Source organism: Rhizobium sp. LC145, assembly GCF_001005825.1.
Lineage (GTDB): Bacteria > Pseudomonadota > Alphaproteobacteria > Rhizobiales > Rhizobiaceae > Neorhizobium.
Genome location: NZ_LBHV01000002.1, coordinates 1 through 113,608, shown reverse-complemented (window position 1 = coordinate 113,608; position 113,608 = coordinate 1). Strand labels below are relative to the sequence as shown.

108 protein-coding genes, 7 pseudogenes and 1 other annotated feature (1 of these 116 cut by a window edge) are annotated in these 113,608 nt (G+C 59.3%); of the genes and pseudogenes, 53 read left to right on the top strand and 62 right to left on the bottom strand.

Features of this window, described 5'->3' with window-relative positions:
• Positions 1-250, top strand: the 3' portion of a protein-coding gene (locus YH62_RS05320; protein WP_046793154.1) for a DUF930 domain-containing protein. The gene continues 176 nt to the left of window position 1, outside the view; the window shows 250 of its 426 coding nt (coding positions 177-426); its start codon lies beyond the left edge, outside the window; the stop codon is at positions 248-250.
• A 132-nt stretch (positions 251-382) separates the two neighbouring features.
• Here YH62_RS05320 and YH62_RS05315 read toward each other — a convergent pair whose 3' ends face one another.
• The 4 genes from YH62_RS05315 to virB9 form a co-directional block, all read right to left on the bottom strand.
• Positions 383-901 (bottom strand): DUF6438 domain-containing protein, encoded by a 519-nt coding sequence (locus tag YH62_RS05315; protein WP_046793153.1) that lies wholly within the window; start codon positions 899-901, stop codon positions 383-385.
• Between the two features lie 105 nt (positions 902-1,006).
• Positions 1,007-1,996, bottom strand: a complete 990-nt coding sequence (gene virB11 / locus YH62_RS05310) for a P-type DNA transfer ATPase VirB11 (RefSeq protein ID WP_046793152.1) — start codon at positions 1,994-1,996, stop codon at positions 1,007-1,009.
• 12 nt (positions 1,997-2,008) lie between these two features.
• A complete protein-coding gene (gene virB10, locus YH62_RS05305; protein ID WP_046793151.1) occupies positions 2,009-3,181 on the bottom strand; it encodes a type IV secretion system protein VirB10 in 1,173 nt (390 codons plus the stop codon).
• A 9-nt stretch (positions 3,182-3,190) separates the two neighbouring features.
• Positions 3,191-4,045: a P-type conjugative transfer protein VirB9 gene (virB9, locus tag YH62_RS05300; protein ID WP_046793150.1), complete on the bottom strand. Its 855-nt coding sequence runs from the start codon at positions 4,043-4,045 to the stop codon at positions 3,191-3,193.
• On the opposite strand from virB9, the pseudogene YH62_RS05295 reads away from it, so the two are divergent.
• A pseudogene (locus YH62_RS05295) lies at positions 4,039-4,755 on the top strand (type IV secretory system conjugative DNA transfer family protein); the annotation flags it as partial. The gene virB9 and the pseudogene YH62_RS05295 overlap by 7 nt on opposite strands.
• A 77-nt stretch (positions 4,756-4,832) precedes the next feature.
• Here YH62_RS05295 and YH62_RS29365 read toward each other — a convergent pair.
• The 6 genes and pseudogenes from YH62_RS29365 to YH62_RS05275 all read right to left on the bottom strand — a co-directional run.
• Positions 4,833-4,952 (bottom strand): annotated as a pseudogene (locus YH62_RS29365) (type II toxin-antitoxin system prevent-host-death family antitoxin); the annotation flags it as partial.
• 355 nt (positions 4,953-5,307) lie between these two features.
• On the bottom strand, positions 5,308-5,631 hold the full coding sequence (locus tag YH62_RS05290; RefSeq protein ID WP_046793149.1) for a DUF736 family protein: 324 nt from the start codon (positions 5,629-5,631) through the stop codon (positions 5,308-5,310).
• A 596-nt stretch (positions 5,632-6,227) separates the two neighbouring features.
• Positions 6,228-6,347, bottom strand: a pseudogene (locus YH62_RS05285) (type II toxin-antitoxin system prevent-host-death family antitoxin); the annotation flags it as partial.
• A 52-nt stretch (positions 6,348-6,399) separates the two neighbouring features.
• Positions 6,400-7,341, bottom strand: coding sequence for a DUF2493 domain-containing protein (locus tag YH62_RS05280; protein WP_046793148.1), 942 nt, complete (start codon positions 7,339-7,341; stop codon positions 6,400-6,402).
• Positions 7,342-7,755: 414 nt separating this feature from the next.
• Positions 7,756-8,202: pseudogene (locus tag YH62_RS30725) on the bottom strand (toprim domain-containing protein); the annotation flags it as partial.
• Positions 8,203-8,264: 62 nt separating this feature from the next.
• The gene (locus YH62_RS05275) at positions 8,265-9,149 is read right to left on the bottom strand and encodes a glycosyltransferase family 8 protein (protein WP_170986321.1); all 885 of its coding nucleotides are present in this window, start codon (positions 9,147-9,149) and stop codon (positions 8,265-8,267) included.
• Positions 9,150-9,536: 387 nt separating this feature from the next.
• Positions 9,537-9,587: a sequence feature (sul1 is cis-regulatory element that is thought to sense ions involved in sulfur or methionine metabolism; They are found in Alphaproteobacteria), on the bottom strand.
• A gap of 402 nt (positions 9,588-9,989) precedes the next feature.
• Here YH62_RS05275 and YH62_RS05270 point away from each other — a divergent pair.
• Positions 9,990-11,180 (top strand): DUF1173 domain-containing protein, encoded by a 1,191-nt coding sequence (locus YH62_RS05270; RefSeq protein WP_046793146.1) that lies wholly within the window; start codon positions 9,990-9,992, stop codon positions 11,178-11,180.
• Between the two features lie 197 nt (positions 11,181-11,377).
• On the opposite strand, the gene YH62_RS05265 is transcribed toward YH62_RS05270, so the two are convergent.
• On the bottom strand, positions 11,378-11,800 hold the full coding sequence (locus tag YH62_RS05265; RefSeq protein ID WP_046793145.1) for an antirestriction protein: 423 nt from the start codon (positions 11,798-11,800) through the stop codon (positions 11,378-11,380).
• A gap of 860 nt (positions 11,801-12,660) precedes the next feature.
• On the opposite strand from YH62_RS05265, the gene YH62_RS05260 reads away from it, so the two are divergent.
• From YH62_RS05260 to YH62_RS05245, 4 genes are read left to right on the top strand one after another with little or no spacing between them, the layout of a single operon-like run.
• Positions 12,661-14,259 carry a peptide ABC transporter substrate-binding protein gene (locus tag YH62_RS05260; protein ID WP_046793144.1) on the top strand — a complete coding sequence of 533 codons (1,599 nt, stop codon included), beginning with the start codon at positions 12,661-12,663 and terminating at the stop codon, positions 14,257-14,259.
• Between the two features lie 56 nt (positions 14,260-14,315).
• Positions 14,316-15,239 carry an oligopeptide ABC transporter permease OppB gene (gene oppB / locus YH62_RS05255; protein ID WP_046793143.1) on the top strand — a complete coding sequence of 308 codons (924 nt, stop codon included), beginning with the start codon at positions 14,316-14,318 and terminating at the stop codon, positions 15,237-15,239.
• Complete coding sequence (locus YH62_RS05250) at positions 15,232-16,365, top strand: ABC transporter permease subunit (RefSeq protein ID WP_046793142.1); 1,134 nt, start codon at positions 15,232-15,234, stop codon at positions 16,363-16,365. The genes oppB and YH62_RS05250 overlap by 8 nt, the downstream gene beginning before the upstream one ends.
• Position 16,366: 1 nt before the next feature.
• Positions 16,367-17,965, top strand: coding sequence for an ABC transporter ATP-binding protein (locus YH62_RS05245; protein ID WP_046793141.1), 1,599 nt, complete (start codon positions 16,367-16,369; stop codon positions 17,963-17,965).
• A 47-nt stretch (positions 17,966-18,012) separates the two neighbouring features.
• On the opposite strand, the gene YH62_RS05240 is transcribed toward YH62_RS05245, so the two are convergent.
• Positions 18,013-18,417 (bottom strand): helix-turn-helix domain-containing protein, encoded by a 405-nt coding sequence (locus tag YH62_RS05240; protein ID WP_046793140.1) that lies wholly within the window; start codon positions 18,415-18,417, stop codon positions 18,013-18,015.
• Positions 18,418-18,515: 98 nt separating this feature from the next.
• Here YH62_RS05240 and YH62_RS05235 point away from each other — a divergent pair, with 98 nt between their 5' ends.
• Complete coding sequence (locus tag YH62_RS05235; RefSeq protein ID WP_046793139.1) at positions 18,516-19,412, top strand: NmrA/HSCARG family protein; 897 nt, start codon at positions 18,516-18,518, stop codon at positions 19,410-19,412.
• A 47-nt stretch (positions 19,413-19,459) separates the two neighbouring features.
• Here the strand turns inward: YH62_RS05235 and YH62_RS05230 are convergent, their stop codons facing one another.
• The gene (locus tag YH62_RS05230; protein WP_046793138.1) at positions 19,460-20,653 is read right to left on the bottom strand and encodes an MFS transporter; all 1,194 of its coding nucleotides are present in this window, start codon (positions 20,651-20,653) and stop codon (positions 19,460-19,462) included.
• Positions 20,654-21,885: 1,232 nt separating this feature from the next.
• On the opposite strand from YH62_RS05230, the gene YH62_RS05225 reads away from it, so the two are divergent.
• Complete coding sequence (locus YH62_RS05225) at positions 21,886-22,251, top strand: hypothetical protein (protein ID WP_046793137.1); 366 nt, start codon at positions 21,886-21,888, stop codon at positions 22,249-22,251.
• 1,031 nt (positions 22,252-23,282) lie between these two features.
• On the opposite strand, the gene YH62_RS05215 is transcribed toward YH62_RS05225, so the two are convergent.
• Positions 23,283-23,708, bottom strand: a complete 426-nt coding sequence (locus tag YH62_RS05215; RefSeq protein ID WP_082118298.1) for a DUF4168 domain-containing protein — start codon at positions 23,706-23,708, stop codon at positions 23,283-23,285.
• Positions 23,709-23,976: 268 nt separating this feature from the next.
• Positions 23,977-24,258 (bottom strand): hypothetical protein, encoded by a 282-nt coding sequence (locus YH62_RS05210; protein WP_046793134.1) that lies wholly within the window; start codon positions 24,256-24,258, stop codon positions 23,977-23,979.
• A 161-nt stretch (positions 24,259-24,419) separates the two neighbouring features.
• Between YH62_RS05210 and YH62_RS05205 the strand changes: the two genes are divergently transcribed.
• Both YH62_RS05205 and YH62_RS30720 read left to right on the top strand, forming a co-directional pair.
• On the top strand, positions 24,420-24,671 hold the full coding sequence (locus tag YH62_RS05205) for a DUF982 domain-containing protein (protein WP_046793133.1): 252 nt from the start codon (positions 24,420-24,422) through the stop codon (positions 24,669-24,671).
• Between the two features lie 137 nt (positions 24,672-24,808).
• On the top strand, positions 24,809-25,024 hold the full coding sequence (locus YH62_RS30720; protein ID WP_082118242.1) for a hypothetical protein: 216 nt from the start codon (positions 24,809-24,811) through the stop codon (positions 25,022-25,024).
• A 342-nt stretch (positions 25,025-25,366) separates the two neighbouring features.
• Here YH62_RS30720 and YH62_RS05195 read toward each other — a convergent pair whose 3' ends face one another.
• Both YH62_RS05195 and YH62_RS05190 read right to left on the bottom strand, forming a co-directional pair.
• Positions 25,367-25,681: a hypothetical protein gene (locus YH62_RS05195; protein WP_137326698.1), complete on the bottom strand. Its 315-nt coding sequence runs from the start codon at positions 25,679-25,681 to the stop codon at positions 25,367-25,369.
• Between the two features lie 938 nt (positions 25,682-26,619).
• Complete coding sequence (locus tag YH62_RS05190; protein WP_046793130.1) at positions 26,620-27,966, bottom strand: ATP-binding protein; 1,347 nt, start codon at positions 27,964-27,966, stop codon at positions 26,620-26,622.
• Positions 27,967-28,243: 277 nt separating this feature from the next.
• On the opposite strand from YH62_RS05190, the gene YH62_RS05185 reads away from it, so the two are divergent.
• Positions 28,244-29,092 carry a MipA/OmpV family protein gene (locus YH62_RS05185; RefSeq protein WP_046793129.1) on the top strand — a complete coding sequence of 283 codons (849 nt, stop codon included), beginning with the start codon at positions 28,244-28,246 and terminating at the stop codon, positions 29,090-29,092.
• 258 nt (positions 29,093-29,350) lie between these two features.
• Here the strand turns inward: YH62_RS05185 and YH62_RS05180 are convergent, their stop codons facing one another.
• The 4 genes from YH62_RS05180 to YH62_RS05165 form a co-directional block, all read right to left on the bottom strand.
• Positions 29,351-30,073 carry a response regulator transcription factor gene (locus YH62_RS05180; RefSeq protein WP_046793128.1) on the bottom strand — a complete coding sequence of 241 codons (723 nt, stop codon included), beginning with the start codon at positions 30,071-30,073 and terminating at the stop codon, positions 29,351-29,353.
• A gap of 191 nt (positions 30,074-30,264) precedes the next feature.
• Positions 30,265-30,819: an isoprenylcysteine carboxylmethyltransferase family protein gene (locus YH62_RS05175; protein ID WP_046793127.1), complete on the bottom strand. Its 555-nt coding sequence runs from the start codon at positions 30,817-30,819 to the stop codon at positions 30,265-30,267.
• Positions 30,820-30,958: 139 nt separating this feature from the next.
• Positions 30,959-34,039: an efflux RND transporter permease subunit gene (locus tag YH62_RS05170; protein ID WP_046793126.1), complete on the bottom strand. Its 3,081-nt coding sequence runs from the start codon at positions 34,037-34,039 to the stop codon at positions 30,959-30,961.
• Positions 34,036-35,166, bottom strand: a complete 1,131-nt coding sequence (locus tag YH62_RS05165; protein ID WP_082118297.1) for an efflux RND transporter periplasmic adaptor subunit — start codon at positions 35,164-35,166, stop codon at positions 34,036-34,038. The genes YH62_RS05170 and YH62_RS05165 overlap by 4 nt, the downstream gene beginning before the upstream one ends.
• A 400-nt stretch (positions 35,167-35,566) precedes the next feature.
• Between YH62_RS05165 and YH62_RS05160 the strand changes: the two genes are divergently transcribed.
• The 4 genes from YH62_RS05160 to YH62_RS05145 all read left to right on the top strand — a co-directional run bounded on the left by YH62_RS05160 (position 35,567) and on the right by YH62_RS05145 (position 40,485).
• Entirely contained in the window at positions 35,567-36,451 is an 885-nt protein-coding gene (locus YH62_RS05160) for an AraC family transcriptional regulator (RefSeq protein WP_046793125.1), read from the top strand.
• Positions 36,452-36,565: 114 nt separating this feature from the next.
• Positions 36,566-37,222 carry a 2Fe-2S iron-sulfur cluster-binding protein gene (locus YH62_RS05155; RefSeq protein WP_046793124.1) on the top strand — a complete coding sequence of 219 codons (657 nt, stop codon included), beginning with the start codon at positions 36,566-36,568 and terminating at the stop codon, positions 37,220-37,222.
• A gap of 3 nt (positions 37,223-37,225) precedes the next feature.
• Positions 37,226-38,212, top strand: coding sequence for a xanthine dehydrogenase family protein subunit M (locus tag YH62_RS05150; protein ID WP_046793123.1), 987 nt, complete (start codon positions 37,226-37,228; stop codon positions 38,210-38,212).
• Between the two features lie 8 nt (positions 38,213-38,220).
• On the top strand, positions 38,221-40,485 hold the full coding sequence (locus YH62_RS05145; protein ID WP_046793122.1) for a xanthine dehydrogenase family protein molybdopterin-binding subunit: 2,265 nt from the start codon (positions 38,221-38,223) through the stop codon (positions 40,483-40,485).
• A gap of 384 nt (positions 40,486-40,869) precedes the next feature.
• Here YH62_RS05145 and YH62_RS05140 read toward each other — a convergent pair whose 3' ends face one another.
• From YH62_RS05140 to YH62_RS30995, 3 genes are all read right to left on the bottom strand, one after another.
• Positions 40,870-41,148, bottom strand: coding sequence for a helix-turn-helix transcriptional regulator (locus YH62_RS05140; protein WP_046793121.1), 279 nt, complete (start codon positions 41,146-41,148; stop codon positions 40,870-40,872).
• Between the two features lie 17 nt (positions 41,149-41,165).
• Positions 41,166-42,488, bottom strand: a complete 1,323-nt coding sequence (locus YH62_RS05135; RefSeq protein ID WP_046793120.1) for a type II toxin-antitoxin system HipA family toxin — start codon at positions 42,486-42,488, stop codon at positions 41,166-41,168.
• 500 nt (positions 42,489-42,988) lie between these two features.
• Positions 42,989-43,120, bottom strand: a complete 132-nt coding sequence (locus tag YH62_RS30995; RefSeq protein WP_280950041.1) for a hypothetical protein — start codon at positions 43,118-43,120, stop codon at positions 42,989-42,991.
• A gap of 185 nt (positions 43,121-43,305) precedes the next feature.
• Here YH62_RS30995 and YH62_RS05130 point away from each other — a divergent pair, with 185 nt between their 5' ends.
• From YH62_RS05130 to YH62_RS05100, 7 genes are all read left to right on the top strand, one after another.
• Positions 43,306-44,226 (top strand): metalloregulator ArsR/SmtB family transcription factor, encoded by a 921-nt coding sequence (locus tag YH62_RS05130; RefSeq protein ID WP_046793119.1) that lies wholly within the window; start codon positions 43,306-43,308, stop codon positions 44,224-44,226.
• A gap of 112 nt (positions 44,227-44,338) precedes the next feature.
• On the top strand, positions 44,339-45,847 hold the full coding sequence (locus YH62_RS05125; RefSeq protein ID WP_046793118.1) for an alpha-N-arabinofuranosidase: 1,509 nt from the start codon (positions 44,339-44,341) through the stop codon (positions 45,845-45,847).
• A gap of 27 nt (positions 45,848-45,874) precedes the next feature.
• Complete coding sequence (gene ugpC / locus YH62_RS05120) at positions 45,875-46,972, top strand: sn-glycerol-3-phosphate ABC transporter ATP-binding protein UgpC (RefSeq protein WP_046793117.1); 1,098 nt, start codon at positions 45,875-45,877, stop codon at positions 46,970-46,972.
• A complete protein-coding gene (locus tag YH62_RS05115; RefSeq protein WP_046793116.1) occupies positions 46,972-47,847 on the top strand; it encodes a sugar ABC transporter permease in 876 nt (291 codons plus the stop codon). Before ugpC ends, YH62_RS05115 begins: the two co-directional genes overlap by 1 nt.
• A 2-nt stretch (positions 47,848-47,849) precedes the next feature.
• Positions 47,850-48,701, top strand: coding sequence for a carbohydrate ABC transporter permease (locus tag YH62_RS05110; protein WP_046793115.1), 852 nt, complete (start codon positions 47,850-47,852; stop codon positions 48,699-48,701).
• Between the two features lie 83 nt (positions 48,702-48,784).
• Positions 48,785-50,095, top strand: a complete 1,311-nt coding sequence (locus tag YH62_RS05105; RefSeq protein WP_046793114.1) for an extracellular solute-binding protein — start codon at positions 48,785-48,787, stop codon at positions 50,093-50,095.
• A gap of 196 nt (positions 50,096-50,291) precedes the next feature.
• Complete coding sequence (locus YH62_RS05100; protein WP_046793113.1) at positions 50,292-50,492, top strand: cold-shock protein; 201 nt, start codon at positions 50,292-50,294, stop codon at positions 50,490-50,492.
• Positions 50,493-50,601: 109 nt separating this feature from the next.
• On the opposite strand, the gene YH62_RS05095 is transcribed toward YH62_RS05100, so the two are convergent.
• The 3 genes from YH62_RS05095 to YH62_RS05085 form a co-directional block, all read right to left on the bottom strand.
• Positions 50,602-50,781, bottom strand: a complete 180-nt coding sequence (locus YH62_RS05095) for a hypothetical protein (RefSeq protein ID WP_046793112.1) — start codon at positions 50,779-50,781, stop codon at positions 50,602-50,604.
• Positions 50,782-51,107: 326 nt separating this feature from the next.
• Complete coding sequence (locus YH62_RS05090; RefSeq protein ID WP_170986319.1) at positions 51,108-51,545, bottom strand: type II toxin-antitoxin system VapC family toxin; 438 nt, start codon at positions 51,543-51,545, stop codon at positions 51,108-51,110.
• Positions 51,542-51,787 carry a type II toxin-antitoxin system VapB family antitoxin gene (locus YH62_RS05085; RefSeq protein ID WP_046793110.1) on the bottom strand — a complete coding sequence of 82 codons (246 nt, stop codon included), beginning with the start codon at positions 51,785-51,787 and terminating at the stop codon, positions 51,542-51,544. The genes YH62_RS05090 and YH62_RS05085 overlap by 4 nt, the downstream gene beginning before the upstream one ends.
• 321 nt (positions 51,788-52,108) lie before the next feature.
• On the opposite strand from YH62_RS05085, the gene fdxA reads away from it, so the two are divergent.
• A complete protein-coding gene (gene fdxA / locus YH62_RS05080) occupies positions 52,109-52,453 on the top strand; it encodes a ferredoxin (RefSeq protein ID WP_046793109.1) in 345 nt (114 codons plus the stop codon).
• A 106-nt stretch (positions 52,454-52,559) separates the two neighbouring features.
• Here fdxA and YH62_RS05075 read toward each other — a convergent pair whose 3' ends face one another.
• From YH62_RS05075 to YH62_RS30440, 9 genes are all read right to left on the bottom strand, one after another.
• Complete coding sequence (locus YH62_RS05075) at positions 52,560-53,942, bottom strand: amidohydrolase family protein (protein ID WP_046793108.1); 1,383 nt, start codon at positions 53,940-53,942, stop codon at positions 52,560-52,562.
• A complete protein-coding gene (locus YH62_RS05070) occupies positions 53,939-54,862 on the bottom strand; it encodes a LysR family transcriptional regulator (RefSeq protein WP_046793107.1) in 924 nt (307 codons plus the stop codon). The genes YH62_RS05075 and YH62_RS05070 overlap by 4 nt, the downstream gene beginning before the upstream one ends.
• Positions 54,863-54,899: 37 nt before the next feature.
• Positions 54,900-55,673 (bottom strand): enoyl-CoA hydratase-related protein, encoded by a 774-nt coding sequence (locus YH62_RS05065; protein WP_046793106.1) that lies wholly within the window; start codon positions 55,671-55,673, stop codon positions 54,900-54,902.
• Positions 55,670-56,830 (bottom strand): CoA transferase, encoded by a 1,161-nt coding sequence (locus YH62_RS05060; RefSeq protein WP_046793105.1) that lies wholly within the window; start codon positions 56,828-56,830, stop codon positions 55,670-55,672. Before YH62_RS05060 ends, YH62_RS05065 begins: the two co-directional genes overlap by 4 nt.
• The gene (locus YH62_RS05055) at positions 56,827-58,185 is read right to left on the bottom strand and encodes an FAD-dependent oxidoreductase (RefSeq protein WP_046793104.1); all 1,359 of its coding nucleotides are present in this window, start codon (positions 58,183-58,185) and stop codon (positions 56,827-56,829) included. Before YH62_RS05055 ends, YH62_RS05060 begins: the two co-directional genes overlap by 4 nt.
• 90 nt (positions 58,186-58,275) lie before the next feature.
• Entirely contained in the window at positions 58,276-59,109 is an 834-nt protein-coding gene (locus YH62_RS05050) for an ABC transporter permease (protein ID WP_046793103.1), read from the bottom strand.
• The gene (locus YH62_RS05045) at positions 59,109-59,921 is read right to left on the bottom strand and encodes an ABC transporter ATP-binding protein (protein ID WP_046793669.1); all 813 of its coding nucleotides are present in this window, start codon (positions 59,919-59,921) and stop codon (positions 59,109-59,111) included. The genes YH62_RS05050 and YH62_RS05045 overlap by 1 nt, the downstream gene beginning before the upstream one ends.
• Before the next feature lie 5 nt (positions 59,922-59,926).
• Positions 59,927-60,961 carry an ABC transporter substrate-binding protein gene (locus YH62_RS05040; protein WP_046793102.1) on the bottom strand — a complete coding sequence of 345 codons (1,035 nt, stop codon included), beginning with the start codon at positions 60,959-60,961 and terminating at the stop codon, positions 59,927-59,929.
• Positions 60,925-61,260 (bottom strand): hypothetical protein, encoded by a 336-nt coding sequence (locus tag YH62_RS30440; protein ID WP_170986318.1) that lies wholly within the window; start codon positions 61,258-61,260, stop codon positions 60,925-60,927. The genes YH62_RS05040 and YH62_RS30440 overlap by 37 nt, the downstream gene beginning before the upstream one ends.
• A gap of 31 nt (positions 61,261-61,291) precedes the next feature.
• Between YH62_RS30440 and YH62_RS05035 the strand changes: the two genes are divergently transcribed.
• Complete coding sequence (locus tag YH62_RS05035; protein ID WP_046793101.1) at positions 61,292-62,023, top strand: phosphotransferase; 732 nt, start codon at positions 61,292-61,294, stop codon at positions 62,021-62,023.
• A 222-nt stretch (positions 62,024-62,245) separates the two neighbouring features.
• Here YH62_RS05035 and YH62_RS05030 read toward each other — a convergent pair whose 3' ends face one another.
• Entirely contained in the window at positions 62,246-62,431 is a 186-nt protein-coding gene (locus YH62_RS05030; RefSeq protein ID WP_046793100.1) for a Fic family protein, read from the bottom strand.
• A gap of 42 nt (positions 62,432-62,473) precedes the next feature.
• Complete coding sequence (locus YH62_RS05025; RefSeq protein WP_046793668.1) at positions 62,474-62,764, bottom strand: addiction module antidote protein; 291 nt, start codon at positions 62,762-62,764, stop codon at positions 62,474-62,476.
• A gap of 333 nt (positions 62,765-63,097) precedes the next feature.
• Here YH62_RS05025 and YH62_RS31110 point away from each other — a divergent pair.
• The 3 genes and pseudogenes from YH62_RS31110 (at position 63,098) to YH62_RS05010 (ending at position 68,011) form a co-directional block, all read left to right on the top strand.
• A pseudogene (locus tag YH62_RS31110) lies at positions 63,098-64,874 on the top strand (oleate hydratase).
• Between the two features lie 664 nt (positions 64,875-65,538).
• The gene (locus YH62_RS05015; protein WP_046793099.1) at positions 65,539-66,594 is read left to right on the top strand and encodes a polysaccharide pyruvyl transferase family protein; all 1,056 of its coding nucleotides are present in this window, start codon (positions 65,539-65,541) and stop codon (positions 66,592-66,594) included.
• A gap of 115 nt (positions 66,595-66,709) precedes the next feature.
• Positions 66,710-68,011: a Coenzyme F420 hydrogenase/dehydrogenase, beta subunit C-terminal domain gene (locus YH62_RS05010; RefSeq protein WP_046793098.1), complete on the top strand. Its 1,302-nt coding sequence runs from the start codon at positions 66,710-66,712 to the stop codon at positions 68,009-68,011.
• A gap of 281 nt (positions 68,012-68,292) precedes the next feature.
• On the opposite strand, the gene YH62_RS05005 is transcribed toward YH62_RS05010, so the two are convergent.
• A complete protein-coding gene (locus YH62_RS05005; protein ID WP_046793097.1) occupies positions 68,293-68,727 on the bottom strand; it encodes a type II toxin-antitoxin system VapC family toxin in 435 nt (144 codons plus the stop codon).
• A complete protein-coding gene (locus YH62_RS05000; protein ID WP_046793096.1) occupies positions 68,727-68,966 on the bottom strand; it encodes a type II toxin-antitoxin system VapB family antitoxin in 240 nt (79 codons plus the stop codon). The genes YH62_RS05005 and YH62_RS05000 overlap by 1 nt, the downstream gene beginning before the upstream one ends.
• Before the next feature lie 275 nt (positions 68,967-69,241).
• Here YH62_RS05000 and YH62_RS04995 point away from each other — a divergent pair, with 275 nt between their 5' ends.
• The 5 genes from YH62_RS04995 (at position 69,242) to YH62_RS04975 (ending at position 74,036) form a co-directional block, all read left to right on the top strand.
• Entirely contained in the window at positions 69,242-69,772 is a 531-nt protein-coding gene (locus YH62_RS04995) for a sigma-70 family RNA polymerase sigma factor (RefSeq protein WP_046793095.1), read from the top strand.
• The gene (locus YH62_RS04990; RefSeq protein WP_046793094.1) at positions 69,765-70,526 is read left to right on the top strand and encodes an anti-sigma factor; all 762 of its coding nucleotides are present in this window, start codon (positions 69,765-69,767) and stop codon (positions 70,524-70,526) included. The genes YH62_RS04995 and YH62_RS04990 overlap by 8 nt, the downstream gene beginning before the upstream one ends.
• Before the next feature lie 17 nt (positions 70,527-70,543).
• Complete coding sequence (locus YH62_RS04985; protein ID WP_046793093.1) at positions 70,544-71,260, top strand: Bax inhibitor-1/YccA family protein; 717 nt, start codon at positions 70,544-70,546, stop codon at positions 71,258-71,260.
• 29 nt (positions 71,261-71,289) lie between these two features.
• On the top strand, positions 71,290-71,859 hold the full coding sequence (locus tag YH62_RS04980; protein ID WP_046793092.1) for a DUF2076 domain-containing protein: 570 nt from the start codon (positions 71,290-71,292) through the stop codon (positions 71,857-71,859).
• A gap of 593 nt (positions 71,860-72,452) precedes the next feature.
• Positions 72,453-74,036 (top strand): TerC family protein, encoded by a 1,584-nt coding sequence (locus tag YH62_RS04975; RefSeq protein WP_046793091.1) that lies wholly within the window; start codon positions 72,453-72,455, stop codon positions 74,034-74,036.
• A gap of 303 nt (positions 74,037-74,339) precedes the next feature.
• Here the strand turns inward: YH62_RS04975 and YH62_RS29355 are convergent.
• Positions 74,340-74,677, bottom strand: a pseudogene (locus YH62_RS29355) (ABC transporter substrate-binding protein); the annotation flags it as partial.
• Between YH62_RS29355 and YH62_RS31105 the strand changes: the two are divergent.
• The 3 genes from YH62_RS31105 to YH62_RS04955 all read left to right on the top strand — a co-directional run bounded on the left by YH62_RS31105 (position 74,653) and on the right by YH62_RS04955 (position 77,223).
• Complete coding sequence (locus tag YH62_RS31105) at positions 74,653-74,796, top strand: GTP-binding protein (protein ID WP_137326701.1); 144 nt, start codon at positions 74,653-74,655, stop codon at positions 74,794-74,796. The pseudogene YH62_RS29355 and the gene YH62_RS31105 overlap by 25 nt on opposite strands.
• A gap of 551 nt (positions 74,797-75,347) precedes the next feature.
• On the top strand, positions 75,348-75,908 hold the full coding sequence (locus tag YH62_RS04965) for a GNAT family N-acetyltransferase (protein ID WP_046793089.1): 561 nt from the start codon (positions 75,348-75,350) through the stop codon (positions 75,906-75,908).
• A 598-nt stretch (positions 75,909-76,506) separates the two neighbouring features.
• Entirely contained in the window at positions 76,507-77,223 is a 717-nt protein-coding gene (locus tag YH62_RS04955; protein WP_046793087.1) for a Crp/Fnr family transcriptional regulator, read from the top strand.
• 194 nt (positions 77,224-77,417) lie between these two features.
• On the opposite strand, the gene YH62_RS04950 is transcribed toward YH62_RS04955, so the two are convergent.
• Complete coding sequence (locus tag YH62_RS04950; protein WP_046793086.1) at positions 77,418-78,131, bottom strand: Crp/Fnr family transcriptional regulator; 714 nt, start codon at positions 78,129-78,131, stop codon at positions 77,418-77,420.
• 188 nt (positions 78,132-78,319) lie between these two features.
• On the opposite strand from YH62_RS04950, the gene YH62_RS04945 reads away from it, so the two are divergent.
• From YH62_RS04945 to YH62_RS29350, 7 genes are all read left to right on the top strand, one after another.
• A complete protein-coding gene (locus tag YH62_RS04945; protein ID WP_046793085.1) occupies positions 78,320-78,739 on the top strand; it encodes a response regulator in 420 nt (139 codons plus the stop codon).
• A gap of 252 nt (positions 78,740-78,991) precedes the next feature.
• Positions 78,992-79,471, top strand: coding sequence for an Hsp20 family protein (locus tag YH62_RS04940; protein WP_046793084.1), 480 nt, complete (start codon positions 78,992-78,994; stop codon positions 79,469-79,471).
• Between the two features lie 91 nt (positions 79,472-79,562).
• Positions 79,563-80,072: an Hsp20/alpha crystallin family protein gene (locus YH62_RS04935; protein ID WP_046793083.1), complete on the top strand. Its 510-nt coding sequence runs from the start codon at positions 79,563-79,565 to the stop codon at positions 80,070-80,072.
• Between the two features lie 54 nt (positions 80,073-80,126).
• Complete coding sequence (locus YH62_RS04930) at positions 80,127-80,546, top strand: ABC transporter permease subunit (protein WP_052760341.1); 420 nt, start codon at positions 80,127-80,129, stop codon at positions 80,544-80,546.
• 181 nt (positions 80,547-80,727) lie between these two features.
• Positions 80,728-81,639, top strand: a complete 912-nt coding sequence (locus tag YH62_RS04925; protein ID WP_046793082.1) for a DnaJ C-terminal domain-containing protein — start codon at positions 80,728-80,730, stop codon at positions 81,637-81,639.
• A 2-nt stretch (positions 81,640-81,641) separates the two neighbouring features.
• Positions 81,642-81,965, top strand: a complete 324-nt coding sequence (locus YH62_RS04920; protein ID WP_046793081.1) for a chaperone modulator CbpM — start codon at positions 81,642-81,644, stop codon at positions 81,963-81,965.
• Positions 81,965-82,159 carry a GSU2403 family nucleotidyltransferase fold protein gene (locus YH62_RS29350; RefSeq protein WP_082118240.1) on the top strand — a complete coding sequence of 65 codons (195 nt, stop codon included), beginning with the start codon at positions 81,965-81,967 and terminating at the stop codon, positions 82,157-82,159. Before YH62_RS04920 ends, YH62_RS29350 begins: the two co-directional genes overlap by 1 nt.
• Positions 82,160-82,163: 4 nt before the next feature.
• Here YH62_RS29350 and YH62_RS04915 read toward each other — a convergent pair whose 3' ends face one another.
• The 4 genes from YH62_RS04915 to YH62_RS04900 all read right to left on the bottom strand — a co-directional run bounded on the left by YH62_RS04915 (position 82,164) and on the right by YH62_RS04900 (position 86,407).
• Positions 82,164-82,583 carry a DoxX family protein gene (locus YH62_RS04915; protein WP_137326696.1) on the bottom strand — a complete coding sequence of 140 codons (420 nt, stop codon included), beginning with the start codon at positions 82,581-82,583 and terminating at the stop codon, positions 82,164-82,166.
• 69 nt (positions 82,584-82,652) lie between these two features.
• The gene (locus YH62_RS04910; RefSeq protein ID WP_046793079.1) at positions 82,653-84,767 is read right to left on the bottom strand and encodes a xanthine dehydrogenase family protein molybdopterin-binding subunit; all 2,115 of its coding nucleotides are present in this window, start codon (positions 84,765-84,767) and stop codon (positions 82,653-82,655) included.
• A complete protein-coding gene (locus YH62_RS04905) occupies positions 84,767-85,783 on the bottom strand; it encodes a xanthine dehydrogenase family protein subunit M (protein ID WP_046793078.1) in 1,017 nt (338 codons plus the stop codon). The genes YH62_RS04910 and YH62_RS04905 overlap by 1 nt, the downstream gene beginning before the upstream one ends.
• 3 nt (positions 85,784-85,786) lie before the next feature.
• The gene (locus YH62_RS04900; protein WP_046793077.1) at positions 85,787-86,407 is read right to left on the bottom strand and encodes a (2Fe-2S)-binding protein; all 621 of its coding nucleotides are present in this window, start codon (positions 86,405-86,407) and stop codon (positions 85,787-85,789) included.
• A gap of 109 nt (positions 86,408-86,516) precedes the next feature.
• Here YH62_RS04900 and YH62_RS04895 point away from each other — a divergent pair, with 109 nt between their 5' ends.
• Positions 86,517-87,089 (top strand): TetR/AcrR family transcriptional regulator, encoded by a 573-nt coding sequence (locus tag YH62_RS04895; protein WP_046793076.1) that lies wholly within the window; start codon positions 86,517-86,519, stop codon positions 87,087-87,089.
• Positions 87,090-87,210: 121 nt separating this feature from the next.
• On the opposite strand, the gene YH62_RS04890 is transcribed toward YH62_RS04895, so the two are convergent.
• Both YH62_RS04890 and YH62_RS04885 read right to left on the bottom strand, forming a co-directional pair.
• On the bottom strand, positions 87,211-87,891 hold the full coding sequence (locus tag YH62_RS04890) for a DUF2161 domain-containing phosphodiesterase (protein ID WP_046793075.1): 681 nt from the start codon (positions 87,889-87,891) through the stop codon (positions 87,211-87,213).
• 225 nt (positions 87,892-88,116) lie between these two features.
• Complete coding sequence (locus tag YH62_RS04885; RefSeq protein ID WP_046793074.1) at positions 88,117-89,016, bottom strand: LysR family transcriptional regulator; 900 nt, start codon at positions 89,014-89,016, stop codon at positions 88,117-88,119.
• 161 nt (positions 89,017-89,177) lie between these two features.
• On the opposite strand from YH62_RS04885, the gene YH62_RS31100 reads away from it, so the two are divergent.
• From YH62_RS31100 to YH62_RS04865, 5 genes are all read left to right on the top strand, one after another.
• On the top strand, positions 89,178-89,282 hold the full coding sequence (locus tag YH62_RS31100) for an SDR family oxidoreductase (protein WP_348625752.1): 105 nt from the start codon (positions 89,178-89,180) through the stop codon (positions 89,280-89,282).
• A 195-nt stretch (positions 89,283-89,477) separates the two neighbouring features.
• Positions 89,478-90,170, top strand: a complete 693-nt coding sequence (locus YH62_RS04880; RefSeq protein WP_046793073.1) for a type 1 glutamine amidotransferase domain-containing protein — start codon at positions 89,478-89,480, stop codon at positions 90,168-90,170.
• A gap of 87 nt (positions 90,171-90,257) precedes the next feature.
• Positions 90,258-91,097, top strand: a complete 840-nt coding sequence (locus YH62_RS04875; RefSeq protein WP_046793072.1) for a type 1 glutamine amidotransferase domain-containing protein — start codon at positions 90,258-90,260, stop codon at positions 91,095-91,097.
• Between the two features lie 130 nt (positions 91,098-91,227).
• Entirely contained in the window at positions 91,228-91,515 is a 288-nt protein-coding gene (locus YH62_RS04870; RefSeq protein ID WP_137326695.1) for a putative quinol monooxygenase, read from the top strand.
• A 186-nt stretch (positions 91,516-91,701) separates the two neighbouring features.
• Positions 91,702-92,790, top strand: coding sequence for a GSU2403 family nucleotidyltransferase fold protein (locus YH62_RS04865; protein ID WP_046793071.1), 1,089 nt, complete (start codon positions 91,702-91,704; stop codon positions 92,788-92,790).
• A gap of 367 nt (positions 92,791-93,157) precedes the next feature.
• Here YH62_RS04865 and YH62_RS04860 read toward each other — a convergent pair whose 3' ends face one another.
• The 4 genes from YH62_RS04860 to YH62_RS04845 all read right to left on the bottom strand — a co-directional run bounded on the left by YH62_RS04860 (position 93,158) and on the right by YH62_RS04845 (position 96,654).
• Positions 93,158-93,421: a DUF982 domain-containing protein gene (locus tag YH62_RS04860; RefSeq protein WP_046793070.1), complete on the bottom strand. Its 264-nt coding sequence runs from the start codon at positions 93,419-93,421 to the stop codon at positions 93,158-93,160.
• A 4-nt stretch (positions 93,422-93,425) separates the two neighbouring features.
• Positions 93,426-93,698, bottom strand: a complete 273-nt coding sequence (locus YH62_RS30020; protein WP_046793069.1) for a hypothetical protein — start codon at positions 93,696-93,698, stop codon at positions 93,426-93,428.
• A gap of 410 nt (positions 93,699-94,108) precedes the next feature.
• A complete protein-coding gene (locus YH62_RS04850) occupies positions 94,109-94,471 on the bottom strand; it encodes a response regulator (protein WP_046793068.1) in 363 nt (120 codons plus the stop codon).
• Complete coding sequence (locus YH62_RS04845) at positions 94,468-96,654, bottom strand: PAS domain S-box protein (protein ID WP_046793067.1); 2,187 nt, start codon at positions 96,652-96,654, stop codon at positions 94,468-94,470. The genes YH62_RS04850 and YH62_RS04845 overlap by 4 nt, the downstream gene beginning before the upstream one ends.
• Positions 96,655-97,651: 997 nt before the next feature.
• Here YH62_RS04845 and YH62_RS04835 point away from each other — a divergent pair.
• Both YH62_RS04835 and YH62_RS04830 read left to right on the top strand, forming a co-directional pair.
• On the top strand, positions 97,652-99,505 hold the full coding sequence (locus YH62_RS04835) for an ABC transporter ATP-binding protein (protein WP_046793065.1): 1,854 nt from the start codon (positions 97,652-97,654) through the stop codon (positions 99,503-99,505).
• A 14-nt stretch (positions 99,506-99,519) separates the two neighbouring features.
• Positions 99,520-101,421, top strand: coding sequence for an ABC transporter ATP-binding protein (locus YH62_RS04830; RefSeq protein WP_046793064.1), 1,902 nt, complete (start codon positions 99,520-99,522; stop codon positions 101,419-101,421).
• A 281-nt stretch (positions 101,422-101,702) separates the two neighbouring features.
• Here the strand turns inward: YH62_RS04830 and YH62_RS04825 are convergent, their stop codons facing one another.
• From YH62_RS04825 to YH62_RS04780, 10 genes and pseudogenes are all read right to left on the bottom strand, one after another.
• Positions 101,703-101,924 (bottom strand): hypothetical protein, encoded by a 222-nt coding sequence (locus YH62_RS04825; RefSeq protein ID WP_046793063.1) that lies wholly within the window; start codon positions 101,922-101,924, stop codon positions 101,703-101,705.
• Positions 101,925-102,123: 199 nt separating this feature from the next.
• Positions 102,124-103,164, bottom strand: coding sequence for a toprim domain-containing protein (locus YH62_RS04820; protein ID WP_046793062.1), 1,041 nt, complete (start codon positions 103,162-103,164; stop codon positions 102,124-102,126).
• 22 nt (positions 103,165-103,186) lie between these two features.
• Entirely contained in the window at positions 103,187-104,134 is a 948-nt protein-coding gene (locus tag YH62_RS04815; protein WP_046793061.1) for a zincin-like metallopeptidase domain-containing protein, read from the bottom strand.
• Positions 104,135-104,302: 168 nt separating this feature from the next.
• A pseudogene (locus YH62_RS04810) lies at positions 104,303-104,794 on the bottom strand (NADP-dependent malic enzyme); the annotation flags it as partial.
• Positions 104,795-104,846: 52 nt separating this feature from the next.
• Positions 104,847-106,010, bottom strand: coding sequence for a mandelate racemase/muconate lactonizing enzyme family protein (locus YH62_RS04805; RefSeq protein WP_046793059.1), 1,164 nt, complete (start codon positions 106,008-106,010; stop codon positions 104,847-104,849).
• 34 nt (positions 106,011-106,044) lie between these two features.
• The gene (gene dctA / locus YH62_RS04800) at positions 106,045-107,352 is read right to left on the bottom strand and encodes a C4-dicarboxylate transporter DctA (RefSeq protein ID WP_046793058.1); all 1,308 of its coding nucleotides are present in this window, start codon (positions 107,350-107,352) and stop codon (positions 106,045-106,047) included.
• A 278-nt stretch (positions 107,353-107,630) separates the two neighbouring features.
• Entirely contained in the window at positions 107,631-108,716 is a 1,086-nt protein-coding gene (locus YH62_RS04795) for a tartrate dehydrogenase (RefSeq protein ID WP_137326694.1), read from the bottom strand.
• Positions 108,717-108,730: 14 nt separating this feature from the next.
• On the bottom strand, positions 108,731-110,236 hold the full coding sequence (locus tag YH62_RS04790; RefSeq protein WP_046793056.1) for a tripartite tricarboxylate transporter permease: 1,506 nt from the start codon (positions 110,234-110,236) through the stop codon (positions 108,731-108,733).
• A gap of 4 nt (positions 110,237-110,240) precedes the next feature.
• Positions 110,241-110,693: a tripartite tricarboxylate transporter TctB family protein gene (locus tag YH62_RS04785; RefSeq protein ID WP_046793055.1), complete on the bottom strand. Its 453-nt coding sequence runs from the start codon at positions 110,691-110,693 to the stop codon at positions 110,241-110,243.
• A gap of 48 nt (positions 110,694-110,741) precedes the next feature.
• On the bottom strand, positions 110,742-111,707 hold the full coding sequence (locus YH62_RS04780; protein WP_052760340.1) for a tripartite tricarboxylate transporter substrate-binding protein: 966 nt from the start codon (positions 111,705-111,707) through the stop codon (positions 110,742-110,744).
• Between the two features lie 123 nt (positions 111,708-111,830).
• Here YH62_RS04780 and YH62_RS04775 point away from each other — a divergent pair, with 123 nt between their 5' ends.
• Both YH62_RS04775 and YH62_RS04770 read left to right on the top strand, forming a co-directional pair.
• Positions 111,831-112,736, top strand: a complete 906-nt coding sequence (locus tag YH62_RS04775; protein ID WP_046793054.1) for a LysR family transcriptional regulator — start codon at positions 111,831-111,833, stop codon at positions 112,734-112,736.
• Between the two features lie 467 nt (positions 112,737-113,203).
• Positions 113,204-113,608 (top strand): alcohol dehydrogenase catalytic domain-containing protein (locus YH62_RS04770; protein WP_046793053.1); only part of this gene is annotated, 405 nt, incomplete at its 3' end.

The following is a 113,608-nucleotide window of genomic DNA, read 5'->3' as shown; positions in this document are numbered from 1 at the left end:
AAAGAAGGTGGCCGAGTTCATCTGCCGGCCCCTTGCCTTGAGCGAACTACAAAAGTGGAACAAGCAGGCGGATCGCGTATTTCTTGGCACCGATGATCCTCGCACTCTGGACCTCACTGACAATCACCTGCTCAGTGGTTCAGGCGACGTGCGGACGGGAAATGATTGGACCTCCTTCAAATTCACATGCGAACTGGACCCGCAGACGGGCAAAGCACGATCCTTCGAAAGTGATCTCTCGTCTCGATAAGGTCATCGTTCCGGTCAGGCGTTGGAGCCGGCGCTTGCGCGGCGGCGGAACTGATCGACACAACACTCAAGACAAGGCAAGAGGCGTTGCGGCTGCATAGGTATTTGGATTCATTAGATATGCAGGGCTCAGCTATTCTCGGTGATGGAGCTCCCCTTTCTCCAAGCGAACCCGCTCGATTAGATCGGCGAGGCGCGGGAGAAGATCGGGAGCGTTTGCCAACGCGTCGGCCATGGCTTCAGTTTTTTCATTGTGACAGCCAAAATTGAACCTGAGGTGATCGATGCCATCACCGTCCTCCCATGTAACGGAGACCATGGGGTGATCTGTCGCCATGCGCGCGCACAGCGGATGGCCACGCGTGATGTCTTCTGTGCCACGTGGGCGAAAAGGCCTTAGGGCGGCTTCGAAGGATGACCATTCCTCGGGCGTGATGGCAAAGCGATGCACGCCGCTCGCCGTTGTGAATTTTCGTCCGTCGAACAGGCCAACCCCGTCTGAATTCATCACGAAGCGATAAACGGGGCATGTCCCAAGGCATGGCCCGCGCTCAACAGTAATGCGTTCAAATGGCACCTCTGCCCGGACTGCCGTCGCCGCTACAAAGAACACAGCTGTGAGCTGAAGGTATGGGACTATCCTTCTCACCATTATAATGGTCTCCCAACATCCACGCCGAATTTCGTTGTGAGATAGTGCCGCCCCGGCCGCAGAAATCAGCTTTTACCGCCTCGCTGCATTGAAAGCCTAAAAATCTCAACCTGGGTAGTAGACCTCGGTTGCACGGAACCGCCCACTTATTCGCCTACATTGTACCACGACATCGATCGACATCCTCAACAACTTGTCGATGTCATCACGACCCAAATTGCGTCCACCGTCGGACTCCTTCACAAGCAACGCCAGCTGCTGGAAGGCGAGTTCTGGGGAGTCGGCGTGAACGGTGGTTATAGACCCCGGGTGACCGGAATTCACATTGCGGATATAGGAGAATGCCGTGCCGTCACGTAACTCTTGAAGCAAGATGCGGTCCGGCCGCATCCGGAGACAAGATTCCAATAGTTCTTTTGGGCCGGCAGTGGAGAGCCCCTGGGCGCCTTTCGAATAGAACAGTCGAACGTGGTTGGGTTGGAGAACAGTCAGTTCGGGTGTGTCCTCGATCGAAATGATCCGTTCATGCTGCGGAATGTGCCTGATCAGCGCTTTCGAAAGCGTTGTCTTGGCCGATCCGGTTGCGCCGGATATGATGATGTTCTTCCGCGCTATGACGGCTTCCCGCAGAAAATCCTTAAAGCAACCGGCACGGTAGAGCGCCAGCAAATCCTGGTCCGTCGTCGAACTGTCTTCATTCGTCGCCCGGGTTTCGGAGAAAAATTCGCGCTCCTCTAGGTCATCGAGCGTGAACGTGACCGAGGATGGCTTTCGGATCGTGATGCTGACCGTGTTTCTGGTGGTGGCCGGTGGAATGACGATCTGGATGCGCTCGCCGCCGGGTAGTGTTGCAGACAGGATCGGTCGCGTCTCATCGATTGATTGGTGAGAAAAACTGGCCACGGCCCGGGCAAGGCGCATCAGCTTTTCGAATGTAAGCTCCGGCAGATCATGGGTCCGCCATCCACCGGCATCTTCCGTCAGCACCTGCCCGGGCCGATTGACGATCACTTCGTAGAGCGACCTATCTCCGAGGAATCGCGCCAACGGAGAAAGTAGTTCACGAATGACTGTCGCATCAGAACCTTCGGTCATCGCTCCTGCCTCCTACTTCGTCACGAGCGTTGACTGCGGCCTGAAGTCCCCCAGCACCGTCCGGTCGAGGACTTTATTTCTCGGCTCGGTCACTCGCAATCCGTAAATCCCGGAAAAGTCGAGATCGCGCGCCACGAAGATCGATAACAGTTCACCCTGATGCTTGTTCAGCGTCGGAGGAATGTTGATCGATTGCTCGACAGCGATCGCCGCCGCCTGCTGGCCGGCACTCGTCATGTTCTCTACGTCGACGTCGCTGTCCTGCAGGCGGCTGCCGGCATAACTGGTGGCGTCGCCGACAATGGAGAGGAGAAGCGCACTTCCGAACCGCTCCCACCAATGCGTGTCGACGTAGCCGTCCACCCCGGCCCGGCCGAGCGCATCCGTCGCTGGCGAGGCCAATGTGACGATGACGCCGTTCGGGGTTTTCGCGCGGTTCCAGAGCACGAAGAGGCGCTTCTGACCTCGCTGCAAACCGCCGCGATACTCTCCAACAACCTGGGTGCCTTTCTCCATCAGCACGACGCGGCCATTGTCCGAGAGGATGTCACGGTTGATCACACAGCTCGTGAAGCCGGGCTGATCCGATGCCATGGCAGTTTCCAGGACGCAGGGTATCGAGGTCCCCATCGCGATGATGAAGTTACGATTGCCGAGCGTACCGGCCCGCGACCCCTCAAGCTTGGTCGGCCGCATCAACCCGTTGAACCGCTCTTCATCGGCGTTGGCGGTATTCTGGCCCATCGTGTTTCCATCAAGCGGCAGAAAATTGCTCTCCGCCGAAGTGACAGGATTTTCGGCTTCACGGCGCGATCTGGTGTTTCTCTGTCCGCCGCTATAGGCGATGACGGGCGCTCGGCGCGCCGCGTCGAGCAGTGGATCTTCCTCTTTCGCCTCCTCGGTCACGACAGGCATTGGCAACTTCACCTCCGGTAGCGGCTGAACCGGTTCAATGTTTTCCTTGGCTGGTTCGAAGTCTGTGGTTTGTCGGATGACCACTCGCTCCGACTGGGAATTTTCCTGCTTTTCCCTTCCCCCACTCATCGACCACAGGGCGAAGCCGACAAAGGCGACGACGGCAAGCGCAACGGCACCGCGCTTCAGGGCGGGATTGTTGTCGATCCGCCCGCCGGCGTGCGTTTCGGCCCGCTCGCCCGGTATCCGGTTTTCATCTTCATGAACCATAACAGCCTCCTACTGCGCCGTGCCGACCTCGGTCCGGACCACGCGCTCGACTGACGGTGAAGTCGTGTTGGTGGCAGGGTTGATACCGATCCGGTCATAGGCCTCATTGAAGACGCAAAGCACGTCCCCTCCCCTGCGCAGGATAAACTTGCGGCTGATCGCATGGACGAGAACCAGGTTGTCGTCGACGGATTTGGGCACCAGGCTCTCGCTGCCGTCCGAGTTCTCGATATAGATGGCCGGCATTTCCTGATTGCCGGTGAAGGCAAAGGTCGTAAGCTTCCCGTTATCGTAAACGGACTGCGGTGCTAGCGCCTGTGAACCCTGAGCCGAGTAACGCCAGTTTCGAGGGCCAAAGGCTTCATGGAGAGCCAGCACCTTGTCGGCCTCCTTCGCCTGCGTGGCAACCGCTCGCGCCGCCGCGGCCTGTCGCCGTCGTTCCGCTTCATCGGCTGGATAGCGGTACTTGACGTAAAAGTATGTGTCATTACCCACCTCCACCTTTCCATCCCGCACCGTCAATTCCATCTGGTAGCTTCGGGTCGATCCGTCGCGCTGGGTGGTTACGACAGAGATATTGGTGACCGGCTGGTTTTCCCGCGGTTTAAGAAACAGGATATTGCCGGCCGGAGCCACCTCCCAGGCGACGCTGTTGCCGAGCGCGACATGCGCGATCTCCTCGTCGGCGGCGAATTCCACCTGCACCGAAGAGCGTAGCGAGCCGATGATGCGGGTGATGTTATAGGGCTGGTAATCGACAAAACGCACGCGGCTGTCCTGCGCCCCGCCGCGCGGAATTTCGAGGGTAAGCGCCGGAAAAGTGGCGGCCATAAGAAGGAAGGTGGCGATGAAGACAGTCCGCATCAGTTAACACACAGTGGCTTTCCCTCGAGAGCTATGCCGCGCTCGTCTGTGGCAATGCCTTCAGATCGACCGACATCGTTATGGGCAAGAAGGACGTTTTCCTCAACATTCCGGCATCGATCCTGCGCTCCTATCCAGGCATCGGCCGCGTGATCATCGGCTCGCTCATCAATGCAATGGTGCAGGCCGATGGCGATTTCAGGCGCCGGGCGCTGTTCATGCTCGATGAGGTGGATCTGCTCGGTTACATGCGGGTGCTGGAGGAGGCGCGCGACCGCGGCCGCAAATATGGCGTCAGCATGATGCTGATGTACCAGTCGGTCGGGCAATTGGAGCGGCATTTCGGGAAAGATGGTGCAACGTCGTGGATCGATGGCTGCGCATTCGCAAGCTATGCCGCGATCAAGGCGCTCGACACGGCGCGCAATGTCTCGGCGCAATGCGGTGAGATGACGGTGGAGGTGAAGGCAAGTTCCCGCAATATCGGCTGGGACACGAAGAACGGCGCATCGCGCAAATCGGAGAGCGTCAATTTCCAGCGCCGGCCGCTGATCATGCCGCATGAGATCACCCAGTCGATGCGAAAGGACGAACAGATCATTGTCGTCCAGGGCCACAGCCCGATTCGCTGCGGGCGCGCGATCTACTTCCGGCGGAAGGAGATGAATGCGTCGACCAAGCCGAACCGCTTCGTCAAAATGGCGCAGTAGCGATGAGACTATCGCGAAACCCAAGCTCAGCGGAACCGGCTGATCTCGGTGGCAGACATGCGGCGACTGATAAATTCAACCAGACGGGGTTTGTTCCGCTGGGTGATGGTTACCGGATGGCGTAGGGCCTCGGCAATGATCTCGCCCGACTTCCGTGAGAGGTCGCTGGTTGAATAGGAACCGCTTGGCTTGGGCATATGGGTTTTCTCTATTGTTGCATAGGTATAATCACTATTTCCTTGGATAGTGTAAAAGATAACGCCCACGGATGTGAAATCGGGCCGGGGTCAGGATCGCGTCAGCGGCCGTCGGTGGTGCGCGGAGGAACTCATTTTTCTCCGGGCCGCTTCAGCGGTTCGGCGGAAAAATTGGTAAGCCGCCGTCTTTAAGGCGGCGCGAACCCTCATAGCAGAGCAGACCGGCTCTCGCCCCGGCACAGCAGGAGGAGCAAAAGCGGCTTGAATTCCCGCGTTTTCTCCCAATACTGCGCGCAATGATCAACCAGAATGCGGCGAAAGCGGCCCCGATTGCTCGGGGCCGCTCGCTTGCTGTTCAGTTCGGGTCGTTCCAGAGAATGACTTTCTTGCTTTCGTCTCCGCCGGGGGCTGTGGCGACGTTGCCGAAGATGACGCCGATTTCGGGGGCCTCGAGCTTCACGGAGAGGTATTCCGTGCCGCTGCGTGGCGAGATCCGGTACCAGCCCGCGCCGATTTCAAAGCCGGTGCGCTTGTTGACGATGCGGTAGTCCGGAGCGTCGTCGCGGGACTTGTTGGTGTTCGGCAGGACGGCGATCGGGGCGTTCACCCTGAGCGTTGCGAAGACGCCTTCCATCGAGCCGTCGGCCTCGGTGGTGAGGGTTGCGATTTGGGATGCCATTGTACTTCTCCTTCGGTTGTATCGGGTCCATTCCCGATGGCGGCGATGGAGAGGGCCGTCCTGCTGCGGTCAGGCCGGCACAACTTCTGGAAAATTCTTTTGCCGAAACTCGGGGACGAAAGTCCCCGCAGGCAAAGCTAAAAAAAGAATTTTCCAGAAATTTTGTCGGCTGTACCCCAAAGGGGTTGACCGCAGTAAGCAGGCGGTCCTCCACAAGTCGACATAACAAGGGAATGGACCGGATGCGACCGATGGCGACGCACATCACGCTGCTCGACGCAGCCCTTGCCGCCACATGCAGTGCTCATAGGCGCGCCATTGCGTTGCTCTGCGTCCCCGCCCAATGCCGATCTTCAGCGGCACCGGCATGCCCGACGAAGGCATCCCGCCCACCTCATTCTTCGGCAAGCGTCCCGCCGCGAAGCCTGCTGCGGCTCTTTTATGATCCGCTGCGCGGCGATCGGATACGCGCTTCCGGCTATGGCGGGTCCCGCGGGCGCATCATTTTTGGCAACGTCGTTACCGGGCGCTCGGGGGGGCTGACAACAGCTTCATCCTGCGGAGTACCCGGAATGGTGCGGGTCAAACCGGGGAGCGTAGCTCATCAGCACGAAACGGGGTTTGCGGTGCTTGGTGAGAACGATGGGTTCGCGGGCGGCGGCGTCCGTGACGTCGCCCACCTGCTTATTGAGATCGCCTGTAGTAAACTGCCGCATGTCAGACTCCTTTGTTGATTCCATCATATCCAGATTTGCAAGAAAACGGCGCTCACGCGCCGCCTTCCCTGATTTCCCAGACGTTGATGCCGAAGCGGCGGGCCTTGTCGCGCAAGTTCTCGGTAATGCCGGAACCAGGGAAGATGATGACGCCCGCCGGCATGACCGATAGCATCTCGTCGTTGCGCCAGAAGGGTGCCGCCTTGGCGTGCTTCGTCCAGTTCGGCTTGAAAGCGATCTGCGGCACCTTGCGGGCTTCGGCCCAGCAGGCAGCGATACGCTCGGCTCCCTTCGACGAGCCGCCATGCAAGAGCACCATATCGGAATACTTTGCGAGAGCCTGATCGAGTTTCGCCCAGATCCGTTCATGATCGTTGTAGTCAATGCCGCCGCCGAAGGCGATCTTGGTGCCGACCGGGATCAGCACCTCGGTCTCGGCGCGGCGGCGAGCGGAAAGAAAGTCGCGGCTGTCGATCATCGCCGCGGTCATGTTGGCGTGGTTGACCTTCGAGCCGGTCCGCGGCCGCCAAGCGGATCCGGTCTGGGCTTCGAAGAGGTCGGCGGCATGGTCGCGCATGAACTCGAAGGAATTGCGGCGCTCGAGGAGCGTGATGCCCTCGGCGATCAGGCGCTCAAGCTCGACGCTTTTCACCTCCGAGCCGTCCTGCTCGCTCTGTCCGGCGCGCTGAGCATCCTCATTGCGGTGGAGCTCGCGCTGAATGCGCTCGCCGGCGCGGTGGAAGAGATTGACCATCGACCAGAGCAGATCTTCAAGATCAGGTTCCAGCCGCGTGTCGCCGAGCATCTCGAACATGGCGTCGAAGATGACGGTCAGCGCCGACTGGACCACCGGCTCCTCGGGCAGCGGCCGCGGGTCGGGCTCGTCCTGGAGGCGGCGATGACCGTAGAGCTGCATTTCGTAGATGGAGCGGTCGGTCGGGGAAGACGCGTGGTGGGGCTCGCAAGCGTCGTCGATAGGAAGGGTCAGGTTCATGATGTTCTCCGTCGGTTTTGACCGCGCCTCTCGCGGCCTGGCGGCGATCCCTTCCATGCGGCGGGCGAGCCGGAACCGCGGCGCCTCACGCCGCGGCCCAGCGGAGCGCCGGGCGGCGGAAGAAGGGTTTCTTGGCCCGCGAGGAGCGCCGGCTTCACCATCGGCCCGAAAAGTGGGAACCGGTTTTCGGAACAGCCGATGCGTCAATGAGGTGACGGCGCGGGGAAGAAATCCGACCGACCCGCTGAAGGCTCGACAGCCGTATGGTAGGGGTCGCCACTCGACAGGCCCGCGGGCGCGCCCACCCGAACGGCACCAGGACGGACCGGCCTTCGCTGCCACGCTGCGCCCTCTCCCACCGTCCCGTCCAGCCGCATGAGGTAGCAGGAATGCCTGGGTGTCTTCCGGCGCGATTCAGGCTCTCAGATTCATAGTGAGCCGGTCGGGTCTGAGCCGGCGCAGGTCCTCGTTAAAATCGCCGAGTTCGGGGTGAGCACGAGCGGCAGAATCCCAAGCGCTTGCGCGCGGCGGCTCAATCCCTCGATGCCATGCCGCCGGTCGCATCGGCGCCGGTGTAGGGTCGCTGGCAACTATCGGACAGCCGAAAGGCAGCAACGTGACTGATCGTCAGCGCTGAGACTATCGGCATGCCGGTATCACATGCGCGAGCGACAAGATGCTTTCAGCCCTTCGCTTCCAGCCATGACCGGCACGAGGCCTTGGAGGAGAAAACAGAAGCGCGCAGCCTACCCGAGCAACCCGCCAAGCGCGCGGCGGGGATCGTTCACCTCCGCCTTTCCATCGCCCCAGATCGAGCCATATGCGATGCGCACCGGTCATCACACCGGAGGGATCGGTCACACCTCGCTGCTGGAAGTCGGGGCATCGGAGCTACCTCCCTCGGCTTGGAGGGATACCTCTCTTCAAGGCCACGTTCTGATAAATGAGCTAAGTTTTCCGACCGCCTGATCGATTGCCGCCCCCGCCTTTAACAATCTCGTCCTAATTCTACGCTCGAGCTTTCCCGGCAATCGCGCGCTGGCCCAAGGCGTTCCTGCACGATAATGATCGTAAACTTCTCGATACTCTTTCGGATACTCGCAATGGGTCGGCTTCGCCTTGCCCCAGAAGTGTTGCACCGGAAGATATGCTGCTTCTTCAACGCTCACTTTCCTGGGGTTTTGGTTCCATTTCACGTCCAGTTCGAGCCAGTTTCCCCGCAGTACATGATTAAGAACTGCTTGGTCGTGATCTTTGGCTGGGTCTTCCCAGTCAAGAGCGAAGGCCATACATTTTGACGTGAGTTCTTGGCGGCGCCACTCGCCGAGATCGATCAGCAGCACACCGGAATTGAAGTAGGGCTCATCAATTGGGTGGCCGAGCGCGGTGTTCAATTGTGCAAGTCGTTCAGGAGATGCCGCATTGCGAACAAGCGCAGCAGGACGCCCCTTTAGATCAAGAGTAAAAAGCTCATCAAGGGGAGCATTCACGACGATATCGCAATCTAGATACAACACGCGCCCCTCAATGGAGGGCAGGAGATCAGGAATCATGATCCGGGCATAGGCGCTTGCAGTCAAATGACGTGCGGTCCTCAAATCAGACAGTAGTTCTGCTTTTTCTTCATCCAGCTCCACTATACGCAGAATGCTCCGCCCGCGCTGACAAGCATGAAGCCTCCGCTTGTCGTACCCGGTTAGTCCGTTGCTGAGCACAATCATTTCTACGGGCTGACCATGTGGTTGTCTCGAAATGGACGCTATCAGAACCCCGGTCATTTCCACATAATTTCTGTCAGTCGCGGTCATGATCCTGATCACGCCATTGCTGCGAGCCTCAGAGACCGTGCGGATCCGCGATGGGGAGCATGGAAATTCCGACCTATCCATGCCTCGACCCGATGTTAGGCGCTCGATCCTTTTCGGGACCTGACTTCAGATTGATGCTGCCCAGCAGCCTACTAATCTCGATGAACCGAGAGACTGCGTCGAGCAGGACTAGTGGCGGCGGGATGCTTGCAGAAGCGGTGAGCGATTGAGGAGAACGCCGCGGAACGTCATCGACGCTCTGACCATCAATATGGCGGATCGAAAAGCGCTTGCAGTGCAAGTTCGGGATCACGCCATCACTGTCATTGGGAGGTCCAATCGGAATATTCGCTGCGGAGTATCTGTGAAGACCAGCAAGGAAGCAGCTGGTTACCGAGGGATGGCGCTCGGAGGAGCCACCCGCTGTGCGGGTCCGGTTGCGGCGGCAATATTGCCCCAAAGGCGTAGCTGAGCAAGTAAAAAATTGAAAGCTGTTGAGGGCCATCCGTCCACCCACGGAATGAAAACGGCTCGGGAGGTTGACAGATCGTCGACGAAAGCCAGCTCATTGAGCCTACCAAAATGTCGACTGCCGACTGGAGTGTTGCCTAAGTTCCCGGCGCGGGCGAGGCGCCGATTCTGATCAGCCGCGCCGAAAAGGGAACGCGGAACCGCAGCCAAGCTGCGTTCCCCGCCGCGCGCTGACGGCGGTCCCCGCGACCGGCGCGATCAGAGCCCCAAGAGTGCAAATCGCGATATTACAGTATTTTACTATCTGTTTTTTGATAGTAAAATGGGCGTTGCGCGTGTACCTTCGGCCGGGGCAAGAGGAGAGCCAAGGTGCGAAACTTCATGATCGGCGATCAGACAGTGGACGAATCCTCGCCCGAGTTTCGGCTACTGCTTCCGCACGCCTATGAGCAAAGGCTCCGCCCGATGTGCATGTGCAAGGAGCCCCCGGTTGCGATGTATATAGCGCGCCTGGAGGATCAGTATCTCATCAAGCGCATGCCACTTTCGGGGCGCGATCACGATCCTGCGTGCCTCTCCTATGAGCCTCCCTACGAGCTTTCCGGCCTCGGTCCGCTGATCGGCAATGCGATCCAGATCGATGCCAGCGGCAAGGCAGACCTGAAACTGGATTTTTCCCTGACAAAACGCGGGCCACGAACGACGCAGGACGCATCGGCTGAAAAAGAGGAGCCGGGCATCCGCGGCGAGGTCAGGAAACTGTCGCTCAGGGCGATGCTGCATTATCTCTGGGAGGCCGGCGAACTGACGGAATGGCGCTCGAGGTGGGCGGGCCGGCGCGGCTGGGGCCGGGTGCGCACGAGCCTCATCAATGCGGCCTCGCAAATGACCGCAAGGGGCGGTTCGCTGAGCGATGTGCTCTTCGTTCCCGAGGTGTTTCATCCGGACGACAAGGACGGGATTGCTGTCCGGCGTGCCACCGCGCTCAAGAGTATACAGGCGACTGGTTCGGGCCCGCGAAAACTCATGATGATCGTGGCCGAGGTGAAGGAGTTTTCCGCCGCCCGCGAGGGTCACAAGATTGTCGTACGGCACCTGCCCTTCCCGCTGATGATCGAGGATGGCGCATGGGGGCGTCTCGCAGCACGCTATGAGACCGAACTGGAACTCTGGCGCTTAAGCGAGGCGCTCCATCTGATCATCATCGCGACCTTCGGCGTCTCGACCGCCGGCATCGCGTCTGCCGAAGAGGTTGCCCTGATGGTGGTTAATGAGCATTGGCTGCCATTCGAGGACATCCACGAGCTGCGGCTGCTGGAGAAGCTCAGCCATTTCAAGCGAAAGAGCGTCAAGGGCCTGCGTTTCAACCTAGCCCGCGATGTGCCAATCGTGTCGGTGACATTGCCGGAACAGAAACCCGGCCCCGTCGCGATGTTCATCGTACCGGCAAGCGCCGGAGATGATTACGAGCAGGCGCTCACCAATATGATCGACATGAGACCGGAGATTGCGCCTTGGGTCTGGAGGGTGGCCGAGAGCGATATCCCGCCACTTCCGTGATACCGGACGAGACCGGCCGCGGGCTGGAAATCATGGTAATCATGCTGAAAGCGCCTGAAACGAAGAAGCCCGGCTGACCGCTTTCGCGACGACCGGGCTGGTGCAGTGGAGGATGACTTGCCACCGGGGCGTCTGTCCGACGTGGCAAGCAGGCGGGATGCTGAGGCGCGCCACCCGAAAGTGGCGCTTATTGGCTCTCAATCGATCGCCTGGAAGATCTCGGCAGCTTCCGGATGGTCGGCCGAATAGGCGTAGAGACGGCCGTAGCCTTCAGAGAGATGTTCGGACTGATCATGGAAGGAGAGGTGGGAGAAGGCGAACAGCGTGGCGATGATGCCTGCGGCCTCGGCGGACACCTCCCCTTGAAATCCGGTGATCCAGCCGGTGATCCGAAACCGCGATCTGGATTTCGGAGCCAGGAATAGCGGCTTGCCCTCGTGTTCGTAGAAATCCCAGAAGCCGCCGCCATAGTCGAGCGGGCTCAGCCGACCCATGAAGCTGTAGACCGCGTTTTCGGCGACGATCAGGAGCGAGCGACCGAACAAAGTGGGCAGGAATTCCTGGCGACGCCCTTGGGGGACAGTGGTGGCGCTTTGGCGCGCAATCATGAATGTCGGCATCGATTTTATCTCCGGAGAGGTGACAGGGTTCAGGCCGGACAACCCTCTCTCCATCGTCCGGCTTCACCCCCCTCCGGTCCTCTCTCCTCTCCCTGCCGACCACAGCCGTCTCTTCCCGACAAGACGTGCTTGGCTCCAACGTTCAGAAATCAGAAAGCCGACACAATGGCCGAGCCTCCGGTGGAGGCTGGTCTGAAGGGACTATTCTGCCGCTTCGAGATGCGCGCAGTCGTCCTCCGCGCGATCGATCATGCCTCTTCGGCATCCGTGCCGTCCGCCAGGAAGGCCGGCGGTTCGACGTCAGCGCACCAGCCACAGGGCTGGCCTCGGCCGCGTCTCGTCAACCGGAGCCGCAGCACCTCAGGGGGCCATCCGCTTCCTTCCAGCAGCCGGGCGGCCTCGCGCCGGGCCGTGGTTGAATGGCCCGACGGAAGGACAGATCACCATGGTCACTCCGCTATCGGAGTTTTTCCTGATCTTTGTCTGCCGAGTTATCCACAGAGCGCATTCATCTAGAGATTGAATTCTCTTGATCCGCAATTTCGTTGTGGAGGTGCGGGGAGGTACATCATTATCAGACAGTTCGAATATTTCTTTCAGTAGCGGCGATGAAAAGGTCTCTTTACAGTTGCACATATTACGTAAGGTGCCGTTTGGACGTTCGAATCTTTCGTCTCTGCCCGCGTTGGGCGGACGGCTCTTGCCGAAGCTGCTTGCAGATGAGCCACAACCATGCCGCGATATGGCAAGCCCAAGGAGAAACCCCTCAGCAAGAAGGGTGCAAACTGAGTTGCATTCGAGGCTTTTCTCACATTCACTTCACGGCTTGATGAAACACAAACTGGGAAGGAGCATAAAAAATGTCATCACGAATCTTGAACCTCCGAACGGCGGCCCTGATTGGAAGCGTGCTTCTTGGCACCACGTCAGCCTTTGCAGAGGCAGTTCTCCACCGCGGAAACGCCGGCGAACCGCAGACACTCGATCAGGCACATACGTCCATCAACATCGAAGAATTTATCCTGAAAGACCTTTACGAAGGCCTGACGATCTATGACGCAACCGGCAAGATCGTACCGGGAGCCGCTGAATCCTGGACCGTGTCTGAAGACGGGACAACCTATACCTTCAAGCTGCGGGAAAACGCGAACTGGTCGGACGGTTCACCCGTCACGGCGGAGGATTTCGTGTTCTCCTTCCAGCGAATAGAAGATCCGAAAACGGCTGCGGGTTACGCGAATATCCTCTATCCGATCAAAAACGCGGAAAAGATCAACAAGGGTGAACTCGCTACGAGCGAGCTTGGAGTGAGGGCCGTCGACGCCAAGACCCTCGAAATCACCTTGGAACGGCCGACCCCGTTCTTCCTGGAGCTCCTTGCGCATCAGACGGCCCTTCCCGTCTCCAAGGCGAGCGTCGAAAAGAATGGTGCAGACTTCGTCAAACCCGGTGTCATGGTTTCCAATGGGGCGTTCAAGCTCGTAAGTCATGTGCCGAACGACAGCTTGGTGGTTGAGAAAAACCCCAATCACTGGGACGCCGCCAACGTCAAGCTCGACAAGGTGATCTTCTACCCGATCGATGACCAAGCCGCTTCCGTGCGCCGGTTCGAGGCCAAGGAGATGGACCTGGTCTACAATTTCTCCGCCGACCAGATCGACCGTCTCCGCAGCTCTTACGGCGATCAGGTGCATATATCGCCGACCTTGGCGACATACTACTACGCCTTCGACAGCCGTCAGGAACCGTACAGCGACGTCCGCGTCCGCCGTGCCCTCTCCATGGCCGTCGACCGGGACTTCCTCGCCAAGGAGATCTATAGCGGCTCGCAGATTCCGGCCTATTCGATGGTCCCTCCTGGCATGGAGACCTATGGGGAACCGTCCAAGGCCGATTTCGCGGAAATGTCCCAGCTCGACCGTGAGGACAAGGCGATCGAGCTCATGAAAGAGGCAGGATATGGCGAAGGCGGCAAGCCGCTCAATATCGAGATCCGCTACAACACGAACCCGAACCACGAGCGCGTGGCCACCGCGGTTGCGGACATGTGGAAGAACACCTTTGGTGCCAGCGTCTCGCTGGTAAACCTCGATGTATCGTCTCACTACGCCTATCTGCAGGAAGACGGGAAGTTCAACGTCGCTCGCGCTGGCTGGGTGGCAGACTACGCCGACGCGGAAAACTTCCTCGCGCTCAGCCTCAGCACCAACGAGACGTTCAACTACGGCCAGTACAAAAATCCCGAATTCGACGACCTGATGAAAAGGTCTTACGAGGAGCGGGATCAGGCGGAGCGGTCGAAGCTTCTCCACGAGGCCGAAGCGCTCGTGATGCGCGACCAGCCGGTCGCACCGCTTCTCACGCAGGCTGATCTGTGGCTGGTTTCCGACCGGATCAAGGGCTGGCAAGACAATGCAGTAAACGAGCATCTCAGCCGCTTCCTCAGCGTTTCCGAATAATCAGACGGAGCAAATGGCGCGCCGCTCCCGGCGCGCCATTTGGCAGGAGAACCGGTATGCTGTCCTTTGTTCTGCGCCGCTTGGCGAGCGCCGTGCCGACACTGTTCATCGTCGTCACGATTTCCTTTTTTCTGATGCGTTTCGCCCCTGGCGGTCCTTTCAATCTCGAGCGTCCATTGCCTCCCGCGACGATGGAAAACCTGATGCGGACCTATCAGCTCGACCAGCCGCTCTGGCGCCAATACGTCACCTATATCTCCAATGCCGTGAAAGGCGATTTCGGCCCCAGTTACATATACAAGGACAACACCGTCGCCGAACTGATCGGCAAGGGTCTTCCCTATTCGGTCGAACTCGGCTTTTACGCGCTGCTCCTGGCACTGATCGGCGGCGTCCTGACGGGCACGGTAGCTGCCCTTCGGCAAAACAGCCTGCTTGATTTCTCCATCATGTCGCTGGCGACAGTGGGAACCACGATCCCGAACTTCGTGGTTGGCCCCGTCTTGACCCTGGTGTTCGCCATCGGGCTATCGCTTCTGCCGGCAGGCGGTTGGGGCGATGGGTCGCTCTCGTTCCTGATTCTTCCCATGATCGCGCTGGCGCTACCGCAATTGGCTGTCTTTGCACGTTTGACACGTGGCTCGATGATCGAGGCTCTTCATGGCGACCACATCCGCACGGCACGTGCCTACGGGCTACCCTCCCGGGTGGTGGTGATTACGCATGCGATGCGGGGGGCTCTTCTCCCAGTCATATCGTACCTGGCCCCTTGTGCCGCAGCGCTGATGACGGGCTCGGCGGTCGTGGAGACAATTTTCACCATTCCCGGCGTGGGGAGGTACTTCGTGCTCGGTGCGCTCAATCGGGACTATACGCTTGTGATGGGCACCGTGGTCCTCATCGCGATTTTCGTCATCGTCTTCAATCTGCTGGTCGATCTTCTCTACGGCCTTCTCGATCCGAGGGTCCGCCATGACTGAAGCCATCACGCCACTCCAATCCGAGACGTCGGGCACGCCAAGCCGCAGCCTCTTCCAGCTCGCTATGATCCGTTTTCGGCGAAACAAGGCGGCGATGGCCGGATGTTTCATGATGCTGTTTATCGCGGCATTCTCCTTCCTGGGTCCCTTGTTCGTCCCGCACAACTATGACCAGGTGTTTACGTCCTATGTAGCGGTCCCTCCGAGCCTCGAGGCGAGGCCCGACGAGGCGTCGCTTCAGAACGCAATGGAAGGCGTTGCGACCCGAGCGCGCGTGAAACTCGACAGTTTCGACGTCGAGGGACAGACGTTCACGGCGACCGTCAGCGCCGATGATCCGATCGACCCGCGAACGACCCGTTATTTCGATCGGGCGAACGAATTCCGTGACACGCAGGTGGTCAGCTCGGAAAACGACGGACGTGTTCTAAAACTCACCGGACAAGTAAACAGGGAATATTTCCTGTTTGGCACCGATCCCAATGGCCGCGACCTTGTTGCGCGGGTGATGCTGGGGGGACAGATTTCGATAGCGGTTGGCTTGCTGGCAAGTCTCGTCTCTCTCGGCATCGGAGTGATCTATGGCGCCACCTCGGGATATCTCGGCGGCCGCGTCGACAATGTCATGATGCGGCTGGTGGAGATCCTATATTCGCTCCCATTCGTATTCCTGGTCGTGGTGCTCGTCGTCTTCTTCGGCCGCAGCTTCATCCTGATCTTCCTTGTGATCGGCGCGGTCGAATGGCTCGACATGGCACGCATCGTCCGTGGCCAGACACTCGCATTAAAGCGCCGCGAGTTCGTCGGAGCCGCACAGGCGCTCGGGTTGAATGACTGGCAGATTATCCGTCGTCATATCATTCCCAACACGATCGGTCCGGTTATTGTCTTCGTGACGGTGGTGGTGCCGAAAGTCATTCTGCTTGAGAGTTTTCTGTCGTTCCTCGGCCTCGGCGTACAGGCTCCACTGACCAGTTGGGGAGCGCTTATCTCGGAAGGCGCGAATAACATCCAGTCCGCGCCTTGGCTCCTCATTTTCCCCTCAATCTTCTTCGTCGCAACGCTCTTTTCGCTGAACTTCATCGGCGACGGCCTGCGTGACGCTCTCGATCCCAAGGACCGGTAACATGGAAGATGCCAAGTCAACCATTCTTGACGTCAAGAGCTTAAAAGTGAGCTTCACGACGCCAGACGGAACCGTGAATGCCGTAAAGGGCATCGATCTTGAGGTTCGCGCCGGAGAAACGCTTGCGGTCGTTGGCGAGTCCGGGTCCGGCAAGAGCCAGACGATGATGGCCATTATGGGCCTCTTGGCAAAGAACGGGACGGTGACGGGATCGGCGAAATACCGCGGCAAGGAGCTTATCGGACTTCCGCTCAAGGAGCTGAACCAGGTCCGCGGCTCGAAGATCACGATGATCTTCCAGGAACCAATGACATCACTCGATCCGCTTTATACCATCGGACGGCAAATCGCGGAGCCGATCGTCCACCACCGCGGGGGCAGTTACAAGGAAGCCCGCAAACGAGTACTGGAACTCCTTGAACTGGTGGGAATCCCCGAGCCTGCTCGGCGGATCGACAGCTACCCGCATGAGCTTTCGGGCGGTCAGCGCCAGCGCGTCATGATCGCCATGGCGCTCGCAAACGAGCCGGACATATTGATCGCCGACGAGCCGACTACGGCACTGGATGTCACCATCCAGGCGCAGATACTTTCGCTGCTTCGCCAACTCCAGCAGCGTTTCGGCATGGCGATCGTACTGATCACTCACGATCTTGGTATTGTCAGGCACTTCGCCACGCGGGTTGCGGTCATGCGCCGAGGTGAACTGGTCGAAAAGGGACAGACTGCGGACATCTTCGAACGTCCCTCGTCGGATTATACGAAAATGTTGCTCGATGCTGAACCACATGGCCATAAACCGCCTCCTCAAGATAGCGCACCAATCATTCTCGAAGGACGCAAAGTCTGCGTCGACTTCGAGATCGGCGGCTTGTTCTCGAAAGGACGGAAGCATTTCCGCGCGGTCGACAATGTGAACGTGAGATTGCGAGAAGGTCAGACGATCGGCATTGTCGGAGAATCCGGATCGGGGAAGTCGACGCTCGGTCGCGCACTCCTGCGCTTGATCCATAGTGGCGGCCATTATCGCTTCGGCACTGTCGACATCTCACGATATGACAGAAAACAGATGCGGCCACTACGCAGGCAAATGCAGCTCGTTTTTCAGGACCCCTATGGCTCTCTGTCGCCACGTCAGACAGTCGGTGAGATCATCACCGAAGGTCTTTTGGTACACGACCCGGGTTTGACAAAGGCTGAGCGCGATCTGCGAGCAATAGCTGCCCTGGAAGAGGTCGGCCTCGATCCTCGTACGCGCAACCGCTATCCTCATGAGTTCTCGGGTGGCCAACGGCAGCGCATCGCCATCGCACGTGCGATGATCCTCAAACCACAAGTGGTCATCCTCGACGAGCCGACCTCTGCACTCGACCGTTCTGTACAAGGTCAGGTGATCGACCTTCTGCGGCAACTGCAGGAAAACCATGGGCTCTCCTACATCTTCATCAGCCATGATCTGTCAGTGGTGAAGGCTCTTTCCGACTACGTGATCGTTATGAAGAGCGGCAAGATCGTTGAAGAGGGCGCGACCGAGGCGGTATTCGAAAGTCCGGGCGCACCCTATACCAAGGCACTCATCGGAGCCGCATTCACCGTGTGATTGGCAAGTGCCAAACATCGTCCTGGAAAGAGCGGTTACAGCGCGAATTACTGCTTGGCTTCGTCGAAGATACGACGATGTTCCTCAACGGCAGGCAAGTTGTGCCGGACCCAGTAATTAAGCCCTTCGAGGGCGCGCAGCATGCCGGCTCCCATTTCTGTCAATTCATATTCAACCCGTGGGGGCACTTCGGGGAAATAATGACGTATGACCAAACCGTCGCGCTCCAGATTGCGTAGTGTCAGCGTCAGCATTCGCTGCGTAACCCCATCGATTTCCTTTTTGAGCGCCGAAAAACGGAGCCGGCGCTCATTTGCGAGGGAGAGGCGCCACACAACATGAACAGTCCATTTATCGCCTAGCCGTGTGCAAATCCCGTTTGATGGAATTGGTGTAAATTGCGGGTTATCCGCCTGTCCCTGCTGTGAGCCGACCTGGATGGAATTGTCCATGCGTATCATCCTTGTGCCTGATGCTGCAAAATGTGCCGCCTTCCGCCGACTTTCCATTGGTATATATGGTTACCCCTGGTTCAACACGAGGGTTTTCAATGTCCGATGATAAACATCCAATCCTGGTTTTCGGCGCCACCGGGCGACAGGGCGGATCGGTCGCTAAAGCCTTGCTGAAAGCACAATGGCCAGTTCGCGCATTTGTATTGGATCCCACGAAACCAGCGTCGATTGCCTTACGGCACGCAGGCGTCGAACTGGTGCGCGGATCGTTCGAGGACACCGATACGATCCGCGCAGCGATGAAAGATACTTACGGCGTTTTCAGCGTGCTGCCGGGTAATCTGACGGCAGAGGAAGAAGAACGCTATGGGACTTCGATCGCGGACCTAGCCGTCCAAAGCGGCGTCGCTCATCTCATCTATTCCTCGGGTGCCAGCGTCGGGGATGAGCTGACAGGTGTGGCGCGTTTCGACGCCAAACCTCGCATTGAGGCATACATCCGCCAATTGCCTGTCACAGCAACCATCGTCAGACCGATGATCTTCATGGAAATGCTCGTGCGACCCGGGTTCAGATTGGACGAAGGGCGGTTGTTCTCTCTTATCAGACCAGATCATTCGATCCAGCTCACTGCCGTGGAGGATATCGGGAAGTTCGTTGCGTCAATCTTCGCCGACGCGGCCCGGTTCGGCGGAGTAACTTTAAAGATCGCGAGCGACAGGGTTACGGGCCATGAACTGGGAGCCATTTTCAGCGAAGTCGCCGGCCGCCCAATCGCTTATGCCCGTTTTCCAGATGAGGTTCTCGCAGCCAATGCGGACTTGGCGCACATGGCCAAGAGCCTGGAAGATGGCCCACTGGCAGAACGTGTAGATCTGAATGCGATGCGCGAAATCAATCCAGAACTCCTCTCTTTCCACGCCTGGCTTGCGGGAACCGGACGCAAAGCACTTGACGAAGCCCTGGATATGGCCGCCCGTGGCGCCTCGTAGCTGGTCAAGGTGCGGTTCATGAACTGGTTCGAAAGCTGGGTTGCCTCTCAGGGCCCACCGTTGCTTTTCGGAATGAGCGTCAGACATATGAGCGCAAACAGCGCAGTCAGGCAGCTTGTCAAAGCGAGCGGCCACCACCCCATAACGAGGAAGGGAGCTGCGCCAGCCGTACCTGCAGCGGTGACCCCAAGGATCGCCGCCACAACCAATGCGGCACCGCGAGAATGATCGCCCTTCGAGGCAATGATCGCCTGGTGGAAACCGATCGGACCGCGGATTCCAAATGCGCCGTTCGTCACAACCCACAGGGGCACGAGTACGATGAGGCTTTCTCCGCCACTTCCAACGTAGGCAAGGATCAGCAGGAATCCCAGGAGCAGGCCGGCTGTGCCGATGACAATCATGCGCTCGATGCCGAATGTCCGGGCAAGCATGTTTGATAGGTTCGATGCCAGGATGAAATTGGCAATGCCGCAACTCTGGAGAAGAATGAAATCTCGGATACCTCCACCCAAATTCCCTGTCATCACCGCCGGTGCGCCAAAGACAAAGATAAGGATTCCCGCCAAGGAAAAGGCCTGACTTAAAGCGTGCCGAAGGAAATCAACCTTTCGCACGATCGAAAAATAGCTCTGGTGGACTTCAAGAGCGTCCTGCCGATCCGGAAGTGAATGGCCGTAGGTCTTGCTGGCAATCGCGCAGACGACCGCACAACCACCAAGGACGAGGAAAGAAGTCTCCCATCCACCCACTTGGAGTAGAAATGCCCCAGCTAAAGGGGCAAGTGCGGGTGTCAGGGACTCGATCGACCCAAGTCTTCCGAACATTCCAGCGGCTTTGTCACCAGTATAGAGGCCTTGGATGAAACCGGGCGCGAATACCGCCGGGCCAGAGCCGAATGCGCCTTGCACAAAGCGCAAAGCGACAAGCCCCTCCAGATTCGGTGCGAATGCCGACAGAATAGAAGTGATCGCGAATAGGCTTAGCGACCAGACCAGAAGCTTACGGGGAGAATACCTCGCTCCGAGTTCCCCAAAGGTCAGCAATCCCGCAAGCGTGCCTGCTGCATAAGCTGCGAGCACCATCTGGGCCAAAGCCGGCGTACCACCTAGTTCGCGCGGCATCGTCGGGACAGCAGGCAGGACCAGATCAGTTCCGGCGATACCGAGAATGGTGCCGAACGAAATCAGCAGAAACAGGAAACCGGGTGATGCGCTACGAGTCATAACCGCACATACCACCCAGGGACGCCCGCACCCATCGTGCTAGGGTTATCACGTTGAACAATTTTGTTGATGTTTTGCGACAGTCTGCAAGCCGGCGGGCGTAGAAGTCATTACGCCTCACCATCTGATAGATGCCGTAGAGGGTCAAGGCGACGCTTCCCTACGGTGATCGCAATCCGTGTCCAATCGCCGCTCGAAAGCACCTGCTGCTGCCGCTGCTCACATCGACAATCTCGGGAATGATAGGACCGATCGTTGTGCCGACGCCGAACCATCGGTCACGGGCCCGCCCCGTTGATGCGTCGTGTCATGATGTTTTTCTCCGATGTTGAAGGGAACCGTTTCAGGACGAACGGTGTTCTATGTGCCGCTGCGAACGACCATCTCCCTCGATTGCAATTCGCAGCAGAGAGGCCTGGTGGAAGAGCAGCCATCAGGCCTTTTTCATATCTAGCTAGATCAAATGTCTGGTGTGCTGGGCCGCACCACGGCCCTACTTCCTGAACGCTGTGGCCATCCCCTACGCCGCGGCGGAGAGGTCCGCCCGTTCCCACCAGCCTCGCGCGGGCCTCTCACTCCAAAATGTCATCATCCAAAGGCGGTAGGAACTCGCGGTCGCGCATTTCCGTTTGCACCCGTCGCGGCAGATAGCCCAAATACGTCCGCGATCGTAGGGCCGGCAGAAGGTTGGGAGAAGCCGGCCCTATGCTTATTGCCGAATTGCGATCTCCATATCATGCGCAACAATCCGCCGTCGCGATGCCGATCCACATCTGCGGCAGAGAGGCTCGGGTGGATTGCAGGCCGGAACGAGCCTCTCCTTTTATTCCTAACGTGCGGCGGGAACCTCATGCCAGTTTCGTCGTTTTTGTGGGCCGCGGCGTCTGTCCCCAACACCCCTCCGCGGCCATAGGGCCGGCGCGTGGCATGTCGTCGGCCCTATGCTTCCAATTGCAATCTGAATCGGCTGTGCAATATTGCTGCTGCCGCGATGCTGATCAATCGTCTGCGGCAGAGAGGCCCGGAAGGACGTCACTGCACGACTGGGCCTCTCGACGGCCCTGCCCAGCCGCCGGGAACAGAACTTGTGTCGAGACGTTCGGGCAAGTCGCGGCTGCATGCCAATCGACCTCCACCGCGACCGTAGGGCCGGCAGGGGCCCATACTTGCCGGTCCTATGCATAACCTTCCGACGATAACGACCGTCGAGACCGCTTGAAGCCGTTCCCCAGCGTGTTGATGACGATATGGCCGGTCAACAAAGAGGAGGAAACTTCAAGAGCAACACGCCCAATGCCGGCGGTAAGCGCTATGCCGTTTCCGATCCCGCTGAGGCTTCGAGACCTATGCCGCCCGCAATGTTCGGATCGGCGCTCTTATCGATCGCGACGGCGCGCGCGCCGGAAGATGTCGGCGCCTTGCCGGGTTTTGAAGAACCTCCTCAACGCAATGGCAAAGCCACGACAGGCCCAGCATGCGAAGTTGTGAACTGGTATGGCTTCGAGCCTGAAGTCATTAGCGTTGCCACGATCAAAGAGCGGATATCAAAGCTGGCGCGCCGGCGAACCCTCGGAAAGCGGCCTTCGCTAAAAAGCCAGAACAAGCGTCACTGACCGCGAACCCGCCCGTCCGCGGCCTGCGCCGGACGCTTACGCTACCGTTGGCGACACCAGAATTTGGTCGCCGTGACAATCCCACACCCGTTGTCAACAGCGCTGCGTGAGCCTCTCTCCCGAAAGGTCATCATCCAAATTTGGTAGGAACTCGCATTTGCTTATTCCGTTAGCAGCCGTCGCGGCAGATAGCTCGAACACGTCCGCGACCGCAGGGCCGGCGCGAGGCTGGGGGCGCCGGCCCTATGTCTATTGTCGAGTTGCGATTCGAGCCTCTATTTTCATTCCTGACGTGCGGCAGGAACCTCACGCCGGTTGCGGCGTTTTTAGGAGCCGCGCTGTCATTTCCCAACCCGCACCGGGCGGCCATAGGACCGGCGTAACGAGATGTCGCCGGTCCTATGCTCTGGGATCATATCCGTGGAGAACAGAATTTGTGCCGAGATGTTCGGACAAGGTCGTGGTCTCTTTCTCCTGATGAATACGCGACCATACGACCGGCAGGGGCCCGATTTGCCGGTCGTACCTGAGAAGTACCTTCTCTATGCAGACGTGGCCAAGCTCGACAAGCCGATAAAGCCCGCTGACTTCAACTGCTCCGCTCACCCATATCCTCTAAACTCGGCAGGCGTGACCAGTGCCTGATCGAGAGTGTCCAACGTTCAGTGCTCATTATGTGCTCAGAAAATCGCTTGCTGTGTAACCAGAAAGTTGCCGCCGAGGTCAAACGTGAATGACTATCCAGGTTACGACCAGCCCTGCACACATGATGAGCACTGGTGCCCCGTAGTCCACCCAGGTTCGCTGCCATAAGTCCTTCATAGCCTTACCGCCCCATGAGTTACATCTTATGAAACGCCCCCTAACGCGAAGGGGGCAATTTTGTTCCATCTCATAAGCTTGTGCAGAAAATTTAGGGCTTCGGGGCGGGAGTTTTGATGCGATTTCCAGGCGGACACGCCCGGAAAAACACGAAGGCGCTCGACCCGTTGCCGGGGAGCGCCCTCTTCTAGAGCACGACTGCAAACGTGCTACTGCTGCGACGGTGTGGCTTTTTGAAGCTTATCCTGCACCCTCTGAACGAGTGCGGGATCTTTTTCCGCGGCGGTTAAGATTGCATTGTATTCCTCAACTGACATGTCTGGAGAACCTTCGACCACCTGCACCATTTTTTTGCTTGCCTCGGTCTGGAGCTGTTGCTTTGTAGCCGCGTCCGATGTGGCTCCAATCTTGGTCGAGTATTCCTGCCTCACCTTGTCGACCTGCAGGTACGCGACCGCAAAAGCCTCGATTTTCTGATCGGTGACGGCGGCAGCAGGCATGCCATTGCCACCCGTCTGCCCTTGGACGGGCCCTTTCTGTGTATTTGCCTCCTGCGCAAAAGCAGGATTGCCGAAAAACACCAAGCTCAAAATCAGTGCGGATAGCGATGCTGGACGGAAGTTGCGAGTGATCATCTTCATTCCTTTTCAGCTAAGAGCGTGAACAACAGCATGTCGGGTAAACCCGTAGCCAGCATGGGGAACGATCCGGCCACAATATGACTGTAGCATGTTAACCCCACGGCGATTATGCGATGATCTTTGGGCGATGGAGCATGGCGGTCTATACCGACGACGAGTGAAAGCCTGAAGGGAAGAGGCGGAGTTGTGACAGCATGATCGAATTTGCGGATAACCTCATGCTGGCGACCGACGCGAGTGGTGAGGTGGAATAGGAACGATTTCACTCCTGGACGATGGTCACCAGTTTTCGGCTGGCAACACAGGTCCGGATCGCCTCGGAATCCTCGTTCAGAATGGCAATGAGGGTCGCGGTGTCCGGCGTCCGCAAAGTGCACTCATAGACGGCCCTTGCGCCAAGCTCGTCAGCGCTTACATCCGGATCCTGCCGAAGGTCTTTGAGAATTTCGGAGGCATTCCGCATGCACTCTTCAAGCGTGGCGGCGAAATGTAGCTCTTCATCGTCACCTGGAATGATCTGACAAGCGTAAATCACAACCTCCATGCGAACCTCTTCTCATTACGACAACTCTCGTTATTGCTTAGGTCAATTTCCTCTCGGTCGCTATCCGTCAAAATTGATAGGTTGCAGTGGATAACCGTAACACCCTGAGGATTGCGGAACCTCCAAATCAGAGCTGCGTTGGCAGACAGGAGGAAGCTCATATGAGACGTGGTCACTGGGAAAGGCCGATCACATATGAAGAGGACAATCGCGGCGGATATCGAACGATATGGAGCGCCGAAGAAGCAGCTCACGCATTGCTATTGATGTGGCCTGTCGATGATGGTGACGAATACTGGGAGGCTCAGCGCGTCTGCCTCGCGGTGATGGAGGGAGAGCGGTCCGCTGAGGATGCCCGGATTGCCTTCCTCAAGGCTGCCGCGGAAGCCGGTGTTTTCGTCCGCGGTCAATAGTCCATCAGCATCGCTTTAAAAGACTCCTGTTGACTCACTCTCGAATGAGAACATAATTAGAACACCGGAGCCGCAATGCGGCGGCGCTCCCTTGAAAATCCCAGAAGAAGAACGCGCTTCGGCGCGAAGGAGAAGTCGTGTCTACGAAACAGCATGAAATTGAAAAAGACGAAGCTCGCAATGCGCTTGAGGAGGTTCTTGCCTACCATGGAGGAGACGCCCTCGCCGCGGTCCAAACCTTGCTGGAGGACTGCCGTCACCTGCGTCATGAGCTTGTTCTCGCTGAAGGAGCGATGAGCACCGGAATGACAAGGGGCTGGCGGCCAAGCTTGGAGCGCAAAGATCATGCCTAAGACGGGTGGTCCCGATCCCCGCTACACGTGGCGCCGAACCAATCCCGAGACACCGGACCACTTTGCTGGCTTAGACGGAGAATGGCCGGTCCTGCACTTGTGCTGCAACGGGTATTGCAGATACGCCGAGGCTTACGGCAAAGGCGTCCGAGGATTGCTATGATGCTCAGTTGGCCGGAACGTGGCCCGGGATGAGCGAAGAAATGTGTATGAAGGCCAAGAAACTCGCAGAGCAGGAAGCCAGGCAGAAGAAGGATGCCCAGTGTGGAATAACAAGAGCTTTGCCAGAAGTCGGACCGGTCACCTGGTGGTGCGATGAACACTTCCCCCATTTGGACGAGATCAAACGGTTGCGTGGTCTACCAGATCGAGGTAGGTGGCGGCCACGTCCTGATCGAGCTTAGCGCCACCGTGTCCATTCACTTGCAGATGAGCGATTAGCTTCAGGAACGCCCGCAATGCGATGGACAATTCCGCGCCGTCCGCGACGGGTAGGTCAACGACCGGCTTGAGCCGAGCGACGACCTTGTCCGCCGCATCTCTGACGGCTTCGTTTTCCGTATTACCCACGATTTCGCAGGCCAGAGCATACATCTGCCGGTAGCTGTGCACCGCCAAGATCGCGCGCACAAGCCAGTCTTCCCCAAGCTCCGTCATGAGCTTACCCCAAACCCCAATTTACATCTGAGATGCAGTGCCTCTACTTCATTTTGGCTCAGGAGTGCGAAATCTCACCATCTTTGGTGAAGGGGCCATTAACCATGAGAACACAAGCCGCCCCACCTGATCGAAGACGACGGACGATCGCATTCCATCCACTGCGGTATTTCCCGCACTACCTGGATGTCGCAACCTAAGGCGTTGAGCGTGCTTTCGAGGAGCGTATGGATACGACCGCTTCGCTCGCATTGCCACATTTATCACCGCCGGTGTAGCAGACATAGGCAAGCGCCTCGTTCTGTGCGCCGCCTTTGTCGGAGCCCTGGTGAAGCCAATCTGTGCGATCAGCGGACGATAAGAGGTAACGGGGATCCACCGCGATGACACGTCGTGTCTTGGTGATTTTCTCCGATGTTGAAGGGAACCGTTTCAGGGGATGCGCGGTTTATCTGCTATCGCACCAGTCATTGACCTCCCCAAGTGGTGCGAGGCTGCGAAGTCCGTTGTCCCCCGAAGCATATAAGTCGCAGCCATGAGGCCTGGCGGAGTCGAAGCCGCCAGGCCTCATCCTTATGAGCTGTGTCGCTCTGGAACCGAAATTCAACTTCAGCGTTAAGGAGCGTCGCGGGGCGCCAAAGCCACGGAACCTATCCGCGACCGTAGGGCCGGCGTAACGGAATGCCGCCGGTCCTACGATAGCGTTTCGGACACCTGCCCAAGGACGTGACAACCCGAAAGCTGATCTGATGCAGATTTGGAGGGCACTCCGGGTGCGCATTACCAGATTGGTACTTATACGTTGCGCTTGGTCTATGCATCATCGCGCCGGCACTTCAGGAAGTACGGGCCGAGCAGGTCTACTTTGCAGCCAAAGTGATATTAAGCCCAGCTTATAGCGAGCTGTTTTCTTGGTGCCGTAGTTATCAATGGGTTGATCACCGGTCCAACTCGATCGCACTCTGCTCTTGAGGTATAGCCAGCCTGACAATCAATCCGTGCGGATGACGATCCATCAATTCCAGCTTTCCATGATGCGCCTGTACAATCTCGGTGACGATGGACAACCCGAGGCCGAAGCCAATATCCGCCCCTCCCCGCGCCGCATCGGCTTTATAGAATGGCTCAAGTACCCGGTCGCGATGCTCAGCGGGAATTCCCGGTCCATCATCCGCGACATCGATGATGGCTTCACCATCAGTCGCGCATAGCGTCACATCGACACGGCTTCCGAATTTGGTCGCATTGTCGCACAGGTTCGTCACCGCGCGCGTGATGGCAAGTGGCTTGAAGCTTGCAACCAATCGCGAGGGACCGCGATAGGCGATTTCATGCCCCATATCCGCGAACTCATCGCACACCGTCTGCAATATCGAGCCGAGATCGGCACGCTGGAATGCCTCGCTCTGGTGATTGTCCCGCAGATAGCTGAGGCTTTCCTTCAAGAGCCGGTCTATTCGTTCTATATCCGTGAGCAAGGCTTCCCGGACTTCGTTTTCGTTCACTCTCTCGGCGCGAAGCCTCAATCGCGTCAGCGGTGTTCTGAGATCATGACTTATGCCGCGAAGCATTCGCGTGCGTGCATCGACCATAGCCGAGATGCGGCGCTGCATTCCATTGAGCGCCCGCGCAAGCGTCACAATCTCGACGCTGCCGCGCTCCTCGAACGGTGCCGCGCCGAGAGAGATGTCCGCCTTCATAGCCGCGGAGGCAATCCGGCGCAGCGGGCGGGTTATCGCCCAGACAGCGAACATGGAGAACAGGATGATCAGCGTGACCGTCGCCACCAGGTAGTTCGAACCAAATCGCAACGCATCGTTGCGAAGAAAGCTTTCGGGCAGCAGCTCCATGACGAGCAGCGTTTCGTCATCGATCTTGGCTGCGAGGACGCGCTTACCGCCGACGAAGGTTCTCCAGCCCCCGAATGGTATGGGTCGGTCTTCGGGAGGCAGGAGCCGATCGATCGCAACCTGGATGAAAGGCTCGTCCGGCGACGTAGTGGTGAAATCGTCAAAATAGGAGAGCGGACGCAGGACAAAATTTTGCCCGCCGCGATTGGCCGCCGCCAGAACCGAGCTTCTCTCCTCGGGCGTAGCCGTTGCCAAGACCGAGGCGATTGCCGAAACGCGGGCAGACATACCTTCCAGATCAGGGGCAGTATATTCGTCCCGCACCCAGGCTTCCAGTGTCGAACCTATGACGAAGGCAATGATCAGGCAGGCGAAAATGACGGCGGTGATCTGGCCGTGAATGGTCGAGATCGACCGGGATATCCGAAATCCCAAAACGCCTCCTTGGGCTCCATGCCCGCTGGTTGACTTGAAACGGCTCTATGGCAGACCCGATCCGGCGGAGAATAGGGCGTTCCACGGAAATCCGAGATTAAGTTTTGTGTCGATCGGCCGCAAATGCCCGCAGGAACTGTCCGTCGTCAGGCCTATCCGCAACAAAGCGTAACACAAAGACACGCCGGCCAAGCTCGGCCCATGGCAGGACGGAGATGTTGCAAACACGGTCCTCGGCGCGCGCCGACGGCTTCCGTGTCAAATCACTGGAGCACCCATGTCTTTTATCCAACGGACCGATCGGCGACTTCGATCAAGCGCCCTATGCCTCTCCTTCGTGTTCGCCGGCACGGCTTCGAGCGCACTCGCCGCCGACGCGATCCTTGGGGCACAGACCCCAGAACCGCCATTCGATCAGGAGCGGTTCAACAACGAGAAGCCGCAGCGAAACTGGAGCCTCATTGTTGGCGGCGGCGCAATCTACGAACCGGAATATGAAGGCGGCAACAAGTTTGAAGTGCAGCCCATACCGGTGATCGTCTTCACTTATGGCGAGTGGCTCGAAATCGACCCGGCAGGTGTAACCGTCACGGCGCTTCGACACGAGGGTTTCGCGCTGGCGGCCAAGGTCGGCTACGAAGGCGGGCGGGACGAGGACGACGCGGACCGTCTCGATGGACTGGGCGACATCGACTTCGCCGCAACAATTGGCGCCAAGGCTTCCTATAGCTGGAAGGGCTTCGAGTTCTATGCCAGCGTCGACCAGACGATCGACGGCAGCGAGAGCCTGATCGGGACCTTCGGTGCCGAATATCAGGCGTCCGTCACCGAGCGCCTGATCCTCGGCGCCGGCGTTGAGGCTGTCGTCGCCAACAGCAAGCACATGGAAGCCTATTTCGGTGTGAACGCTGCGCAAGCGGCACGATCCGGTCTGTCCGAATACAAGCCGGATGCTGGTCTCAAGCGCGTCAACGTCTCAGCCTCCGCCACGTATATGCTGAGCGAAAACTGGTTGATCCGCGGCGAAGCGAGCCTTGGCATACTGACGGGCGATGCCGCCGACAGCCCGATCGTGGAAGAGAAGCTGCAGCCCTCCACCTCGGTGTTTGTCGGTTACAAGTTCTGAATTGGAAGAAAACGAACAACGAGAAGCCGGGCAAATACCCGGCTTTTTTTGCAGAATTATGTAGAAAGTGCCACCAGAGCCGCAAGGTAAGAACGCTGTCCGCAATTATAGGCCAAGCTATTTCCTAGGCTTCTGAATGGTGTTCCAGAGGGCGCCCGGCGTAAAATCATAGCCCAGCAGACAAGATCACGTACTCGCGCCTGAAGACCCGCTTCAGTGGTGACGGTTGGTACCTAATTTCTTTCTTTATTGCGACAGTCAGCCCTGCTCGACATTGGCGGTGAACATATAACCGCCGAGCCTGACCGTCTGCAGCAGGACCGGCGTTTTCGGATCCGACTCGATCTTCTGACGCAGCCGGCTGATATGCACGTCGACGCTGCGTTCGATCGGCCCGGCAAGACCTGTATGCGTGAGGGAAAGAAGCTCTTCCCGCGTGATGACACGTCCGGGATTCCGACAGAATGCCAACAGCAGATCGAATTCCGTCGTTGTCAACGCAACTCTGGCATTGCTGGGGTCGTGCAATTGTCGGCGCAGCGGGTCGATCTGCCACCCTTCGAAGCGAAGTTTGCGCTGGGCCGAGTTATTGACCAAGCCATAGGACGCCCGCCTCAGAAGACTACGGATGCGCGCCACGACTTCCCTGGGACTGAACGGTTTCGTCACGTAATCGTCGGCGCCGACCTCCAGCCCCACGATACGGTCCACCTCCTCCCCAAGCGCCGTCAGGAGAATGATCGGTGTCGTCTTTTGGGAACGAATCCGCCTGCAGATGCTCAGACCATCTTCGCCCGGTAACATGACATCCAAAATGATGAGGTCGAATTCGTTATTACGCAGCAAGGACTGCATCATATGCCCATCGTCGGCGACGGTGGCAATCATCCCATTTTCCTGCACCGCGAGCGCGAGAAGTTTGCCGATCTCCGGGTCGTCTTCCACGATCAGAATTTTCGCGTTCGCGGAACTTGATTGCATTGTCGTCTTCCTTGCCTCAACTGGCGCACAATGCATGTGACGCAGACTGCGAATGTTTCGCTTTATTAAGTTTTGTTGCGAGGGTTGGAAAGGCCAAGCAGGTCCCTGACCCGCCGTAGCAAGCGCTCATTAGAGCGGCAGGGTCAAGAACACTGGCAAAAGACCAACCGACTGGCCAAGTTCGATGAGCTCTACGCCGATCCATGCGGCAAGGAAGCCCCCCCCGCCCCCCAACCCCCCGGGGGCTTTCGCGGGCGAAGGGGTGTGTCGTCCCTTCCCCGCCACAAGGAAAGATCCGGCCAAAGCCTCGGAGTCGTCCGCCGGTATTCATGGAAGCGTTGGCCATAGCGGCTGGCCAGGTAGGCCTCTTCGCCTCGCATGGCCATGTCGAATGCCAGATATGCCGTCAACGTGATTGCGCCGACGAGCAATAGACTGCCAGTTTGCGCGGCAACTCCGGCAATGCCGATCAGACTGAAGAAATAGAGCGGATTGCGCGTGATCGAATAGGACCCATAGGTGACGAGTTCCGAATTCTTGCGGTCGCCGATGTAGAATAGCGACCAACCTCGACCGGCAATTGCAATGAAGATCGCCAGCGTTCCCATGACCTCAAAAACGGCTCTCACCAAGGGAGGTGCCGGCGGCCCCGATGTGACTGCAAGCAAGCAGAATGCGAGGCCGCCAGCTGCCCGAAGTGCATTGATACGATAGCGCTGCCGGAACGGAGCCTGAATGTTGCCCATGATGCGTGAAACCTCATCTCGAAGATCTTTACGGTTTCTTGTCACAGGCGAGGCTGGTCTCGCTTAATGATATGTTGCCACCTGTTAAGACCTGCTGAGAAACATGACAGGGGGATCAGTCTCACTGATCCCCCTGTCATCAGCGCCGCTCGAGGTCGGCATCGGCCGACTGGAGGAAAGGGCTGAAGAGCCGGTTCAAGCGATCGCCGAAATCTGAGAAAATGAGGTGCAACGAGGGGATCACGATCAAAGACAGTACGGTGGACACGAAAAGTCCTCCGATGACGGCTATGGCCATGGGAGCCCGGAATTCGCCACCATCCCCAACGCCGAAGGCAGACGGCAGCATCCCGCCGATCATCGCCAAGGTGGTCATGATGATCGGGCGCGCCCGCTCGATACACGCCTCCACAATGGCCTCGGTTCGGACAAGTCCATGTGCTTCCCGCTCGACGGCAAAGTCGACGAGCATGATGGCATTCTTGGTCACGATACCCATCAGCATCAGTATGCCGATCACCACAGGAAGTGATATCGCGTTGCCGCTCAGGAGAAGACCAGCTGCAACACCGCCGATCGAGAGCGGAAGGGAAGCAAGGATCGTCCAAGGAGCCAGGATACTTCTAAACAGCAGGATCAACACGATCAGAACGAGCATAATGCCCGCCCCCATTGCCGTGGCGAAACTCTCGAATACTTCAGCTTCGGTATCGGAATCGCCGGTGGCCTGTACGCGCACGCCGTCGGGAAGGCTGTTCACGCTTTTCATCTGAAGCAACCGATCGAGACCCTGACCCGATGTCAGGCCCTCGGCCATGTCCGCACCTATTTCAATCCGGCGCTGGCGATCGAAGCGATTGATGGCTGAGATGGTCTCGTCAATGCCGATCTCCGCGACAGTGGCCAACGGCACCTGTCTGCCGTCGGCCGAAGGTACGGTCAGCGTATGAAAGACCGGAAGCTGCCCCCGTGCTGCGGGATCGAGAACGACCCGGATCGGGATCTGACGCGAACCTTCGATAAGGTTCGCAAGTTGGCTGTCCACGTCGCCGATCGTCGATATGCGCATCGTGCTGGCGACGGCTGCGGTGGAGACCCCGAGCGTCGCCGCTTTGTCAGTCAGCACTGTCAATCTCAGTTCGGGCCGCATGGCGGTATCGTCGCTTGCCGGATTGACGAAGCTCTTGTCGCTCGACATTTCGAGCAGTATATCGTCAGCCGCGTTCTGAACAGCATCGCCGTCGCTCCCCAGTACGGAGAATGACAGCTCGCGCTCTCCGCGATTATTAAGGAATCTAAGGCGAGTGTCGGGTATGGAAGCGATCGATCTTTCGATATCTGCCTCGATGTCAAAGGATGAGCGGGACCGTTCCCCCTTGTGCAGAAGGTCGACCGAGGTGACCGCGTAACGCACATCCTGCTGACCGCTCATGCTCGATCCCGCGCGCGTCAGAACGCCCTCCACCTCCTCGAGCTTCATCACCCGGGCCGCAATCTCGTCGGTTACCGTCCGGGTTTCTTCAAGAGTTGCACCCGGTGGCAATTCGACGGTCAGCGTCAGCCGCCCCATGTCTTCATCCGGCAGGAAGGTGGTGGGCACAGTCATCAAAGAGATGATGGCAGCCGCAAAAAGACCGAAAGCAGATCCGACGGTCACCCCTTTCCAGCGAAGGCTCGTCCTCAGGACGGTTTCATAAGCGGATATTACCCGACCCTTTTTCCTTCCCGCGGCCGGCCGGGTGGTCATGAGGTAGGCTGCCATGATCGGCGTAATCAACCGCGCGACCAGGAGAGAGAAGAACACCGCGATGGCGACGGTCAGGCCGAACTCGCGAAAATATAAGCCTACAACGCCGTTCATCAGTCCAACCGGCGCGAAAACAGCAATGATAGTGGCGGAGATCGCGATCACCGCCAGCCCGATCTCGTCGGAGGCATCGAGGGCGGCCCGATAAGCAGACTTGCCCATGTTTCGATGTCGAACGACATTCTCGATCTCGACGATCGCGTCATCGACGAGGATGCCCGTTACAAGCGTAATCGCCAGCAGGCTGAGAATATTGAGCGAGAATCCGAGAAGATCGATGACGAAGAATGTGGGAATGATCGAAAGCGGCAGCGCGACGGCCGCGACGATCGTCGCGCGCCAGTCGCGCAGGAACAGGAAGACGACGACGATCGAGAGCGCCGCCCCCTCCAGTAGCGTGTCCATCGCGGAATGGTAATTTCCGGCTGTGTAAGAAACACTGTCATCGACAAGGCGGAAGCGGATCCCAGGATTGCCATCGCCCAGTTTCACGATGGCTTCGGCGACCGTACGGGCGACAGCCACGTCACTCGCGCCCTGGGAGCGGTAGACGGCAAAGCCGACAATATCAGTGCCGTTCAGCGTGGCGAAGGTTCGAGGCTCGGCCACCGTATCACGAACATTCGCAATGTCCGCAAGTCGCACGGTATTGTCTCTGGAAAGGGCAAGGCGCTGCTCGGCAAGCTCTGCTACCGTCTTTGCCGCCGCCGCCGTCGTCAGGACCTGCTCGCCTCCGTCGATCGCGCTTCGCCCGCCGGAGCGATCGAGCTGCGTTTGCAAAAGCGTTTCGTTGACCGCCGCGGCCGAAAGCGACAGCGCCTGGAGGCGATCGGCATCCAGCTCCACATGGATTTCGCGATCGGCGCCGCCGACCCGTTCCACACGTCCTACTCCGGCAAGTCCCTGCAGATCTCGGGTAACAACATCGTCGACAAACCAGGAGAGTTCCGCGGCGGTCATATCCTGGCTGAGAACCGCGTAGGTGACGACGGATTGTGCCTCCTCCTCGATCCGCTCAATGACTGGCTCGTCGATCGTGCCAGGCAGGTCGCCTCGAATTCTGGCAACGGCATCCCGCACGTCGTTCATCGCCCGATCCGGGGAGACGAGCCCCAGTTCGAACTCGACGGTCGTCACGGATCGCCCCTCATGGATCGTTGATGCAAGGTCCTCGATTGCCGGCAGCGATGCGATCGCGTTTTCGATCGGCCGGGTCACCTCGGTCTCCAGCTCGACCGGCGTCGCTCCGGATTGCTCGACGGTGATCTTGACGGCCGGAGTGATGATCGTCGGGAAATAGGTGATGGGCAGTTGGGCGAAACTGTAGAGCCCGACGACGGTCAAAACGACGAAAAGCAGGATGGATGGAAGAGGATTTCGGATTGCCCAGGCCGAGACATTGCCGTTTTTCATGGCGCAACCCTTTCGCCGTCCATGGCCAGAAACGACGACGCCAGACGATCCACCGAGGGCGGGTTTGAGGCTGCGATGACTGGCTGGACTTTTTCCTGAGCCTTCAGGAACGCGCCGGATTTCAGGACAACCATTTCTCCATCGCTGACTCCGCTCACGATCTCCACGAAACCATCTTGCCGCGTACCGACCGTCACCCGACGTAGGTTAACGACGCCATCCTCGACGACGAAGACATTGCTCGTGCCGCTCGCGGTCTTGACCGCACTCCCCGGCAGGAGAATGTTGCGCCTCGAAGACGAGTTGATGCTGCCGCGGGCGAAAACGCCGGGTGTGAGCCCGTCGTGATCGTCAAGTTCAATGCGTATCTCGCCGCTGCGTGTCGCCGGATCGAGTTGCGCAGCGCTTAATCTCAATGTGCCGCCAAGCGGAGCCTCGTGCCTGGGCAAAGTGATTTCTGCGCGCATGCCCTCACGAAGCCGCACGAAACTGGTATCTGTGACTGTGGCGACGAATTCGATCACTGCATCCTTTGCGATGACGAACAGAGGAGCGCCTGAACTCGTCGACATGGCGCCGATGCGCGCGGTTCTGCTGAGGATCAGCCCGGAACTCGGAGCCCGGATCGTGCTGCGTTTAATCGTCAGCTCGATCTCCTCCCGCTCCCGAGCGATAAGCTCCGCATCCGCCTCAGCAAGAGCAAGTGATTGCCGAGCAAGGCCGAGTTCCGCCACCGCACGGGCATGCGCGTTTTGATGTTCATCGAGAACCTGTTGTGAAACCGCACCCTTGGGCTGCAGGGCGCGGCTGCGTTCCAATATCTTTCTGGCTTCCGCTTCGCTCACCAGCGCCACGTCGAGCCTGCTGGTTTCCACTGAGACGGCGGCCTTGGCCCGCAGGATGCTGACCGAATTCTTGTCGAGCAGCATGCGGGCAGCGGTCATGTCGAGCACGGCCAGCGCCTCGCCCTTTTCGACATACTGCCCCGCCTCCACCAATATCTGCTCTATCGCCTCCCCCTGGACGGATGGGTAAACGTGTATCTCCTCCTTAGCGGTGAGCGACCCTACGACAGGAACGCGTTCCGTCACTCCAGTTTCTCTGGCAACAACAACCGTGACCGGCATCTGGTCCTGCGCCTGAGTTACAGTCACAAAACCGAACCAAAGAAAAATCACGCCGAACGCCAGGCGCGTGTGTGATGTTGGTGATTGGGATATCCCAGCCATAGAACGACCTTCCGCTTGATCTGGAGCTATTGCATCCCAGATGATCCGGACCAGACCGTAGCGATCGCGCCGTCTATCGGTATGTCATCGCGTTAAGAAACGTTGCGCCGCCGCGATTCCATGCCCGGCCCACAGGGGTCATCCGGCCGTCACCCAAACCTTCAATCAGCGGCGATGGCCTCACGCCCTGTTGATCGGCACACGGCGATCACACGCGGTTATTATCAGGCGGCGGAGCGATCCTGCCTATATTGTGTGGAATGTCAGCGACGAACACGGTGCCAGCGAGGTTTCTTCCATGTCGAGCGAGCCGCTTTTCGGCGAAGGCCGTATCCAAACGCGCGAGGATCGTTCGCAGGCTCTTCACCAGGCCTCCTGGCTCGATGGCGCGGTGACCTTCGACCATCGGCACTGGGTCTGCAAGGACGTCGAGCTTCGCTGGAATGCGCCACGCCATGTGATCGTGTTGACCGAACGTGGGCGCACGGCGCGGACGCGCGTCTCATCCGGCAGCGACCTCGTCTATGACGGACAGGATCGGCCAGGTGCCGTCACTTTCGTTCCCGCCGGCGTCGAGCGCTACGGCATCTACCGCGAGGCCGACCTCAATTATTCGGCATTTTGGATAGACCCTTCGGCGGAAATCCCCGGCATCGACCGGTTGGCGCAGATGCCGACGACGGTGAACGGCAGCGACCCGGTCATGGCCGCGCTCCTATCCTCGCTCTGCATGGATCTGGCCGGCGGCATCCGGCCCGACGCGGCTTATGTGGAGCATCTGGCCGCACTCCTTGCCATGCGCATCGCCGCCCTCGACGGGAACGCACCCTCTACCAACCGTCCGGCCCCTCTCAGCCGGCCCACATTGGTGCGGGTGGGCGAGTTCATTGATGCACATCTTCAAGGCGACATTTCGCTTCGCGACCTTGCCGCGGCCGCCAACATGCCGGCGGATACGTTCGCGCGACGCTTTAAGACGGCGACCGGGATGGCGCCCTATGCCTATGTGCTGGAACGGCGCATCGCCCGCGCCGAGACGCTGCTGAAGACGACCTGTTCGCCGATCGGCAATCTCGCCCTTGCGCTCGGCTTTTCCAGCCAGAGCCATTTCACCTCGACCTTCCGCCGCCTGAGAGGCACGACGCCAAGAGCCTACCGCGCGGAATTTCTTCCCGGATCGTGACAGTTCCGCCGGGATCGTGGAAGAAGGGCCCGGCCTGAATTCCCATACTAGGATCGTTCTGAAGGACGGCGAACGCGGCGATGATGCCCTTTCGCCGAAGACGGAGACGATCCGATGACAGATGATAGGCAGCCTGGCGTCACCAGGCGAACAATTCTTGAAACCGGGACCGCAGCAGGCTTTTTCCTCGTGACGGGATTGCCGGTGAGGGCCCAGCCGCAGCCGGCGGCGATGGCGTCCGCCGCCCCAACGCAGGTAGAAACCGTTCCCCTGACCTTGCGCATCAATGCGCGCGACTTCGCCGTCGATCTAGACCCCCGGACGACGCTGCTCGACACCTTCCGCAATAGCCTCGGGCTGACCGGCTCGAAGAAGGGCTGCGACCATGGGCAGTGCGGCGCCTGCACGGTGCTCGTCAACGGACGGCGAATCAATTCATGCCTGACGCTGGCCATCATGCACGAGGGCGACGAGATCACCACGATCGAGGGATTGGCACAGGAAGGCGAGCTGCACCCGATGCAGGCGGCTTTCGTCGAGAGGGATGGCTTCCAGTGCGGCTATTGCACGCCTGGCCAGATCTGTTCCGCCGTCGGCATGCTGCAGGAGGCGGCGAGCGGCTGGCCAAGTCATGCCACTGACAACGTTGCCGCCGACACGGTGGAACTGACGGAAACGGAAATCCGTGAGCGTATGAGCGGCAATATCTGCCGGTGCGCTGCCTATCCGAACATTGTCGCCGCGATCCGCGATGTCAGTAAAGAGGCTTGAGGCATGAGATCTTTCACCTATCAGCGGGCAACGAGCTCGCAAGAGGCGATCGCCGCGGTCGCCGCCAACCCGGATGCCAGGTTCATCGCCGGCGGAACCAACCTCCTCGATCTGATGAAACTTGGAATCGAGCGGCCGTCGCATCTCGTAGACATCAGCCGGCTGCCGCTGGCCGAGATAGAAGACACTCCGGAGGGAGGGTTAAGGATCGGCGCCGAGGTGCGCAACAGCGATCTCGCCGCCGACCTTCGGGTGCGGAACCGCTATCCCGTACTGGCCCAGGCACTGCTTGCCGGCGCGTCGGCGCAGATCAGGAACAAGGCTTCCACGGCGGGCAACCTTCTGCAGCGCACGCGCTGCTATTTCTTTTACGACCCCAACATGCCCTGCAACAAGCGTCAGCCGGGTTCCGGCTGCGCGGCGATCGAGGGCTTCAATCGCATGCACGCCATCCTCGGCACGAGTTCGGCCTGCATCGCGGTTCATCCCTCCGACATGGCCGTTGCCATGGCTGCACTGGATGCGCAAATCGAGACCGTCACGCCCGAAGGCGAAACGCGAGCCATTCCGATCGGCGATCTTCACAGTTTGCCGGGCGAGACGCCGAATGTGGAAACGGTGCTGCGGCACGGTGAAATGATAACAGCAGTCGTTCTGCCACCACCGCCCGCCGGTCGGCAGATCTACCGCAAGGTACGCGACAGGGCTTCTTATGCCTTCGCGCTCGTTTCCGTCGCAGCCGTGATCGATGCCGGAGCCGGTCGGGTCTTAAGCGCACGCATCGCGATGGGAGGCATCGCGCCGAAGCCCTGGCGGCTGTCCGAAGCCGAACGGCTGTTGAGCGGAGCGGAACCTTCCAAGGAGACCTTCGAGCAGGTGGACGACGCCGCATTCGCCAAGGCCAGAGGCTCGGGCGACAATGACTTCAAGATAATGCTCGCCAGGCGAACGCTCCGCGCCACGCTTGCCGCAGCAATCCGAACTGCATGAGGGCCCCCATGTCGGAAAACCGAACCAATGCATCCCCTTCGCACACAAACGAAACCTATATAGGCCGGCCGCTCGACCGGGTGGACGGACGGCTGAAGGTCACCGGTGGCGCGCCCTATGCCTATGAACATGTCGAAATCGCCGGTGCAGTTCATGGCTATATCCTCGGCGCCGCAATCGCGAAGGGCCGTATGGCCGCGATCGACACGGCGGAAGCGGAAAAGGCACCCGGCGTGCTTTATGTGATGACCCACCGAAATGCTCCGTCTCAGCCCGATTTCGGCCCGTCGGTGACGCCGACCGTCCCGGAAGTGTTCACCCGGGCGCGGCCGATGCTTTCCGACGACCGGGTGCGGTTCTACGACGAGCCGGTGGCCCTGATCGTGGCAGAAACCTTCGAGGCGGCAAGGGCCGCGGCAAGCCTGATCCGCGTCCGTTACGAGACGGAACCGGGTCGTTACGACATGGAGGCCCACCTTGCCGAGGCCTACGCGCCGCAGCGCACCAATGCGGGTTTCGAGACCGACAGTGCCGTCGGCGATTTCGAAGGCGCCTTCGCCGCCGCGGAAGTCAGGCTCGACGTCTCCTATACGACGCCTTACCAGCATCACAACCCCATGGAGCCGCACGCGACCACCGCCGTCTGGTCGGGCGATGACCTCACCATCTATACCGGGGCACAGACGATCGCCAATTTCCGTGCCGGTATCGCCAATACGCTTCAACTGCCGCCGGAAAGGGTGCGTATCGTCAGCCCCTTCGTCGGCGGCGGGTTCGGCGCCAAGCTCATCGTCCATGCCGACACCGTTCTTGCCGCGCTGGCTGCCAGGGTGGTGGGGCGGCCGGTTAAGATTGCCCTGACGCGTCAGCAGATGTTCGCCAATGCCGGGCATCGGGCCAAGATGAAGCACGACGTCCGCCTCGGCGCCGACAGAAACGGCAGGCTGGTCGCCATCTCGCACGACGTCTTCTCCGCGACTTCGGGTTTCGAGGAGTTCTGCGAACAGACCGCCGTGTTCGTACGCGCGCTCTACGCCTCCCAAACCCGGCGCACGCGTCACCGCTTGATCGGCCTCGACACCAATCGGGGCGAATGGATGCGTTCGCCGGGCGAGGCGCCGGGCATGCTTGCCTTCGAATGCGCGATCGATGAGATGGCGGAGCAGCTCGGCCTTGATCCGATCGAATTCCGCATCCGCAACGAGCCCACGCGCGATCCGGAGCGGGATGTGCCCTTCTCCACCCGCAACCTCGTCGCCTGCATGCAGGAAGGAGCGAAACGCTTCGGCTGGAAAAGGCGCAATTCTCAGCCGCGCGCCATGCGGGATGGCCGGTTTCTGGTCGGCTACGGGATGGCAGCTGCCATGCGGCCGAACTATATCGGCGCGACGCGCGCCAGGGTGCGCCTTGGCGGAAACGGACACCTCACCGTTCAGGCCGACATGACCGATATCGGCACCGGCACTTATACGATCCTGACGCAGATCGCGGCCGATGCCACCGGCCTGCCGCCCTCAGCCATCACCGTCGAATTGGGCGACAGCAATTTTCCCCGCACCGCCGGTTCCGGCGGCTCCTGGGGTGCTGCAAGTTCCGGCTCAGCGGTCCACAATGCTTGCCTCGCCCTTCGCGAGCGGATTGTTGCCGAAGCGCGGCGGGCGGATCCGTCCCTTGCGAGCGTTGCGGCAGGCGATGTGGACTTTGCCAATGGCGAAATCCGCTGGGCAGGGCGAGGCGAACCACTCGGCCAACTCGTCGGCCGGCTCGCGCCTTCCGGCATCGAGGCGGAGGGCCAGGTGGAACGGGGAGACGATTACCGCAACTTCTCCCAGCACTCCTATGGCGCTCATTTCGTGGAAGCCGGCGTCGACATCGACACCGGCGAAATCAGAATACGCCGCATGTTGAGCACGATCGGCGCTGGCCGGATCCTCAATCAGAAGACTGCCCGCTCGCAGGTCATCGGCGGAATGACCTGGGGTATCGGTGCGGCCTTGATGGAGGAAAGCGTCCTCGACCCGCGCTACGGGCACTTCGTCAACCACGACTTGGCGGAATATCACGTGCCGGTGAATGCGGACGTGCCGTTTCTCGAAGTCGTCTTTCTCGAAGAGCATGACGACAAGGCGAATGTGCTCGGCAGCAAGGGCATCGGTGAGCTCGGCGTCTGCGGAACGGGCGCGGCCGTGGCAAACGCGATCTACAATGCGACCGGCGTGCGGGTGCGGGAATTCCCCATCACGCTCGACAAGCTCTTGGCCGGCCTAGCCTGACGGAGAGCGCGATTGGTGACCGCGTTTCGGTTGAACGAAGCGGAGTGACGGCAAAAGCGGAGGACGACACCCCCGCTTCTCCATGTCCTGCGCAACGACTTAAAACCTAACAGCCCGAAATAAGGATACGGGCCTCGCTCAGTATGGATCCGGCCCGTGTCATCGTCGATGGTGATGTGTACCACCTTGCAATATAACTCTGGCTTCGGTCGCGGGGAAAACGGTCAAGACCAGAGGGTCTGCCGGCTCCCTCTTCCGGCTCCATTCTGCCAGCTACTGCCCTGGTCTGGGTTCCTGCGTTGTCGGGTCCATGCCGCCAGTTCCCGGTTTCCCTTGGTGATGCGATGAGAAAGCATTCCTGGCGTGCTCACTCGAGTGCTTGGTTCAACCGCCTTTGGGTACAAAACCAATTCCGAATCCGAATAAACGACCGATCTTTTCCAATGTTTCGAGAGTTGGGTTCGCGGTGCCTGCTTCGATCTCCGCAACTTGGCGTCTGGTAAGCGACAGTGTCTTGGCAAACTCTTCTTGGGTCATGCCGAAACCCTTTCGGATTTCTGCCACAGCACCGGGCAGCCTTAGGTCGCCAGTACGAGCACGCTCGGCCAGCGTTCGACGGTTTTCAAGAACCTCTTCTTTCGTGGGTTTCTTCCACCGAGCCATTCAACGGTTCTCCGACATCATTGGCACGCCGCTAGAAGGCTGTCCGTTATCGCGAAGCAGCGTCCCATCGCACGGTCCAGTATCTCTGGAGACGCGCTCAAATCTTTCGCCATGGCCGGAGCCCGGCGCAGATGTTCGGCAAACTCGGAAAGAGCGGTCGCAAGCGCTTTCTGCTCTGCAGGATCAGGCATCAGTTCGGCGGAAATCCGTTTCCAATTGGGGAGGTGGTCAAGACCGCCGTCACGCATCATCGCCCATCGGGTGGAGCGAACGATACCCTCCTTGGCAAGCCGCATCGGCGCGAAATCAAAAAGCGGAGACAGCCGGATCGTGCCGTCCTGGTGTTTGCTCAATGCGGAATTCCGACCGTGATTGTCGGGATTACCGAGCGCCAGATTGGCGATGTCGCGCTTCAGGTATTCTACAATGTCCGCGAAGGGATCGGCCGAATTTTGACGCAGAACGTCGATATAGGCCTCATGCGTGCCGACATGGCCGAAATCGGCAATGCCGATCGCGGATACAAGGCTTTCCTGCCCTAGCCGGACGGTTCCGCCGCTTTCTTTTTTCTTCCGGTCGAAACGAGGAATAATCAGGACGCCTTCGGCATAGGTTGATGGTTCGCTGACATTCAGACCGATCTCTTGAGCGATCCGCGAATAGAGGGCTTCGCCTTCGAGGATCAGGCGGTCCACAGGCTCGTTGCTGCGTACTAGCTTGACGATGACGTGGCGCACGGCCTCATCATCGGTCACGAAGCTGTCGGGATAGTAGAGCCCGTCATTCGCCTGGGTCATCGAGACCTTCGGCCATTCACCTTGCAGGCCGCTTGAGCCGGAGGCGAGCATTCCAAAGCGATCCGCGACTTCCATGAAACGATCGGAGCGCTCTAGGATTTCCGCTTCTGTAACCCCTTGGCGCTCAACACCGCGCAGCCGTTCCGTTTCAGCCTCGGTCGCTTCCTTGATCCGGATATTGCCTATGCCGCCTGTCGCGGATCGGAGAAGCAGCGGCAGATCGGAAGCCCGTGAGCCTTCAGCAAGGCTGAGGTGCTCGGCAAGTTTTCGCCTTGCATGCCCCTGGGGTATAAGATCCAAAAGGAAGGGAGGCCAGCTGCGGCTATATCGGTTTTCGAGGTCAACAGGATAACGTACTGACAATGCGCGATGGTCGCGGACCATCTTTCCAGCCGCGAACTCCGCTGATGCCACATTGACGAAATAGTCGAGATCGTAATCGACGATAGACGCGCCCTGGAAGCCGGCGGCGGCGTCCTTGATTTCCACCGTCGCAGCGTAATGCCACTCACCATCAAAATGGGTTTGGAGCGTTAGGCGCATTAATTGACCCTTTCAATGGTACAAATAATGCATTTTTTCCATTTATTCAACCCATCAAAACGGGTGAATAGCTACCGCTAGACCTACCAACTACCGAAACGGCCATGAAGCATTCTGACCCTGCTGACCGTTTTCGACCTCTCCGCCGGGCTGCGCGTGAGATGGCGCGATGAGTGATCTTTCCTGCCCTGTCTTGTGCTTGGTTCCGGCACGTTGGTTTTTACGATAGGCATGCCTGGTCGGGCATGACACTTGCTCAACGCGCAGATCGAAATCCATGCGGACGGCATGATCCGCCTCCATGTCGGGCGCATAGAAATCCCATTCTGCGCATTACAGAGGCGCCGCAGGTCGAGATATATCTGATCGCCCGGCCCGGCGAGCCGCCGCTGGGGTGTCGGAGAGGCCGTGCAAGGGCGGTGCGGGGCCGCCGTCGCTAACGCCGCGGCTTCATCGGATGCCGAACAAGATGGCCGCCGCTCAACCCATGAATCCAGTGTTTATTGATCTATGGCATGCGGCGACGATGGTCCGTTGTTCGGGTCCACCGAGGCCATGAACGGCCTGACTGCGAGCATGGCGATCAGAACCAGCACGACAATGCTCGCCAGAAGGATGGTACGTTTGCCCATGTGAACCTCCGCAGGTTGTTCCTGCAAACCCGCAGATAACAGGAGAGTTCCCTTCCGCCGGTCCGCAAATACAGCCTTGCCGATGTCAAATCTGACTGGCGAGGTGCGCGAGATGGATTCCTCTTTGGCCTTGATCGGATCAGAAAACCAGATACAAATCAAAAAATGCATTGAGGGAGCGCATTTTGAGCAGTCGGTTTCTGATGATCACGCCTGAGGACGGCAAAGAAGTACTCAAGTGTCTTGCAGCCCCCGCCCGGCTCTCTATACTGGAACTGCTCCATGCAAGCGGACCGCTCAATGTCAACGACATTGCCGACAGGCTCGACCTGCCGCAATCCACCACGTCGACGCATCTGAACCAGATGGAAGAGGCCGGATTGATCCGCACCGAGGTTCAGAAGGCGCGCAAGGGCAGTCAAAAGATCTGCCATGCCGTCCACGACGAGATCGTCATAAGCTTTTCCAGCCCGAAGGAAACGGTTGATGAGGCGATCGAGGTGGCGATGCCGGTCGGCCTTTACAGCGGATATGACGTCTTTGCGCCCTGCGGTATGTGCTCGCAGGAAGGCATTATCGGCTATCTCGACAATCCCGATACCTTTCTGGCGCCGGACCGCATGAAGGCGGGCCTCCTCTGGTTCACCCGCGGCTATGTGGACTACCAGTTTCCCAACAATGCCAGGATAAAGGGAGCAGAAATCCGGGAACTGGAACTGCTTCTGGAACTGTCCTCGGAAGTGCCCGGAACGTCCGATAACTGGCCGTCGGACATCACCATCTCCATTAATGGCAAGCCGATTGTCACCTGGACTTCACCTGGTGATTTCGGCGACCGCCGCGGCAAGTATACGCCGGACTGGTGGAAGCTGCGCGGCAGCCAATACGGCGTCCTGAAAAGTTTTCGCGTCACGCCGACCGGCACCTTCATCGACGGTGTGCGCGTTTCCGACACCTGCCTTGCCGACCTCGCCTTGCTGGAGCACCGCTCGATCCGGCTACGCATAGAAGTGCCGGAGACGGCGAAACACCCGGGTGGCATCAACATCTTCGGCCGAGGCTTCGGCAATTACGACCAGGACATCATCCTGCGCCTGAAGGCCTGAGCGACCCCTGCTGCAAAATTCCAGCGACCGGCTTGACGGCCGACCGGACCCGTGTATTTTATCCTTAATTCAGATATATATCTGATAATATGATATGCATGGGAGGAAGAGAATGCGGGCAGCCGGGACCGTCCACAGCGGTTATGTGGTCAGCACGATCGACGCGCGACTTTATGGCTCGTTCATCGAGCATCTTGGACGCGCGGTCTATAGCGGCATCTATGAGCCCGATCATCCGACCGCCGACGAGAACGGCATGCGCCGCGACGTCATCGACCTGGTGCGTGAGCTGGATGTGCCGATCGTGCGCTATCCCGGTGGCAATTTCGTCTCCGCCTATAACTGGGAGGATGGCATCGGGCCACGCGAGGAACGTCCCGTCCGGCTCGATCTCGCCTGGCACAGCTCCGAGAGCAATCACGTCGGCATCCATGAATTCGCCGACTGGGCGAAAGCCGCCGGCACCGAGATGATGCTGGCGGTCAATCTCGGCTCCCGCGGCCTCGACCAGGCACGTGCCTTCCTCGAATACGTCAACCATCCCGGCGGCAGCTACTGGTCGGACCTGCGCCGCAAGAACGGCCGCGAGGAGCCCTGGAACGTCAAGATGTGGTGCCTGGGCAACGAGATGGACGGCCCCTGGCAGATCGGCCAGAAGACGGCGGACGAATATGGACGGCTGGCCTTTGAAACCGCGAAAGCCATGCGCGCCTTCGACAAGTCGATCGAGCTTGTCGTATGTGGTTCTTCCTCGCCGAAGATGCCAACATATCCGGCATGGGAAGCGACCGTGCTCGATTACACCTACGATTCCGTCGACTACATCAGCCTGCACATGTATTTCGACAATCACGCCGGCGATACGGCCGCCTATCTTGCACAGAACGCCAAGCTCGACGACTACATCGCCACCATCGCCGGTGTCATCGCCTTCACCAAAGCAAAGAAGCGGTCGAAGAAGGATGTCTATATCAGCTTCGACGAGTGGAATGTCTGGTATCATTCGCGCGAGCAGGACCGGAAGGTTCTGGAGGGCAAGGACGGCTGGCCGCACGCCCCGGCGCTTTTGGAAGACATCTACAATTTCGAGGACGTGCTGCAAGTCGGCTGCATCCTCAATACTTTCATCCGCCGGTCGGATGTGGTGAAGGTCGGCTGCCTTGCCCAACTCGTCAATGTGATCGCACCGATCATGACCGTGCCAGGTGGTCCGGCCTGGCGTCAGACAACCTATTATCCATACCTTTTCGCCTCCCGTTACGGACGCGGCAAGGCGCTGCAGCTGGCACTGGATTGCCCCGGCTATGCGACGGATTTCGCCGACAATGTCGCCTATCTCGACATCTCCGCGGTGGAAACGGAGAGCGATGGCGCACTGACCTTCTTCATCGTCAACCGCCACCAGAGCGAAAGCATCGATCTCGATCTCGCGCTGGAGGGGTTCGGCGAGCGACGGGTGGTGATGGACAAGGTGATGGAAGGGCACAGCCTGCGCGCGACGAACGGTCCTGAAACCGAAGCGATCGTGCCGCAGGACGGCACCGGGGTCGACGCTTCGGGCAGACGGCTGCGGGCGAGGATTTCGCCTCTCAGCTACCGGATGATCCGGCTCGGCGCCTGACCGCGGCCACGACAGGGAGGAGGAACCATGTCGGCATCGATCAAAATCAGCAATGTCACCAAGCACTATGGCGCATTGACCGTGCTCGACGACATCTCGCTGGCCATCCAGCCGGGAGAATTCGTCGTCTTCCTTGGGCCTTCCGGCTGCGGCAAGTCGACCTTGCTTCGCATGATCGCCGGGCTGGAAGACGTTTCGGCGGGAACGATCTCGGTCGGGGATGCGCGGGTGGACACGCTTCCTCCTGGACAGCGGGGGGTTGCCATGGTCTTCCAGTCCTATGCGCTTTATCCGCATATGACGGTGGCGCAGAACATGTCCTTCGGGCTGGAAAACATCAAGATGCCGAAGGAGGAGATAAAGCGGCGCGTCAAGGCGGCAGCCGAAACCCTGGAGATCGGCCACCTTCTGGAGCGCAAGCCGCAGAAACTGTCGGGCGGCCAACGCCAGCGCGTCGCCATCGGCCGCGCCATCGTCAAGGAGCCGAAAGCCTTCCTTTTCGACGAACCGCTCTCCAATCTCGATGCGGCGCTTCGCGGCCGCACTCGGTTGGAGCTTGCCCAACTTCATGCCCGTCTCGGCAGCACCATGATCTTCGTCACGCATGACCAGGTCGAGGCAATGACGCTTGCCGACCGCATTGTCATCATGCACGACCGCAGGATCGAGCAGATCGGTACACCAATGGAGGTCTACCAGAAGCCGGCGACGCGCTTCGTGGCGAGTTTCATCGGCTCGCCCGCCATGAACTTCCTGCCTGTCACCGCCGTGCAGAACAATCCAGGCGGCCTCGCCGTCACGACTGTCGGCATAGGCACGCTGCAAACCGCGATCCATCCCCAGGCCGGGTTCTCTCCACGGGGTGCCACTCTCGGCATCCGCGCCGAAGACATCGTCGTGCTGCCGCAGGGACAAACGGGAACGCCGCTCAAGGCGGAGGTCATCGAGCGGCTGGGGGACAGATCGCTCGTCTACGGCGTGCTCGAAGACGGCACGAAGCTGACTGTGGAGGTAGATGGCCGCAGCGCGCTTGTCATCGGAGACAGCCTGCATATCAGCTTCGACCCGGCCACCCTCCACCTCTTCGATGAAAGCGGCCAGGCCCACCGGACGGGGGGCGATTGATGGCAAAGACCTACCGTCGCAGCCAGTGGAGCCATGGGCTGTTCATTCTGCCCTATCTTTCGGCATTTGCTCTGCTGCTCGTCTTCCCGTTGTTCTGGGGTATATGGCTCAGCCTGCACAAGGTGGATCTTTTCGGCCCCGGCCGTTTCGTGGGATTGGCCAACTATGTCCGGGTGTTTGCCGATCCGGTCTTCCTCCAGGCACTTCGCAACACGATCGTCTTCGTAATCGTCAGCGTTCCCTCGCTGGTGGCGCTTGGGCTTTTCCTCGCGCTCGCGCTCAACAGGACGACCCGTGCGACCTCTTTCTTCCGCGGGCTGTTCTTCTCGTCTTCCGTCCTGTCGGTCACCATCGTGACATTGATCTGGCGCTTCGTGTTCATTCCGGGCGACGGCCTGATGTCGGTTATCTTCAAACACTTGGGCGCCGAGCCGATCCACTTCCTGTCGACCAGCGGGTGGTCGCTATTTTCGATCGGCGTGGCGACCGTCTGGTGGTGCCTCGGCCTGCCGATGATGCTGTTCCTTGCCGCGCTCCAGCAAATTCCGGCGGATCTCTACGAAGCCGCCGCGCTCGACAATGCCAGTCCCTGGCGCGTACTGACACGCATCACCCTGCCCTCCATCGCGCGCACCATCATGCTGGTGACGATCATCCAGATCGTCATGCAGTTCCAGCTGTTCGGACAGGCGCAATTGATGACCAATGGCGGCCCCAACGGCACCTCACGTCCGCTTGTCATGTACATTTATGAAGTCGGGTTCGTGCGCTGGGATATCGGCAAGGGCGCGGCAGCCTCGCAAATTCTGTTCCTCATCATCCTATGCGCGGCCATGGCCCAATACGTCGTCTCGACGCGCAAGACGGAGAACTGAGCATGGCTGCGAACAACAAGACTTACAAACCCGACGCCTTGACGACCAATCCTACGCTGCTGTGGATTGCCGGCGTGCTTTCGGTGGTCATGATGGCCCCGGTTGCCTGGCTGGTCGGACTATCGATCAAGAACAACCAGGAACTGATGCTGGGTACGGATTCGGTGTTCCGGCTTCCCTACACCGCAGTCAATTATCTCAACATCCTGCAAACCTCGCGGGTGTTCGGCTGGTTCTTCAACAGCCTGGTCGTGGCGAGCGGCCAGACACTCGGCGTCCTGGTGCTCTCCTCGCTGGCGGGCTATGCCTTCGCCAGGCTGGAATTCCCGTTTCGCCGCACATTGTTCGTCATTGTGCTGTTCGGACTTGCTGTTCCCGAGCAGGCCGTGATCATCGCGCGCCACCAGATGTTCAACTGGTTCGGGTTGCACAACACCTATCTTGGCCTCATGCTGCCGGGATTGTCCTCAGCTTTCGGCGTCTTCCTGATGACGCAGTTCTTCCGCGCCATCCCGAAGGAGATCGACGAAGCGGCGCTGCTCGACAACGCTTCCCAGTTTCGCATCTTCTGGAAGATCATGCTGCCGCTCACCCTGCCCGCGCAGGCCACGCTCGGTATTTTCACCTTTCTGCATGGATGGAACGACTATTGGTGGCCGCTGATTTCGGCAACCAAGAAAGACATGTTCACGCTGACGGTCGGCATCGCGTCGTCCCAGACGAATTTCGCGCAGAGCGAGGGCTTGGGCTTTCTGGCCTCGCAGGCCGTGTTCGCAAGTCTGCCGGTGCTTGTCGTCTATCTGATTTTCCAGCGCCACATCGTCACCGCCGTGTCAGGCGGCGCTGTGAAGTAGCCTGGTGCGGCCGGGAGGAGTTCGGTCGCGCCAGTTTCAATCAACGGGCCCGAGCGCCCGAAACCGAAGGGAGAGAGACTGCCATGAGACGTATCCTTTTAAGCACTGCAGCACTGATTGCCCTCACATACGGCTCCGCTGCCCAGGCAAATACGACGATCGAACTCCAGCGCTTCTTCGGCGCATGCGATGCCGATTACGGCAATGTCACTGACGTATCCTCGGCGGTCGGTGAGTGCGGCATCATTACCGCGCTGATCAACAAGTTCGAGGCCGACAATCCGGATATCAACGTGAATGTTACGACCGTCGAATGGCCGGGCTACGATCAATTGAACGCACAGCTTGCCTCGGGGGCGGCCCCCGACGTGGTCTCGATGCACTATTCGGCGATCTCCGACTATCAGTCCCGCGGCCTGATCGAACCGATCGACGAGGTCCTCGCAAGCCAGGGCATCTCGCCCGACAGCTTCACCGATGCGGCTCGCGGTGGCGTGACAAAGGAAGGCCAGATATTCGGACTTCCCTTCGACAACTGGACCATGCTGTTCCATGTCAACCTCAATCTGATGAAGGAGGCGGGTCTCCTCAACGCCGATGGCACGCCGATCCTGCCGACCTCCGCCGACGAACTGATCGCGCAGGGCAAGCAGTTCAAGGAAAAGACCGGCAAGCCCTATCTCGTGCAGATCCTTGCAAACGAGACGGCGTCCTATGCCCGCATTCTCTACACCCTGTTGCAACAACAGAAAGCCGATTTCTTCGCCGACCCAACGAAGATCAAGTTGAACACGCCTGAAGCCAAGGCCGCGGTCGAATTGATCAAACGCACCAAGGACGAGGGAATTACCACGCTCGGGCTCGACTATGCGGCCGCCGTTTCCGCTTTTGCCAATGGGGACGGAGGCATATCGGTCAACGGCACCTGGTTGATCGGCGACTATGTCGCGCAAGCGGAAAAGGCGGGTACGGCGCTTTCCGGCGGCTATACCGTCTATCCGGTGCCGCAATTGTTCCCTGCGCAAGACAGTACCTATGCCGATGGCCATAGTTGGGTCATGCCCAAAAAGGACCGCTCCCCCGAACAGACCGCGGCGATAGCCAAGCTGTTCAAGTTCCTGGCCGAGAACGACTTCCAGTGGGCACGCACCGGCCACCTGCCGGCTGTGAAGACCGTGTTCGACATGCCGGAGTTCAAGAGCCTGCCGCACCGCGAGAACATTGCGGAGATTGCCGAGACCGGCCGCTCGCTGCCCGCCGCCGTCCAGCGCCAATTCGCCATCCAAGACATCATCGGTGACGAAATCGGAGCTGCCGTGAACGGCGACAAATCGATCGAGGATGCGCTTTCCGGTGCGGAAAGCCGGATCAACGACTTGCTTGCCAATATCTGAGCTGTCGTCACCACGCGGCAAGGATATTTCCACTGCCTACCTCCCACGGGGCTCTGCACGGCTGCGGTCGTATGGAGCCCCACCGGGTCAAAACTCGCTTAGATTGCCGAATCTAGGAAGAAAGGATTGCAGACTGGCGCTGCGATGAATAAGCTCCCCCCGCGGCACGAATGCCGCTCAGCTCACGAGGATGTTTATGGCTACCGGTACGGTTAAGTTTTTCAATCAGGACAAGGGTTTTGGGTTCATCACGCCCGACAATGGTGGAGCAGATGTGTTCGTCCACGTGTCGGCGGTGCAAGGTGGATCGCTCCGAGACGGAGACAAAGTCAGCTACGAGCTGGGTCAGGACCGCAAGACCGGAAAGTCGAAAGCGGAAAACGTCACACTGGCTTGATCGGCGCCCTGCGCTAAATGGCCCTTTAGCGACGCCGCTTGTTCCAAGCGGCGTCGGCATTGCCGTGCAAAGTACGATCGCATCATCGTCGATGATGGCGACTTGAAAACTAGCGCGGTTCAAACAACAGTATAATGGAGAGGGCGATCAACAACGGTCCCATCCATCGAAAATGCCGTGTGATTTTAACAACCCACGGAACTTGAGTATTGACCTTCACATAGCCAAGGCCTGCCGCCGTCATCCACATACCGGCGCAGAACATGATGATCTGGTCAATGTAAGCCATCTGCCGTTAATTCCTTACCCGTTCCGGAGAATTGAACCGTGAGTCTCGCTCCCAGGCAAGGGAGAATTCATGGCTACGTTCGCGTGCTGTTCTGCCGTCAGACTGACGGAAAAGCGATGGACCGCCTAATCATCGTGGACGGACATTTGGTGCGCTTGGCATGGTGGCTCTAAACTGAGTCGCCCTCTTTACCACCATGATGTGACCGATTGGACCGCATTCTTCAGGAGGCCTGCTGATCTGGTTTCTGGCGCCGCTCGTCAAGGCATTGCAGGCGTTATGTTGGCAAGCGGCTACATCTATGTGCTCTGGCGTGAACGCATCCGCTAAATGAGCGCGAGGCCGGTTTTTGCGAAATCGTCGCCTTTGTACAGCAGCTTGAGCCGATACGCTTTGGCGCAGGCGTACGCAAAGCAATCACCAAAATTCAGATCTGCCGGATGGCCAATTGCCTTTCCGTAGATTGTGGCCACATCGAGGGCGCGTTTCCCAATCTCGCTGGAGATATCGATCTCGCGCGCTTCAATATCTTGCACGAATAGGTCGACCGCCTCCCGGGCGATCTCGAGCATCTCCGGGGTGGGAGCGGTCGGCTTCTTTGTTTGTTGCGCCCGGGCGCGAGCAAGCGACACAGTCGCCTCGTAGCGAACCAACGGCGAAACGAAAAAGGGTCCGTCGCTTTTCTCGAGCCTGTCCAGCAGCTCATCCGCATCCGCTTCTGGCTTCAGGATAGCGACGATAGCTGAGGCGTCGATGAACATCATATATCACCCCACATTTCGTCGGTGTATTTCTTCATGTCGAAATCGGGATCGCCAAGGCCAATCTCTTGCGCCTTGGCGCGCGCGCGGGCAAGCTTTTCGCGAATTGGCATGGCGTTCCGGGTGCGCTCGATCTCATGGCGCAGGGCGCGCCGAACCGCCTCAGTCTTGCTCGGTGCATTAGTAAGTCTTTGCAATTCGACGGCGAGGGACAGCACGTCATCATCACGAACATAGAGCGGCATCTGGATATCTCCTTCGTGGATATCCGAGTATCACATTTATGGATATTCAGCCAGTCCATTCTAACGAGAGCGATCAAGAACTTTTCGTCGGCTTATGGCATTGCGACATCCGCCGCGCATCACCCCCCGTGAACCTGAGCGGGGCCACAAGCATCGGTCCGAGCCCGTCATGATTTGATGTTGTTTATCGTGGACGTCTGCAGCGTTGCCTTTTCGGCAATCTCTAAAGCAAAAAGCTGAACTTCCCCACAATACCTGTTTCTGGAACAGTATCTGGGAGGTTTTCTGCTCTGGTTTCGCAGAAGCCTGGAGGGGATCATCATGACCTACGTTATCACGGCGCCGTGCATTGACGTCAAGGATGGCGCATGCACCGTCGCCTGCCCTGTCGATAGCATTTATGAAGGCGGACGGATGTTCTACATCCATCCCGAGGAATGCATCAATTGCGGCCTTTGCCTATCGATCTGTCCTGTCGATGCGATCGTCTGGGATGAGGAGATCACCGACGACAACCGCCTGTTCCTCGACGTTAACCGCGAGTTTTTTTATTCGTCCGTGACCGGGATCGGATCCCCGGGCGGGTGGGATCGAAGCCGTTCCGTGGCAAAGGATCATCCTTCCATAGCGGACTTCCCGAAAAACATGACAGCATCGCACTCATAATCGGAAGAGAGCGGCGCGCGGCGAAACCCTCCAACTTCGTGCGGCTTCTTGGCACAAAATCTCTGCGCACATTGCTGGAATTTTTTGAACAACGAGAAGCGGGTGGTCATTCCCACTCGGTGTAGAAGTCGCGGGTTGCTCGTGCGAGCGCTAGTGCGCTAGCGCGCTCCGCCTGCAATCGAGGCAAATCGCCGCGTGCCTGCTCCAGTAATTCCCGTCGCGCGGCCTCGAATTCGATATGGATCAACTGACCGTCACGCATGATTTCCCGCCCCGCGACGATTAATCCCTTGGCATGTGCGCCGCTCATGCGGGCCATCAAAACCTCCGTCTCATCAACGTCGTCAAACAGACTGTCGGCAATGAGCGCTGCGTAGTCGATGACCACGTAGTCCTCAGCCGCCGGCATGTTGAGGACCTTCGCGCCGGTCCAAATCGCGGCGTCGAACAGATCGGCCGCAGTGAGACTGCGGGTAACCTCGCGACCGCCGTGCAGCAGATAGGCCAGCCGCAGCTCGCGCCAGAGATCCTGGTCGTCGTCGAATCCGGTCCCGTCGAGGCCGATGGCGAATTCAGGCCCCTTCCGTGTCATTGTCGGTAGGGGCGCGACGCCCGAACGCAGCCTGAGATTGGCCGACGGGTTGGATACAAGCTGCACGCCACGCTCGGCAAGCAGATCCAGTTCATCCTCGTGAAGCTGGACGCCGTGGGCGACGGCAAGCCGCGGCGAGAGGAAGCCGATCTCGTCGAGATAGCGCACCACGCCCTGTGGAAAGCGCCGGTCGAGCCAACGCCGCTGGCGTGGGCTTTCGAGCAGGTGCATGTGGATACGACGGCTGTGCAGCGCCGATACCTCGGCGATGGTTTCCAAAAGCCTGTTCGAGCACCATTGCGGGCCGATAGGCCCGAATTGCACGTCGATCATGGGATTGTCGTTTTCGGCCGCCACCTGCAGGACAGCCTCGATCTGGCGGGCGATCGGCGCATAGCGGGGGACCGAAGGGGCGAGCACCGACCAGTCCTCTGTCGACAGGAAGCGCCTCAACCGCTGCGGCCCACCGTCATAGGCCCAAGGGTCAAAATCGAGCAGCGGACAAGACAGGGCGAGCCGGATGCCGACTTCGGATGCCGCCCGGATTACTGCCCCGGCCTCCTCGACCAGACGGTCGACGTTGAGCGAGTTGTGGCAATGCATGGTCGCGCCGATGCCGGTCAGCGCCAGCCGGGAGAAGGCTACGAGCGCCTCCAGATAGGGATCGGTGCGCGGCCGCAAGCGTAGCGACGGGATCCAGACCTCGAGCGCATCGTCGACGCAGCCAAAATCGAGCGTGCGGATACCGTAGCCGTGATCATGGGCATTGACGGGCGCGGGCATGAGGAGTGCGCCTGGCCTCAGCGCCTCGGCTGGAACTCTGGCCGGTAGACGGTCGTGCAGGGCGGGCTCATGGCCGGGCCGCGGCAGAAAACGTATACCGGGGCTCTGGGTCAAGTCTGTATAACCTCAATGATGGTGTCGCTGTATTTCTGGAGCCCACGGCTGAAGGCCTCGATCACGGCTTCGGCGGCATGCGTCAATTGCCGCCGTTTCTGCACAAGAATGCCGATATGGAGGTTCTGCAGCCGTGATCCCGAGATCGGCAGCGGGACGATATCGCCTGATTTGATTTCGTCCATGAAGCCGAGCGGCGTGAAGAAGGCCACCCCCTGGCCCGACATGATGAAGGGCTTGAGCATCATCTGACTGTTGGAGATGACGAAGGAACGCCCGGTCCGCTCAAACACCGAGAGCTCGATCTCGATCAACGACCGGATCGGCTGCGTGTCGAGTTGGAGAAGCAGATTGAACTGCGAGCACTGGAGAAGGGAAACCGTCTTGTGTTTCGCCAAAGGATGGTTCTTGCCGACGCACGCCACCAGCGGCATCGGGACACGAAAGACCATCTCGGTGTCGTCAGGCCGGGCAAGGTCGAAGGTCAATCCGAGATCGACATCGCCCTTTGCGACATAGTTGGTAATGTTACCATGACCGGCTGTCTGTATGTAGAAGCTGACCGCGGGATGCTGCGCATGGAACGCGCTCACCTGCTCGGGCAGGAATTTGACGGTCAGGCTATCCAGGCAGGCCACACGCACGCGGCCGGTCTTCTTTCCCTGCATGGCGCCGAGATCGCTGCGCAGGATTTCAAACTCCCGCAGCGTTCCCTTTGCATGCCGCAACACCTCCTCCCCGGCTGCCGTCAGGCGCAATCCGTTAGAAAAACGCTCGAAAAGCGTAATCCCAAGTTCATCCTCGAGCTTCTTGATCTGACGGCTGAGCGCGGATGTTGCGACGTGCAGTTCTTCCGAAGCCTTGCGGATCGAACCGGAGCGGGCTACCGCGGCGAAATATTTTAAAATACTTGCGTGCATACCCTTCCCCGGTTCGACGCTGCTGTCTATCGCATGTCTATCGGCCTCTCCAGACCGGCGCACGCTTTTGCTGGAATGCCGCAACGCCTTCCGCCGCATCATCGCTCTGTAAGGCCTTGATCAGAGCCGGTGTCCTTAAGGATTGGGCCTCGGCCGGCGAGAGGTGCCCGGTGCGGTTTACCGTCTGCTTGATAGCCTTGAGCGAGAGCGGTGCGCAGGCGACGATCTCAGCAACCCAGAGGTCGACTGCTTCGTCCAGCCCTTCGGCCGGCACGACTTGGTTGACGATACCGAACTCGAACATCTCTGCCGCACTGAACTGCTTGCCGGTCATCAGCACCGCCATAGCGCGATTGAAGGGGATCTTCCGCTGTAGCAGCACCATGCCGCCATCGAGTGGCATGCGACCGACGCGCGCTTCCGGCAGGCCGAAGCGTGCCGTATCGGCGGCGATGACGATATCGCAGCCGAGCACCATCTCGAAGCCGCCGCCCAGCGCGAAGCCGTTGACGCGGGCGATCACCGGCACGTCAAGGGACCGTCGGAACGCCAGGCCGCCGAATCCGTCGGGCCGGCTCTCGACCCAGTAATCGACACCAGATTTTCCGACACCCTTGAGGTCGGCGCCGGCACAGAAGGCCTTCGGCCCGGCCCCGGTCAGCACAACGCAACTGACGTCGTCGCGGGCTTCGATCTCGCGCCAGATCCGGTCCAGCTCCCGTTCCGTCGTCGCATCGACGGCGTTCATGCGTTCGGGACGGTTGAGCGTGACGCGCGCCACGCGGTCGGCAACGGCGAACTCGACGCTCATGCCGCGTTCCCCCGCCGGGTGGCATTCAGCGCGCCAAGGATTTCCTCGTTATGTTCGCCAAGACGCGGGGGCGCGATGCGGACGGAAACGGTTGCTGCCGACATGTCGATCGGCGAACCGATCAGGCGGATGGGACCGGCGGCCGTCTCGCCCGCTTCGAGGATCATCTTGTTGATCAGCGTCTGCTCGTCTTCGAGCGCCTCTCCGATCGAGCGGACAGGTGCGCAAAGGATATCCACCGCCTCCAGGCGCGCGATCCAGTGCGCCGTCGCCTTTTTCGCGAAGTTTTCGCGGAAGACCGCCTGAAGCTCAGGGCGGTGCGCCATCTGGGAGTCGAAATCGGCGTAGCGGGGCTGAAGCGACAGATCATCGATCTCCAGCGCCACGCAGATGTCGCGCAGCGGATTCTGCTTGAAGGCGCCGACCATGACGATGGCACCGTCAGTCGTCTCGAACACGCCGGTCAGCGGGAAGGCGCCCCAGTTGAGTTCCTTGTTGCGCATCATATGGACGGTACCCTCCTGCATTTGCATGGCGAGCATCGAGGAGTAGAGGCTGACGGCGACCTGCTGGCCCTCTCCAGTCTTATCCCGATGAAGCAACGCCAGCAGGATACCCTGAACGAGATGCATGCCAGCCGAGAAATCGGCCAGCGGCGTGGCGTAGATGGAGAGCGGATGGCTCTGGTCGGACTTTCGGCGCATCACGCCCGAGACCGCCTGGGCGAGCACGTCCTGCCCGCCCTTGTGTTCGTAGGGCCCGGTCAAGCCGTAGCCTGTGCCGACCGCATAGATCAGCCGCGGATTGCGCGCCTTCAAGGCGGCGTAGCCGAAGCCCATCCGCTCCATCACGCCCGGACGGAAGTTGTTGACGACCACGTCTGCCCCGTCGACGAGCGCGAGCACCGCTGCGCGCGCGTCCTCGCGCTTCAGGTCGAGCGCAAGGCTACGCTTGTTGCGGTTGAGTGAGCAGAAGACAGGATTGTTCAGCCCGTCCGGATCGGAACCGAGCGACCAGCGCGACAGGTCGCCGATCTTCTCCTTTTCGATCTTGATGACGTCGGCGCCGTAGTCGGCGAGCATCTGCGTGCAGCACGGACCGAGCATCACCTGCGTGAAGTCGATCACGCGGATGCCGGAAAGGGGGAGGTTTGTCATTCCGCTGCCTCCAGGTAGCTGGCGTTCGCGGACGGAATGTCGCCAGGATCGGCCCCTTGCGCCCGCATCAGTTTCTGAATGGTTCTGATATCGGCTTTACGAACGGTCGTGCCGGCGTTGAGCGCCACCGTCGCGGCGATGCCGGCAGCCTCGCCCATGGCCATGCAGGGCGGGATCTCACGGCTTGACTTTTGCGCCTGCGGCGTCGCCGAATAGTGACGGCCTGCCACGAGGAGCTGGTCGATCTCCTTCGGAAGCAGCGCGCGATAGGGCGTATAGTAGTCGCGGCCGCGGCAAACCGTGTCGGCGAAATGCCGGCGGTTTATGACGTCCTCCTTGGTCACTACATACTCGCCCTGCAGCATGCGCGTCTGGCGCACGCCCGTCTGGGGCGCGAAATCGACTACAAAGGCGTTCTCGAAACCGGGAAGCTTCTCGCGAGCAAATTCCAGCAAGCGGCCCATGCGGGCTCGGCCTTCGAGTTCAGCCGCCGTCAGGTCTTCAACCTTCAGGCCGGAGAGCTTCGGCATGTGCGGGCAGTTGAGCCAAACGACACCCGGCAGCGGGGTCTTCAGCCACCAATAAGCCCAGCAGCCGCCGATCAAACGCTTGGCCTCATGATCGAGCACCTTGAAGCGCGCCGGCTCCTCGAATTCGAAGCGCTCTGCCGCCTCGGTGTCGACCCCGCCCCAGCGCGAGACGGTGGTGAGGATGAAGCTGTCCTCGACATGGGCGGCGCCCGCGTTCGCCGCAACGTCGAGGTCGCCGGTCGCGTCGATCACGACGCTGCCCATGATTGCCTCGAGGCCCGCCTTGGTCTGGCAAATGACGCCCTTGATCACACCATCCTCGACAATCGCCGAGGAGAACCAGCTGTGGGTGCGCAGCTTGACGCGCGTTTCCGCGAACAGATCGTAAGCTGTCTGCTTGAATGCATCCGGGTCAAAAGCGGCGGCGTAGCAGATCGGATGCGGCGCAGAAGGCGTGTGGAAGTCGAAAAGCCCCCAGCGCGCCCAGCGCCGCCAGCTTTCCGGCAGGTCGCGAGCATCGAGCTGGCGATCGTTCTCATCGGGCACGACGCAAAGGTTCTTCTTGCGCATGCGTTCGATCATCTCCGTGCAGATGCCCTGCACGGTGATTTCGAGCCCGTTCACCATATCGTCAAGCACGAGCACCATACCTCCCGCGGCCAGGCCGCCGGCATAGGGATAACGTTCGACAAGTGTCACGCTCGCGCCGTTGCGGGCTGCGGAAACAGCTGCGGAAATTCCCGCCGGCCCCCCGCCGACGACAACGACATCGGAGCGATCGACGACTGCCGCAGCCCCCTCTGGTACTCTGATCGTATTGTTCATTGTGTTTTCCTCCTGTCGGGCAGACCGACGCAATAGCGACAGCGGGCGGCGACCGCCGCACTCGGTTGAACGGACGACATGAAATCGAAATCAATCGTGCGCAGCCGGCTTCCAGCGAATGACCTTTTTCTCGACGATCGAGACGGCAAAGAAGAGCACCACCGCAAGCGTTGCCGCGATCACCACCGTCGCGTAAAGCAGCGGCGAGCGGAAATTGTAGGTCGCCTCGATGATGAGGGCGCCAAGGCCGAAGCTCGACCCGATCCACTCCGCGACAATGGCCCCCATGACGCTGCTGGTCGCGGCGATCTTGAGCGCGGCAAAGAGGAACGGCAGCGAGGCCGGCAGGCGGACCTTCCAAAAGATCTCCGAATTGCTCGCCGACAACACTCGCATGAGGTCCAGCATTGCCGGGCTGGTGGATTTCAGGCCCTGCACCATGTTGACCAGCGTCGGGAAAAAGCAGATCAGGCCGGCGATGATGATCTTCGGCGCGAACCCGTTGCCCACAAGCAGAACAAGGATTGGCGCGAGCGCGATGATCGGGATCGACTTGATGATCACAGCGATTGGATAGAAGGCCTTCTCGGCGAGCGGGCTATAGACGAACCAGACGGCGAGCAGCACCGCGACGAGATTGCCGAAGACGAAACCCAAGGCCGCTTCCATCAGGGTCGGCAGCAGGTTGGTCCAAAGGATGCCGGCGTTTTCCTTGAACGCGTAGAGCACCTCAACCGGGCTCGGCGCCATGAAGGTCGGAACCGAGAACCCCCAGACGATTAGTTGCCACAGTAAAATACAGCCGACGATCGCAAGCGCAGCAGGCAGGTTGTCGAGCAACGGAGCGAGTAGTTTATTGGCTGCGGCGGCCTTCTTGGTCGACACGGGCACGGTATTTTCTGCCGAATGAATGGTGTCGGTCATCAGCATTGCTCCAGCAGGGCGCGTAACTGCGCGGTGATCCGGATGAACTCCACCGTGTCGCGCATGGCCAGAGTACGCGGACCAGGCAGATCGATCTTCATGAACTCCTTCACCCGGCCGGGATGAGAGGCGAGCATGAGAACGTATTGGCCAAGAAAGACGGCCTCGGGAATCGAGTGGGTGACGAAGAGGATCGTCGTACCCGTTTCCTGCCAGAGCCGCAGGAGCTCCTCGTTAAGCTTGTCGCGCGTGATCTCGTCCAGAGCGCCGAACGGCTCGTCCATCAGGAGGATGCGCGGTCGCGTCACAAGGGCGCGTGCAATCGCCACCCGCTGGCGCTGCCCACCCGACAACTCGTGCGGCAGGGCGTTTTCGCGGCCCTTCAATCCGACAAGAGCCAGAAGCTGCTCCGGATCGGCGAAGGTTGTGTCGGAATCCCGCCTTCCAACCTCCATTGGCAGGCGCACATTCTCGATGGCCGAGCGCCAGGGCAATAGGGTTGCGTCTTGAAAGACGAAGGCGAAATCGCGCCCTTCCCGCGCCTTGCGCGGCATTTGGCCAAGCACCGAGACCGAGCCGTCGCTGATGTGCACCAGATCGGCGATGCACCGGAGCAGAGTCGATTTTCCGCACCCGGAGGGGCCGAGCATCGTCACCAGCGCTCCTTCCTGGATCTGCATGGAAACATCCTGCAGGGCAGTGAATTCGGAGCCTTCATTGCCGAAGCGGATGTGAAGGTTGCTTACGGAAACAGCCGGCGGTGTCCCGTCAGTGGGCGGGGCGGCGTAATTCTGCTTCAGAGTGATCGGCATGGCGATCACCCGACCTGCTTGCGGATATCGGCAGTCGCCTCGAGGATCGAAAGGGTCATGACATCCTCGACAGTCGGAACCGTCTCTTTGAACTGGTCGAGATCAGCGTAGGTCTTGATCTGCGCTGCCCAATTTTCCTCAGTCATGGTTCCCCAACCATCCACCTTCGTCGTCTCGTTGAAAGCGAACTTCATCAGCGGTCCGATCGTCTCGAGTTCGCTTGTCTTGTCGAGGTTGGGATAGGCGTCGATCAGGAGATCGACAGCCTCGCTTTGGTTATCGCGTGCATAGCCCCACCCCTTGGCGGTCGCCGAAATGAAGCCGGCTAGTTCTTCGGAATGATCCGCAAGTTCTTGGTCGGTCGTGTAATAGACGTTGGCGTAAAGCTGTATGCCCGCGTCCCACAGCATCAGATCGATTCTGTCATCGCCGAGAACCTTGAGTGCATTCGTGTTGGTGATCCAGCCCACCACGACATCGGCCTGGCCGGTCACGAGCTGGTTCATGTCTGCACCCATGTTGACGACGTTGACCTGGTCTTCGGGGACACCGTTCTTGGTCAGGAGCGCGCGCAGCAGAACCGCGCCAGTCGGCTGGATTGCAAGCGTCTTGCCGATCATATCCTGGGCGCTTCGAACCGGCTTGGCCTTTCTGGAGAAGTAGGCATAGGGGTGTTGCTGATAGCCGACTGCAATCGCTTTGATCGGAACGCCGGCGCCACGCGCCAGCATGACGGAGGGGCTCGAAGAGATTTGTCCGATCGACGCTTGACCGGCCGCGACGCCGGCAACGCCGTCGACATTCGGTCCGCCAGGGACGATCTCCAGATCGAGCCCATGTTCGGAATAGTAGCCTTTCTTGATCGCAACGATCTCGCCAAGGAGACCGTTGGAGGCGAGCCAGCCGAGCTGCATGCGGATTTTAGCGGGTTCACCGGCGGAACCGGGTCGAACCGACAGGAGAGTCTGCGCGGCGGCAAGACCACCAATGGCCGCTGCCGTCTTCATGAAACCACGTCTGTTGATGCTAAGGTCTGACATTTTATTCCCCTCTTTTTTGCAAAAGACGTTTGATTGAATTGATCATCACCTAACGGAGCGTTCGTATAAAGAATAATTTTTAGTTCAATCGATTGCCAAATTGGCAACGCGCTCAAATGGCTGACGAATGACTGTAAAGGCAGCATGGGCAGCTCGGCTGCAGAGCTGTTATGTTCCGTCCGCTCCAGACAATCGATCACAGTGGTCCGGAGAACGAGGGAGGATAACCGCGAACACCTATCCGTTGGGATCATTACCGACACGGCCGGCACCGTTTCGAGCGTGTCGGCGATATCCATCAATTGACCTGAAGCCTTGAAAGTGTTGCCAATGGGATGGAATGCACTCGAATATTGGGGGAAAGACGCTCGCCGCCTGCAACCACTGACTGGCGGTGTCGCCAATGATGTTTGGAGCGTGCAAATTGGTGGGCAGCTTGCAGTCGCCCGCCTTGGCACTCGCAGCAACGCTGATCTGGGTTGGGAGACAGAGCTCCTCCAGCACCTTGACCGAAACGGCATGACGGTCCCGTTACCTATCCCGACGATGGATGGCCGGATGTTCGTCGATGGCCTGTTGGTGATGCAATACCTAGAGGGCGGGCCGCCTGAGACAGCGGACGACTGGCGCCGCGTGGCCGACACGCTGCGTCAACTGCATCGACTGACGCAGGGTTGGCCGCAGCGTCCGGGCTGGAAATCCTCTACCGACCTGCTGCAAGTTGACCGGGGGACGCGCATCGATCTCACCGCAATGCCACCCGAGGGCGTTGCTCGATGCCGGGCGGCCTGGGCGCGGCTTGCAGGCCGTCAGACATGCGTCGTCCACGGTGACGCTAATCCACGCAACATACTCCTGAGTGCCGGCCGGGTCGCGCTCATCGACTGGGACGAATCACATGTCGACGTTCCTGATCTTGACCTAGAACTGCCCCACAATGCAGCTGATCTCGATGCACACGCATGGGACATCGCCGAACAGGCATCGGCGGCCTGGGAGGCCGCTGTCTGCTGGAGGGACGAATACGCCGTCAAGCGGCTGGCGCAGGTTCGGGCCGTCTAGCCACCAGCTTCCTTGCGCGGCACCTTCATGCGTCCCATTGCTCCTGGCTTGAGCTCAGCGTCGTCTAACCGCTTCCCTTTCGGCTATGGAATATCGATGGTAACGGGTGGCGCCTTTCGCACCATCCATGCCGGAGGATTTCCGCGAACATGCGACGCATGGACGCCAGATCGTTGCACTTGTGGGCGGCGACTGAGACGAACGCCATGCTCTCGTCGGAAATCACGCCGAATTCGAACGAATACCTAGCCCTTTCGGCCAGGGTACGAAGAATTCAACCAGGGTCCGGCCGTTGCCTTCGCGGAAAGGATGAGTGGAGTTCATCCGTGCCAAGGCATCGACCGCTTCCGTTGCGGCGGTGTCGCGATTAAGGCCCCGCAAGAAATTGCGGGATTCGATATCCGACATGGAAGGTTTCATGCCTGAGATGACCGGCCCATTCGCCTCCCGTCAGGCAGCATTGTGCTTCGGCGTTAGATGGAAACCGATGGCCTTCAGAACCGCGATGGTTGTCTCAAGCGTCGGATTTCCGTTTGGGCTCAGGGAGCGATACAGGTGTTCACGGCTCAGCCCAGTGTCACGAGAAATTTGAGTCATGCCTTTTGCACGCGCGATCGTGCCAAGGGCAGACGCAATCAGTTTGGGATCTCCTGCCTCCATAGCCTCTGCGAGAAAGGCTTCGATAGCCTCGTCGCTCGTCAGCATTTCTGCTACGTCGAAATCATAGAATTTCTCAGCCATCATTATCACTCCATTGGGCGGCGATCTCTTTGGCCTTGACCGTCTCCGCGTCGGTCTCGCTCGTGATCGAGACGGTGACGCTGCCCTCTGGATTTGAGGGGTATAGAAAACGGCAACACTGTCGCCCTTTCGCATGGTCCTGTCCTTCCTGATCTGCACGACAACCTTGCTGCGTCGGATTTCGAGCCGTCCAAAGTCGTTCCATTCCTTACGCTGCCAGTGTCATTTGATCCCGGCGTGACTATAGGCTTGAATGCTTCGCGAGCTGCCACTCCAAGACCCATACGGCATGCTCGAACACAGGCACGTCCGATACAACCAACGGAGTTCGAGATGTACAGAACAAGCGGTAACTTCGAGGCGTTTGCCCGCCCTCTCAAGCCGGAAGGGATCGACGGTCGCCGTGCCTATTTCGTCGGTGCGGGCCTCGCCTCGCTGTCTGGTGCCGCGTTCCTGATCCGGGACGCGCAGATGCCAGGTTCCGCCATCACGATTTTCGAGGAACTCGCTTTGCCGGGCGGTAGTATGGACGGCATACTCGACGAACATAAAGGCTTCATCATCCGTGGCGGGCGGGAAATGGAGGCGCATTTCGAGACGCTATGGGACCTGTTCCGTTCGATCCCCTCGCTTCGGACGCCAGACGCTTCCGTTCTGGACGAGATGTACTGGCTGCACAAGACGGACCCCGCCACCAACCCGCGCCGGGCTATCCACAAGCGGGGTGAGCCCATCGAACAGATGCCGGACCTGACGCTGACGCCGAAAGCGGTCGAGGAGCTTGTCGCGCTCGCGCTGATGCGGGAGCAGGATCTCGATGACAAGCGCATCGACGAGGTCTTTACCGAGGAGTTCTTTGCTTCCAACTTCTGGCTCTACTGGGCAACGATGTTCGCATTTGAGCCTTGGGCCAGCGCACTTGAGATGCGGCGCTATATCCTGCGCTTCGTTCATCATGTGTCGACGCTCGCCGACCTCAGTTCGCTGCGCTTCACCTATTATAACCAGTATGAATCGCTTATCCGGCCGCTCGTTAGTTATCTTGAGGGACACGGCGTAACATTCCAGTACGACACGCAGGTCGATGATATCCTGGTCACCGAAGCCGCAGGAGAGAAGGTGGCGACCACCATCAATCTTACGGTAAGCGGACAAGCCCGCCAAAATCGACGTCGCGCCTAAAGACCTGGTATTCGTCACCAACGGCTCGATCACCGAAAGCTCGACCTACGGTGACAATGAAACGCCGGCACCGATCGTCACAGACCGCGGCGGCGCTTGGTCGCTGTGGAAGAACATGGCGGCGCGCGACCGTTCATTCGGCCGCCCTGAAAAGTTCTGCGAGAACATCCCAGAGGCGAATTGGACGATCTCGGCGACTGTCACTCTGACCGACGACCGCATCGCCCCTTACATCGAGCGGATTACCGGCCGCGATCCGCGCTCGGGAAGGATCGTAACCGGAGGGCCGTGCAGCATCAAGGATTCGAGCTGGCTATACGGTTTCTCGATGAGCCGGCAGCCCCATTTCGCCGCGCAGGATCCGCAGAAGGATCTTGTCGTTTGGCTCTATGGCCTGTTTTCAGACAAGCCGGGGGATTACGTCAAAAAGCCGATCCGCGAATGCACCGGTGCCGAACTATGTGCTGAGTGGCTTTATCATCTGGGTGTGCCTGAGGAGGAAATCGACGATTTCGCGCATAATTCGGCGCGCGCGATCCCTTGCAACATGCCCTACATTTCTTCCTATTTCATGCCGCGCGCCGCCGGCGACCGGCCGTTAGTCGTGCCGGAGAGATCGAAGAACCTGGCCTTTATCGGCAATTTCGCCGAGACTGAGAAGGATACGGTGTTCACCACCGAATATTCGGTGCGTACCGCGATGGAGGCGGTTTATACTTTGACCGGCGTCGATCGCGGCGTGCCGGAGGTTTTTGCATCCTCATTCGACATCCGGGTGCTGCTGAGTGCACTCTATCACCTCAACGATCGCAAGCCTCTACATGAGGTGGAGATGCCCATTGTCACCCGTTTGATCGGAAAAGCGGTACTATCCAAGGTCAAGGGCACCTATATCGAAGAGCTTTTGGCCGAAGCAAAGCTGATATGAAAACCACACGTTCTCCGTTGTCAGTTCGCCTCAACAGCGGCACTGGAGTTCGTCGGGCGGCTCGCCCGGTCAATGGTCATGGGGAAGGGGAAGGGGAATGGCGATATGCACTCAAAAACTGGTCGCTGATCTACCCGGGAGATGGCGACGCGCCCGCCCTGGCGCCCATATGGCTGCCGATGACTTGGCTTTGTCGCCAGGGGGCGGGCGGGTGTTCAAGGCGCCGATGCTCGCTCGCTGGAAGGCATTCGCCAACGGCCAGGCTTTCGGAGCCGGCTCTTCTGAACGCTATCGCTGAGATCGCACAGGGCATCGACGCCCGGGTGGGGGCTGCCGGAGCGTGATGCCGTGCTGGAGCGCATCGATACCCATGTAAAGACCCTGGTGCTGATCCTGATAGGTTAAGCGGATTCATTCGATCAGGGCGCATGGGGCTTTCCGGTGGCAGGAGAAAGGCTTTCATCGCGCCGAGGCGTTGGGCAGAGCGTCCGGATGGCTGCCGTCAGCGACGCAAACGTCGCCGATAACTGCACAGCGTAGCGCTCTGAGCCATTGAATCGGACCCTATGCCGGCAGCCGGCATGAGTCCTGCAAGCGAAAAACCCATGGAACTCTGTCGCTTCTATTCGGTTACTTCTCGACACGTTGTCGTCTGGGTATTTCCGTGCGCAAGGTCGGGGTTCTTACCTTTCATCGATGCATAAACTACGGCTCCTATTGGCAGGCGCGCTGCCTGGTCGAAGGGCTCAGCTCCATGGGCATCGATGCCGTGCTTTTGGAGCACAGGTCCCGCCGCGTCGATCGGGCGGAGTGGAAATGCGCCCTTCGGCCGGTTCCGAACGAGAATGGCGATCATGCGCTCTATAGGGCCAAGATCCGGAAATTCTTCCACTCGATCGCGACCTTGCCGCTGTCTGCGCCCTTTCCTCTCGAAGAGCCTGCCCGAACGGAGGATTTCGATCTCGTCATCGTCGGCAGCGACGAAGTCTGGAACCTCAAGCACCCCTGGTATGGAGGCTCTCTGCTCTTTTACGGCGACGGTTTTCGCTCCTCGCGACTCGCCTCCTATGCCGCAAGCTTCGGCAACCAGATCTCTCCCGATGGCATGAACGGCTTCTGGACCGACAAGCTTTTGAACTTTGCCGACATATCCGTCCGCGACCTCAACTCCGCCCGGCTCATCCGCGATCTTTTAGGCTACGAGCCCGAACTCGTTTTGGACCCATGCCTCCAGTTCCCGCGGGTGATCACCGCGCGCGAAAAAGTCGATCCCGGACACGACTATATAGCCCTTTACGGGCATGGTTTTCCGGCCTGGTTCCAAAAGTCCGTGCGGACTTGGGCACGAGAGAAGGAATATCCTCTCGTCAGCATCGGCTATAGGAACGATTGGGCCGATAGCCAATGGATCGATGCCGGACCGGAGGATTACGCCGGCTTCATAGCCGGAGCGCGCGCCGTCGTCACAAACTTCTTCCACGGCTGCATCTTCGCCCTGGTGAATGGGAAGCCTTTCGCCTGCGTGCTTTCCGACTACCGCTCCAACAAGATTCGTGACCTGACCACCCTTATCGGCGCTGATCGCCGTCTCATAGGAGAGGAAAGCGCCTCCATGGATTTGCCCCAGGCGCTCGATCATCCACCGGAACTGGTGATTTCGGAGCGAATCGCAGCACTCAGGCGCAATTCGAATGACTATCTCCGCCATGTCGTCCGGTAGAGCTCTTCGGAAACCCACGTCGGAAGACCTATGCGCACCGCGGGATATCCTGCGCTCCGGGCTCTGCATCGGCTGCGGCGCCTGCCTCGCCGGGTCCGAGCGGGAGGATCTGGAGATGGCCTTCGACCGCTACGGCCAATTGAAGCCGACAGGCGCTGCAGCGTGGCTTAGAGAGCCGAGCGCTGAATTTTCTGCTATTTGTCCGTTCTCTCCGGCCGCCGGCGATGAGGACGAACTGGCGCTCCGGCATTTTCCCGCAGCGGCGCATAAGGATCCGCTGCTTGGCCGGTTCGAGGTAGCCTTCGTCGGTTATGCCGAGGAAGCGGACTATCGGGCAAATGGAAGTTCGGGCGGGCTCGTGACCTGGGTCGCCAAGGAACTTCTCACCCGCGGCATGATCGATGGGGTGGCGCATGTAACCGAAAACGCGAACCCACAGGGAAACGAGCCCTTGTCCCGCTACACGCTTTCGCGGACGCTTGCGGATCTTCGCGCCGGCGCGAAGTCCCGCTACTATCCCGTGGAGCTGTCGGGCGTGCTCGATGAAATCCGCAAAATCCCCGGCCGATATGCGGTCATCGGCGTACCCTGCTTCATCAAGGCCGTTCGGCTTTCCTGCGCTGCAGATCCCCTGTTGAAGGAGCGGATCCCCTTCACGCTCGGCCTCTTCTGCGGGCACATGAAAAGCGCCCGCATGGCCGAAAGTTTCGCATGGCAGATGCATCGCGATCTCCGTGAGGCGAAACACTTCGATTATCGGATGAAGTCCCCCGACCGCCCCGCCAACTGGTATCGGGCGCAGATGACGCTTATGGATGGAAGCACCTCCGCGCTCGATTGGTGGCATATGGCCGATGGCGACTGGGGGGCCGGTTTCTTTCAGAATTCGGCCTGCAATTTCTGCGACGACGTGGTGGCCGAGACCGCCGATATAGCATTCGGCGATGCTTGGCATGAACCCTATTCTTCCGACGGAAGGGGAACCAATGTGGTTATCGTCCGCTCCCCTCACCTTCTTAATCTCATTCAAGTCGGTATTGCCGAAAAGCGGCTATCGCTGTCACCTGTCGAACCGGACTTCGTCATCGCAACGCAGGCAGCCGGTTTCCGCCAGCGGCGCGAGGGCCTGTCCTTCCGGCTCACCTGGCCTCGACTGGGCATCCGCCCGCGCAAGCGGGTCGCGGCTGGCAGCCATCACTTGAGCGCGCAACGCAAGACGATCTACCTCATGCGCTATGCGATCAGCCATTGGAGCCACAGGGTCTTCTGGCTGGCGCGTCGATTAAACCAGCCCGTACTCTATCTCGCCTGGGCCCGCGCTGTATTGGCGAGCTATCACGGCCTTGCCTATTCACGGGGAAAATTGGGCCGCTTTCTGGCACGAATTGGCTTCGGAGGCATCGAATCTCGAAGATGAATTTAGTGCGAGGGGGAGCTAGCATTGCTCCGGGATCCTCGCCCGGCCCTCGTGAACCTGCCCTGGTACGCCGAAAAGAGTCCTAGGCCGCCGGCTTTCCAGAGCTCCGCCTGCTGCTGGCTTGAGATAAAGAAGAGGAGACACACCGCCACCTTGTTGAAAGAAACAGGTGTGCGCGTATCCGCCAAGCTTGTGAGTATGCGCCGATCATGGGAATTATCGAAGAAACATAACTCATTGTCTCTACTGTTAGCTGATCCGCGGGAAAGGGGACTTCGTCGTTACCAGGCCAGATCGGTCTCGGTGAAGTCATCTCCCTTATAGGCGAGTTGCAAGCGATAAGCCTTGGCACAGGCATAGGCGAAGCAGTCACCCATGTTGAGCTTGGCAGGATGATTGACGATCTTGCCATATCGCTGCGCGGCATCGAGGGCCTTGTTGCCCACGTCACCGCTGATCATGGCTTCGCGGGCTGCAAGGTCAGTGGCGAACTGATCAACTAAGCGGCGGGCCTGCTCGAACATTTTCGGCGTGGCTGGCTTGTCCTTACCGGTGGCCTCGGCCAGTCGCCTTGCTAGAGAAAGTGTAGCCTCCATGCGAACGATGGCCGACATATAAAAAGGGCCTCCGTCCCGCTCTAGCCGGTCCATCAGCTCGGCACTATCCGGCTCTTGGGCAAGAATGGCGACGACGACTGACGCATCAACAAACAGCATCAGTCTTCGCCCCACATTTCATCGGTTTCAACCTTATGATCTCCCGGTGCAAAAGGACCGACAACCCGCGCCATTTCGAGAGACTTGGCGAGCCTCTGGCGCATTGGCAGACTGCCTCTGCGCTGTGCAATCTCATGAATGAGCGCGAGTTTGACAGCCTCGACTTTCGTGGATTTTGTCAGTCCGACCAGCTCTTCGGTGAGTTTGTCCACCTCGGGATCTTTGATATAGAGCGGCATAGCGGCATATCCTTTTAAGGATATTATAATATCCTCCCTTACATATCCTCGCAAGTAAACTTTGCTCGAAATCGGGGTACGATGAGCAACAATGGGGCGGTGCCGCCGGGAACGTATCGAAGGCTATAGCGCAGGGGCTTAAGAATGGCTCGCCTTGCCGCAGAGACCGAAAGCGGCTCCGCTTTCACGATCTTTGCTCCGGAGACAATCGTGGGAGAGATGATAAAAAAATCACCCGGGGGAAGAGAAGTCACATCTGATCCGTATATGCGGGTATGGATCCTGAAAATCGATCTTTCGACGTCATCGGGCAGCTTGGAGCGCTGAGGCGCTACGCGCGTTCCCTCGTCCGGGATTCGGCAGAGGCGGAGGATCTTGTCCACGACGCTCTTGTTCGAGCGTATGACCGTCGCATCACATTCAAAAAGGGCGCGAATCTGCGCACGTGGTTGCTCTCGATCGTTCACAACACCCATATCGACAGGATCAGAGGTGCGCTCGCGCGCCGACGTCGCGATGACGCAGCCGTTCTGGAGGCGGAGCTATCTTATTCGGGGAACCAGGAGCACGCGGTCAGGCTTCGGCAGGTCCAGCAAGCCTTCATGGCCCTGCCGGAGGATCAGCGTGAAGCTCTGCATCTTATCGCCGTGGAGGATCTCTCCTATCAGGAGGCAGCCGACGCACTCGGCGTTCCTGTCGGCACCCTGATGTCACGTGTCTCGCGTGCGCGCGCAACCCTGCGGGCCCTTGAAGCCGAAGGAAAGCACGCGAGTCACCTGAGAGTTGTGGGAGGCGGCGATGACTGACGTCGAAACCATTCTCGATACCGATCTCGATGCCTATGTCGACAATCAGCTCGATGCAGCGGGTCGTCTTCGGGTCGAGTCCTATCTTGCCCAACATCCCGCCGCGGCAGCGCGCGTCATGTCCGATCTCGGAACGCGAACGATGCTGAAGCTTATACTTGTCCCGCAGCCTGAGGCGTGTCGTCCAGACACGCGCGAGGCAGCACGCCGCCTTTCATCCGTTCTTTCGGGCAGACGCATGTGGGCCGCCCTCCAACGCGTAGCGGCGGTGGCGGTTTTAGTCTCCGCCGGATGGTTTGCCAATTCGTCTTTGGGAACCCGCGAGGTCGTGGCCTCCGTTCCTCCGCCGGTCTTTATCGAACAGGCAGTGCGCGCCCATCAAACATCGCTCGTGCGGGAAGCCATGCCCTCGCAGCCGGAAGTGAATACCTACGACCGTGAAGACATCCGCGCCGCTACCGCGATCGTCATGCCGGACCTGCCGACGGATTGGCAGATATCGGATGTTCAGGTCTTTCCGTCCAGTTACGGTCCGAGTGTCGAGGTAAGTATCCGGACGAAAGACGGCACGCAAATTTCCTTGTTCGCGGTGAGGCCCGGCCACTTCGCCGTCGAGCAGGTAAAGAACCTCACTCTCGCCGAGGCCGAGGCCGCATGGTGGCAGCTCGGCGAAGTCGCTTATGCGGTGATCTCAAGCAAGCCCGGTACCGGCCTCTCAGACGAGGCGGATCTTCTCATGAATTCACTCTACTGATCGTCAAGGAGACTTTCATGTATCAGAACCAGAACCGCTTCGGCGGCTACAGTCAGGCATCTGCTGCCGCCTTCGACGAAGGCCTGCGCAAGCACATGCTGCGCGTCTACAATTACATGGGTCTCGGTCTAGTGGTGACGGGTTTCGTCGCCTTCATCGTCGGCACGACGCCGGCGCTTTATGTGCCGATCTTCTCCACCCCACTGAAATGGGTGGTGATGCTGGCGCCGCTCGCCTTCGTGTTTTTCTTTTCGTTCCGCATCCAGACGATGTCGGCATCGACCGCCCAGCTGACCTTCTGGGCCTTTTGTGCCGTCATGGGCCTGTCGCTCGCCTCGGTCTTTCTCGTCTTCACAGGCGCCAGCATCGCCAGGACCTTCTTCATCGCCGCCACCATGTTCGGCGCGACCAGTCTCTACGGCTACGTCACCAAGCGCGACCTGTCGAAGTTCGGCTCCTTTCTGATCATGGGTCTGATCGGCGTGGTCATCGCCTCAATCGTCAACATCTTCCTTGGTTCGAGCGCGCTGCAGTTCGCGATCTCGGTGATCGGCATCATCGTCTTCGTCGGGTTGACGGCCTGGGACACGCAGAGCATCAAGGAGCGCTACGCCGAAAATTACGACCAGGAATCCCAACAGAAGCTCGCCGTGTTCGGCGCGCTGTCTCTCTACCTGAACTTCGTCAATATCTTCCAGCTTCTGCTGAATTTTACCGGGCAGCGTGAAGAGTAGCCAAAAGCAGAGACCCAAGGAGTCATTTCATGGATCGCAACGACCAGCAGGCCATCGAGAGCCTGTTCTCCAAGCTCGCCCTCGTTGAGCAGCAATCCGGACAGCGCGATGCGGAATCGGACCGTTTCATCCAGCAGCGCATCAACCAACATCCGGGCGCGCCGTATTACATGGCGCAGACGATCGTCGTGCAGGAACAGGCTCTCGAAGCCGCGCAGCGCCGCATCGAGGAACTCGAGTACCAGGCTTCCCAGGGCCAGCAGCGGGGTGGCTTCTTTTCATCGATGTTCGGGAACAGCACAGCTCCCCGAAGCACGTCGCCACAACCGGCAGCCTATGGGCGCCCCGCTCCTGCCTCCCCATGGGGTAACCAGCAACAGGGCTATGGCCAGCAGACAGCGCAGCAGCGCTCGGGTGGTGGCTTCCTAGCGGGTGCCGCACAAACGGCAATGGGTGTAGCGGGCGGCGTCCTTTTAGGAAACGCGATCGCAGGAATGTTCACGGGAGACGAGGCGCAGGCCGCGGAACCGGATGCGACAGCGCCGAATGACGAAGCACCTGCCGACGACATGGACCTCGGCGGCGACGAGGACATCTGAGTTCCGTCCCGCTGCAGTTGAGCCGCCGGGTGCGCACCCGATCCTCCCAAGCCCCCCGACGGCTCAATACCTTGCCAGAAATGTCGTTGCTTTTCCGGCCCAGCTGGACCAGACGACTTGGCGTCCCGCCTTCCGGCATGCTTATCTAGATGGCGAACCTCCATTTCTCGTCGGTCGGCGGAGCATCCAGCGCGACCACAAACGCGGGATCCGATCGACCAAGTTGTCAGATTGTCTTGGCTGCCTCGTTGGGTAGGTTGATCGAACGGAAGATGGTATTTACCCACCCATGACCACTCGAATACCTCCGAAGCTGCCGCTAAGCCGAAACGGCCAAGGCCCTCGATCAAAGGCGTGGTCTCGCCTTTCGTGGCTTTTGGCGAGGAAGATACCTCAGGATGCCTGACGGTTCCGAAACCGATGAGAGTTCGGAGAGTTGCCGAAACAACCGCGACGGTCCTGATCCGGCGTTGCGTCATCCCATCCCGGTCTCCAGCTACACGTCCGCCGCCCCGGTTATCCGGGCCACTCTTTGCGTTTTCCCGTTCAACAACAGAAGGATTGGCTAGCCCGAAAGGCGGCCTTTAAGCTCAATGATTTTCGAATGGATGTCCGACCCGGCAGCGTGGGCGGGTCTCGCCACCTTGATCGTGCTGGAGGTCGTGCTTGGCATCGATAACCTTGTCTTCATCGCGATCCTGGCCGACAAACTCCCGGAGCACCAGCGCGAGAAGGCCCGGCTAATCGGCCTCAGTCTTGCGCTCGGCATGCGACTCATACTGCTTGCTTCGGTCGCTTGGATCGTGACGCTGACGGCGCCGTTGTTCACCGTGGCAGGTCTTGAGATATCGGGAAGAGATCTCATCCTTCTGTTTGGCGGACTCTTCCTTCTTTTTAAGGGGACAATGGAGCTTCACGAGCGGCTCGAAGGACACTCCGGCGCTAAGGAGGGCAAGATCGAGCATGCCATCTTCTGGCATGTGCTGGTGCAAATCGTCGTCCTTGACGCAGTGTTCTCGCTGGACAGCGTCATCACCGCCGTTGGGATGGTTCAGCACCTCTCCGTCATGATGATCGCCGTGATCATCGCAGTCGCAGTTATGCTGCTAGCCTCGAAGCCGCTTATGGCCTTCGTGTCGAAGCATCCGACGGTGGTAATCCTCTGCCTCGGCTTCCTGATGATGATCGGCTTTTCGCTCATCGTGGAAGGCCTGGGCTTCCACATACCTAAGGGCTACCTCTATGCGGCGATCGGCTTTTCGGTGCTGATCGAGGCCTTCAACCAGATCGGCCGCCGCAATCGCGAGCGTTTCATGACGACCGGTGACCTACGCGAACGGACGGCGAGTGCCGTTCTGTCTTTGCTCGGCAGGCGGCAAAGCGAAGCCCCCCTTGGAGAGGCGGCCAACGTGATTGCGGAAAGGACATCGGAGAGCGAACTGTTCACGCCCGTCGAGCACGAGATGATCGAAAGCGTGCTGACGCTTGCCGATCGCCCGGCGAAATCCGTCATGACGCCCCGTCTCGATATCGAATGGCTGGATATCGAGGACACCGACGATGAGCTTCGCCGCAAGATCATCGAAACCGGTCATTCCCGCTTTCCGATCGCCCGCGGCAGCCTTGACGAGTTCCTCGGCGTTGCACTCGCCAAGGACCTACTCCGGGACTTTCTCGAAGACGGAAAGATCGACTTCCAGAAATCATTGCGCCAGCCGCTTGTGGTGCACGAAAGCGTCAGTGCATTGCGCCTGCTGGAACAGCTCCGCAAATCCCCGCTCCAGGTCGCCATCATTCTCGACGAGTTCGGGTCGGTGGAGGGCATGGTGACACCGACGGACCTGTTGGAAGCGATCGCCGGTGATTTCGCCGACGATGGCGATGACCAGCTCACCGTCGAGCGGGCGGACGACGGATCGTTGCTAGTCGACGGATGGATTGACATTCGCCATATCTCACGGCTTCTCGATACCGACCTTGTCGATGACGCCGATCGCTACTCCACGCTTGCGGGGCTGCTTCTCTGGAGGCTAGGACACCTGCCGCGTGAGGGCGAGACGATCGAGTTCCAGGACTTGACATATGAGGTCGTCAGCCTCGACGGGCGCAACATCGACAAGGTCAGGATCAGGCAGAAGAAGCACCACGCTTCAAGAATGGGGCTGCAAGCTGATTGAGTAATTGCCGTGATCGGGTGACATGACACGCCACCCGTATGCAGTTAGCGTACCCATATCAAGCGGGAGGACGACAATGTCCCTCCTGCGAAGAACTGCGGCATCAGACGGTCGCTTTGCGAGACTGGCGAGGTACCAATCACGACACGCTCGACAATTTCCGCCGCCAATCGAACTAGCGACGCCGTGTGACTTCCGGTGGATAAAGCGGCAACACTCCATCTATTCATGCGCATCACTGAGCACTCTTATGAACCAATGCATGAAAATGGGGTGGCCGCTTACCGAACAAGCTCGAATCTCTCAAGCATCTGCAAGAACTTCGAGTCCACGGATGGTTCTGACTGTTGGATCCATGACCTGGACGTTCATTTCAACGATCCGTCCCTGCTGTGCGGCCTCCGCGACGCGGGCAACCGGGTCGTTCTTGAGGAAATCGAGCTTCAGGCAATATCGTCGCCCTCGAAGCGCCGTCTCGTCATGTCGCCCGCGACAATCATCGTCGGGTTGGCCTTGGCGATAGTTTCCCAGCCGACGGTCGGCCACTCCTCGTTACTGTCAACGACATTCCGGATTCCGAGCTCTGCCATGAGATACGCCGGAACACCGCCCTCACCTGCCACATACGGATCGGCATTCAATATTCCACGCCGAAACACACCGGATCACGCGTCTTGTCTTCATTGGTCGCGATCTGCCCAAGGACATCATCAGCGACGGCTTCGCCAAGTGCCGCGCGGTTCGGCAGGCCGCCGAATAGCACTCCGGTCTCGCAATCAGGAACGCGATGAGATTGTCTCTTACCCGCAACCGTCTGCTTGCTGCTGCCGCAGCGGGCATCGCCTTCGCGTCATCCGGCGCATTCGTCGAAGAGGAGCATGAGACAAAGGAGGTGTGGTGACGTCATGCATGCGGTCAAGACCGGTATCAACTTCTCCATCGCGGTGATCATGGTGATCTGGACGAATCGGATCCGGCATTGCTGCCGGCAGCGGACGGGCAGCTTGGGGATAACATCGATGAGAAGCGGCCGTTCCGTATCGACCTTGAACCGGTATTTCAGTGACTTCTCTCGGCCTCTGGAAGAAGTTCACTCCCGAGCGGGTCGACGCCAGTTGCATCTGAGTAGTATGTTTGGATGTCCCTATCCGAAAGCCAGAATGGACCGAAACGACTCCAGAACCGCTGAGCCAGCAGCACCCGGTATCGCTCCAACGCCACTCGGGTTAAGATGTATAGCTGAGAACCATGGACGCCTTGTCGGACCACCTACGTCAGGAGGGCAGTGTGAAATCGCCAACGGTGAGAGTTATGGCCGCGGCCGAAGAAGATCTGGCGATCGAAACGGTCATGCTGGCGTTTGCAGCGGATCCTATGGCGCGATGGACCTGGCCGCATGCACACCAGTACCTTGCGGCGATGCCGCGAATGATCCGGGCGTTCGGAAGCAGCGCATTCTCCAACGGAAGCGCCTTTTGCACCGACGGCTACGCCGGGACGGCGCTGTGGCTACCGCCCGGAATACATGCCGACGAGGAAGGGCTTGGTGCGGTGCTCGAGAGCACGGTTGCGAGCAGTCTTGCCCCCGAAACAACGGCAATATTCGAGCAGATGGCCGAGTACCACCCGACCGAACCACATTGGTACCTGCCCCTGATCGGCGTCGACCCGGCGCATCAAGGCGAAGGTCACGGCGACGCCTTGATGGCGTACGCACTCGCGCGGTGCAATCGCGATCACGTGCCAGCCTATTTGGAGTCCTCGAACCCGCGCAATATTCCGTTCTACCGACGCTACGGCTTCGAACCGCTCGGCGCGATCCAGGTCGGCTCGTCGCCGACGCTCGTCCCGATGCTGCGGCGATCGCGTTGAGCTTCAGTTCGATCCGATGGTTTGTGGCATATGGGCACCGAGCGCGACACAGCCGCGAAACGAAGACGGAATGGACCAGCTTGACCGTTTACCGACGGGGCGCCTAGTCAGGTCATAGGCGATGTTCGCTTTTAAGAGTCGGGCGATATGGAGGCGCGAAGCAGCTATTGAATGCATTGAACTCTAATGTCCAGGTCTAAGCCGTCGGGCTCGGTTGGCAGTTTTGCGGACGAACGGACGAAACGGACGATCGTCAAACCCGATAGGCGTCTGGCCACTGGCAGAGTGCCGCCACATATCATCACCGCCTTGCGGTTCACGCCTCCACGCCAGGGCACCATCTGTACCCCGCGATCATCCGCGACCCGACTATTCACGTATTTCTGAAATCTGATGACCATAGATGCCGGACCGAACCGTGCCATCCTGCGCTTTTCACCTGGATTTCCAATATTTTCCGCGCTCTGTACGGTAGCGTACCAAGCTTGTTCTATGGGCATGTTGCGGATAACATAAGCGGATCGTCTGCAGACTGAACAGGGCGCAGACGGCTAAGGGTTCTTATGTGCTCTTGCCCCGTTTTGGGAGGGAAGCACATATGGTTGCTCCTCAACAATCCTCCATGCAGAACAAGCTTCTGGCGCTGCTCCCGGCGGCTGACTATGATCAGGTCGCTGCGGATTTAAAGTATGTTGGCCTTCCACGCGGCACCTCTATTGCCGAGGCCGGAAAGCCAATCGAATATGTCTACTTCCTGACATCAGGCATAGGCTCCATCGTCGCCACCACGCCCGAAGGTCATCGCGCGGAGGCGGGCGTGTTTGGGTTTGATGGCTACGTCCCCACCACCGCCGTGACAGGGGCCGAGATAAGTTCGCATGACGTCGGCATTCAGTTGGAAGGGGATGGCTATCGGATGGACTACGTTTCGTTCCGAGGCTGGATGGAGCAAAACAGGAATCTCTCAAAGGTGATGATCCGCTCCATCGAAGCTTTCTCGGTCCAGTTGGCGTATACGGCCGTCTCAAACGCAATTCACGACGTGAACGAGCGATTAGCTCGATGGTTGCTCATGTGCCATGACCGGGTGACCGGCAATGAAATCGCACTGACGCACGACTTCATTTCCCTGATGCTCGCTGTCCGGCGGCCAAGCGTCACGACATCGCTGCATATCCTGGAGGGCAATGGTTTCATCAGGGCAGAGCGCGGCATCATCACCATCCGGAACCGAGCGGCTCTGGAAGAGTTCGCACATGACGCCTACGGCAAGCCGGAGCAAGAATACCGACGTCTCATGAAAGACCTTTTCTGAGATATCGGCTAGATTTGTGCCGAACATGCCTATGAGGAACCGACGCTGACGCGATGAGCCGGCTATTTTTTGAGTATCCGCAGGAGCGGCGAGACCGTCCCGACGAGCATATGTAAGTGTGCGATAAGGGAGATCAGCTGCAGCTCATCATCTCTTTTCACGAAGTAGTTCAGGAGCAACTTAGGAAATAAGCCTCAGAACACGCCGAGGAGACGGCGGTATTCCTCTTCAGGCTTGCCGTAGGCGCCGCCTGCAAACTCCTCCAGTCCCTTGCGGTCCCGGATAGTGATCCGGCCTCTTTCGGTGCGGACGAGTTTCCTGCCCTCAAGCACATGAAGTGCATTGGTCACGCTCGGCCGCCGGACAGCGAGCATCAGGGAAATGAAGTCGTGCGTCAGTGCGATCTCATCGCCATCCACCCGGTCATGACACATCAGCAGCCAGCGAGCCAAACGCTCATCTACCTGATAGTTGGCATTGCAAAGGGCGGTGTAGGAAATCTGCGACGCAAAGGTCTGGATAAATCTTGCGAGCAGGTTGGCAAAGACCGGGTTCTGCGGAAGAGCTTCGAGAGTTGCCTTTATGGGTATCCGGAACCCGTGTCCTGCCACTTGCATGAGCACCTCATGAATGCTGACCGAGCCGCCGACGCCAGCTGGCGTGGGTGAGAACCCCTCGCGGCCGAACATTCCCGCCTCTGCCCTTTGCCCCTCCTGCGAGACAGTCACGACAGAACCGATGCCGCTACAGAGAAAATAGACATAGTCGATTGGACGATCCGCACCAACGATGACGGTTCCGCGCGGTAGGTCGATCGGTTGGAATGCAGGCTTGATCTTTTGAGTTTCGGTCTCTGGCAAGAGCGCAAGAAGGCGGTTTCGTGAATAGGAATGTTCCAAGACGTGCATGGCTCTCGCTGTCGGGCGGGAGCGCTCAGCTCCCTACCGCCGAGCCCTTAAGCTTTCTGGGCGGTTGCCGATTCTATAGCATCGTGTCTGTCGAGTTGATTTTGCGTACGCTGGCAGACGCTCAGCCCGCGTTCCCGTGTAAGTGCTATCCTGAAATCTCCCAGTAAATGGAGGAAAGGTAGTGGCCGATGGCACGTCCCGGGGGAAAGCCTGTTCTGCTTTTGGAGGACCAGGCGCTGATCGCGATCTATGTAGAAGAGCTTCTTCTTCAGGCCGGATTCGAGACGGTTATGACCTTTTCATCACGCGTCGCCGCGACCAATTGGCTTCGGGGATATACACCGGAGCTCGCGATCATCGAAGCGCGGCTGAGGGATGGCCCTTGTGACGATATCGCCACGTTACTTGTCGAGCGCGACGTTCCCTACATCGTGCATTCCGGGGAAAGGGATGGTGACGGCGATCATCCTCTGATGAACGGCAAATGCAAATGGATCGACAAGCCCTCTCATCCAGACGATTTGATCAAAGCCATTAAGGAATGTGGGGCCCGATCCAATAAGCGTGATTGGCGTGCCGGAAGATCAAGCTACCCTGGTCAGCTCTAAGACCGACCAACCCGTGATACCGTTTCGATGTGTCCTCCCCTCCTAGGAAGCCAATCGCACCACCACCTTGCCGTCATCAAAATCGTCAACACTTGAGAGCACGAGTGAGCGCGGCCTATTGAACAGTCATCCTGTTAAACTAAATTATTTATTGCCGGCTGCCGAAACGGGGCCGGCTCGTCAATCCGGCGTCGAGGACGTCTGAACTTGACGCCGTCTTGTACCCATGTTGCTTCAAAGGAGGATGTGGCTATGAGAACCACCACTTTCGATTTTTCTCCCCTGTTCCGATCGAGCATCGGTTTCGACCGAATGCTGAACGCACTTGACGCCGCAAGCCGCGTCGAGTCGATCGACAGCTGGCCCCCCTATGACATTGTCAAAACCGGCGAAAACGACTATCGCATCGCCATGGCGGTTGCCGGCTTCTCGCAGGACGAGATGACGATCACGCAGGAGCAGAACATGCTCGTCGTGTCGGGCCAGAAACAGAACGGCGAAGACGGCGAGTATCTGCACCGCGGTATTGCCGGCCGTTCCTTCCAGCGTCGGTTCGAGCTCGCCGATCATGTCAAGGTCTTGAGCGCCCACCTCGCCAATGGCCTTTTGACCATCGATCTGAAGCGGGAAATCCCCGAAGCGATGAAACCGCGCCGGATCGAGATTGCCCGCGATCAGGCTCTACCGAAAGCCGAAACCAAGCAGATCGAAGCGGGCAAGGCGGTCGCCTAAGGCTTGCTACAGCCGAACATGACCCAGGTGCCGAGCAGCGCTCGGCACCTGCGGCCGAGCTTTGCCAAGAAACCAAAGAAAGGAGAATGTCATGAGCGTCCGTGATTTGATTCCATGGGGCCGCAATGGCAGCAATCAGGCCCCGCCCCTTTACCGCGACGACAATCGCGATCCGTTCCTGTCGTTGCACCGTGAGGTGAACCGGCTGTTCGACGACGTCTTCCGCTCCTTCGACAGCCGCCTTCCGGCCTTCGGCTCCCTCTCCTCCCTCAACGCTGGCTGGCCGACCGTCGAGATCTCCGAGACCGACAAGGAAATCAAGGTGACGGCCGAAGTCCCCGGCATGGAGGAAAAGGAGATTGAAGTGCTATTCGACCAGGGCGTACTCACCCTCAGGGGGGAAAAGCGCTCGGAAACGGAAGATCAGGAAAAGCAGTTCTCCGAACGCTTCTACGGCCGCTTCGAACGGCGCATTCCGCTCGGTCATGAAGTCGAGGACGACAAAATCGACGCCCGGTTCAAGAATGGCGTCTTGACCGTCGTTCTACCGAAGAGCGCCAAGGCGCAATCGCAGATCAAGCGCATCGCGATCAGGAGCTGACGATGATGGAGCGTCGGCGTCGCGCTTCCGGCGGCGCCGGCGCTGGCGCTTGCTATGGCGTTCTCGACGTTCATCCGTTCCCCGGCCACGTCTGCTCTCGTCGCACTGGTGATCTGGCTGATTCTCAGCCTCTTCTGGAGCATAATTGCACCCCTGATCGCAGGCTTCATCTCGCCGATCGATCCCTACAATCCGATGACGCTACTCTCCAACTTCGAGACCCAGCAGGCAGTCAGCCGTCTGTCGCCGCAGACGCTCTACGGGGAGATATCGGCCTTGCTCCTTGATCCTGCCGCTCGATCCGTCGGGCCGTTGTTCATGGATCAGCTACAGGGTGCGGTGATAGGGGCGCTTTTGCCGACGATCGACAGTCTGCTGATCATATGGCCGCAGATATGGGCCTCATCGCCGCGATGCTCGTCCTGTTTCACGCTGGCTTATGTGCTATTCCAGCTGCAGGAAATCAGAGCTTAGCCATCGTCAACGCGTGGGTAAGCCCGCGCGTTGACGGAACACTACGCATAAAAAACATCCGGGCTCTTTGGCTGACGGAGTTGTCCTAGAGACGTGCATGCGCTCTCCAAGACGAAGACCGACCACCTACATACGTATGAAATCTCACTCGCGGTATTCGGTACCCTCGACGGAGACATGTATGAGCCAAGATCCATACGAACTTTTAGGCGTGCAGCGGAATGCGACGCAGAGGGAAATCCAGAGCGCATTTCGCAAAGCCGCCAAGAAATTGCACCCCGACCTCAATCCTGGCGATAAGGAGGCGGAGGCGAAATTCAAGGAGATTTCCGCCGCTTACGAACTTCTGAGCGACGAGGAAAAGCGTCACCGCTTCGACCGTGGCGAGATCGACATGACGGGGGCTGAACAAGCATCACGCAGCTTCTATCGGGACTATGCCTCGGCAAGCAGTCCCGGGGACCCTTACCACAACGCAGGTGGCTTTGCCGATTTCGGAGATGCCGACGACATTTTCGCAAGTTTTTTCTCGCGCCGTGGCAGCGCGGGGTTCGGTTCGGCCGGGCGTGACCGCCATTTTGTGATGGAGATCGATTTCCTGGACGCCATCACTGGTACCACGACCCAAGTGAAGTTGCCCGATGGCCCGCCTCTCGACATCCGAATTCCGCCTGGCACACGTGATGGCCAGACCCTGCGCCTGCGCGGCAAGGGCAGTTCCGGCTACGGCAGCGGCCCGGCCGGCGATGCGCTAATCGATATCAAGGTCCGCCCGCACCGCTTCTTCATCCGCGACGGCGACGATATCCGCCTCGAGCTGCCGGTCACGCTGGCCGAAGCCGTGCTCGGCGGCAAGGTGCGCGTACCGACGCCCTCCGGCCCCGTAAACGTGGCTCTGCCGCCGAATTCCAGCAGCGGCAAGGTGCTACGTCTCAAGGGCAAGGGCGTGCCGAAGCGTAATGGCACGGCTGGTGATGTCTATGTGACATTGAAGATCGTGTTGCCCGACCAACCTGACGAGCAGCTCACCGATTTCATGAGGGGATGGACACCGGGGAGTACGCAAAATCCGAGAAGGGACATGGAGGTATGAACATGGACGATCGTGAGTTCTGTCTCCATCTCAAAATCGAGGTGGCCGAGCTCGACTTCTGGATCGAGCAGGGTTGGCTATCGCCGGCCTCACTGAAGGGGCAGCGTCGCTTCCGGGATATCGATCTTGCCCGCGCTACGCTGATTTTCGACCTGACGCGCCGCATGGGTGTCAATGAAGCTGGCATCGACATTGTCATGGACCTCGTCGATCAGCTCTACGGCATGCGCAGGACAATGCGGGACCTCATTTCAATCATCAATCAGGAGGATGCTGCGGTCCAGCAGCGCCTGCTTGCTGCTCTGGACAAACTCTACGACAGTTAATGGCCAGGTCTCCGGCCCTCGAAGAGAGGCGGAGAATCCCGGTCACCGTCCCGGATCCCGCGAGGTACGCTGATCACAAGCTCATCGTCACCTCACGCCGCCGAGTTGAAGGTAACAGCAAAGCGCGACGAAGACACCGGCAGAACGACGCGTGCTTTGCCGCGCAAACGAGATCTTATTTATCTTGCGACTGACCGACTATGCGGGTTGAGTTGCTCTATCCCCGCCTCCTTGAAGGGCATCCAAGCTCCAGACCCCCGGTCCGGCTGCTGAAATATAGAGAAACAGGAAGCAATACAGCATCGCGGCTTCGCCGTGATTGAGTACCGGGAAAAAACCGTCCGACCCGTGCGCCAAGAAATATGCGAAGGCCATCAGCCCCGAAAGCAGGAAGGCGACCGGCCGCGCGAAGAGACCGACCACCAACAGGAGGCCACCAACCACTTCGAGAACTCCAGCTGTGTAAAGCAACGTGTTGAGAGGATATTCAAAGGGTGCAGGCCAGCCGAACAACTTCATGGTGCCATGGGTGAAGAACGACCCAGCCGCAAAGATGCGCAAGACACTCAGAAGGTGAGGAGCGAAGTTTCGGATATAGGGAATTTGCCAAGAGGCCATGTTCATCTCCGGAGTGATTAAATCGGTTGCTACTAGGGTGAAACTACGTGTTCAACGGCTCGTTCTGTCTTAGAGCAGGTCGTCTATGCGTATGGGGAGCTTTCGAATGCGTTTGCCTGTCGCGTGATAGATTGCATTGGCGATTGCCGGCGCGGTGCCGAGCATTACCAGCTCGCCCATCCCCTTCACGCCGACCGAGTTGATCCTGGAATCAGGCTTGTCGATCAGCCCTACATCTATCTCACCGATATCTGCGTTCACTGCCATCACGTAATCGGCGAGGTCGTCATTGAGGTAACCGGCAAAGCGGGGATCAACTTCTGACTCTTCCCGAAGCGCGGTGCTGAATCCCCAGACAATACCACCGTACATTTGTCCCTTTGCCGTTGTGGGGCTAACCACCCGCCCAACGTCAGCGATGCTGACCGCACGGGGCATGCGGATCCGCCGCGTCGTCGGTTCAATGTGAACCTCCACGAATTGCGCGATATAGCTCATCGACGTGAAGCCGGGGTAATCAGGTCCGGCCCCTGCTCGGCCGCCCATGCGATAGGCATCGATGGCGGACGCGTCTTGACCTGGCGCCAGCTCTGCAACCTTCACTTCGATATAGGGTCGCTTCAGGCGCGCTAGCTGCTGGTGCAAATTACCGGCTGGCGGATTGGGGCCGGCGAGCTCTGCAAATCTGGCGCGAAGAGCTTCCACTGCCTTTGCTGCGGCGGGCACACAGCTAGCAGTCCCGCGCTCCCCTACGGTGGCGAGCTGTGGACCCAGTGTTGTGTCTCCGAGCAGCACTTCCAAACGATCAGGGTTGATATCCAGTCCTTCGATAACGACGTTGGCGATCGCCGTCAGGATTCCCTGGCCCATCTCGTGACCGGAACTGATTATGCGCGTCACGCCATCGGCCTGAACTCTTAGTGTCGCCTCGCTCGCCGACATCGACGCGCCGAAGACACCGCATGCGACCCCGAAACCGACCAGTGTTCCGTCGGCCAAACGCATGGCTCCTGGTTCGGGAACACGCCTTTCCCAGCCGAAACGTCTGGCGCCTTCTTTGAGGCAGTCGTTCAAAAAATGTGGCGATAGCGGTTGGCCGGCAACAATGTCGTTTTTGGCTTCATGAGCCAGCCGGAGCTGTACTGGGTCCTTACCAAGCTTGTAAGCCATTTCATCAATCACGCTCTCCAGCGCAAAGCCTGCAGGAAAGGGATGTGTGCCTCGCGTATGGCGCGGCATCTGGCGGTCGATGTGAATGTCGCCTGCGGTCGCCCGAAAATTCTCGATCGCATACAGACGCGCAATATCTTCGTGGTAGCCGGTCGAACGGAAGCCTCCGTCCGGGATATTTTCTTGCACAACGTCGTAAATGATGGCCTGCAGCCGCCCTTCCGCGCTAGCAGCAAGGCGAATGTTATGGACGCTGCGTGGCCGGTAGTTGGCTATATGGAAGAGCTGCCCACGAGGGGTTACCAGCTTTACCGGGCGACGTGTCAAGCGTGCCGCCTGCGCGACCAGAGCGGTCTGAATCTTCGGAGGAGACTTTTGCCCGAACCCACCGCCGACCTGTTCTGACTTGACCACGATGCGGTCCGGCGAAAGCTCGAATGTCCTCATGAGCGCGCCCTTGACCGCGTCAAGGTTCTGACACCCCTCGTATACAGTCAGCCGTCCGTCAGTCCATTCGGCAACGGTGCCGAATAACTCCATTGGATTGTGATGCTGGGTTGGTGTTTCGAAGGTACCCTCTATGACGTGGGCTGCACTTTGAAACGCGTTATCGACATCGCCGGCATTGAACCCTTCAGCCTCTATCCGTTGCGCCCCGGGGCTGGTCATTAGCGGGATGTACGGCGCAGTCTCGTAAACGGCCTTCACCGCTTCGGCGCCTTCGATCGCCGCCTCCACGGTCTCCGCGACCACTAGAGCGATGGGCTGGCCCCGATACGATATCTCTGCGCGCAGTGTCGGGAAATCTCCTATACCCAGAACTTGGACAACGCCTGGGGTTTGAGTTGCGGACGCGACATCGAGGGTGCTTACCCTGCCCTTCGCCACGGCCGCGGGCACCAGCATCGCATGGAGCATCCCGGGCAGTTTGACGTCAGCGCCATACTGCGCCCGGCCGAGAACTTTATCTCTCGCGTCGATACGCGCGATTTCCGAAAAGGCCTGCGTAGGCATCACGCTCTCCTTTCAGCGGCGGTGATCAGGGCGTCCGCGATGACTCTCGCGCCGAGCTCGATCTTGTATGCGTTGTGCTCACCGCTCCGGGCGTCGGTGAAGGCCGCTCTACCAGCTTGAAGCGCACGCTCAGGTGTCAGTGACGAACCGACGACAAGGGCCTCGGCGGCGGGTGAGCGCCACGGGGTTGTCGCGACACCGCCAAGGGCGATCCGGGCGACGCGGACGGTAGCGCCATCCATCTCGAGGGCCACCGCAGCAGAGGCCAGTGCGAAGGCATAGCTCTCGCGGTCACGGACCTTATGATAGGTCGATTTAAGACCAGCATGGGTTTTCCGAATGGTAATCGCGGTCACTAACTCGCCTGGATGAAGGTTGAATTCACGGTCGGGCGTCTCCCCGGGCAGACGGTAGAACTCGGCGACGGGAATGATGCGTGAGCCTTCAGGACCAAGCAATTCGATCGTCGCATCCATCGCCATCAACGCCACTGGCCAATCACCTGGCGCCACCGCCGTGCAAGCCTCGCTCGTGCCAAGAACAGCCTGATTGCGATCGAGCCCCCCGATGGCAGAGCAACCGGAACCAGGCTCACGCTTGTTGCAAGGATAGACACCGACCATCGAGGCGGATCCCGCGCCGTTGCGAAAGTACATGCAGCGGGTGCGCTGCAGAAGATTGCCTCCCACCGTGGCCATGTTTCGCAACTGCTGCGACGCTGCCTTGAGCAGACTTTCGGAAAGTACTGGGTATTGCTCCCGGACAACCGGCGCATAAGCAACGTCGGTCATCAAAGCGCGACCACCGAAGCGCAGTACGTCGCCGCCGGTCTCTATCGCGTCCATTCCGTCTATGCGGCTGACATCGATCAAGTGGATTGGACGCTCGATCCCAAGCTTCATGAGGTCATAAAGATTGGTGCCACCCGCAATATATCGCGCCAATCCGCCCGCTTCCGCAAATTGCGCAACGGCAGCTTCCGCAGATGTTGCGACACTATAGCTCAACGCCTGCATCCTTCAGCCCTCCATGACCTTGGCTGCTTGCTGGATGGCCGCGAGAATTCCGACATAGGCGCCGCAGCGGCAGATATTCCCGCTCATGAATTCGCGGATCGCATCCGGATCGCTTGCGTGCCCGCCGGTCACGCAAGCGACGGCGGACATGACTTGACCTGGCGTGCAATACCCACACTGGAGTGCGTCGTTGTCGATGAATGCCTGCTGCATCGGGTGAAGATCCGAACCGCTAGCGAGCCCCTCAATCGTGGTGATTTCCCGCCCTTCGATCTTCGCCGCCAAGGTAAGACAGGACGAAATCGGACGGCCGTCCAAGTGAACAGTGCAGGCGCCGCATTGCCCGTGATCGCATCCTTTCTTCGTTCCGGTGAGATCTAGCCGCTCACGCAGGAGATCGAGGAGAGAAGCACGGGAGTCGATTTCAAGCGTGAATGGCTGTCCGTTCACGGTCGCCGAGACTTGGACCGTTTGGCCGGGCTCGACGCGTGTGACGGTCTGTTGCGCCTTAACTCGCGGCACTGGCGGCAAGATGCCGGCGGCGGCAGTTCCGGCACCGACCGCAAGAACCAGGCGCCGCGTGACCTCCACGCTGCCCGGATTGTCAGACGTTTTATCTGCCATGCCATCCTCCCTTCCAGCCAAGACAAACATTGTCAGGCTCTGACAATGCGTATCATCATTGTCAGAACCTGACAATCGACCTATGTTCACAAAACGGAGAGGTACTTGAATGGTGCAAAGAGCAGAGAATGCGCGCGAGCGCTTCGAGAGTGCCGCGTACGAGCTTTTCGGCAGGCAGGGTTACGCCGAGACAACTGTTCCGGAGATCGCCTCTAAAGCTGGATTAACGGAACGAACCTTCTACCGCTACTTTACGGACAAGCGGGAAGTACTGTTCTGGCGGGCCGGCGCGCATCAGACCTCCATAACAAAGGAGATTGCGAAAGCACCTACCGGCGAACATCCGCTGAGCATTGTCGCTTCCAGCTTTGAGGCAGTCGCTCCGTTTATTGATAGCCATCGCCCGATCGTGAAGCTTCGCCAGTTCCTGATCTCCACGCATAGTGATTTGCATGAGCGGGAACTGATGAAGCTGCATATGCTGGCATCGGCAATTGATATGGCCTTGCAGCAACGCGGCATACAGCCGTCACTTTCGCGGGTGATAGCTGAAATTGGCGCGGCCCTTTGGAAAGTTGCGCTGCAGAACTGGCGCGCCGACGAAGGGGAGGAAAGCTTCGCACGGCATGTGCAGGCGACACTTGCCGAGTTTCAAGCTGGGCTAAATCAGTTCGCAGGCTAAATTGAACTGTTGAATTGAATGAGCCTGTTTCGCCTGCTTTCCGGCGTTTCATCTCGAGCAGGCCCGAATTACTGGCCCTGTTTTCGCTTGAGCGGCGTAAAGCTCTATTGCAGAAAGAAAATCAGTCGGGAAGGGCGACTGTTGCTGGCACGTCCTGCTGCGGCCATCGCTGTAGCGCCTCCCGTCCGGCGGCGGTCAAGCCATAGACTCCTCGATCGCGACGTTCAAACCAGCCATAGACGTTCGCAAGCAAAATCTTCCCGGCATCCGGTATGCTAGATCTGATTTGGCGCACGCGCATCGGCCCCGATGCCAGCGCTAACGCGCAGCCAAGCGCCTGCTGGCGGTACGCGGTCATGATCGGCGCGCGTGTGCTCCCGCCCACGGCCGGATCGCCGCGCCGCCTCTGGTGTTCCCGTATCAGCCCTGAACGCCGTTTCGGATTGGTTCGCGGCATCGGTGTTACGGAACTGACGATTATGGCCACATCGCCGGTATCGGAAATGCCGAGCATGCCGATTCCGAGCCTGCGGCAGAGATCGCGGTAGCGTTTGTCTGCGCCGCGTCCTTTGCCCTTGGGCGAGACACGGGCCGCGATCCAGACCTCGTCTGCAATAGCTGCGCGATCGACGGCCTGTAGAATGAGCTCCAGATTGAAGCTTAGTTTCAGCTCGCAGATCACGACGACAGGCGGATCGTTGTCACTCAAGCCGACGAGATCGCAACCGCCAACTTCACCTTTGACAGTATAACCCGCCTTCTCAAGAAAGCCTTTGACGGGCAGATAAAGCGACGTTTCCATGTGCCTGCAGGTTATAAGTGAAGGATCCAGCCCCTGAATACATCGATCCGCCCGCACCGGACAACCATTATAGCCGCCGACGAGATTACATGTTTAGGTTGCTTCTTCATTCGTCAATACACCCTACTGGCTCTAGCGGAAACTGGCCGACGGCGGCATCTCTGCAGGCTTGCAGCAACGTCTCGTAAGCGATGCCCTGCTTCTCCTGCGGCGAGCGCCCGGTGACTATTCCTTGGCAAGGAAATCGATCAGCGTTCGTGTTGCCGCCGAGAGGCGACGGTGTGGGGCGAAGATGAGCGAGAAAGGCCGGGAACGGCCCCGCGCGTGCTCCAGCACCTCGACAAGACGCCCCTGTTCGATACGGTCCCGCACAATAAAATCGTAGGTCTGACAGATTCCGAGGCCGTTTTCCGCCAACGACACCACACCCAGCACGTCGTCAAATACCCGGGTGCGAGCAAGTGGCGCCCAGTCAACGTCGCGACCGCCGACGCGAAACAGCCATGGGGCGCAACGCCCTGTGCTCGGCATCACGAAAGGGAGGCACTGATGTTTCGCCAAGTCTTCGACGTTCCGCGGAACGCCAGCCCATTCGAGATAATGCGGAGAGGCAACCAGCCTCAACGGTGCGTCCTCTAGTTTGCGCGCCACCAGCCCGCTATCAGGTAACGGACCGAGGCGGATCGCTAGATCGTAGCCCTCCGCCACAAGATCCACATTGCGATTGGTGATGCTCAGTTCGACCTGCACTTCCGGGTAGGCCCGCATGAAGCGGCCCAGCGTGGCAGGTAACCGATAATGGCCATATGTCGTCGGCACACTGATACGGACTTGACCCGTTAACGACGCACCAGTCGGCCCCTGGATCGCTCGCTCCGCGTCGTCGATCATCGAAAATGCGGCGCGTGCCTGCTCCAGATAGGCGCGGCCTTCATCCGTCAAGCTCAACCGTCGCGTGGTTCGACGCATCAATTGCGCGCCTAGACGGGTTTCAAGACGGGTGATCGCTCTACTAAGAACCGATGGAGTCGTTGAAAGCGCAACCGCGCCTTGGGTCATCGAGCCTTTTTCAGCAACTGTGACAAACGCCTCCACGTCGCCCAGATGATCAAACCGCCGCCCCATTTTGACCCCTTGCGAAAAAGTCCGTTTCCCTTGGGCAGCTTTATCCTCGATTGCGGCGTCAATAAAGTGGTTTGGAACTCCGTCTGCCGGAATGAGACCAGCTTCCGGGGGGGACGGCATCTAGCCGGCGTCCCCATGTACCGACTTGGAAAGCCGGACGAATCGCGGCCGCAATCCAGTTCCTCCTATCAAACGACGCTGGATTTATCACCGGCCAGACACTGTTTGTGGATGGCGGCGCATCGATCGGCAAGGCATTGCTTTGAAGCATTTCGCGTCGGGTGGGCCGGACAGAAGGGGCGCAACCGTCCGCTATGGCTCCTCAGCTTGTTGTTCGTCATCATTCTATCCTTCTGCGAACAAATGAATTCCTCGAAGACCCATTTATCCACCTTCGTAGCTTTAATACGTTCAGGGCATCGAATGTGATGAAACGTCATCGCGATGTTCAGGAGCAAATCATGACAAGCACAACCAAGGATATCAAACCGGCTCTCTTCGTCCTCACCAGCCATGGCGTCAAAGGCGAAACTGGCGAACCCACCGGATTCTACCTCGGCGAGGTTACCCATCCTTTCGCCGTTCTCGATGTCGCCGGCATCCCGGTCGAGTTCGCCTCGATCAATGGCGGCGAACCGCCTGTCGACGGCCTAGACCTCGATGACGCGATCAATGCGCGCTACTGGAACAGCGAAGGCTTCCGCTACGCCATTCGCAACACGTCGCGTCTTTCCAATGTCGATCCGAAAAACTACTCCGCCATCTTCTTCGCCGGCGGACACGGCGCGATGTGGGACTTCCCGACAAGCCCGGCGGTCAACAGCGTCGCCCGCGATATTTACGAGGCGGGCGGCGTTGTCGCCGCCGTGTGCCACGGCCCCGCGGCACTGGTCAACATCACGTTGAGCAACGGCGCGCACCTTGTCGCCGGCAAGAACGTCGCCGCCTTCACCGACGACGAGGAACGGGCCGTCAAGCTGGACAAGGTTGTTCCCTTCCTGCTGGCCAGCACGCTTGCCGCTCGCGGCGCCCATCACCATCCGGCCCCCGACTGGACCGCGAAGGTGGTCATCGACGGAAGGCTGGTCACCGGCCAGAATCCGCAATCGGCGACCGGCGTCGGCGAAGCGCTCCGCGATCTCCTGACCGCATAACCAGCATTACCGATATCACCCCAGTCGACACATCATAGATCTTCCCTGACCCGTTGGGCAGGGAACGGCTTTCGCATGGAGAAAAACATGAAGCCTATCCGCACTCTCGCCCTCGCGCTTGCTCTTGGAACAAGTGCCTTCAGCACACAGGCCGCCAACGTTCTGGTCGTCCTTTCCGATTCCGACCGTCTCGACCTCAAGAACGGCAAGGTTTTCGAGACCGGCTTTTATCTCAATGAATTGATGCAGCCGGTAAAGGCGCTGACGCAGGCCGGTCATGACATCACCTTCGCGACCCCGAAGGGAACGGCGCCGACGCTGGACAAGTCCTCCGTGGACAAGATGTATTTCGGTGGCGACGAGGCCGCGATGCGGGAAGGCATCGCCATGCTTGAGAAACTCAGGCTGACATCCGACAGCACCTCGCCGGTGATCAGCCTCTCCCGCGTCGAGCAGATCGGTTACGACCATTTCGATGCGGTCTATGTGCCGGGCGGCCATGCCCCGATGCAGGATCTTCTCGTCAGCCCGGAATTGGGCAAGCTGCTTGCCGACTTCCATGCGAAGGGCAAGACCACGGCGCTCGCCTGCCATGGCCCGATCGCCCTGCTCTCGGCCCTGCCCGATGCAGCAGCCTTCACCATGAAGCTTGAGACAAGCGGTTCGGCCAAGGCCGAGGGCTGGATCTATGCGGGCTACAAGATGACTGTCATCAGCAATCAGGAAGAGGAAATTGCCAAGGGCCTGCTGAGCGGCGGGGAGATGAAGTTCTATCCGCAGACGGCCTTGGAAGCGGCAGGCGGCGATTTCGTCAGCAACGAGACGCCGTGGACATCCAACGTGGTGACCGACCGCGAGTTGATCACCGGCCAGAACCCCACTTCCGCCCCAGCCGTCGCCGCCGAATTGCTCAAGCGCCTGAAATAAACCAGCCGGGCGATCCGCCAGCGCCGCTCCCAATCCCGGAGCGGCGCGTCGGCCTCATTCAATCCCGCACACAGCAGCTTGGGGCGTTGCTCCATATCGCAAGCCGAAGCCAACCTGACAGGACAGACAAGTGACCAGCAGTATCAATGTCGTGGCACGCGTCACGATCACACCCGGCAAGGAAGATGCCTTCGAGACATATGCGGCGGAATTGTCAGTCGCGACGCGCGCCGAGGTGGGATGCCTCTCCTATCATCTCCACCGCAACCTCAATCAGAGGGGAGTCTACGTGTTCGTTGAAGAATGGGCCTCCCGCCAGATCTGGGAACAGCACATGTCCGGCGAAGCCATCCGCGTCTTCAACAGGCAACTGCCACCGGGAACGATCGCAAACATCGAGATCGATCCTCTCGAGTAGATCGCCTGATGGGCGGAAGGGTATGACAATGACCAAAGTGAACATCGGAAGCATCGGCACAGGTCTCATTGCGACGACCCTCGCCCCGGAAATCCATTCATCCAGTAAGGTGAGGCTCCTCTTCCCCTCTCCTTCTATTCAGTCTATACCTTTTTACATAAAAGGTATAACTTGAGGAAGGCAGTGATGAAGCAGGTGGATCTCACGTACCAGACCATGCTCGCGGAGCTGGCCCAGCGCTCCATGGACGCGGCATGGACAGCGGACTTCCCGCCGGCGGGCCGATTCCAACGCGTTGTCGTCAAGGAGCGAGCCTACTGGTACTTCGACATCCCTGACGGCAAGGGCGGCAAAACGCGCCGCTATGTCGGCCCTGCAAACGATCCCGAGATCGCCCAGCGCGTAGAGACGCACCAGCAGCAGAAGGACGATCTGCGCGCTCGTAGGCGCATGGTGTCATCCCTCACCCGTGAAGGCGGCATGATCGCTCCCGACCCCATGTCCGGGGACATCGTGGAGGTACTTGCGACCGGAGGCCTGTTCCGGCTGCGCGGCGTCCTGATCGGCACGGTGGCCTTCCAGACCTACGCGGGTATCCTCGGTGTGCGCCTGCCCCTGGCCGCGCTTCTGACTGGGGATGCGGACATAGCCCAGGACCACGCGATCTCCCATGAAGTAGAGGACAGCCTGCCTCCAATCGTCGAGTTGCTGCAGGGTATCGATCCGACCTTCCGGCCGGTTCCTCACCGCTCCGGATCCACAGCATCGAGCGCGTTCCAGAACGCGACGGGATACCGGGTCGAGTTTCTGACATCCAACCGAGGGTCGGATGACTACATCGACCAGCCTTCCCGGATGCCAGCCCTTGGCGGCGCGAGTGCGGATCCGTTACGCTTTCTCGACTTCCTCATTCGTGACCCGGTCAGAACCGTCCTACTCCACAAGAGCGGGATCCCGGTCACCGTCCCGGATCCCGCGAGGTACGCCGTCCACAAGCTCATCGTCGCCTCACGCCGTCGAACTGAAGGTGACAGCGCACTGAAGCGCGACAAGGACATCCGGCAGGCCGCACTCCTGTTTGAGGCGCTTGAACAGACCAGAAGGCTCTCAGACCTTGCCCTCGTCTACAACGAAGCATGGGAACGCGGCCCCGCATGGCAGGATGGCATCCGATCTGGGGCCGGAATGCTCACTGCCAAGCAGCGCGATCATCTTGCGGACAGTCTCCGTGTTGGTGCAATCCAGATCCGAGAAGACATTACTATGCCATTCTGAGGGCAGAAGTGGAGGAAGAATACGCACTTTCGGTTGAGTCATCTAAGAGATATGTAGTCTTGGCAGCACTCCGCCAGAGGCGCGATTCACAGGAAGCCAGCGGCGCCGGCAGTCACACGACATCTGATAATGCAAGCAGATGGGGCCTGCCAAGTTCAAGCACTAGATCGCATCAAGTCCCGCAGTCGCAGCAAGAGCGGCATCCGGCTGCATGCTTCTTAGTGAAGGCTGGGCGTTGCACATCCGCTCCAATCATCGCCAGCTATTCTCCTTTAAATTCAATTTCTATCTCGGCTTTCGAATTAACTATACGGGGATGGGAGTGTCGCGTCGATTGTCCGGGAATAGCGAGGATAGACGGAGACTTTCAAAAGAGGCCTCCCGCCGTCGGGAGCCGTTCAAACCCCGGGTGGTCCAGCTCCGCATCCAGGACCGCGGTGACAAATCGCGTCCGTGCCTCCTCTATCGACTGGCGACCGTCGAGCGCCGCCAGTATGGCGAGGTGAGCCTCGGCAAACGTTAAGTATTTGGTATTCGGCCACTCGCGCATCATGAAGCCATGTGCCTGCAATGGGCTATTGATCGAGCTATCACCGATCCGAACCGGTGTACTCCAGTGTTCTGTTAGCATATCGCTACTCCTTGACGTTGGGATCAATTGACCCGCCCTCATTCTCCCATGACGCGATTTCGCCTCGGGGGCTGCGTTTTCGCGCCTTTGGGGAGGGCGGGTAGTCTTCGGGCGAAATCATGCCGTCCAGAATGCGTTGAACGAGGACCACCTCTTCGGAGTGATCGGCTCCAATGCGCGCCTTCAGATCCAGTGTCGCATAGCGTCCCTTTTTCAGGACACGACGGAGAATTTCATTATCAACCGATGACGTTTTGGCAGAAAGTACTATGACCATAGCCAACCACTTCCCATGATGTAGAGGAGGATGCATATGCTCAGTCCGGCACACGCTTTCGGTGCCAAACCCTCATAGTACCAAGACGGTAGATGGTTGGCCTTGGAAGACATATCGTCCTCCTCCTTTTCTGAGGACAGGGAAAACCGTCGATAGCAATCCCCACCTCACGATGCCATCATAAGTTGATATAGGGCGGCAACAGCTCGTTTACAAGTCAGGCAACCAACAAGATCATTTTGTGGATCGCGCCAGATGAGCCAAAGAGCAACGCTTCCTCATGTAATCGCGATCATTCAATATCCGCCAAATGGCTTAGCTATATAAGCCCGCTGCGAGCAGGTGCCCCCTCCGATCGAACCCACTCAGTCGCGGGTACCGGTAACAGGACAGGTCGGACGCAGGTTTCGTCAATCGTCCACGACACCCGCGATTATCTGCTGCAGCTCGCCAGAGGAAAAGGGTTTGCCGATAACAGGATGGCCGCCAAACTCGTCAGGCAGCCCCTCCATCCCATATCCGGTGCTAAATATGAACGGTATTTGACGGTTGCGGAGGATCTCCGCAACGGAAAAACTAGGCTCGCCAGCGAGGTTGACATCCAACACCGCTAGATCGACTTCCGCCTTGGCGGCGATTGTTCGTGCATCGGCAAGCCGCGATACGGAAGCAATGACTTCGCAACCGAGATCCTGGAGCATGTCCTCTATCATAAGAGCCACAAGGCCCTCGTCCTCGACAATGAGAACCTTCAGACCGGAAATGTCCCTCATGCCTTCACCTGCCCAACCGGAATTGAGATGCGACAGGATACGCCGGCGGGCTCGAAGGCCAGATCCAGTTCCCCCCCGAGATCGCGTTCTATGCAACGTTCCATCAGCCGAGTGCCGAACCCGCGTCGGTTCGGGGGCCTGACCGGCGGTCCTCCGCGTTCCCGCCATTCGAAGATCAGCCTAGGTTTAGCCTCGGTCTCGTCCAGTAAGCGCCAGGCGACAGAAAGCGAGCCGGCCTCCGACGACAGCGCTCCATATTTGACGGCGTTCGTGGCAAGTTCGCTGAGGGCCATGGTTAAGCTCAGTGCGGCGCGCGGGTTGAGACCGACCAATGGACCGTCGATGCTGATCCGCTTGGCCGCTCCACCGGCGAGCGGCGTCAGCACCTCCCGCGCAAGCGCCTCCAGGGGGGCGTCATCCCAATGCCGCTTGGTCAAGAGATCGTGGGCACGCGCGAGCGCCAGCAGCCTGCCTTCGAAGCGCTGCTGGAAGTCGTCCAGATCACCGGCATGCCTTGCCGTTTGCCCAGCCAGCGACTGCACAGTCGCGAGCGTATTCTTGACGCGATGATTGAGCTCGTCGATGAGGGTTTTCTGTCTGCTCTCGGCCTGCTTGCGTTCGGTGATGTCGACGAGCATGTTTATGGCTCCGACAAGATTTCCGTCCGCGTCATGAAGCGGTGTGGGATAAGGAGTAACCGGGATGCGGCTGCCATCCGGCCGTTCGGCAATCGCTTCCGCTCCCCGAACCGGACGATCTTCCTTCAACGCTACAGCCATTGGACATTCATCGTGCGGCAGCGGCGTGCCGTCCGGATTGAAGAGACGCCAGGTAACGCACCACATGTCGCCCGCCTGCGGCGTTCGCCCTGACATTTCCACGGCTGCCTTGTTGTAGAATGTAATCCGCCCTGCCGCGTCGGTCGTATAGACCGCGGCCGGCAGCGCTTCGAGCAAATCGCGCATATGCTGTTCGCTTGCGCGGATCTGGTCCTCCATCTGCTTGGCGGCGGTGACATCCTGGATCACGCGCACGCCGTAACGGAAGCCGCCGGCCTCATTCCGTACCGAGGAGCTATGGATATCGAGATAGACCGTGGTTCCATCCGGCTTTGACGCTCGTTTGCGCAACGCGTAGCTATCGATCTCCCCGAGAATCTGGCGCGCGTAGAGCGCCGCGTCCTCCTCTCGATCACCATCCTGCGTGTAATCGAAGAAGGTCATGCTGAGCAGTTCTTCGCGGGAACGTCCGAGCATCTGGCACAGCGCGTCGTTGACCCGCAGCAGGTGCCCCGCGGAGTCCGCTTCCGCAATTCCGATGGTCGCAGCTTCATAGGTTGCCGCCAAGCGTTCTTCGCTGTCGCGACGTGCGCGCTCGGCTTCATAGAGATCGGTCACATCCGTCGTGAAGCAGCGGGTGTTGATGAACTCTCCATCCTCAAACCGACTATTTGACGTGATCAGCACATGCTTGATCGAGCCATCCTTGGCGCAAAGGCGCGCGGGATAGCGGTCCAGCTTCTCGCCGCATGCCAATTTGTGGAGAATATCGCCGATCACCGGCGCATCCGCGTGAAATTCCGCAATATGCCGCCCGACATACTCTTCGCCGGTATAACCGAGAAGAGCCAGCTCCGCCTTATTGGCGCGCTGGATGATGCCATCCCCACCGACGATGTGAAGACCTATCGCGCTGTTCTCGAAGAAATCCTCAAGATCGGCGTTCTTACGGCGGACCTCTTCCTCTATGGCCTTATGCACCGAGATGTCCTGGAAGCAGTTTATCGCCCCTTGAATCCTGCCTTCGTGGTCTTTCAGAGGGCGGATGTTCACCAGCGCGACGAAGCGCGAACCTTCCGGTCTTTCGATAACCACCTCCGCATTGCGAGTCTCCTTGCCGGTGAAAACAGCCGTCGCCATCGGGCAGACTTCGTGTGCCAATGGCGTGCCATCAGGCAGGAAAAGAGCGTGTGAGCCGCAGAAGCGCTCGCGCTTCTCTTCAAGCGCTGGCGTTCTTCCCCAGAGTGCGGCGGCTTCCCTGTTGTAACGGACGAGCCAGCCGTCGTGATCGCAGAGATAGACGGCGCCGGGGATAGCATCGAGCACGCTCGGCGCCGCCGCGACAAGCGCATCGTATTCGCTCAACTTCCGGGCGGGGAGCGGGAATTCCTCGATATTCGACATCGGCGGCGTTACTTTCTCTGATCGTCTCGTCGCAATCGAGGCGGTGCCCATCACAGGACGGAAGCGCCGATATAATGTACAAAAGCCCCGCCGCGTAGTTCTCAAGCCGAAATGCAACTCCCTCTAACGTATACCTCCGAGGTTTGTTTCATTTCGTGCTGAATTTCTAGGCGCTATGCGCTTCTGCTTGGAGTGGATGTGCTCTGTGCATGTTTTCGCAGAGAGCTCCTGTGTGCTGATGATACGAGTAGAAGTTCAATCAACAATGGCATCTACCTCGCGCTATTCGATCCCGCAAGGCGATTGGTGGCGCTGTGTCAGAGCTCATGTGACCAAAGGTTCGGTCGAAGTGGCTGCGACGTAGGAGAAGTAATAGTTCGTTGAACCCGATCGGCTCCCCATACCTGAGCGAACGTGAAGGCAAGCTGCCGCAACTCGTCGCTTTGGAGCCGCTACTGCCCGGGCTTGTTGTTTCGGGAACAGCCGTGAAGCAGGAAGGGATTCAGGCTATGAAAGCGCAAAAATCTCATCGTCGGGCCATGGCGAGGTATCGGCGGTATATAGACGGGTTGTTCAAGGCAACCCCGTCAAGCTGCCTGTAAAGCCTTCTGGACGGCCTATCGGCGCACGGTCGATAGCCAGAAGAAGGCTCCCCGAGTCGGCCCCTATCAAACAGAAAACGTTATGATTTCAAAAGCTTCCCTTAAATTCACCGTCATCCATGCTTCATGATTGAGCACGATCAACGTGACCAAACGTGATGCACGATCACCCGAGGCGCATATTTCCTCCGCCGCGACGGGCCGCGGTTCAAACAAACACTGTGGCCATAGAGCACGACACAGGATCGGCCTTGATAGAATCAGGAAGATGCCCTAAGGATTTAGCTGCTTTGGGAGGAGCCTTTACCCTTCCGTGCGTAGCACGCGATTCTTCATCTCATAACCGCCGCCTTCCTGGATAATTTTATCCAGATCAGTGATTTTGGAATAAAACCGTGAGCAGCGATGCGACAGTTCGCGCCGCGAAGCCATCGACTTCGCTTGCGCTTGTGAATGCAGCAGGCTGGGGCAAGGGCCTTTCGATCCTGACCCGCATTACCGTGATGGCCTTCCGCCATCCCTGGCAATCGGGCTTTGCTATCGGCGCGACCCTCGTCGCATCCACCTTCCAGCTGATGATCCCGCAGCTTCTCGGCCAGGCTGTCGATCACACGCAGGTGGTTTTGACTGGCGGCGGCGCGGGTCAGGCCGCACAGGACGCGCTGCTGACAACGGCCCTTCTTCTGCTCGGCGCAAGCGTGCTGCGCGGCATCTTCACGCTGATCCAGAACTATTACAGCGAGGCTGTCGGCCACCACATGGGCTATCGTCTGAGGCTGGCCTGTTACGAGAAGATCCAGCGCCTCTCCTTCAGTTTCCACGACAGCATGCATTCGGGCGATCTGATCACGATCGGGCTTCTCGATCTTGAAGGCGTGCGCATGTATTTCTCGACCGCCCTGGTGCGCATGGTCCTGCTCACCATGCTGATCGGTATCGGCGCCTATCTCCTCCTTTCGACCGATCTCGTGCTCGGCCTTCTGGCGCTGAGCTTCGTGCCTTTCGTCGGCTGGCGCTCCTCGGTCACCCAGCTTCGCCTGCGCGCGACCTGGCTCGACCTGCAGGAGCGGCTTTCGGTTCTGACCCGGGTCATGGAAGAAAATCTCGGCGGCATCCGGGTCGTGCGCGCCTTTGCCGCCCAGAAACACGAGCTGGACAAGTTCGACGCCGCCTCGAAGAGCGCACTGTCGCTCGCGCATCAGCGCGTCGGCATTCGCGTCGCCAATACCAGCGCCATGACCTTCTCCTTCTTCGTGGCCATGGGTCTCGTTCTCTGGTTCGGCGGCGGCAAGGTCATGGCCGGCGAGATGACGGTGGGCACGCTCACCTCCTTCCTCACCTTCATGACTATCCTGCAGATGCCGGTGCGCCAACTCGGGCTGATGGTGAACGCGTTTGCCCGCGCCTCGACCTGCGGTGCCCGCCTTTTCGAGCTCCTCGACCTCGATATCGCCATCAAGGACGAGAAGGATGCCAAGGATTTGAAGGTCAGCGACGGCACGCTACGCTTCGAACACGTGAATTTCGCCTATCCGAGTGCCGAAACGCACCAGGTGCTGACGGACGTCACCTTCGAAGCCAAGCGCGGCGAGACGATCGGTATCGTCGGTCCGCCCGGCAGCGGCAAGTCCACGCTCGCCCACCTGATCCCCCGCTTCTACGACGTCACCGGCGGCAAGATCACCATAGACGGGCAGGACATACGCCACGCCACGCTGCAGTCGCTGCGCCGCTCGGTCGCTGTCGTTCAGCAGGATTCCTTCCTGTTCACGACGACGATCGAGAACAACATCGCCTATGGCGACCCCTGGGCCAAGGAAGCCCGCATCGAACGCGCCAGCGAAAGCGCTCAGCTCCATAATTACGTGCTCGGCCTGCCGACCGGGTACGGTACGGTGGTCGGCGAGCGCGGCGTCTCGCTTTCCGGCGGCCAGCGCCAGCGGCTTTCGATTGCTCGCGCGCTGATGCTCAGGCCCGCCGTGATGGTCTTCGACGACTCGACCGCCGCGATCGACGCGGGCACTGAACAGCGCATCCGCAGCGCCATGCGCAGATATGCCGCCGATCGCGTGACGATCATCGTCGCCCACCGCCTGAGCTCGCTCATGCACGCGGACAGGATCCTCTTCATGGAAAACGGTCGGATCGTCGAAAGCGGGACGCATGACGAATTGCTGGCGCTCGGCGGCCGTTACAAGGCGCTTTACGATCTGCAGGTCCGCCCCGGCGAAGAAGCGCTGACGGCCTGAGGGAGGGATTACAAATGGCCGAGGAACTGGAAACCGAGCGTGCCGACGTTCGCGAAGACGGCAGGCGCCCTCCCCGCGCGGTCGTCGGTTCGCACCGCATCGAAGAGGAAATCTTTGGCAAGGTTTTCGACGGCAATATCATCAAGCGCATCTGGGCCTTCGTGCGCCCCTATCGGGTGAAGATCTACTGGGCCGTTGTCGCGGTGCTGACCTTTACCGCGATGCAGCTCCTGGTTCCGCTGATCATCCGCTACGCCATCGATCACGGTATGCAGCCGGGCAGCGTCGATCACGGCGTGCTCACCTGGTCGATCATCGCCTTTCTGGCTGCGATCCTCATCAACTTCGGCGCGAGCTATGTGCAGGAAACTCTCGTCGGCAACGTCGCCGAGGACGTTCTCTTCGACATCCGCAAGGCAATGTTCGCGCATCTGCAGCGCGTCTCGCTGTCCTGGATGGACAAGACAGAAGTCGGCCGCCTGATGTCGCGCCTGCAGGGCGACGTGAACTCAATGCAGGAATTCCTTGAGACCTCGGTGCTTTCGGTCGGCGATATCGCTCTGCTCTTCGGTATCGTTTTCGTCATGCTGTATCTCGACTTGAAGCTCGGCCTGCTGACGCTCTCGGCGCTTCCCGTGCTCTTCGTCGTCCGCATCTTCTGGCTGCCGCGCGCCCGAAAGTCCTTCATGGCGGCGCATGAGACAAATTCCGTGGCGAACGGCGCACTCGCCGAGGCGATCCATGGCGTTCGCGCCGTGCAGAGCATGGATCGCGAGCGCGTCAACTTCACGCTCTACGACGACAAGGCACGCGCCAACCTGAAGACCCACCTCACCGCTGCGAAGTATGCGCAGGTCATGGTGCCGATCGTGGATTCGCTGACGGGCCTCGCCATGGCGCTCGTGATCGTGGTCGGCGGAGCGCGCGTACTGGACCAGGAGCTCGATGTCGGTGTCATGATCGCCTTCCTCTTCTATATCCAGCGCTTCTTCGATCCGATCCGCTCGCTCACGCTGCAATATTCGGTCATGCAGCGCGCGATGGCTTCCGGCCAGCGATTGACGGATGTGCTGGACGTGCCGGTCGACATCAAGGATGCGCCGGACGCCAAGGTGCTTTCATCCGACATGGATGGTTCGGTGGAATTCCGCGATGTCGTCTTCGGTTACAATCCGAAGCATCCGGTTCTCAAACACGTGAGCTTCAAGGTGAACCCCGGCGAGACGGTCGCGCTCGTCGGTCCGACGGGTTCCGGCAAGTCGAGCTGCATGTCGCTGATCCATCGTTTCTACGAGGTTCAGGGTGGCCAGGTTCTGGTCGGTGGTCACGACGTGCGCGACCTCACACAGGATTCGCTCGGCCGCCAGATCGCCATGGTGCTGCAGGAGCCCTTCCTCTTCACCGGAACGGTGTTCGAGAACATCCGGTATCACAAGACCGACGCGACCCGCGAACAGGTAATCGAGGCAGCCAAGGCCGTCGGCGCCCATGATTTCATCATGCGCCTGCCCGACGGTTACGAGAGCATCCTCGGCCAGCGCGGCGGCAATCTTTCGCTAGGTCAGCGGCAGCTCATCAGCTTCGCCCGCGCTCTTGTGGCGGACGCGAAAATCCTCGTGCTCGACGAGGCGACCGCCAATATCGACAGCTATACGGAAATGCTGATCCAGAAGGCATTGGTGAAACTGCTCGAAGGCCGCACCGGCCTGGTCATTGCCCACCGCCTTGCGACGATCCGCGAGGCGGACCGCATCATCGTTCTGCAGAATGGCGAACTGGTCGAAAGCGGCAACCACCATGAACTGATGGAGAACGGCAAGCTCTATTCCAGGCTCTACAATCTCAACTATGCCTCCTTTGACGACATACCGGATGACATTGTCTCCGAGAAAGAAGCTGAAATTTCGACAACGTAGAAATAGCTAAGCCGTTGCGTCGATGAAACTCTCTCTCGACCGCCGGCTTCCAAGCCCCCACCTTAGGCGAATACGCTAGCGACGATCGTGTGAGAATGAGGCGAAATGCAATCCTACTGGAAGCACATCCGCAGCCTGTGGCTCTACATTGTGCCGCCCGAACGCCGACGATCAGTTCGAGCCATCGCTCAAAAGATGATCGAGGCCTCTCTGGCCACGTCTTCATGGATCTTGCGCGTGGCAGAAGGCAACATGCCGCCATTACCAATTCAAGAAGACAACTATTCGTCTGATACATCCTGGAGGAGTCCGTCATAGACCTCCAACAGCGCATTGGTGATCGCCTGCCCAAGCGCATTGCCCGCAAGGCGAACCTCGTCTTCCGTGCCGTCACGGGCTGTCCTGGCGAGTTCGAAACCTTGCTCACTGACGATCTGCTTGGCGACTTCAATTGCCCAAAGGCCGAAGTCACCCCGGTTCTTGATCATGATTACGTCTTCCATTGTCACTCCGACCGGTTGCCACAACGCTGTCTATACTGGCGGACGGATCAATGCCAGGTCCGCGCTAGAGATGCATGTTGCGGCCTTGTGGCGCACAGGAAAGGTTTCCGAGAGGCCTGGAGGGGGCGGTCGCAACGATGGCTGACCCGCTGAAGGCTCGTCCGCCCCAACACGGCGCTCACTCTCCGCCCTTGCCGCATCATCGGCCGGGAAGAAAGGCCATTGCATCTTCAGGCGCGAGCTGTCCCCGTAGGGTGGCCGTCAGCCGGTCAGGACCAAGCTGGCGCAAATCCTCGTTGAAGTCGCCCAGTTCGGGGAGAAGAACAAATGGGAGTATCCCGAGGGCCTGCGCCCGGCCGCTCAACCGCTCGATGGCCCGCCGACCGGCTGCATCCGCATCAGCGGCGATATATAGACGCAGGCACTCGCCTGGCAACTGGAAGGCCGCCAAGTGATTGGCGCTGAGCCCTGCCACCATCGCCATGACGGGCATAACTTGCGATAGCGACAATATGGTTTCGAGCCCCTCGCCCGCCGCGATAACTCTCACGGGAGAAGCAACCGGGAAATGGAAGCGCACACCATTGCCGAGCAGGCTGCCGAGTGCGCGACGCGGGTTTTCGACCTTCGCCTTGCCGTCGCCGTTGGGATCAAGCCAGGTGCGATGCACGCCCGTAATTGCACCTGTCTGGTCAGTGACGGCCGCAATCAGCGCCGGATAACTGGTTGTCCGCCCGGTTGTCAAATCGCGGTAAAAACAGGACGGATGAAAGCGCAACGCCGGATGGATTGAAGCCCGCAGGATGCTCCGTTGACGCAGGTAGTCATCGGCAAGCGTGCCTCCAAGGGCCTGCGTTGTCCGGAACAGACGCTGTGCCCGCTCCATTGCTGATCGGCGGACTGACGCAAAACCGCCCGCCTCCTCTCCGTGAGACAGCTCGGGTCGGAGTTGCGGCAAGCTCAGGAAATATCGCGCCTCCTCAGCCACGCCACGGAAGTCGGGGAGACCGCGGGCTTCCCGGATAAGGTCGAGCAGGTCACCGAACTGGCCTGTCGCCGCATCCACCCATTTGCCGGCACTCGGGCCGGTCAGGCGGACATAGAGCGATCCGCCTTTGCTGTTGGCGACATCTCCGACAATCCAGTAATTGCCGGCGCGATGGCCGGACGAGAGATAATAGCGGCAGACCGCTTCGGCATTTTGCGCGAGACGGTTTGCCAGTTCTGAAGCAGATAACATAGGTAAGCCTCCTTCACTGAGATCAGGCGGTCGCGGCGAGCGGCGCATCGTCTGTCGAAGGAGCATCGGGCTGCAGGCTGTGTAGGTAAGCGGCGGCGCGTTCAGCATGCGCGGCGGCCTGGAAAACTGCGCGCTTGTCGTTTTTCAGAACCTTCAGCCAGCTGCCGATATAGGCTGCGTGATCTTCTCTGGGTTCACTCTCGATGCCGAGATCCGCGCAGATCAAGGCTGCAGAAACCTCAGCCACAACCTCTTCCATCGCGTATCCATCATCGCCCCATGTCTTACGGCCGAAATCGCGGTTGAGACGAGTGGGGTGGCGCGTCCAGTGCGCAGTTTCGTGGGCAAGGACTGACACGTAGGCGTCGGGAGATTCGAAAGCCTCGAAAGGAGGCATGCCGATGAAGTCCTCGAGGGGACTGTAGAATGCCTTGTTGCCGCCGAAGTGGATCTTGGCGCCGGTATGGGCGAAGAAGGCGTCGGCATGGGCAAAGCGCTTCATGGGCGAGCGCGGTTCGGCCGGAGTGGGGGTGAACCGCGCCGGGAGATTGTCGATCTGGTCGCAGTTGAAGACAGGGTAGCCTTTCAGGAAGGGGATGCGCTGCTCAATTTCCTCGCCGTTTTCGGCTTCTTCGGTCGTCTCGATTGCGCCGGCATAGACAACGAGGGCGGAGATTTCGCCCTTTCTGACCTGCCCACCAAGTTCCTGGGCTTGGCGATAGGTCATCCAGTAGGGGGAAACGTAGCCGTTGGCGGTCGTTTCCATCCACAAAAGCATGGTGTTGATGCCGCGATAAGGCACGCCATTATGGCGCAGCGGCCGTGTCGGCGTGCCATTCGCCCCCCATGGTTGATGCCAGGGCCGGACGCCGGTTTCGAGCTGATCTACGATCTTGCCGGTAATGCGCTGATAGATATCCTTGTCCGGACGCCGGCGGCGGGGGAAAGGCTTACGGGACTTACTGTTCATGATGCTTTCTCCGGTCAACGGACCGGGGAAAGCCTCTCTCTCCCGCTCAGGCCCGTTCGATCGGACCCCTCACCTCTCTTACTCTTTGGTGTCTCCGGCCCCTTAAACCGTTACAGAACCCCTCTCCTTCCTCTCCCTTCCTCTCTCCCTGGCATGCTCCTGCACCACGTGCTGATCGTCGTGGAAGACAGGGATCTTCATGCGAGAGCGGAGTTCCGCCTCGATCAGGAAGCATTCGGGAGCCTTGATGTCCTCAAGATTGATGCCGCCGAACGTCGGCTCGAGCAGAGCCACGGCGTCGCAGAACCTGGAGACGTCCGTGGTGTCGACCTCGATATCGAACGGGTCGATGCCAGCGAACTTCTTGAACAGGACCGCCTTGCCCTCCATGACCGGCTTCGAGGCGAGTGGTCCGATGTTTCCGAGGCCGAGGACCGCAGTCCCGTTTGTGATGACCCCGACGAGATTGCCTCGGGCCGTGTATTGGCTTGCAGCCCTGGGATCCGCCACGATCGCCTCGCAGGGAGCGGCGACGCCGGGCGAGTACGCCAGCGCCAGATCGCGCTGCGTCTCCATCCGCTTGATCGTCTGGATGCCGAGCTTTCCGGGCTGAGAATATAGATGGTAGTCGAGCGCGGCTTGCCGAAAATCGTCGATCATGGGAGCTGTCCTGAGAGGGCGTGGGCGAGACATTCGCCCACTCCGGGTCTTGTTATTCGGCCAGTTCGCGCATGACCATGATCAGGTCGGACTTGCCCTCGAATCCGATGCCGGGAAGCTCCGGCATCACAATGTGGCCGTCCTCGACCTTCACACCGTCCGGGAAGCCACCATAGGGCTGGAACAGGTCCGGATAGCTCTCGTTGCCGCCCAAGCCCAGGCCTGCCGCGATATTGAGCGACATCTGGTGTCCCCCGTGCGGAATGCAGCGCGACGACGACCAGCCGAACTGGCGCAGGACGTCCAGCGTGCGCAGGTATTCCACCAGACCGTAGGAAAGGGCGCAGTCGAACTGCAGGTAGTCCCGGTCCGGCCGCATCCCGGCATAACGGAGCAGGTTGCGGGCGTCCTGATGCGAGAACAGGTTTTCTCCGGTCGCCATCGGCGCATCGTAGAATTCCGAGATTGCGGCCTGGAGGGCGTAGTCCAGCGGATCGCCGATTTCCTCGTACCAGAACAGCGGGTAGTCGCGGAGCATCTTGGCGTAGGCGATACCCGTCTCGAGGTCGAAGCGGCCGTTCGCATCGACGGCAAGACGCGCCTCGGAACCAATCTCTTCGAGAACGGACTCGATACGGCCACGGTCTTCGTCGATCGAGGCGCCGCCGATCTTCATCTTGACGACATTGTACCCGCGGTCGAGGTATCCGCGCATCTCCTTGCGTAGAGCACTGTTGTCCTTGCCGGGATAGTAGTAGCCGCCCGCAGCATAGACGAAGACCCTCGGATTGGCCTCACGGCCCTTCATCTTGGCAAGGAGCCGGAAGAGCGGCTTGCCTTCGATTTTGGCGACAGCGTCCCAGACGGCCATGTCGATGGTGCCGACGGCGACCGAGCGCTCGCCGTGACCGCCGGGCTTCTCGTTCTGCATCATCGTCGTCCAGATCTTGTGCGGGTCGAGATTCGTGCCTGCGTCGTTCATCAGGCTTTCCGCCGGCGCTTCAAGTATCCGATCCCGGAAGCGCTCGCGGATGAGGCCGCCCTGGCCGTAGCGACCGTTCGAATTGAAGCCGTAGCCTACCACTCGCCGGCCGTCCTTCACGACATCGGTCACGACGGCGACCAGGCTCGCGGTCATCTTCGAGAAGTCGATATAGGCGTTGCGGATAGGCGAAGCGATCGGCTTTGTCACTTCGCAGATGTCGATGATGCGCATTAGATGAACTCCATTTAGTTGTAAGATGTTAGTGTCAGTGTTGAATTGTGACGGGAGCGGCAGTGATCTGTTTGGGAATCTCTCCGTGCTGCTCGGCAATCACCGCTTCGACCGTCCGTCGATCGAGAGCGCCTCCCCACTTGGCGATGGCGATCGTCGCGACACCATTCCCGATGAGGTTTACAACCGCCCGCGCCTCGTTCATGAAGCGGTCGACGCCGAGTAGAAGCACCAGGCCCGCCATCGGGATTTCATGGAAGCTGGACAGCGTCGCGGCGAGCGTCACGAAGCCGGCGCCTGCTACACCTGCCGATCCCTTCGACGTCAGCAACAAGACGCCGAGGATGACGAGCTGCCCTTCAATCCCAAGCGGCGTGTTTGTCGCCTGAGCGACGAACACGGCCGCCATCGTAAGATAAATGCAGGTTCCGTCCGCGTTGAACGTGTAACCGGTAGGGAGGACTAGGCCGACGACGGACTTTTTGCATCCGAGCCTTTCGAGCTTTTCCATCATCCGCGGAAGCACCGCCTCCGAAGAACATGTCGCAAGGACGATCAAGAGCTCGTCCTTGAAGTGCCGGAAGAAGTGCATCAGGGGGAAACCAGACCATCTGGCCACGGCTCCGAGCACGAACACCACGAAGAAGGCCGAGGTGAGATAGACGGCCAGCATGAGGTGACCCGAGGACCAGAGGGTGCCGATCCCGTGCTTGCCGATAGTATAGGCCACTCCGGCTCCCGCGCCGATGGGAGCGAGCCGCATGACCATCGAGACGATCCGAAACAGGCACTGGAGGAACGCGTCGAGGAAGTCCATTACCGGCTTGCCCCGTTCGCCGATCTGGACAAGCGCGACTCCAACGAGAACTGCCAGGAGGATGACCTGGAGCATCGCTCCCTTGGCGAAGGCATCGACCATCGTCGTCGGGATGATGTTCATCATGAAGTCGACGAAGCCCCCTTGCTGCTGAGCCGTTTGCTGATACTGGTTGATCGAGCCGGCATTCAAGGTACTAACGTCGATGTTCATACCGACGCCGGGATTCATGATGTTGACCACGATCAGTCCAAGAACGAGGACGATCGTGGAGACGACCTCGAAGTAGATGAGCGCGCGAGCGCCGATTTTTCCAACCTCCTTGATGTCGCCCATCTTCGCGATACCGAGGACGACGGTTGCGAAGATTACCGGTGCGAGAAGCATCTTGATGAGCTTGATGAAGCCATCTGCCAAAGGCTGCAGCTTCGTGGCGAACTCGGACACCAGTAGTCCCGCCAGAATCCCCAGGGCTATGCCGATTAGAACTTGTACGTATAGTTGACCTAGCACGCGTCGTGCCATGGTGCTCCTCCTATTCCTCCTGCCGCACTTCATTTGCGGCCGGATTTCCAATAGGGAGTGGTAAAGAACCGACGGGCCTCGATCTAATGCCAATGGTCATTTTATTGATGCCGATTTGGCATCATATTGACTGCCGACATCTGCTTGGACAGGGACTGGAATCGTCCGAGTTTCATGCGACAGCCGACTCGCACCGGCCCTAATGGATAACTGCAAAGGCGACGCGCTTGTTCGCTTTTGGCATGGAAGCGCGCCGCCTTCCTACGTCGTTTTCGAAATCAGACGAGGAAGTCCGCCACGGCCTTGCCGGATGTCGCGGTGTCGGCTGTTCCACCGAGATCGCGCGTCCGAAGCCGTGCATCCGCAAGGGATCCTTCGATCCCTGCCATGACGGCGTCGGCGGCTTCCTGCTCGCCAAGGTGCTCGAGCATCATGGCTGCGGACCAGATCTGGCCGATCGGGTTGGCGACCCCCTGCCCGGCTATGTCAGGTGCCGAACCGTGCACTGGTTCGAATAGCGAAGGGAATTCTCTCTCGGGATTGATGTTGCCGGAAGGTGCAATTCCGATCGTACCCGTGCAGGCAGGCCCCAGGTCGGAAAGGATGTCCCCAAAGAGGTTGGAAGCGACCACCACGTCGAACTTGTCGGGATTCAGAACGAAATGGGCGCAAAGGATGTCAATGTGGTACTTGTCCCACGAGACGTCCGAGTAAGATCTCGCCATCTCTTCGACGCGTTCGTCCCAATACGGCATCGTGATCGAGATCCCATTGGACTTGGTCGCCGACGTCAGTTTCTTTCTCGGACGGCTCTGAGCAAGTTCGAAAGCGAACTTAAGGATCCGATCGACGCCTATCCGCGTCATCACCGTCTCCTGGACGACGGTCTCGCGATCCGTGCCGGGGAATATTTTGCCGCCGATCGAGGAGTATTCTCCCTCCGTATTCTCACGGACCACGTAGAAGTCGATGTCCCCTGGTCCACGGCCCGCCAGCGGCGAGGAGACACCCGGCATGAGCCGGCATGGCCTGAGACTGACATATTGGTCGAACTCCCGACGGAATTGGATCAGAGATCCCCATAACGAAACGTGATCGGGGACAATTTCCGGCCAGCCCACTGCACCGAAGAAGATCGCGTCGTGACCGCCGATCTGGGCCTTCCAGTCCTCGGGCATCATTCGGCCATGCTTTGCGTAGTAGTCGCATGAGGCGAAATCGAAGGAGTCGATCTGCAACTCGAACCCGAACTTCTTTGAGGCGGCCTCCAAAACCCGCAAGCCCTCAGGTACGACCTCCTTGCCGATACCATCGCCGGCGATGGAGGCAATCCTGTAGATTCGGTTCGTTTTCTGTCCACTCATGTTTATCTCCAGTGTCAGTCTTCTTCAACGAAGACTTCCTTGCGGCGTTTTGCGATGTCGGGAATGAAGGCGATTGCGAGCACGGCCATGGCGACCACAAGAAGGGTGGCGCTGATCGGTCTGTTCACGAAGACCATCGGATCGCCGTGGGAGATCGTCATCGCCCGACGGAGATGTTCTTCCAGCAGCGGACCGAGAACGAAACCCAGCAGCATGGGGGCAGGCTCGAACTCCAGCTTGGCAAGAACGTAGCCAAAGACACCGAAGGCGGCCATGACGTACAGATCGAACGTATTCGAGTTGACGCTGTAGACCCCGATGGATGCGAACGCGAGGATGGCCGGAAACAACACGGCATAGGGAACTGTCAGCAGCCTCACCCAAAGTCCAATGAGCGGCAGGTTCAAGACCACGAGAAGGAAGTTCCCGATCCACATCGAAGCAATGAGCCCCCAGAACAAAACGGGCTGTGACGTCGCAACCTGTGGCCCTGGAACGATCCCCTGGATAATCATCGCGCCGATCATCAGAGCCATGACCGGATTTGCGGGTACGCCGAGGGTCAGCATGGGAATGAATGACGTCTGGGCGCCTGCGTTGTTAGCCGCCTCAGGACCGGCCACGCCTTCGATGGCCCCTTTCCCGAAGCGTTCGGGTGTCTTCGATATCTTCTTTTCCAGGGCGTACGATGCGAAGGACGCCAGAATTGCGCCGCCGCCCGGAAGGACTCCGAGTGCTGAGCCCAGCGCGGTCCCGCGACATGCGGGAGCAAATATGGTCTTGAGATCCTCCCTACTCGGCCAAAGACCCGCAACTCGCTTGACGACTGCGATGCGCTGAACCGTGACCTCGAGGTTCCGGAGGATTTCAGCAATGCCGAAGATGCCGACTGCCACGGCGACGAAGTTGAGCCCGTCGGCAAGCTCCGCTCGACCGAGGGTGAAACGCATCGCTCCCGTGTTGATGTCGGTACCCACCAGACCGAAGATCAAGCCCATCGACACCATAGCGATAGTCTTGAGGACGGACCCGCTGGCGAGGACGACGGAGGCTGCCAGACCTAGGACCATCAGGGCGAAGTACTCTGGAGAGCCGAACTGCAAGGCGATCTTCGTCAGCGGCGGAGCGAGCGCCGCGACAAAGACAGTCGCGATGGTGCCAGCAAAAAAAGAACTCAGCGCTGCCGCCGCGAGAGCTGGCCCTGCCCTTCCCTGTCTGGCCATCTGATATCCGTCGAGCGCCGTTACCGCCGATGATGACTCCCCAGGCAGGTTGATCAGGATTGCCGTGGTCGATCCTCCGTACTGCGCACCGTAGTAGATCCCCGCCAGCATGATGAGCGACGTCTCCGGCGACAACGAGAGCGTGATCGGCAAGAGCATCGCGATAGTCGCCGTCGGACCAATGCCGGGAAGTACGCCGACGAGGGTTCCGAGAAGCGTGCCCACGAAGCAGAAGAGAATATTGTACGGCGTGAGGGCTGCGCTCAGACCAAGCGCCAGGTTGCTGATGAAGTCCATTTCGTCAAACTCCAATCCACGGCCCGAACAGCCGGACGGGAAGGCCGAGTCCGTAGTAGAAGACGGCAAGACAGAAGGCCGTGATGGCCAACGCGATGACGGCTGCAATGTGTGGCCTTTGACCCTTTGCGGCCATCGCGGCGGAGATTGCTGTCAGCAATACTGCGGGAACGAAACCCAGCCCACGTATCGTCATACCGAACAGGATCGGCGCAGCAATGATTGCGACTATCGAACGAACGGGGGCATACTGCGGATGAAACGGGACGCTGACCGTTACGGCCTTCAATCCCACTGCCAGACCGATGCCAGTGATCAGAATCGACAGCACAAGCGGGAAATAGCCAGGGCCCATTCTCAGCGCGCTGCCGACGTCCATCCCGAAGAAGGACGTCAGGCCGAAGCTCAACCCGGTCACCAGCAAGACGAGCGATGCCGCGAGGTTTTTTATATCCATTGGAACACCCGGTGTCGGCCCAGGATACCCTGAGCTGCCCCTCCGATCTTAGTCGGCGAACTCGCCGGCGGCCTTGATGATCGGATCCCAGCGCTTGATTTCGCTGTCCAGCTTCGTGTGGAGGGCGTCCGGCGTTGCTTGTTCCTTCGTTGCCGGGATCGTCGCGATCTGGGCGAAGCGTTGCTTGAGGGTCGCGTCGTCCATCGCGGCTTGCAAAGCCGATGACAGCTTCTCTACGACCTCCTTGGGAGTGCCCTTGGGAGCGTAGACGCCGTGCCAGACGCCCAGCTTGAACGTCGGCAAGCCCGCTTCCGTGGTTGTCCTCACATCCGGAAGCGTTTCGGCCCTCTCCTCGCTTGTGATTGCGTAAGCCTTGACCTGGTTCTGCGTAATGGGACCAACCGTATTCGTCGCCTGGTCGCAAGTCATGTCGATCTGTTTGCCGATAAGGTCCGTCATGATGGGGCCATTGCCCTTGTATGGGACGGTGGTCATCCGGGTGCCGATCGTCGACATGAAGAGCGTACCGCATAGATGCGACGCCGCCCCAAGTCCGGCATGAGCGTAAGTGACGTTGGTGCCCTTCTCCTTGATGAAGGCGAGAAGGTCTTCGAAGGTCTCCGGCCCGAGGTCGGAACGCGAGATGACCGTCATCGGCGCGTCGCTTACCAACCCGATCGGCTCGAAAGCTTCCAGAGGCTTGTAAGGAAGCTGGCGATAGAGGGCGGGCGCCGTCGCCATGCCGATGTGGTGAACCAGGATGGTGTAGCCGTCCGGATCCGCGTCGGCGACGCGGCGAGCACCGATGGTGCCACCAGCGCCCGCCACGTTCTCAACCACGATCTGCTGGCCGAGCGACTTCGACATTGCGTCTGCGGTGAGCCGTGCGATCGTGTCGGTAGGCCCCCCTGCCGCATATGGGACGACCATGAAGATGCTGCGATCCGGATAGTCGGCAGCGAAAACCGGGGTGACGGAAAGCGCCAGCGCAGCTATAGTGAGTGTGGGCTTCATTTTCTTCCTCCTCCTTCTGCCGTTGACATCAACAACGGCGCTCCTCGGCGAACCTTTGCCGACTACCGGTTGACGGTCCAATGCCGATCCGGCTTCATTTGATGCCGATCATGAGGAGATGAGATGGATACCGCCTGGCTTTCCGACCTGCGTGCACTTGCTGAGACACTGAACTTCTCCAGAGCCGCAGAGCTCCGAAACATCACACAACCTGCGTTCGGCCGAAGGATCCGCGCCCTCGAAGACTGGAGTGGGACGCCGTTGGTCGACCGCTCCACGCACCGCCTGAAGATCACTCCCGCCGGAGAAATCATGCTTTCGGCAGCCGCCGATGTCATACAACGTCTTGAACGGGCGAAACACGAACTCGACCAGGCACGAGCCGCCAGCGCGACGCTGACCTTCGCCGCTACACACGCTCTTTCCTTTACGTTCTTTCCAGGCTGGGTTCAGGGCCTGGGCTCTTCCACTACGACGGTGCCCATACGCCTCCTATCCGACAACATGAACGAATGCGAAAAGATGATGGCTGACGGACGCGCTCAGTTTCTCCTCTGTCATCACCATCCGGACAGCGAGATCCGGCTGCACGACACCGATTTCAAGCATGTTGAATTGGCGAGAGACCTTCTGATACCCGTTGCGATGCGCTCCGAAAGCGGGGAGCCGACCTACAAGCTTCCTGGAACGCTCGAAGACCCCGTCCCGCATATTGCATTCGACGAGAAGTCTGGCATGGGTCGGATACTGGCAGCTACCATCCCAACTCGATCAGGTCACCTGAAGCTCGCTCGGGTGTTTACCTCCCACCTTGCCATGGTTTTGAAGGCACTTGCGATCGAAGGTAAGGGTGTCGCCTGGATTCCGCAGAGCCTGGCGGCCGCGGAACTGGGTAGCGGCGGCAAGCTCGCCATTGCCGGCGATGAAGAATGGACCGTTGCTGTCCAGATCGTCCTTATCCGTCCCCGAACGAGGATGACGGAGCTCGCGGAGCAGTTCTGGTCAACGGTGATGACTGCGCGCAAGTAACGCAGGAATCAATAGCGAGGAGATCTAAGCTCCTAGCAGCCTCCGAGCTCGAAGGTGTGCTAGTGGAAGTTCCGCGTCTTTACCTTCGTGGGATCGATGTGAAGGTCTGGGTGTTGGCTTCCGCGTGGAACTGAGCCGGTTTTGGAGTGAACCCCTCGGGCTGGACCATCGAAACGCTTCAAACTAAGCTGCTTAGCTCGGCTTTTGTCTACGACAGCTTGACGTGGATGCACCGCTCGCCCGCTTCGGCCGGCTTTGGAGCGGCAGATCGGTTTCATCGAGCAGCGGCTTGGAGGCTGGTTTTTGAGGAGCTGTCTGGAACTATGCTGGGGAAGCCTTGTTTGTGGGTGGCCATCGCCCCAGCGGCGTATCCGGTACGTCCCCGCGTCGAAGCGACAGTTGAGGCCGGGCCTGCGGAACCAGACAGCCATCTTGGCTTCGGGGCGCTCGATTAAGAGGACCTTCCGATGAAAGCACTCACCTGGCACGGCAAGCACGACATCCGTTGCGAGAGCGTTCCGGATCCGAAGATCCAGGATGGCAGGGATGCCATTATCAAGGTGACCGCCTGTGCCATCTGCGGTTCCGACCTGCATCTCTACGACGGCGTGATGCCCGACATGCATAGCGGCGACATCATGGGCCATGAGACCATGGGAGAGGTCGTCGAAGTCGGCACGCACAATGCGAAGCTGAAGGTGGGCGACCGGGTGGTGGTGCCGTTCACCATTTCCTGCGGCGAATGCTTCTTCTGCCGGCGCGGATTCTATTCGGGTTGCGAGCGTTCCAATCCAGACCGCAGTAAGGTCACCAAGCTTTGGGGCAATTCGCCCGCCGGCCTGTTCGGATATTCGCATCTGCTTGGCGGCTAC

Bases quoted from the DNA above. Each gene is read 5' to 3' on its own strand.
- YH62_RS05315 (WP_046793153.1), bottom strand. From the start codon at position 901: ATGGTGAGAAGGATAGTCCCATACCTTCAGCTCACAGCTGTGTTCTTT.
- virB11 (WP_046793152.1), bottom strand. From the start codon at position 1,996: ATGACCGAAGGTTCTGATGCGACAGTCATTCGTGAACTACTTTCTCCG.
- virB10 (WP_046793151.1), bottom strand. From the start codon at position 3,181: ATGGTTCATGAAGATGAAAACCGGATACCGGGCGAGCGGGCCGAAACG.
- virB9 (WP_046793150.1), bottom strand. From the start codon at position 4,045: ATGCGGACTGTCTTCATCGCCACCTTCCTTCTTATGGCCGCCACTTTT.
- YH62_RS05290 (WP_046793149.1), bottom strand. From the start codon at position 5,631: ATGGCATCCCAAATCGCAACCCTCACCACCGAGGCCGACGGCTCGATG.
- YH62_RS05280 (WP_046793148.1), bottom strand. From the start codon at position 7,341: ATGAACCTGACCCTTCCTATCGACGACGCTTGCGAGCCCCACCACGCG.
- YH62_RS05275 (WP_170986321.1), bottom strand. From the start codon at position 9,149: ATGACCGCGACTGACAGAAATTATGTGGAAATGACCGGGGTTCTGATA.
- YH62_RS05265 (WP_046793145.1), bottom strand. From the start codon at position 11,800: ATGCCGACATTCATGATTGCGCGCCAAAGCGCCACCACTGTCCCCCAA.
- YH62_RS05260 (WP_046793144.1), top strand. From the start codon at position 12,661: ATGTCATCACGAATCTTGAACCTCCGAACGGCGGCCCTGATTGGAAGC.
- oppB (WP_046793143.1), top strand. From the start codon at position 14,316: ATGCTGTCCTTTGTTCTGCGCCGCTTGGCGAGCGCCGTGCCGACACTG.
- YH62_RS05250 (WP_046793142.1), top strand. From the start codon at position 15,232: ATGACTGAAGCCATCACGCCACTCCAATCCGAGACGTCGGGCACGCCA.
- YH62_RS05245 (WP_046793141.1), top strand. From the start codon at position 16,367: ATGGAAGATGCCAAGTCAACCATTCTTGACGTCAAGAGCTTAAAAGTG.
- YH62_RS05240 (WP_046793140.1), bottom strand. From the start codon at position 18,417: ATGGACAATTCCATCCAGGTCGGCTCACAGCAGGGACAGGCGGATAAC.
- YH62_RS05235 (WP_046793139.1), top strand. From the start codon at position 18,516: ATGTCCGATGATAAACATCCAATCCTGGTTTTCGGCGCCACCGGGCGA.
- YH62_RS05225 (WP_046793137.1), top strand. From the start codon at position 21,886: ATGGCCGGTCAACAAAGAGGAGGAAACTTCAAGAGCAACACGCCCAAT.
- YH62_RS05215 (WP_082118298.1), bottom strand. From the start codon at position 23,708: ATGATCACTCGCAACTTCCGTCCAGCATCGCTATCCGCACTGATTTTG.
- YH62_RS05210 (WP_046793134.1), bottom strand. From the start codon at position 24,258: ATGGAGGTTGTGATTTACGCTTGTCAGATCATTCCAGGTGACGATGAA.
- YH62_RS05205 (WP_046793133.1), top strand. From the start codon at position 24,420: ATGAGACGTGGTCACTGGGAAAGGCCGATCACATATGAAGAGGACAAT.
- YH62_RS05195 (WP_137326698.1), bottom strand. From the start codon at position 25,681: ATGACGGAGCTTGGGGAAGACTGGCTTGTGCGCGCGATCTTGGCGGTG.
- YH62_RS05185 (WP_046793129.1), top strand. From the start codon at position 28,244: ATGTCTTTTATCCAACGGACCGATCGGCGACTTCGATCAAGCGCCCTA.
- YH62_RS05180 (WP_046793128.1), bottom strand. From the start codon at position 30,073: ATGCAATCAAGTTCCGCGAACGCGAAAATTCTGATCGTGGAAGACGAC.
- YH62_RS05175 (WP_046793127.1), bottom strand. From the start codon at position 30,819: ATGGGCAACATTCAGGCTCCGTTCCGGCAGCGCTATCGTATCAATGCA.
- YH62_RS05170 (WP_046793126.1), bottom strand. From the start codon at position 34,039: ATGAAAAACGGCAATGTCTCGGCCTGGGCAATCCGAAATCCTCTTCCA.
- YH62_RS05165 (WP_082118297.1), bottom strand. From the start codon at position 35,166: ATGCCGGTCACGGTTGTTGTTGCCAGAGAAACTGGAGTGACGGAACGC.
- YH62_RS05160 (WP_046793125.1), top strand. From the start codon at position 35,567: ATGTCGAGCGAGCCGCTTTTCGGCGAAGGCCGTATCCAAACGCGCGAG.
- YH62_RS05155 (WP_046793124.1), top strand. From the start codon at position 36,566: ATGACAGATGATAGGCAGCCTGGCGTCACCAGGCGAACAATTCTTGAA.
- YH62_RS05150 (WP_046793123.1), top strand. From the start codon at position 37,226: ATGAGATCTTTCACCTATCAGCGGGCAACGAGCTCGCAAGAGGCGATC.
- YH62_RS05145 (WP_046793122.1), top strand. From the start codon at position 38,221: ATGTCGGAAAACCGAACCAATGCATCCCCTTCGCACACAAACGAAACC.
- YH62_RS05140 (WP_046793121.1), bottom strand. From the start codon at position 41,148: ATGGCTCGGTGGAAGAAACCCACGAAAGAAGAGGTTCTTGAAAACCGT.
- YH62_RS05135 (WP_046793120.1), bottom strand. From the start codon at position 42,488: ATGCGCCTAACGCTCCAAACCCATTTTGATGGTGAGTGGCATTACGCT.
- YH62_RS30995 (WP_280950041.1), bottom strand. From the start codon at position 43,120: ATGGGCAAACGTACCATCCTTCTGGCGAGCATTGTCGTGCTGGTTCTG.
- YH62_RS05125 (WP_046793118.1), top strand. From the start codon at position 44,339: ATGCGGGCAGCCGGGACCGTCCACAGCGGTTATGTGGTCAGCACGATC.
- ugpC (WP_046793117.1), top strand. From the start codon at position 45,875: ATGTCGGCATCGATCAAAATCAGCAATGTCACCAAGCACTATGGCGCA.
- YH62_RS05115 (WP_046793116.1), top strand. From the start codon at position 46,972: ATGGCAAAGACCTACCGTCGCAGCCAGTGGAGCCATGGGCTGTTCATT.
- YH62_RS05110 (WP_046793115.1), top strand. From the start codon at position 47,850: ATGGCTGCGAACAACAAGACTTACAAACCCGACGCCTTGACGACCAAT.
- YH62_RS05105 (WP_046793114.1), top strand. From the start codon at position 48,785: ATGAGACGTATCCTTTTAAGCACTGCAGCACTGATTGCCCTCACATAC.
- YH62_RS05100 (WP_046793113.1), top strand. From the start codon at position 50,292: ATGGCTACCGGTACGGTTAAGTTTTTCAATCAGGACAAGGGTTTTGGG.
- YH62_RS05095 (WP_046793112.1), bottom strand. From the start codon at position 50,781: ATGGCTTACATTGACCAGATCATCATGTTCTGCGCCGGTATGTGGATG.
- YH62_RS05090 (WP_170986319.1), bottom strand. From the start codon at position 51,545: ATGATGTTCATCGACGCCTCAGCTATCGTCGCTATCCTGAAGCCAGAA.
- YH62_RS05085 (WP_046793110.1), bottom strand. From the start codon at position 51,787: ATGCCGCTCTATGTTCGTGATGATGACGTGCTGTCCCTCGCCGTCGAA.
- fdxA (WP_046793109.1), top strand. From the start codon at position 52,109: ATGACCTACGTTATCACGGCGCCGTGCATTGACGTCAAGGATGGCGCA.
- YH62_RS05070 (WP_046793107.1), bottom strand. From the start codon at position 54,862: ATGCACGCAAGTATTTTAAAATATTTCGCCGCGGTAGCCCGCTCCGGT.
- YH62_RS05065 (WP_046793106.1), bottom strand. From the start codon at position 55,673: ATGAGCGTCGAGTTCGCCGTTGCCGACCGCGTGGCGCGCGTCACGCTC.
- YH62_RS05060 (WP_046793105.1), bottom strand. From the start codon at position 56,830: ATGACAAACCTCCCCCTTTCCGGCATCCGCGTGATCGACTTCACGCAG.
- YH62_RS05055 (WP_046793104.1), bottom strand. From the start codon at position 58,185: ATGAACAATACGATCAGAGTACCAGAGGGGGCTGCGGCAGTCGTCGAT.
- YH62_RS05050 (WP_046793103.1), bottom strand. From the start codon at position 59,109: ATGACCGACACCATTCATTCGGCAGAAAATACCGTGCCCGTGTCGACC.
- YH62_RS05045 (WP_046793669.1), bottom strand. From the start codon at position 59,921: ATGCCGATCACTCTGAAGCAGAATTACGCCGCCCCGCCCACTGACGGG.
- YH62_RS05040 (WP_046793102.1), bottom strand. From the start codon at position 60,961: ATGTCAGACCTTAGCATCAACAGACGTGGTTTCATGAAGACGGCAGCG.
- YH62_RS30440 (WP_170986318.1), bottom strand. From the start codon at position 61,260: ATGGATATCGCCGACACGCTCGAAACGGTGCCGGCCGTGTCGGTAATG.
- YH62_RS05035 (WP_046793101.1), top strand. From the start codon at position 61,292: ATGGGATGGAATGCACTCGAATATTGGGGGAAAGACGCTCGCCGCCTG.
- YH62_RS05030 (WP_046793100.1), bottom strand. From the start codon at position 62,431: ATGTCGGATATCGAATCCCGCAATTTCTTGCGGGGCCTTAATCGCGAC.
- YH62_RS05025 (WP_046793668.1), bottom strand. From the start codon at position 62,764: ATGGCTGAGAAATTCTATGATTTCGACGTAGCAGAAATGCTGACGAGC.
- YH62_RS05010 (WP_046793098.1), top strand. From the start codon at position 66,710: ATGGCCTTCGACCGCTACGGCCAATTGAAGCCGACAGGCGCTGCAGCG.
- YH62_RS05005 (WP_046793097.1), bottom strand. From the start codon at position 68,727: ATGCTGTTTGTTGATGCGTCAGTCGTCGTCGCCATTCTTGCCCAAGAG.
- YH62_RS05000 (WP_046793096.1), bottom strand. From the start codon at position 68,966: ATGCCGCTCTATATCAAAGATCCCGAGGTGGACAAACTCACCGAAGAG.
- YH62_RS04995 (WP_046793095.1), top strand. From the start codon at position 69,242: ATGGATCCTGAAAATCGATCTTTCGACGTCATCGGGCAGCTTGGAGCG.
- YH62_RS04990 (WP_046793094.1), top strand. From the start codon at position 69,765: ATGACTGACGTCGAAACCATTCTCGATACCGATCTCGATGCCTATGTC.
- YH62_RS04985 (WP_046793093.1), top strand. From the start codon at position 70,544: ATGTATCAGAACCAGAACCGCTTCGGCGGCTACAGTCAGGCATCTGCT.
- YH62_RS04980 (WP_046793092.1), top strand. From the start codon at position 71,290: ATGGATCGCAACGACCAGCAGGCCATCGAGAGCCTGTTCTCCAAGCTC.
- YH62_RS04975 (WP_046793091.1), top strand. From the start codon at position 72,453: ATGATTTTCGAATGGATGTCCGACCCGGCAGCGTGGGCGGGTCTCGCC.
- YH62_RS04965 (WP_046793089.1), top strand. From the start codon at position 75,348: ATGGCCGCGGCCGAAGAAGATCTGGCGATCGAAACGGTCATGCTGGCG.
- YH62_RS04955 (WP_046793087.1), top strand. From the start codon at position 76,507: ATGGTTGCTCCTCAACAATCCTCCATGCAGAACAAGCTTCTGGCGCTG.
- YH62_RS04950 (WP_046793086.1), bottom strand. From the start codon at position 78,131: ATGCACGTCTTGGAACATTCCTATTCACGAAACCGCCTTCTTGCGCTC.
- YH62_RS04945 (WP_046793085.1), top strand. From the start codon at position 78,320: ATGGCACGTCCCGGGGGAAAGCCTGTTCTGCTTTTGGAGGACCAGGCG.
- YH62_RS04940 (WP_046793084.1), top strand. From the start codon at position 78,992: ATGAGAACCACCACTTTCGATTTTTCTCCCCTGTTCCGATCGAGCATC.
- YH62_RS04935 (WP_046793083.1), top strand. From the start codon at position 79,563: ATGAGCGTCCGTGATTTGATTCCATGGGGCCGCAATGGCAGCAATCAG.
- YH62_RS04930 (WP_052760341.1), top strand. From the start codon at position 80,127: ATGGCGTTCTCGACGTTCATCCGTTCCCCGGCCACGTCTGCTCTCGTC.
- YH62_RS04925 (WP_046793082.1), top strand. From the start codon at position 80,728: ATGAGCCAAGATCCATACGAACTTTTAGGCGTGCAGCGGAATGCGACG.
- YH62_RS04920 (WP_046793081.1), top strand. From the start codon at position 81,642: ATGGACGATCGTGAGTTCTGTCTCCATCTCAAAATCGAGGTGGCCGAG.
- YH62_RS29350 (WP_082118240.1), top strand. From the start codon at position 81,965: ATGGCCAGGTCTCCGGCCCTCGAAGAGAGGCGGAGAATCCCGGTCACC.
- YH62_RS04915 (WP_137326696.1), bottom strand. From the start codon at position 82,583: ATGGCCTCTTGGCAAATTCCCTATATCCGAAACTTCGCTCCTCACCTT.
- YH62_RS04910 (WP_046793079.1), bottom strand. From the start codon at position 84,767: ATGCCTACGCAGGCCTTTTCGGAAATCGCGCGTATCGACGCGAGAGAT.
- YH62_RS04905 (WP_046793078.1), bottom strand. From the start codon at position 85,783: ATGCAGGCGTTGAGCTATAGTGTCGCAACATCTGCGGAAGCTGCCGTT.
- YH62_RS04900 (WP_046793077.1), bottom strand. From the start codon at position 86,407: ATGGCAGATAAAACGTCTGACAATCCGGGCAGCGTGGAGGTCACGCGG.
- YH62_RS04895 (WP_046793076.1), top strand. From the start codon at position 86,517: ATGGTGCAAAGAGCAGAGAATGCGCGCGAGCGCTTCGAGAGTGCCGCG.
- YH62_RS04890 (WP_046793075.1), bottom strand. From the start codon at position 87,891: ATGGAAACGTCGCTTTATCTGCCCGTCAAAGGCTTTCTTGAGAAGGCG.
- YH62_RS04885 (WP_046793074.1), bottom strand. From the start codon at position 89,016: ATGGGGCGGCGGTTTGATCATCTGGGCGACGTGGAGGCGTTTGTCACA.
- YH62_RS04880 (WP_046793073.1), top strand. From the start codon at position 89,478: ATGACAAGCACAACCAAGGATATCAAACCGGCTCTCTTCGTCCTCACC.
- YH62_RS04875 (WP_046793072.1), top strand. From the start codon at position 90,258: ATGAAGCCTATCCGCACTCTCGCCCTCGCGCTTGCTCTTGGAACAAGT.
- YH62_RS04865 (WP_046793071.1), top strand. From the start codon at position 91,702: ATGAAGCAGGTGGATCTCACGTACCAGACCATGCTCGCGGAGCTGGCC.
- YH62_RS04860 (WP_046793070.1), bottom strand. From the start codon at position 93,421: ATGCTAACAGAACACTGGAGTACACCGGTTCGGATCGGTGATAGCTCG.
- YH62_RS30020 (WP_046793069.1), bottom strand. From the start codon at position 93,698: ATGGTCATAGTACTTTCTGCCAAAACGTCATCGGTTGATAATGAAATT.
- YH62_RS04850 (WP_046793068.1), bottom strand. From the start codon at position 94,471: ATGAGGGACATTTCCGGTCTGAAGGTTCTCATTGTCGAGGACGAGGGC.
- YH62_RS04845 (WP_046793067.1), bottom strand. From the start codon at position 96,654: ATGTCGAATATCGAGGAATTCCCGCTCCCCGCCCGGAAGTTGAGCGAA.
- YH62_RS04830 (WP_046793064.1), top strand. From the start codon at position 99,520: ATGGCCGAGGAACTGGAAACCGAGCGTGCCGACGTTCGCGAAGACGGC.
- YH62_RS04825 (WP_046793063.1), bottom strand. From the start codon at position 101,924: ATGGAAGACGTAATCATGATCAAGAACCGGGGTGACTTCGGCCTTTGG.
- YH62_RS04820 (WP_046793062.1), bottom strand. From the start codon at position 103,164: ATGTTATCTGCTTCAGAACTGGCAAACCGTCTCGCGCAAAATGCCGAA.
- YH62_RS04815 (WP_046793061.1), bottom strand. From the start codon at position 104,134: ATGAACAGTAAGTCCCGTAAGCCTTTCCCCCGCCGCCGGCGTCCGGAC.
- YH62_RS04805 (WP_046793059.1), bottom strand. From the start codon at position 106,010: ATGCGCATCATCGACATCTGCGAAGTGACAAAGCCGATCGCTTCGCCT.
- dctA (WP_046793058.1), bottom strand. From the start codon at position 107,352: ATGGCACGACGCGTGCTAGGTCAACTATACGTACAAGTTCTAATCGGC.
- YH62_RS04795 (WP_137326694.1), bottom strand. From the start codon at position 108,716: ATGAGTGGACAGAAAACGAACCGAATCTACAGGATTGCCTCCATCGCC.
- YH62_RS04790 (WP_046793056.1), bottom strand. From the start codon at position 110,236: ATGGACTTCATCAGCAACCTGGCGCTTGGTCTGAGCGCAGCCCTCACG.
- YH62_RS04785 (WP_046793055.1), bottom strand. From the start codon at position 110,693: ATGGATATAAAAAACCTCGCGGCATCGCTCGTCTTGCTGGTGACCGGG.
- YH62_RS04780 (WP_052760340.1), bottom strand. From the start codon at position 111,707: ATGAAGCCCACACTCACTATAGCTGCGCTGGCGCTTTCCGTCACCCCG.
- YH62_RS04775 (WP_046793054.1), top strand. From the start codon at position 111,831: ATGGATACCGCCTGGCTTTCCGACCTGCGTGCACTTGCTGAGACACTG.